Annotated in this window: 111 protein-coding genes, 1 tRNA gene and 2 pseudogenes (2 of these 114 only partly in view); 43 read left to right on the forward strand and 71 right to left on the reverse strand. The window is 45.5% G+C overall.

The annotated features are described in order from the left end of the window. A protein-coding gene (locus tag EYB58_RS14300) for a PAS domain S-box protein (RefSeq protein WP_163354275.1) crosses the window boundary here: on the forward strand, positions 1–1,045 show its 3' portion. 1,742 nt of this gene lie to the left of the window's left edge; the window shows 1,045 of its 2,787 coding nt (coding positions 1,743–2,787); its start codon lies beyond the left edge, outside the window; its stop codon occupies positions 1,043–1,045. Positions 1,046–1,235: 190 nt separating this feature from the next. Here EYB58_RS14300 and EYB58_RS14305 read toward each other — a convergent pair whose 3' ends face one another. From EYB58_RS14305 to EYB58_RS23245, 14 genes are all read right to left on the reverse strand, one after another. Beyond that, entirely contained in the window at positions 1,236–1,517 is a 282-nt protein-coding gene (locus EYB58_RS14305) for a hypothetical protein (RefSeq protein ID WP_242637368.1), read from the reverse strand. 503 nt (positions 1,518–2,020) lie between these two features. Continuing rightward, complete coding sequence (locus EYB58_RS14310) at positions 2,021–4,309, reverse strand: ATP-binding protein (RefSeq protein ID WP_111953295.1); 2,289 nt, start codon at positions 4,307–4,309, stop codon at positions 2,021–2,023. 132 nt (positions 4,310–4,441) lie between these two features. Then, complete coding sequence (locus EYB58_RS14315; RefSeq protein ID WP_111953293.1) at positions 4,442–5,239, reverse strand: CheR family methyltransferase; 798 nt, start codon at positions 5,237–5,239, stop codon at positions 4,442–4,444. A gap of 12 nt (positions 5,240–5,251) precedes the next feature. Next, the gene (locus EYB58_RS14320) at positions 5,252–5,641 is read right to left on the reverse strand and encodes a response regulator (protein WP_111953291.1); all 390 of its coding nucleotides are present in this window, start codon (positions 5,639–5,641) and stop codon (positions 5,252–5,254) included. Beyond that, the gene (locus tag EYB58_RS14325) at positions 5,628–6,395 is read right to left on the reverse strand and encodes a histidine kinase dimerization/phospho-acceptor domain-containing protein (RefSeq protein ID WP_111953289.1); all 768 of its coding nucleotides are present in this window, start codon (positions 6,393–6,395) and stop codon (positions 5,628–5,630) included. The genes EYB58_RS14320 and EYB58_RS14325 overlap by 14 nt, the downstream gene beginning before the upstream one ends. A gap of 51 nt (positions 6,396–6,446) precedes the next feature. After that, a complete protein-coding gene (locus tag EYB58_RS14330; protein ID WP_111953287.1) occupies positions 6,447–7,490 on the reverse strand; it encodes a protein-glutamate methylesterase/protein-glutamine glutaminase in 1,044 nt (347 codons plus the stop codon). An 18-nt stretch (positions 7,491–7,508) separates the two neighbouring features. Further along, the gene (locus EYB58_RS14335) at positions 7,509–7,964 is read right to left on the reverse strand and encodes a chemotaxis protein CheX (RefSeq protein ID WP_165477772.1); all 456 of its coding nucleotides are present in this window, start codon (positions 7,962–7,964) and stop codon (positions 7,509–7,511) included. Then, complete coding sequence (locus EYB58_RS14340) at positions 7,921–8,346, reverse strand: response regulator (RefSeq protein WP_111953283.1); 426 nt, start codon at positions 8,344–8,346, stop codon at positions 7,921–7,923. The genes EYB58_RS14335 and EYB58_RS14340 overlap by 44 nt, the downstream gene beginning before the upstream one ends. Before the next feature lie 19 nt (positions 8,347–8,365). Further along, positions 8,366–9,214, reverse strand: coding sequence for an HDOD domain-containing protein (locus EYB58_RS14345; RefSeq protein ID WP_111953281.1), 849 nt, complete (start codon positions 9,212–9,214; stop codon positions 8,366–8,368). Further along, positions 9,211–9,690 carry a chemotaxis protein CheD gene (locus EYB58_RS14350; RefSeq protein WP_111953279.1) on the reverse strand — a complete coding sequence of 160 codons (480 nt, stop codon included), beginning with the start codon at positions 9,688–9,690 and terminating at the stop codon, positions 9,211–9,213. Before EYB58_RS14350 ends, EYB58_RS14345 begins: the two co-directional genes overlap by 4 nt. Positions 9,691–9,729: 39 nt before the next feature. Next, positions 9,730–12,255, reverse strand: coding sequence for a chemotaxis protein CheA (locus EYB58_RS14355; protein ID WP_111953277.1), 2,526 nt, complete (start codon positions 12,253–12,255; stop codon positions 9,730–9,732). Positions 12,256–12,361: 106 nt separating this feature from the next. Then, entirely contained in the window at positions 12,362–14,698 is a 2,337-nt protein-coding gene (locus EYB58_RS14360; RefSeq protein ID WP_111953275.1) for a methyl-accepting chemotaxis protein, read from the reverse strand. A 32-nt stretch (positions 14,699–14,730) separates the two neighbouring features. Then, positions 14,731–15,243, reverse strand: coding sequence for a chemotaxis protein CheW (locus tag EYB58_RS14365; RefSeq protein WP_111953273.1), 513 nt, complete (start codon positions 15,241–15,243; stop codon positions 14,731–14,733). Continuing rightward, complete coding sequence (locus EYB58_RS23245) at positions 15,236–15,424, reverse strand: hypothetical protein (RefSeq protein ID WP_111953271.1); 189 nt, start codon at positions 15,422–15,424, stop codon at positions 15,236–15,238. Before EYB58_RS23245 ends, EYB58_RS14365 begins: the two co-directional genes overlap by 8 nt. Before the next feature lie 508 nt (positions 15,425–15,932). Here EYB58_RS23245 and EYB58_RS14370 point away from each other — a divergent pair. Beyond that, positions 15,933–16,307 (forward strand): desulfoferrodoxin, encoded by a 375-nt coding sequence (locus tag EYB58_RS14370; protein ID WP_111953269.1) that lies wholly within the window; start codon positions 15,933–15,935, stop codon positions 16,305–16,307. A gap of 119 nt (positions 16,308–16,426) precedes the next feature. Here the strand turns inward: EYB58_RS14370 and EYB58_RS14375 are convergent, their stop codons facing one another. From EYB58_RS14375 to EYB58_RS24020, 11 genes are all read right to left on the reverse strand, one after another. Further along, complete coding sequence (locus EYB58_RS14375) at positions 16,427–19,267, reverse strand: MASE3 domain-containing protein (protein ID WP_111953267.1); 2,841 nt, start codon at positions 19,265–19,267, stop codon at positions 16,427–16,429. A 126-nt stretch (positions 19,268–19,393) separates the two neighbouring features. Further along, complete coding sequence (locus EYB58_RS14380; RefSeq protein ID WP_111953265.1) at positions 19,394–20,194, reverse strand: ATP-binding protein; 801 nt, start codon at positions 20,192–20,194, stop codon at positions 19,394–19,396. Between the two features lie 298 nt (positions 20,195–20,492). Next, the gene (locus tag EYB58_RS14385; protein ID WP_111953263.1) at positions 20,493–21,143 is read right to left on the reverse strand and encodes a response regulator; all 651 of its coding nucleotides are present in this window, start codon (positions 21,141–21,143) and stop codon (positions 20,493–20,495) included. A 121-nt stretch (positions 21,144–21,264) separates the two neighbouring features. Next, a complete protein-coding gene (locus tag EYB58_RS14390) occupies positions 21,265–22,200 on the reverse strand; it encodes an Lcl C-terminal domain-containing protein (RefSeq protein ID WP_111953261.1) in 936 nt (311 codons plus the stop codon). Positions 22,201–22,342: 142 nt separating this feature from the next. Beyond that, on the reverse strand, positions 22,343–23,197 hold the full coding sequence (locus EYB58_RS14400) for a thiamine pyrophosphate-dependent enzyme (RefSeq protein WP_111953259.1): 855 nt from the start codon (positions 23,195–23,197) through the stop codon (positions 22,343–22,345). A 1-nt stretch (position 23,198) separates the two neighbouring features. Next, on the reverse strand, positions 23,199–24,899 hold the full coding sequence (locus tag EYB58_RS14405; protein ID WP_111953257.1) for a 2-oxoacid:acceptor oxidoreductase subunit alpha: 1,701 nt from the start codon (positions 24,897–24,899) through the stop codon (positions 23,199–23,201). 69 nt (positions 24,900–24,968) lie between these two features. Next, positions 24,969–25,340, reverse strand: a complete 372-nt coding sequence (locus EYB58_RS24010; protein WP_242637369.1) for a hypothetical protein — start codon at positions 25,338–25,340, stop codon at positions 24,969–24,971. Positions 25,341–25,440: 100 nt separating this feature from the next. Then, positions 25,441–25,638, reverse strand: a complete 198-nt coding sequence (locus EYB58_RS24015; RefSeq protein WP_242637663.1) for an aconitase family protein — start codon at positions 25,636–25,638, stop codon at positions 25,441–25,443. 47 nt (positions 25,639–25,685) lie between these two features. Further along, complete coding sequence (locus EYB58_RS14415) at positions 25,686–26,057, reverse strand: response regulator (protein ID WP_111953255.1); 372 nt, start codon at positions 26,055–26,057, stop codon at positions 25,686–25,688. Between the two features lie 277 nt (positions 26,058–26,334). Then, complete coding sequence (locus tag EYB58_RS14420; RefSeq protein ID WP_242637370.1) at positions 26,335–27,048, reverse strand: transglutaminase-like domain-containing protein; 714 nt, start codon at positions 27,046–27,048, stop codon at positions 26,335–26,337. A 221-nt stretch (positions 27,049–27,269) separates the two neighbouring features. Beyond that, positions 27,270–29,471 (reverse strand): methyl-accepting chemotaxis protein, encoded by a 2,202-nt coding sequence (locus EYB58_RS24020; protein WP_111953251.1) that lies wholly within the window; start codon positions 29,469–29,471, stop codon positions 27,270–27,272. 722 nt (positions 29,472–30,193) lie between these two features. Here EYB58_RS24020 and EYB58_RS14430 point away from each other — a divergent pair. The 13 genes from EYB58_RS14430 to EYB58_RS14490 all read left to right on the forward strand — a co-directional run bounded on the left by EYB58_RS14430 (position 30,194) and on the right by EYB58_RS14490 (position 40,622). Beyond that, a complete protein-coding gene (locus EYB58_RS14430; RefSeq protein WP_111953249.1) occupies positions 30,194–31,540 on the forward strand; it encodes a class II 3-deoxy-7-phosphoheptulonate synthase in 1,347 nt (448 codons plus the stop codon). A 13-nt stretch (positions 31,541–31,553) separates the two neighbouring features. Further along, complete coding sequence (locus EYB58_RS14435) at positions 31,554–32,348, forward strand: carbon-nitrogen family hydrolase (protein WP_111953247.1); 795 nt, start codon at positions 31,554–31,556, stop codon at positions 32,346–32,348. 1 nt (position 32,349) lies between these two features. Then, a complete protein-coding gene (gene rfaE2 / locus EYB58_RS14440; RefSeq protein WP_428840399.1) occupies positions 32,350–32,838 on the forward strand; it encodes a D-glycero-beta-D-manno-heptose 1-phosphate adenylyltransferase in 489 nt (162 codons plus the stop codon). Then, positions 32,825–33,607 (forward strand): peptidoglycan editing factor PgeF, encoded by a 783-nt coding sequence (gene pgeF, locus EYB58_RS14445; RefSeq protein WP_111953429.1) that lies wholly within the window; start codon positions 32,825–32,827, stop codon positions 33,605–33,607. Before rfaE2 ends, pgeF begins: the two co-directional genes overlap by 14 nt. Before the next feature lie 12 nt (positions 33,608–33,619). Continuing rightward, positions 33,620–34,669: a selenide, water dikinase SelD gene (gene selD, locus EYB58_RS14450; RefSeq protein WP_111953243.1), complete on the forward strand. Its 1,050-nt coding sequence runs from the start codon at positions 33,620–33,622 to the stop codon at positions 34,667–34,669. 116 nt (positions 34,670–34,785) lie between these two features. Next, positions 34,786–35,001: an AtpZ/AtpI family protein gene (locus EYB58_RS14455; RefSeq protein WP_111953241.1), complete on the forward strand. Its 216-nt coding sequence runs from the start codon at positions 34,786–34,788 to the stop codon at positions 34,999–35,001. Then, positions 35,001–35,402 (forward strand): ATP synthase subunit I, encoded by a 402-nt coding sequence (locus tag EYB58_RS14460; protein WP_111953239.1) that lies wholly within the window; start codon positions 35,001–35,003, stop codon positions 35,400–35,402. The genes EYB58_RS14455 and EYB58_RS14460 overlap by 1 nt, the downstream gene beginning before the upstream one ends. A 1-nt stretch (position 35,403) precedes the next feature. After that, positions 35,404–36,093, forward strand: coding sequence for a F0F1 ATP synthase subunit A (atpB, locus tag EYB58_RS14465; protein WP_111953237.1), 690 nt, complete (start codon positions 35,404–35,406; stop codon positions 36,091–36,093). Between the two features lie 85 nt (positions 36,094–36,178). Beyond that, positions 36,179–36,448 carry an ATP synthase F0 subunit C gene (gene atpE, locus EYB58_RS14470; protein ID WP_111953235.1) on the forward strand — a complete coding sequence of 90 codons (270 nt, stop codon included), beginning with the start codon at positions 36,179–36,181 and terminating at the stop codon, positions 36,446–36,448. A gap of 351 nt (positions 36,449–36,799) precedes the next feature. Continuing rightward, on the forward strand, positions 36,800–37,216 hold the full coding sequence (locus EYB58_RS14475) for a PilZ domain-containing protein (RefSeq protein ID WP_111953233.1): 417 nt from the start codon (positions 36,800–36,802) through the stop codon (positions 37,214–37,216). 19 nt (positions 37,217–37,235) lie between these two features. Further along, complete coding sequence (locus tag EYB58_RS14480) at positions 37,236–37,550, forward strand: hypothetical protein (protein WP_111953231.1); 315 nt, start codon at positions 37,236–37,238, stop codon at positions 37,548–37,550. Further along, complete coding sequence (locus tag EYB58_RS14485; protein ID WP_111953229.1) at positions 37,547–38,500, forward strand: AAA family ATPase; 954 nt, start codon at positions 37,547–37,549, stop codon at positions 38,498–38,500. Before EYB58_RS14480 ends, EYB58_RS14485 begins: the two co-directional genes overlap by 4 nt. 94 nt (positions 38,501–38,594) lie before the next feature. Continuing rightward, positions 38,595–40,622, forward strand: a complete 2,028-nt coding sequence (locus EYB58_RS14490) for an ATP-binding protein (protein ID WP_111953227.1) — start codon at positions 38,595–38,597, stop codon at positions 40,620–40,622. Between the two features lie 253 nt (positions 40,623–40,875). Here the strand turns inward: EYB58_RS14490 and EYB58_RS14495 are convergent, their stop codons facing one another. From EYB58_RS14495 to EYB58_RS24030, 9 genes are all read right to left on the reverse strand, one after another. Beyond that, on the reverse strand, positions 40,876–41,304 hold the full coding sequence (locus tag EYB58_RS14495; RefSeq protein WP_111953225.1) for an ACT domain-containing protein: 429 nt from the start codon (positions 41,302–41,304) through the stop codon (positions 40,876–40,878). 14 nt (positions 41,305–41,318) lie between these two features. Then, positions 41,319–42,623 carry a phenylacetate--CoA ligase family protein gene (locus EYB58_RS14500; protein ID WP_111953223.1) on the reverse strand — a complete coding sequence of 435 codons (1,305 nt, stop codon included), beginning with the start codon at positions 42,621–42,623 and terminating at the stop codon, positions 41,319–41,321. 15 nt (positions 42,624–42,638) lie between these two features. Beyond that, the gene (locus EYB58_RS14505) at positions 42,639–43,424 is read right to left on the reverse strand and encodes an enoyl-CoA hydratase-related protein (protein ID WP_111953221.1); all 786 of its coding nucleotides are present in this window, start codon (positions 43,422–43,424) and stop codon (positions 42,639–42,641) included. Between the two features lie 155 nt (positions 43,425–43,579). After that, the gene (locus tag EYB58_RS14510) at positions 43,580–45,391 is read right to left on the reverse strand and encodes an N-acetylmuramoyl-L-alanine amidase (protein ID WP_111953219.1); all 1,812 of its coding nucleotides are present in this window, start codon (positions 45,389–45,391) and stop codon (positions 43,580–43,582) included. Further along, positions 45,388–48,045 (reverse strand): DNA mismatch repair protein MutS, encoded by a 2,658-nt coding sequence (gene mutS, locus EYB58_RS14515; RefSeq protein WP_111953217.1) that lies wholly within the window; start codon positions 48,043–48,045, stop codon positions 45,388–45,390. The genes EYB58_RS14510 and mutS overlap by 4 nt, the downstream gene beginning before the upstream one ends. Before the next feature lie 23 nt (positions 48,046–48,068). Next, on the reverse strand, positions 48,069–48,473 hold the full coding sequence (locus tag EYB58_RS14520; protein WP_111953215.1) for a hypothetical protein: 405 nt from the start codon (positions 48,471–48,473) through the stop codon (positions 48,069–48,071). Between the two features lie 179 nt (positions 48,474–48,652). Then, positions 48,653–49,312: a metallophosphoesterase family protein gene (locus tag EYB58_RS14525; protein ID WP_111953213.1), complete on the reverse strand. Its 660-nt coding sequence runs from the start codon at positions 49,310–49,312 to the stop codon at positions 48,653–48,655. A 44-nt stretch (positions 49,313–49,356) separates the two neighbouring features. Further along, the gene (locus EYB58_RS24025; protein ID WP_242637371.1) at positions 49,357–49,809 is read right to left on the reverse strand and encodes an amidohydrolase family protein; all 453 of its coding nucleotides are present in this window, start codon (positions 49,807–49,809) and stop codon (positions 49,357–49,359) included. Then, a complete protein-coding gene (locus EYB58_RS24030) occupies positions 49,810–50,085 on the reverse strand; it encodes an amidohydrolase family protein (protein ID WP_242637372.1) in 276 nt (91 codons plus the stop codon). 376 nt (positions 50,086–50,461) lie between these two features. Here EYB58_RS24030 and hutH point away from each other — a divergent pair, with 376 nt between their 5' ends. The 9 genes and pseudogenes from hutH to tsaA all read left to right on the forward strand — a co-directional run bounded on the left by hutH (position 50,462) and on the right by tsaA (position 57,984). Continuing rightward, positions 50,462–51,997 (forward strand): histidine ammonia-lyase, encoded by a 1,536-nt coding sequence (gene hutH / locus EYB58_RS14535; RefSeq protein WP_111953211.1) that lies wholly within the window; start codon positions 50,462–50,464, stop codon positions 51,995–51,997. Positions 51,998–52,425: 428 nt separating this feature from the next. Continuing rightward, positions 52,426–53,214 carry an MASE3 domain-containing protein gene (locus EYB58_RS14540; RefSeq protein ID WP_111953427.1) on the forward strand — a complete coding sequence of 263 codons (789 nt, stop codon included), beginning with the start codon at positions 52,426–52,428 and terminating at the stop codon, positions 53,212–53,214. Then, entirely contained in the window at positions 53,214–54,116 is a 903-nt protein-coding gene (locus EYB58_RS14545) for a sulfite exporter TauE/SafE family protein (protein ID WP_131072075.1), read from the forward strand. The genes EYB58_RS14540 and EYB58_RS14545 overlap by 1 nt, the downstream gene beginning before the upstream one ends. A gap of 245 nt (positions 54,117–54,361) precedes the next feature. Continuing rightward, positions 54,362–54,775, forward strand: a complete 414-nt coding sequence (locus EYB58_RS14550; protein ID WP_111957149.1) for a GFA family protein — start codon at positions 54,362–54,364, stop codon at positions 54,773–54,775. A 496-nt stretch (positions 54,776–55,271) separates the two neighbouring features. Then, positions 55,272–55,634 (forward strand): annotated as a pseudogene (locus EYB58_RS14555) (chemotaxis protein CheD). Then, positions 55,631–56,479: an HDOD domain-containing protein gene (locus EYB58_RS14560; protein ID WP_111957151.1), complete on the forward strand. Its 849-nt coding sequence runs from the start codon at positions 55,631–55,633 to the stop codon at positions 56,477–56,479. Before EYB58_RS14555 ends, EYB58_RS14560 begins: the two are co-directional and overlap by 4 nt. Positions 56,480–56,861: 382 nt before the next feature. Continuing rightward, on the forward strand, positions 56,862–57,122 hold the full coding sequence (locus tag EYB58_RS14565; RefSeq protein WP_111957155.1) for an AbrB/MazE/SpoVT family DNA-binding domain-containing protein: 261 nt from the start codon (positions 56,862–56,864) through the stop codon (positions 57,120–57,122). Continuing rightward, positions 57,122–57,475 carry a type II toxin-antitoxin system PemK/MazF family toxin gene (locus EYB58_RS14570; RefSeq protein ID WP_111957157.1) on the forward strand — a complete coding sequence of 118 codons (354 nt, stop codon included), beginning with the start codon at positions 57,122–57,124 and terminating at the stop codon, positions 57,473–57,475. The genes EYB58_RS14565 and EYB58_RS14570 overlap by 1 nt, the downstream gene beginning before the upstream one ends. A gap of 32 nt (positions 57,476–57,507) precedes the next feature. Next, on the forward strand, positions 57,508–57,984 hold the full coding sequence (gene tsaA / locus EYB58_RS14575; protein WP_111957159.1) for a tRNA (N6-threonylcarbamoyladenosine(37)-N6)-methyltransferase TrmO: 477 nt from the start codon (positions 57,508–57,510) through the stop codon (positions 57,982–57,984). A gap of 77 nt (positions 57,985–58,061) precedes the next feature. Here the strand turns inward: tsaA and EYB58_RS24780 are convergent, their stop codons facing one another. The 3 genes from EYB58_RS24780 to murJ form a co-directional block, all read right to left on the reverse strand. Further along, positions 58,062–58,454: a YkgJ family cysteine cluster protein gene (locus EYB58_RS24780; protein WP_111957161.1), complete on the reverse strand. Its 393-nt coding sequence runs from the start codon at positions 58,452–58,454 to the stop codon at positions 58,062–58,064. Positions 58,455–58,622: 168 nt separating this feature from the next. Further along, entirely contained in the window at positions 58,623–59,210 is a 588-nt protein-coding gene (locus EYB58_RS14585; RefSeq protein WP_131072076.1) for a hypothetical protein, read from the reverse strand. A gap of 351 nt (positions 59,211–59,561) precedes the next feature. Continuing rightward, positions 59,562–61,145 (reverse strand): murein biosynthesis integral membrane protein MurJ, encoded by a 1,584-nt coding sequence (gene murJ, locus EYB58_RS14590; RefSeq protein ID WP_111957306.1) that lies wholly within the window; start codon positions 61,143–61,145, stop codon positions 59,562–59,564. Positions 61,146–61,341: 196 nt separating this feature from the next. Between murJ and EYB58_RS14595 the strand changes: the two genes are divergently transcribed. The 9 genes from EYB58_RS14595 (at position 61,342) to EYB58_RS14635 (ending at position 70,344) form a co-directional block, all read left to right on the forward strand. Then, on the forward strand, positions 61,342–61,617 hold the full coding sequence (locus EYB58_RS14595; protein WP_111957165.1) for a hypothetical protein: 276 nt from the start codon (positions 61,342–61,344) through the stop codon (positions 61,615–61,617). 122 nt (positions 61,618–61,739) lie between these two features. Further along, a complete protein-coding gene (locus EYB58_RS14600) occupies positions 61,740–62,132 on the forward strand; it encodes a universal stress protein (protein WP_111957167.1) in 393 nt (130 codons plus the stop codon). Between the two features lie 174 nt (positions 62,133–62,306). Beyond that, positions 62,307–62,984: a metal-dependent hydrolase gene (locus EYB58_RS14605; protein ID WP_111957168.1), complete on the forward strand. Its 678-nt coding sequence runs from the start codon at positions 62,307–62,309 to the stop codon at positions 62,982–62,984. A gap of 26 nt (positions 62,985–63,010) precedes the next feature. Further along, complete coding sequence (locus EYB58_RS14610; RefSeq protein WP_111957170.1) at positions 63,011–63,922, forward strand: ArsR/SmtB family transcription factor; 912 nt, start codon at positions 63,011–63,013, stop codon at positions 63,920–63,922. Between the two features lie 10 nt (positions 63,923–63,932). Then, positions 63,933–65,381 carry a mannose-1-phosphate guanylyltransferase/mannose-6-phosphate isomerase gene (locus EYB58_RS14615; protein WP_111957172.1) on the forward strand — a complete coding sequence of 483 codons (1,449 nt, stop codon included), beginning with the start codon at positions 63,933–63,935 and terminating at the stop codon, positions 65,379–65,381. 218 nt (positions 65,382–65,599) lie between these two features. After that, on the forward strand, positions 65,600–66,127 hold the full coding sequence (locus tag EYB58_RS14620; protein WP_111957174.1) for a YqgE/AlgH family protein: 528 nt from the start codon (positions 65,600–65,602) through the stop codon (positions 66,125–66,127). Between the two features lie 12 nt (positions 66,128–66,139). Further along, positions 66,140–68,383: a dynamin family protein gene (locus tag EYB58_RS14625; RefSeq protein WP_111957176.1), complete on the forward strand. Its 2,244-nt coding sequence runs from the start codon at positions 66,140–66,142 to the stop codon at positions 68,381–68,383. A 156-nt stretch (positions 68,384–68,539) separates the two neighbouring features. Next, entirely contained in the window at positions 68,540–69,370 is an 831-nt protein-coding gene (locus tag EYB58_RS14630) for a putative molybdenum carrier protein (protein WP_111957178.1), read from the forward strand. Further along, a complete protein-coding gene (locus EYB58_RS14635) occupies positions 69,367–70,344 on the forward strand; it encodes a rhomboid family intramembrane serine protease (protein WP_111957180.1) in 978 nt (325 codons plus the stop codon). The genes EYB58_RS14630 and EYB58_RS14635 overlap by 4 nt, the downstream gene beginning before the upstream one ends. A gap of 127 nt (positions 70,345–70,471) precedes the next feature. On the opposite strand, the gene EYB58_RS14640 is transcribed toward EYB58_RS14635, so the two are convergent. Further along, entirely contained in the window at positions 70,472–70,684 is a 213-nt protein-coding gene (locus EYB58_RS14640; RefSeq protein ID WP_111957182.1) for a hypothetical protein, read from the reverse strand. Positions 70,685–70,847: 163 nt separating this feature from the next. Between EYB58_RS14640 and EYB58_RS24035 the strand changes: the two genes are divergently transcribed. Continuing rightward, on the forward strand, positions 70,848–71,093 hold the full coding sequence (locus EYB58_RS24035) for a YdbL family probable chaperone protein (RefSeq protein WP_242637373.1): 246 nt from the start codon (positions 70,848–70,850) through the stop codon (positions 71,091–71,093). A gap of 81 nt (positions 71,094–71,174) precedes the next feature. On the opposite strand, the gene EYB58_RS14650 is transcribed toward EYB58_RS24035, so the two are convergent. From EYB58_RS14650 to EYB58_RS14665, 4 genes are all read right to left on the reverse strand, one after another. After that, the gene (locus tag EYB58_RS14650; RefSeq protein WP_111957184.1) at positions 71,175–71,609 is read right to left on the reverse strand and encodes a hypothetical protein; all 435 of its coding nucleotides are present in this window, start codon (positions 71,607–71,609) and stop codon (positions 71,175–71,177) included. Positions 71,610–71,746: 137 nt separating this feature from the next. Continuing rightward, the gene (locus EYB58_RS14655) at positions 71,747–73,843 is read right to left on the reverse strand and encodes a methyl-accepting chemotaxis protein (RefSeq protein WP_111957186.1); all 2,097 of its coding nucleotides are present in this window, start codon (positions 73,841–73,843) and stop codon (positions 71,747–71,749) included. Positions 73,844–73,867: 24 nt separating this feature from the next. Beyond that, entirely contained in the window at positions 73,868–76,888 is a 3,021-nt protein-coding gene (locus tag EYB58_RS14660; RefSeq protein ID WP_111957188.1) for a hypothetical protein, read from the reverse strand. An 86-nt stretch (positions 76,889–76,974) separates the two neighbouring features. Next, positions 76,975–77,595, reverse strand: a complete 621-nt coding sequence (locus EYB58_RS14665) for an FmdE family protein (protein WP_111957190.1) — start codon at positions 77,593–77,595, stop codon at positions 76,975–76,977. A 144-nt stretch (positions 77,596–77,739) separates the two neighbouring features. Here EYB58_RS14665 and EYB58_RS14670 point away from each other — a divergent pair. Both EYB58_RS14670 and purU read left to right on the forward strand, forming a co-directional pair. Then, positions 77,740–77,826: transfer RNA gene (locus EYB58_RS14670), tRNA-Leu, on the forward strand. 443 nt (positions 77,827–78,269) lie between these two features. Further along, on the forward strand, positions 78,270–79,109 hold the full coding sequence (gene purU, locus EYB58_RS14680; RefSeq protein WP_111957191.1) for a formyltetrahydrofolate deformylase: 840 nt from the start codon (positions 78,270–78,272) through the stop codon (positions 79,107–79,109). Between the two features lie 146 nt (positions 79,110–79,255). Here purU and EYB58_RS14685 read toward each other — a convergent pair whose 3' ends face one another. The 10 genes from EYB58_RS14685 to EYB58_RS14730 form a co-directional block, all read right to left on the reverse strand. Continuing rightward, entirely contained in the window at positions 79,256–80,086 is an 831-nt protein-coding gene (locus EYB58_RS14685; protein WP_111957193.1) for a universal stress protein, read from the reverse strand. 31 nt (positions 80,087–80,117) lie between these two features. Next, positions 80,118–81,845: a chloride channel protein gene (locus tag EYB58_RS14690; RefSeq protein WP_111957195.1), complete on the reverse strand. Its 1,728-nt coding sequence runs from the start codon at positions 81,843–81,845 to the stop codon at positions 80,118–80,120. 20 nt (positions 81,846–81,865) lie between these two features. Beyond that, a complete protein-coding gene (locus EYB58_RS14695) occupies positions 81,866–82,543 on the reverse strand; it encodes a PTS sugar transporter subunit IIA (RefSeq protein WP_111957197.1) in 678 nt (225 codons plus the stop codon). A gap of 188 nt (positions 82,544–82,731) precedes the next feature. After that, positions 82,732–83,160, reverse strand: a complete 429-nt coding sequence (locus EYB58_RS14700) for a response regulator (RefSeq protein ID WP_111957199.1) — start codon at positions 83,158–83,160, stop codon at positions 82,732–82,734. 64 nt (positions 83,161–83,224) lie between these two features. Beyond that, positions 83,225–83,872, reverse strand: a complete 648-nt coding sequence (locus tag EYB58_RS14705; RefSeq protein ID WP_111957202.1) for a sensor histidine kinase — start codon at positions 83,870–83,872, stop codon at positions 83,225–83,227. Continuing rightward, on the reverse strand, positions 83,869–84,240 hold the full coding sequence (locus EYB58_RS14710) for a response regulator (RefSeq protein WP_111957205.1): 372 nt from the start codon (positions 84,238–84,240) through the stop codon (positions 83,869–83,871). The genes EYB58_RS14705 and EYB58_RS14710 overlap by 4 nt, the downstream gene beginning before the upstream one ends. 3 nt (positions 84,241–84,243) lie before the next feature. After that, positions 84,244–85,971 carry a sensor histidine kinase gene (locus EYB58_RS14715; protein ID WP_111957207.1) on the reverse strand — a complete coding sequence of 576 codons (1,728 nt, stop codon included), beginning with the start codon at positions 85,969–85,971 and terminating at the stop codon, positions 84,244–84,246. A 30-nt stretch (positions 85,972–86,001) separates the two neighbouring features. Continuing rightward, positions 86,002–87,219: a response regulator gene (locus EYB58_RS14720; protein ID WP_111957209.1), complete on the reverse strand. Its 1,218-nt coding sequence runs from the start codon at positions 87,217–87,219 to the stop codon at positions 86,002–86,004. A gap of 12 nt (positions 87,220–87,231) precedes the next feature. After that, positions 87,232–89,367, reverse strand: a complete 2,136-nt coding sequence (locus EYB58_RS14725; RefSeq protein ID WP_111957212.1) for a SulP family inorganic anion transporter — start codon at positions 89,365–89,367, stop codon at positions 87,232–87,234. A 26-nt stretch (positions 89,368–89,393) separates the two neighbouring features. Then, positions 89,394–89,972: a TetR/AcrR family transcriptional regulator gene (locus EYB58_RS14730; RefSeq protein WP_111957214.1), complete on the reverse strand. Its 579-nt coding sequence runs from the start codon at positions 89,970–89,972 to the stop codon at positions 89,394–89,396. A gap of 415 nt (positions 89,973–90,387) precedes the next feature. On the opposite strand from EYB58_RS14730, the gene argJ reads away from it, so the two are divergent. After that, on the forward strand, positions 90,388–91,584 hold the full coding sequence (gene argJ / locus EYB58_RS14735; protein ID WP_111957216.1) for a bifunctional glutamate N-acetyltransferase/amino-acid acetyltransferase ArgJ: 1,197 nt from the start codon (positions 90,388–90,390) through the stop codon (positions 91,582–91,584). After that, positions 91,565–92,296, forward strand: a complete 732-nt coding sequence (locus EYB58_RS14740) for a pseudouridine synthase (RefSeq protein ID WP_111957308.1) — start codon at positions 91,565–91,567, stop codon at positions 92,294–92,296. The genes argJ and EYB58_RS14740 overlap by 20 nt, the downstream gene beginning before the upstream one ends. On the opposite strand, the gene EYB58_RS14745 is transcribed toward EYB58_RS14740, so the two are convergent. The 3 genes from EYB58_RS14745 to EYB58_RS14755 all read right to left on the reverse strand — a co-directional run bounded on the left by EYB58_RS14745 (position 92,285) and on the right by EYB58_RS14755 (position 96,688). Continuing rightward, a complete protein-coding gene (locus tag EYB58_RS14745; protein ID WP_111957218.1) occupies positions 92,285–93,295 on the reverse strand; it encodes a tryptophan--tRNA ligase in 1,011 nt (336 codons plus the stop codon). The two genes, EYB58_RS14740 and EYB58_RS14745, sit on opposite strands and share 12 nt — an antisense overlap. 420 nt (positions 93,296–93,715) lie before the next feature. Next, positions 93,716–93,955, reverse strand: coding sequence for a Uma2 family endonuclease (locus tag EYB58_RS24040; RefSeq protein WP_242637374.1), 240 nt, complete (start codon positions 93,953–93,955; stop codon positions 93,716–93,718). A gap of 60 nt (positions 93,956–94,015) precedes the next feature. After that, positions 94,016–96,688, reverse strand: a complete 2,673-nt coding sequence (locus tag EYB58_RS14755) for a CBS domain-containing protein (protein ID WP_111957221.1) — start codon at positions 96,686–96,688, stop codon at positions 94,016–94,018. A gap of 146 nt (positions 96,689–96,834) precedes the next feature. Between EYB58_RS14755 and EYB58_RS14760 the strand changes: the two genes are divergently transcribed. The 4 genes and pseudogenes from EYB58_RS14760 (at position 96,835) to EYB58_RS14775 (ending at position 100,496) form a co-directional block, all read left to right on the forward strand. After that, complete coding sequence (locus EYB58_RS14760; RefSeq protein WP_111957223.1) at positions 96,835–98,046, forward strand: type II secretion system F family protein; 1,212 nt, start codon at positions 96,835–96,837, stop codon at positions 98,044–98,046. Beyond that, positions 98,033–99,334, forward strand: a complete 1,302-nt coding sequence (locus EYB58_RS14765) for a sensor histidine kinase (protein WP_242637375.1) — start codon at positions 98,033–98,035, stop codon at positions 99,332–99,334. The genes EYB58_RS14760 and EYB58_RS14765 overlap by 14 nt, the downstream gene beginning before the upstream one ends. A 579-nt stretch (positions 99,335–99,913) precedes the next feature. Then, positions 99,914–100,360 (forward strand): annotated as a pseudogene (locus EYB58_RS24785) (transposase); the annotation flags it as partial. Continuing rightward, positions 100,269–100,496: a hypothetical protein gene (locus EYB58_RS14775; protein ID WP_131072077.1), complete on the forward strand. Its 228-nt coding sequence runs from the start codon at positions 100,269–100,271 to the stop codon at positions 100,494–100,496. The pseudogene EYB58_RS24785 and the gene EYB58_RS14775, both read left to right, overlap by 92 nt. Positions 100,497–100,700: 204 nt before the next feature. Here the strand turns inward: EYB58_RS14775 and EYB58_RS14780 are convergent, their stop codons facing one another. From EYB58_RS14780 to EYB58_RS14815, 8 genes are all read right to left on the reverse strand, one after another. After that, a complete protein-coding gene (locus tag EYB58_RS14780; RefSeq protein WP_242637376.1) occupies positions 100,701–101,885 on the reverse strand; it encodes an O-antigen ligase family protein in 1,185 nt (394 codons plus the stop codon). A 116-nt stretch (positions 101,886–102,001) separates the two neighbouring features. Next, positions 102,002–103,081 carry a DegT/DnrJ/EryC1/StrS family aminotransferase gene (locus EYB58_RS14785; RefSeq protein ID WP_111957232.1) on the reverse strand — a complete coding sequence of 360 codons (1,080 nt, stop codon included), beginning with the start codon at positions 103,079–103,081 and terminating at the stop codon, positions 102,002–102,004. Between the two features lie 150 nt (positions 103,082–103,231). Further along, on the reverse strand, positions 103,232–103,813 hold the full coding sequence (locus tag EYB58_RS14790) for an acyltransferase (RefSeq protein WP_111957235.1): 582 nt from the start codon (positions 103,811–103,813) through the stop codon (positions 103,232–103,234). An 11-nt stretch (positions 103,814–103,824) separates the two neighbouring features. Further along, complete coding sequence (locus EYB58_RS14795) at positions 103,825–104,784, reverse strand: Gfo/Idh/MocA family protein (RefSeq protein WP_111957238.1); 960 nt, start codon at positions 104,782–104,784, stop codon at positions 103,825–103,827. A gap of 47 nt (positions 104,785–104,831) precedes the next feature. Next, a complete protein-coding gene (locus tag EYB58_RS14800; protein WP_111957241.1) occupies positions 104,832–105,206 on the reverse strand; it encodes a GxxExxY protein in 375 nt (124 codons plus the stop codon). Positions 105,207–105,333: 127 nt separating this feature from the next. Further along, positions 105,334–107,328, reverse strand: coding sequence for a sugar transferase (locus EYB58_RS14805; RefSeq protein ID WP_111957243.1), 1,995 nt, complete (start codon positions 107,326–107,328; stop codon positions 105,334–105,336). A gap of 103 nt (positions 107,329–107,431) precedes the next feature. Further along, a complete protein-coding gene (locus EYB58_RS14810) occupies positions 107,432–107,761 on the reverse strand; it encodes a type II toxin-antitoxin system HicB family antitoxin (protein ID WP_111957245.1) in 330 nt (109 codons plus the stop codon). Continuing rightward, on the reverse strand, positions 107,745–108,005 hold the full coding sequence (locus EYB58_RS14815) for a toxin HicA (RefSeq protein WP_111957247.1): 261 nt from the start codon (positions 108,003–108,005) through the stop codon (positions 107,745–107,747). The genes EYB58_RS14810 and EYB58_RS14815 overlap by 17 nt, the downstream gene beginning before the upstream one ends. A 521-nt stretch (positions 108,006–108,526) precedes the next feature. On the opposite strand from EYB58_RS14815, the gene EYB58_RS14820 reads away from it, so the two are divergent. Then, positions 108,527–108,790: an AbrB/MazE/SpoVT family DNA-binding domain-containing protein gene (locus EYB58_RS14820; protein ID WP_111957249.1), complete on the forward strand. Its 264-nt coding sequence runs from the start codon at positions 108,527–108,529 to the stop codon at positions 108,788–108,790. Between the two features lie 26 nt (positions 108,791–108,816). On the opposite strand, the gene EYB58_RS14825 is transcribed toward EYB58_RS14820, so the two are convergent. From EYB58_RS14825 to wecB, 8 genes are all read right to left on the reverse strand, one after another. Beyond that, positions 108,817–110,226: an RRXRR domain-containing protein gene (locus tag EYB58_RS14825; protein ID WP_111957251.1), complete on the reverse strand. Its 1,410-nt coding sequence runs from the start codon at positions 110,224–110,226 to the stop codon at positions 108,817–108,819. Between the two features lie 215 nt (positions 110,227–110,441). Continuing rightward, the gene (locus tag EYB58_RS14830) at positions 110,442–110,762 is read right to left on the reverse strand and encodes a type II toxin-antitoxin system PemK/MazF family toxin (RefSeq protein ID WP_207309054.1); all 321 of its coding nucleotides are present in this window, start codon (positions 110,760–110,762) and stop codon (positions 110,442–110,444) included. Continuing rightward, positions 110,749–110,985 carry a hypothetical protein gene (locus tag EYB58_RS14835; RefSeq protein WP_170299849.1) on the reverse strand — a complete coding sequence of 79 codons (237 nt, stop codon included), beginning with the start codon at positions 110,983–110,985 and terminating at the stop codon, positions 110,749–110,751. Before EYB58_RS14835 ends, EYB58_RS14830 begins: the two co-directional genes overlap by 14 nt. Before the next feature lie 186 nt (positions 110,986–111,171). Continuing rightward, complete coding sequence (locus tag EYB58_RS14840; RefSeq protein ID WP_242637664.1) at positions 111,172–111,534, reverse strand: VanZ family protein; 363 nt, start codon at positions 111,532–111,534, stop codon at positions 111,172–111,174. A 5-nt stretch (positions 111,535–111,539) separates the two neighbouring features. After that, positions 111,540–112,343, reverse strand: a complete 804-nt coding sequence (locus tag EYB58_RS14845; RefSeq protein ID WP_111957266.1) for a methionyl-tRNA formyltransferase — start codon at positions 112,341–112,343, stop codon at positions 111,540–111,542. Further along, positions 112,340–113,257: a polysaccharide deacetylase family protein gene (locus tag EYB58_RS14850; protein WP_207309055.1), complete on the reverse strand. Its 918-nt coding sequence runs from the start codon at positions 113,255–113,257 to the stop codon at positions 112,340–112,342. The genes EYB58_RS14845 and EYB58_RS14850 overlap by 4 nt, the downstream gene beginning before the upstream one ends. A gap of 72 nt (positions 113,258–113,329) precedes the next feature. Further along, entirely contained in the window at positions 113,330–114,397 is a 1,068-nt protein-coding gene (locus tag EYB58_RS14855) for a DUF354 domain-containing protein (RefSeq protein WP_111957268.1), read from the reverse strand. 15 nt (positions 114,398–114,412) lie between these two features. Beyond that, on the reverse strand, positions 114,413–115,343 hold the 3' portion of the coding sequence (gene wecB / locus EYB58_RS14860) for a non-hydrolyzing UDP-N-acetylglucosamine 2-epimerase (RefSeq protein WP_111957270.1). It continues 215 nt past the right edge of the window; the window shows 931 of its 1,146 coding nt (coding positions 216–1,146); its start codon lies beyond the right edge, outside the window — the gene reads right to left on this strand; it ends in the stop codon at positions 114,413–114,415.

The following is a 115,343-nucleotide window of genomic DNA, read 5'->3' on the forward strand; positions in this document are numbered from 1 at the left end:
GTTTTATGATGTTGAGGACGGCAGCAATATCCAAAATGACCTCAAAGAAATTTATGCGGCAGGGCATCGGGCAAAAGACCTGGTTAAGCAAATTCTTGCTTTTTCCAGGCAGTCAGGGGGAGAAATTGTCCCTGTCCAAGTGAAATCTATCATGAAGGAAATTGTATCTCTTTTAAAAGCATCAATCCCTTCTTCAATTGAAATTAAACCATTCATCGAGAGTAAATCCTTCATCAAGGGAAATCCGACTCAAATCCACCAGGTGATATTGAACCTGTGCACCAATGCCGCCTACGCCATGGAGAAAAACGGCGGGGTCTTGATGCTGTCACTTAAAGATGTTGAGATCAAAGCGCCCTTGAATGTGAACCCTCTGTATGAAATACCGCCTGGGAAATATTTGGAAATTGTAGTTTCCGATACCGGGGAGGGTATTATGCCCGATGCTATGGATTCAATTTTTGAACCGTATTTTACCACCAAACCCCATGACGAAGGAACCGGACTGGGCCTGGCATTGGTTCACGGCATTGTATACAGCTGCGGTGGGGCGGTAACCGTCTCAAGCGAGGTTGGCAAAGGCAGTATTTTCAGGGTGTTGTTTCCCATAATTGAGATCAAAAAACCCCAATTAACCGACGGTATCGAAGAACTGCCCACTGGTACCGAGCGTATTTTATTTGTCGATGATGAAATATCGATTACCCGAATGGTAGAACGTGCGCTCAAGCAATTGGGGTACTCGATTATGGTTCAAACAAGCAGCCTGACGGCATTGGAAATATTCCAGGCCGGTCCGGATGCGTTTGACATGGTCATTACAGACACGACCATGCCCAAAATGTCCGGGGAAAAGCTGGCGATGATGCTGTTGAAAATTCGGCCGGAACTGCCTATTATTATCTGTACCGGTTTCAGTAAAAATATTTCTAAACAAAAGGCGCTTAACGAGGGGATCCGTGCCTTTTTAGATAAACCGGTGAACACCACCGATCTTGCCAAAACCATTCGAAAAGTGTTTGATGAGGCCAAAACCAACAGTTGATTCCGGCCTCCTCCCAACGCTCAGTGTTGTTTCAAAATAGTATCAAGATCTTCATCGGGTAATGGCAATGGCTGTCGGAAAAAACAATTGTCGGGATGAAACGGCAGAAAAACCTTTTTAATCCACTCTGAAGGTGGATACAAAATGACATCATTTTCTCCAACGATAGCCAGGCGTTCTACTCAATCGTTCATTGGTTTTTTGCATCGATGTTGTCTTTAAGCTGTCTGATTTCAAGTCCTAAGCTGACGCACTGTTTTCCTTCTATACAGAGTTCTGCGTCACCGGGTTCCAGAAATGTATCCAGGTGTTTATTTCCTTTTTGGAGTTTTACCTTCCAACGGTTGTTTGCATCATCAAATTCGACATCCACATCAATGCCACAGGTGCCGATGTCCGGATAAATTGTTTCTATTTGTTTGCACAGTTCCTGTTTATTCATCATGTACCATCCTTTCTTTGTCTTTGCCATTTAAGACTGCTGTGATTGTCCTGCACGTTCAAGCATAAAGCCATCACATGCAATGATTTTACAATTTCTTTACTGTTTTCAGAACCTTTGATCCCGGCAGTATTCTGACGGATTGTTTTTCTGTCCTAGTCCACAATGGGCTGTCTTTGGAAAACAACCCGTCTAACCTCTAATATAATTGCGTGTAATGGGTTTTGAAATAGGGAACATCATGTATATTTGAACTGTAAGTCATGTATATAACGTATCGTAGAAAAGATTTCTGGTTTCATCAATCTGGTAAAAGAAGTCAATGCTGCCAAACATTCTAAATTCATACCGACCGATTCCAATTCTTTAAGCTGAGAGCAGTCTATTTCACGATGATGAAAACGCTTCTATATCATGCGGTTTGAGCCACAGCACTCTTCTGGATCATCTCCAACACTGTATTTTCCATATGGTCGCCTGTGGAAATAAAGACCATGGAAATTATAAAATTAACAATATTGTGTCCACGGCCCTCATTTCCTAATTTTATCCAACTGTTTTCTGATTGTGCCGATCAGTTTATGTATGGCAACGGGTTTCATGAGAAATGCGTCTGCGCCCTTGTCCGCGTAATTCACATTAGAAATATTTTCATTGAACCCCGTGCATATAATGACGGGAATATTATCTCTAATGCGCTTGATATGTTGAACTAATATATCTCCTGTCATGTCCGGCATGGTCATATCAGTGAGCAAAAGATCAAAGGACGCAGGTTTTTTTTCAAATGCGTTCAACGCCTCAAAACTGCTGGTAAAAACCGAAACGCGATAGCCGTATTTTTCCAGCGCGGTCTTTCCCATTTGTGCGATACTGCCCTCGTCATCTACGAGCAGTATATGCTCCGTTCCTTTTGCAATGTTGATATTTTCTCCTGGTTCCCGAACTTCTTTTATGCTGGTTACCGGTATGTAGACATGAAAAGTCGTGCCTTTATTGGGCTCTGAATAGACTTTAATCTCCCCATTGAGCGTCTTTATAATGCCATATGAAATAGAAAGTCCTAATCCGGTTCCTTTCCCTTCTTTTTTTGTCGTAAAATAAGGATTGAATATCTGTTCCAGAGTTGTTTTGTCCATACCGCATCCTGTATCAGATACAGTTAGGCGGATGTAGTTGCCAGGGGGGAGGTCGACAATACCATACTGACCCTCTGTGGTAACCCGAATTTCTTCTAAAGCAACATCAATTGCCCCCCCTTTTTCCTGGACAGCATGAAACGCATTCGTGCAAAGATTCATAATCACTTGGTGAAGGTTCGTAGGATCGGCAAAGACCGGCTTGCACTTGGAAATGACATTCTGGCGAATCTCAATATTTTTTGGTATAGTCGATCTTAACAATTTCAGGGCTTCTTTAACGATGCTTTGGAGCGATACAATTTGATTCTTCGTTTCCCCTTGACGGCTGAAGGTCAGAATCTGCTCAATAAGCTCCTTGGCTCTGGAGGCTGCCTGTAAAATTTCTTGAGCCATTTCATGTTTAGGATCATCCTTGGGAAAATCATCCAAAAACATTTCAGCGTAGCCCTGAATCGGAAACAAAATATTGTTAAAATCGTGGGCAATGCCGCCGGCAAGTGTACCGATGGCTTCCATTTTTTGATAATGCCGGATTCGTTCTTCAAGCAAATCCTTTTCTTTCTGAGTTTTTTTCTGTTTTTCCGCCTGGTTTTCCAATGCCCGGGCCATTTCGTTAAACCCGTCAGCAATAATTTTACTGTGTTTAACGTCCGACAATTCATTGAGGCGATATGAGAAGTCTCCGGATTTAACCCGCTCAAAAGCAGTTTTAATTTTCCGGTCAATGACATGCTCCATTGATTGACGTGGAAAAACACAAAATAAAAGCCAGTGGACCCCCGGGATTGCATGGTAATATCCCACTGACTCAGATGCCGTTTCTGGATTAAGCACAAAGTGCCCTTCTTTTTTTTTCAGCAATTCCCGGGGTGACAATGATTTGAACCCAGCACCGAGTTCATGAAAATGGGTCTGAAAAAGGCTTCCTTTCTCAGAGTCAATCCGGGTTTCAATATGTGGATGCGCCACCAGGTTCCCATCCTGGTCCACAATAAAATTGACCTGCCCTTCAAGAAGCGTGTCAAATATAAATTCGGGATAAAGGCTTACCATGGGTAGATCAATACTCCATAAACCAATAAAACGGTTTTGGATTCTTACTGGAATGGAAACCGACAGAATTAAGCCCTCTCCGGCATAATCAATGGTCGGCTGCGTCCACTTTATTTCTCCTTCCGGATTATTCTGGGGGCAGACAGACTGGAAGGTATGATAGGTACGCCAGTCAAAATCCGGCGAGATGGCCGTTATCTGATCGATATATGGAAATTGTAAAGATGTGTTGGTTATATCCTGATAGTAAATCCAGGCGGTCTCAGGTAAACTGTTCCATATCTCTTCAAGTAACGGGCCGATATTTCTCAACGCATACATGCGAAAACAGGCATCCTTATTGCTAATTAGATCGGGGTGCCAGGAATAGGATATGATATCCTGAGCTGCACGATTTTCCCGAAAGGCGGTTAATTTGGGCAGACTCAACCAGAAGCCGTCTTCATTAATACCAAAGCCTTCTTCCCGAAACCATGCGTCTAAATCATCATCTGCCCGGGTCTCCATGAAAAGTATCTGCGATAGCCTTTTTAGTTCATGCAGTCGATCATCATATCGTTGGATATTCTCGCCTATAGTTGCTGCAATTTTATTGAGTTGCATTTGAATGGAATCGTCGTTTGTCATATTACCCCCAAACAAGCTTCCGCTATTTATAAGGACGCCTTGGTGTTCGCTTCCCAGAAATTTAAAATATTGATTTGTCAAGAAGAAAAACAGTATAAATAGATATTATCAAATCAACCGGCGTGCATAAAGCTATTTTATATAAAGGCTGGGAATTCCTGCCACAGATTTAAAAGGATGCTTCATATTCATCAAACTTTCAGCATTCCCAATGGCAAAAAAACCGTCGGTGCCAAGGGATTGGTACAATTTATTCACAACCGCTTCACTGGTTTGATTATTAAAATAGATCATTACGTTTCTACATAAAACGGCATCAAAGTCCGAGCCAGGGATACGGTCTGAAATCAAATTATATTTCTTGAAGGTGATATGCTGTTGTATTTCTTTCTTAATTTTTAAATATCCCTTATATTTTCCGGTTCCTTTCTGAAAATAACGATGCAGGATGGACAGGGGGACCTGTTTGACCTTGTCATTTTTATATATCCCTTTTTGGGCGATTTCCAACACGGAGTGAGATATATCTGTGGCCAGGATAGAAAAAGTTACGCCCAAAGCCTTTAACTGAACGGCCGCAGTGTAAGGCTCATCTCCGGTGGAACAGGCTGCACACCAGACCTTGAAGCGTTTTACCTCTCGTTTAGGATGACAACCCAATTGTTTGACGATATATTCAATGCTTTTATTTTCTCTGTAAAAAAAAGAATGATTGGTTGTTATCGTATCGATAAATTCGATTACTTCTCGTTCATTTGATCTTAAATATGATAAGTATTCCTGGACATTCATCTGGGTCAGGCGCATGCGTTTGGCAACCTTGGATTTTAATAATTCAAGCTTCCCCTCGTGAAGATTAATGCCGCACGTCTTATATACAAGTGCTTTTAATTCCGTCAATTCACTTGGTTTAAAAAGTATTGAATTCATTTTTTTAAATTTTTACATTTTTTTCCAGCGGTTTACTTTTTCGAATGCGGATTCAGCTGTTTTCAACAGAGTCGATATATTCACCGGTTTTTTAAAATAATCTTCAAAGCCGACATCAAGGCATTCTGACAGTTCGAATAAAGACGCATAGCCGGTAATGGCATAGATAATAGACATGGGCTTAATATTTTTTACTCGCTTACATAATTCCATACCGTTCATTACCGGCATATTTAAATCAAAAAACATGACCATAATGTTACTCTCTTCTATAATTTTCAATGCATCCAGTGCATTGCCTGCGGTGGAAACATCATAACCGGCTTTGGTAAACAACTGGGACAACAACCTTAAAATGGGGGGATCGTCATCAACGATTAATATTTTTTTATTTTTCATCATTTTTTCCCTTCTCGGGGTTGGGGGGTACGGCAACAAATGAAGATGCTGCGTCAAGGTCTAAAATTTCGGAATGCAAATATTTTTTTGTTTTGTATTGGGTAATAGCCATCAGCTTGTTTGTAATCTCAGCTAACCGTTCTGCTTGGTCTTTAATTTCCTTTATATTTTCTTTCTGGACTTGCCCATGGCAGATGTCATCAATCAATAATTCCGAAAAACCTAAAATCGCCATTAAAGGCTGATTAATTTCGTGGCAGATGGCGCCTGCGGTTCGAACTACCACTGTCAGTTTTTCCTTTTCTATTTTTGCATGTTCATATTTTTTTGCCTGTGTAACATCCTCAATTGACAGTAAAACGGCTTTTCCTTTTTGCAATTTTAAGGGTTGAGTCGTTATTCTCAAATGCCTGCGACCGATAGAATTAAAGGTCATGGGTGTTTCAACCATAAAATGCCCCCTCTCATTTTCAAGGGTATCATTCACTGTTATCCGCAATTTGCATTTAAGGCACTCTTTTCCAAATCCGCAGCCTTCAGGGGCATCTTTGTGATGAATGCAGCCAAAGGCCGCCCCGACTACAGGCCCGACCAGGAGATTCTCTTCCTTCTTTACAAACATGCCGGCCATCTTGTTTGCCAAAACCAGTTTTCGATCCGCGTCAATAACTGCGACTGCAAGCGGTAAATTGTTAATAACACGTAGGATATCATCCTTGGAAAACACTGTTGGAGAATCCAATATGGTTTCTTTCATTTTAATTCCTTTTTTCGTTTTCGACTGTTTTAATTCATCCAATAGCATGCATTAGAGAGGTTTAAAAAATGAACAGGTCTTTGCCGCTATATTGTGAATATTTTCCACATAATCCACAGCGCCTATCAGTTGAGCTTCTTTGGGCATCCCGTAAACGACGCTTGATTTTTCATCCTGAGCAATCGTTACTGCCCCCGCTTTTTTCATTTCAAGCAATCCTTGTGCACCATCTTTGCCCATACCGGTTAAAATGATACCCACAGCGTTGGCACCAACCAGTCTTGCAACAGACCGAAACAAAATATCCACGGCCGGTCGCTGATAGTGAACAAGAGGCCCTGTTTTAACCGCTACGCAATAGCCGGCGCCCCTGCGTTTTAAAAGCATGTGGTAATTACCCGGGGCAATAAGGACGTTACCATTTGTTACAGGGTCCCCATTTATAGCTTCTTTAACACGCATTTGGCACAATTCATTTAACCGTCCGGCAAAGGCCTTAGTGAAATGAGCCGGCATATGCTGCACAACAACAATACCCGGCATGTTTTTCGGCATTGGGGTCAGGACATTTTTAATGGCTTCCGCCCCTCCGGTTGACGCGCCGATGGCAATAATTTTATTGGCGGTTTTATAAGGTACCATGGATGCGGTTCTTTTCTGGTACGTTGAATTTTGTTGTTGCCCGCGTCGGGGAAATCCAGCTGCATGCACCGCTTTGATTTTTTCGGCGAGCTGCATGCTGACATCTCCTACCGAATAGGCGTCATTGGGTCTTGTCATCACGTCTAATGCTCCAATGGCCAACGCTTCCATGGCAAGATGGCTTCCTTTTGTACTCAGAGAGCTGACAATGATGACGGGAAGAGGATAATACCTCATTAATTTTTTTAAAAAGGTGATCCCATCCATACGTGGCATTTCTATATCCAGGGTAACAACATCCGGTTTTAATTTTACTATTTTTTCTCTGGCTATGTATGGATCCGGTGCCGTAGCAATTACCGTAATTCCTGGGTGCCGGGATAGCTGTTCTTTAAATACCTTTCTGACAACGGCGGAATTATCTACCACAAGCACTTTAATTTCATTAGACATTTAAACGATCTTTTGTCCTTATTGACCCACATGGATAGATAGTAAAATAGCCATTTTCGAATCCATTGTTTCAATCAGTGTGCATTCTGCAGTACCGTTCAGATCTGTACTGGTAATCTTTTCGGGGATGCCGAGCTTATAGGGCCGCCGGCATTTCACCTTTTTCAAGGCATTTCCGCACACCATATTAAGCATTTCAGACAATGTCCCAAACTGCTGTTCCCACGTCAGTTCGGCTTTGGTTTCGCCCAAAAAATTGGATGTGAGTTCCGCAACCAGTGGTTCCGGTGAAATAACATCTATATTCCCGCCGATATCTCCGGTGAAATTCAAACGACATGCCAACGCGTTATTCAGGTCGATGCCGGAATCATTTAAAATCATCTCGGGACCGATCTCAACCGGCATAAAAAACATGGTCTCCATGACTTCAGAAATCGAATTCGTCATCGCTGTCATCAATACTTTCTTCATAATCGGCTTCTCCAATTATACTGACAATTAAATCCCTGAGCGCCTCAGGGGTAAACGGCTTGGTAATATAACCGGCAGCACCGGTATCCATAAATTCTTTAATCTTTGAATCGTTGCCCTCGGTTGAAATGACAACCACTGGAATTTCCTTGAACAGTGCTTCGGTTTTTACTTTTTTTAAAAAGCTGAGCCCATTCATTTCCGGCATGTTATAGTCGGTCATAATCAAATCCACCCAGTCTCCTCCCATTACCGTTAACGCTTCTTTACCATTTGAGGCTTCAAGTATCCTGGCACCGCCGTATCCCGCCGCTGCAAGCGATCGTTTTAAAACGGTCCGCATTGGCATTGAATCATCTACAATCAATATTGAATAAGACATTTTTTTCCCTTTACTTTCATTAAGCCATATTTAATAAAACGTTCACTTCATGCATATTGACGGCAAATTCTGCCATAATACCGGTTATATCCGATTGAGAGACGCTATGAATTTTCATTAATTCATCCTTGAATCGATACGCCAGACCATCTGCTCCGACGCCATCCCCCATCATCATACAAATGCAGTCTGACAGGTATACCGCTGCGACCTCTTTATCGTTAATCATGGATTCATCTCTGAGATGATGATGTTGAATAAGCTTGATCATCCGTGGGCTGAATTTCCATATTTTGCCAATTAAGGCACCCATCTCCGCATGATCTATACCCAGTACTTTTTTTTCGGATTCTCTGAAACTGTAGCCAAATTTTTTTACAAGCGTATTAATTTTTTTAAAGTCCTTGAACACATATTTTTCCAATATGATTTTACCGATGTCTTTGATCAGGGCAGCGGTAAAAATTGTACTTTTGTTGTTAAGTCCCAAGCGTATGGCAACCTGTTTGGCGATTACGGCAGAAGAAACTGAGTACCGCCACATATCCCCCTGTTCAAGACCATAGCCTTTTCGTCGTCCAGAAAGGATTTTTGCACTTGATTTTACCATTGCCAATTCAATTATCTGATCTGTACCAAGCATATTCACGGCATCTTTAATTGACTCAGCTGGCATCTTTAACCCCGAATATGCTGAGTTGCAGACTTTAAGAATATCTACTGTCATGACAGGGTCATACTGAATTATCTGGGCAATATCGTTCATTGAACTATCCGGCTCTTCAACCATTTCGAGCAGACGGTTAGCGACGGCCGGCATCGGCGTTAACTCCTTTATCTCACGAATCATTTTATCCAGTGATGTCATATTCTCACTTCCTTGGATCCTGAGGTTTTTAAGAAAATGTCGCCCGATACAATTTCAATTCGGATCGTCCGGTTAATATTCCCGCCCACCTCCTGCTTATCGATCATTACTTTGTTCTTAAAAAACATTTTTTTTAACGCCATATAATTACGTTTTCCGATATTAAAAAAACCATTTTGATCAAGAATTTCGGCACCACCTGCGACAAAAATTTTAATCCTGGGTTTCTTTGCGCCCATTGTGTAAGCTGTTTTAAACAGGCGCGGGATACCGGTATCTGCGAACATAAATGGTCTTTTGGCTGCTTTTTCTTTGTCTATGGCGGATTCTGGAAGCATATAGTGAAGAATTCCCCCGACTCTTGCGACCGGATCATAAATAACCAATCCTATGCATGATCCAAGAGAGTAAGTGATCACAGCATCTGCGGGATTATTGCTTACTTTCATATCTGCAACGCCGACAATTTGTTTCATCTATTCATATCCTCATCTCTTTTTCTGCCGTCACATTCCCTAGTTTCCCGATACAATGGAAAAGATGCCGTGAACATCTAAGATCAGTCCGACTTTTCCGTCAGCCAGAATCGCACCGCCGGCAATACCTCGAATATCATCCATATTTCCGCCAAGATTTTTAATCACATACTCATCTTTGCCTAAAAGTTCATCAATCAAAAAAGCACGTTTTTCTTCCTTTGACTCAATAACGACAACCAGGCTTTGTTCTACGGATTTAACATGATTGCTTGTTTCATAGATTTCGTTTAATCGGATTAGAGGAACCAGATGGCCACGATCTTTAACCATTTCACCTTTTCCTTCTACGGTGAAATATTCACCTGGCCCCGGTCTGAATGCTTTTTGAATAGCAGTGGTGGGAATAACATATTTTTCGTCATCAACCCTGACCAGCATACCGTCGATAATGGCCAGCGTCAGAGGAAGACTGATAATAAATCGGGAGCCGACCCCCTTTTCGGATTCAATATTCAAATGGCCGCGAAATTTTTCAATCCCCTCTTTGACCACATCCATGCCGACGCCCCGGCCGGATACATCCGTAATTTGGTTTGCTGTTGAGAATCCGGGCGCAAGAACCAGATTAAAAATCTGCGCATCCGTCATCTGTTCTTCTCCGGTAATCAGCCCGGTAGCCGTGGCCTTTTCAAATATTTTTTCCCTATCCAGCCCCTTACCGTCGTCCTCGATCTCAATGACAATGTTCCCGCCTTTATGATAGGCACGAAGATCAATATTTCCCTGTTGGGGTTTGTTTTTTTCCTTGCGCTCCTGTACGGATTCAATCCCGTGATCACAGGCATTTCTGATCATATGAACCATGGGCTCATAAAGGGCATCCACCACATTTCGATCAATTTCAGTTTCTTCTCCGGTCATTGATAAGTTGATCTGTTTGCCCGATTTTCGTGACAAATCCCTTACGAGACGAATCATTTTCATAAATGTGGCTTTAATGGGTATCATACGCATGGACATGGCAATATTCTGCATATTGTTTACAATCTGTCCCAATTGTGAAACGGTCTGGCTTAAGGCTGAATTTTCCATGGTTTGCTGTCGCAGCATCGATTGGGCAATCACCAGTTCACCGGCATAATCTACAAGGTCGTCCAATTTCTGAGTGCTGACTTTAACTTGAGAATCCACCCTTCTTTTAACCGTTGATTGTTCCATTAACGCCGAGGCGACTTGAACAGGAGCGATCTTTTTATCTTCGATCAGAATTTCACCAACTTTTTTTCCCGGATGCTTTTTCTGGATTTCCAGTGCATGATCAATGTCTTGTTTTGTAAGCTCCTTTTTTCTGACAAGAATTTCACCTAAAGGCTCTTTTTCCCCTTTGGTCAAAGAAATTTGAAGTCTTTTGAGTTTATCCCTTAAGATTTCTACATCTATGTGGCCATCTTCTTGTCGGTTACCGCTAACAAGTCCTTGTTTTACACTATCGAGAAGGTGTTTTAGTAAATCAACGGATTCGAGAATTGCATCCGTTGCAGAATGATTAATTATGAAATCTCCGCTTCTGGCACTGTCCAAAAGATTTTCAGTGGCATGGGACAGTCGGTTGATTTTATCTAAAGATAAAAATCCGGAGACGCCTTTTATTGTGTGAAACGGTCTGAAAATATCGTTTATGATATCAGCATTTTCCGGATCCTGTTCCAACTCAATTAAAGACACTTCGATGTTGTTTAGATTTTCTTCTGCCTCTGATATAAAGTCGGTCAGGATTTCAATATCATCGTCAGACAGTTTTTCAGGCGTGCTGTTCTGTGTAGATTCTGTTTCAGGCTCGTTTTCCGAACATTCATCAACACACTCATCGCATTGTTCATTTGTGGCAAGGTTTTCTTCTAAAAGTTCAAGAACGTCGGAATAATCAAAAGTAAAAGGTTCTTTTCTCTTTAAATGACTTAATATGGACTTTAACAACACAAGTCCTTCTTCAATCGGCCTTGTGTTAAAGGTCGGGCCAATAGCCATATTTTCCATATATTGTTTACATAACTTTGAAATATCATAAAAAGTATAAGGCTCAATATTTTCAGAAATGTTGATAAGACTGTCTACATTACGAATCATTCCTTCCATATCTGGGTCTTTTCCTGGGCAGAAGCCGGCGATAAGCATTGAAAATTCATTCAGCTTTTTCTCTATTTTTTTGAAATCGTCGTTCGAGGCTTTGTCATCGGGTTGGGACAGCTTTGGGAAAAATAACCTGTTGCTCTCTTTTTCATCCATCTTTTTTAGTCCCGTGCTGAAATTTGAAACAATCATGTCAAGATTTGACAATAAATTACGTTCGACCTGGGGACCGTCTTTTATTATGGTATCAATAATGTTTCTGGCCTTCAGAATTTGCGCAGCCTCTGACGATAGTTCCAACGATTTGCATTGCGCATGTATGCTCTTGAGAATGGGCAACAGCGTCTTGATCGAGTCCGGCTGATCCGGATCGAATAAAATTAATTCTGATGCCAGCCTTTCTGTCATTGCGATTATGTTTTCATAAGACATTGGCTTTTCCAAAGTTTAAAAGTTCTCGTGAAATTTTAAGGATACCGCCTGCACAGGGCCCAGGGATATAATCTCCCTGGGCCGCCTGCGCCCCAACTTTATGATATTAAAAGTCTTCAAAGGTTTCGTCGTCATCAAACGGGATGATTTGATCCGGACGACTTGAATCCAAGTGACGATCCCTGGCTTTTGCTTTATTGTTTGCTTTGCCTGGGGTGCTTTTAGGCAACGCTTTAACAGATTGGTAATCACCCAAGTTCCGATTGGAATTGCTTTTACCGGTAACCAGCATCACAAGATTATCAACATATTCTTTAAGTTGTTCGGCCTGGGCACTCATCTCTTCTGCCGCTGAGGCGGACTCTTCTGCATTGGCTGCATTTTGCTGGACAACCCGGTCCATTTCAGTGATGGCATTGTTGACTTCGGCAATCCCAGTGGATTGTTCGGTTGATGCCACGGAAATCTCTGAGACCAGGGCCCCGACTTTGGCCGAGCTTTCCGCCACTTTGGAGAATGCCTCACTGGTTGAGGATACGATGCCGGAACCATCGGTTACCTTTTTGACCGTATCTTCTATAAGCGCTGCCGTATCTTTGGCCGCATCTGCAGCTCGCATAGCCAAATTTCTGACCTCATCGGCAACGACGGCAAACCCTGCACCTGCTTCACCGGCACGGGCGGCTTCCACCGCGGCATTTAAGGCGAGCAGATTTGTCTGAAATGCGATTTCATCAATGGTTTTTATTATTTTCGACGTTTCCTCTGACGCTTTGGAGATATCCTCCATGGATCGTGTTAATTCATTCATGGACTGGCCGGCAGTACTCACAATCGCATTCGCATCTTTCATCAACCCGTCGGCATTATTTGAATTCTGGGCATTTTTTTTGGTCATGGCTGACATCTCTTCCATGGATGAAGAGGTTTCTTCGATGGATGCGGCTTGTTGGGAGGCGCCTTCTGCCATGGACTGGCTGGACGATGAAACTTCCCCAGATGCCGCCGCCACCTGCACTGCACCTTCGTTAAGACCGGCAATGATTTTGTTAATCGGTTTGGTAATGCTGCGTGTAATAAAAAATGCGCAAAGAATACCGATGATAAGCGCGCCGATTAATCCGATAATCATGAGAATAGATGCACTTGAAAGCGCGTTCACAGCATCCTTGGCAATGGTGTCGGTTGCGCCGATTCCAGCATTTGCCATAGTTTTACATGCATTGAGAACTTTGTTATTGGCGTCCAGGCGTTTAACCCCCAGGTCCTGCATAGTAATCCAATTTTTAAGAAAATTCTTCATAGCGGCCTGGTAGTCACGACCAGCCGTCTTAACCTCCTCAATCCGCTTTAAGTCTTCAGGTATCCGTGTGATTTTTTCCAGTTCTTCAAACTTGAGATCTATGTGTGAAAAATTCTCCAACGCGGCATTCATAACTTCAGGGCTTCTCAATGCCTGGGATTTAAATGCCCCTATTCGCGTCTCATTTCCAAGGGTAATAATATCGTTCACCAGGGTAATCTTCGCATTTCTTTCCATCATGTCCGTATTTAATTTTTCGTGCTGCCCTTCAAGAAACCCATCGCAGTTGGACACATAAATTCCGGCATTTTCATCCATCTGGTCCCGGTATCTGCTCAGCCGTCTTTGGTCTGCCAGGCTGCCGCGATTAAACTCAATCATAAATTGTTCTATCGCTTTCTGATACGCTTGAGCCGCAGATTGAATGGCTTTAAGTCTTTGAATGTCTTCCCTATCACGGGTGATAGCCCTTAAGTCGTTTAACGGTGCGTCAACGCCATCCAATTGTGAAATTGCGGTTTTCATAAGTTCCATGTCGTTTGTGGCCTGGGCTTTAAAATTGGTAACCCTGACGCTGGAACCGATATGAACAAGATTCGTGGCAAGTTTGACCTTCTGCTGACGGTCATTCAGATCAGATTTGAATTCTGTGTTTTGACCCATTAAAAAATCAGCAGAAGTTGACATATATTTTTGAGCAGATTCCTCCAGGGTTCGTCTATTGGCCGCAAATCTGGCGATGGTCTCAACGGTTTTTTTTATTAAGGATTTATACGTTTCAATCGCTTTGGAAGCGATATCTATCTGACCTTTTAGCTTTTTTAAATTGGGAGAATTTTCCTCGAGTTCACGTGCCTTTTGCAAGGCCATATCAACGGATTCCATTGCCGCCTGGCTCAGTTGATAGAGCTTTTTATCTTCCGTATATCCATACCCTCTCATTTCAAACGCCATCTGGCTGGCTGCATCACTTAAATCCATGGCAACGGCTACTTCCGGTATATACTCATGGGCCAACATCTTACTTTTTGTTTCCACCGTTCGCATATTTACAACGGCCATTAAACCAAGGGCAACGGCAATGATGATTAATACTGCAAATCCATATGTGATTTTTAATCCCAGACTTAGGTTTTTCATCTTAAATTCCTTTATTGTTTTTTTCCCGGTATTTATGAAGCATTTTGAATAGCGGCCATTTCATTGGACGAAAGAACCCTATCTATATTCAAAAGAATTTTGACGCCCCCATCTTGCTTGGCCATGCCAAGGATATATCGTGTATCCAGTTTCGTACCAAAAGCCGGGGTTTCCTCAATTTCGTCTTCTTTTATATTTAAAACCTCGGAGACGGTATCAACCACAATTCCGATTAGAACAGTGGTTTCCGCCGCATCAATTTCGACGACAATAATGCAGGTCCTGTCATTGTAAGAAATTGATTTCATATCAAATTTTGACCGAAGATCAATTACGGGGATTACTTTTCCCCGCAAATTTATGACGCCTTTGACAAATTCCGGGGTTCTGGGGACCGAAGTGATGGGTAACATACCGATTATTTCTTTCACTTTAAGAATACCAATCCCATACTCCTCCGACGCTAATGCGAAAGTCAGGTATTTACCTGTTTTAATGGTCATGTCGGCGACGGCCTTATTCATGCTGTCAACTTGATCATTCATCCATTCCTCCTTTGATTCCATATTTTTTTATTGGGTTCTTTTTTTTCTTGTTATTGAGTACATCCCGGACCTTTTTAGCCGGATTCTGTTTTGAAAACGGTACGTTTATAGAATAAAAGCCACTGTCCAGAACACCATGGTCTGCGATAACATTGGTGGTATAATCTGACCCAGTTGACAATACAGCTATCTATTTATAAATACGGATTTTTCTTTTTTGTATCGGCTATAAAAAAGACTATATCAACAGGAAAGACTCACGCTTCTATGTCTGAAGTGAAAAAAGTGAGTAATCTGAGGCGAAAAAGCCATTTTTTATATTATGATTATCACAGAATATATTAAGAAAATCCTAAAAGAAAGAACTTTTATCAATATGTTTGCTGCAGACTGTCGTCCAGGATCATTTGAACGCAGCAATCTGCTTTGTTTTTACTTGGATTGGTCCCGTTTTTTTCAATGGGGAAACTTATGTATATATTGCAAATACATAGTTATCTATCCATCAATGAGTATAAACCCGAATTTACGGTTAAACGTTTTTTCTGTAATCTTGCCGTATCAAATCAGGCGGGAACCATGAACACAAGGGGTTAACCTGCACAAACAAGACTTAAATTAACGCCCTGTGGGCGGGCTGTCAGCGAATAGCTGTCAGCGAATTTGGAATTTAAAATTAAGGAGGAAACATGGCTGAAAGAAAACAGGTTTATAAATGCGAACTTTGTGGAAATGTTGTTGAGGTTCTTCACGGGGCAGATGGGGACCTGGTCTGTTGTGGTGCGGAAATGGTTCTTTTTGAAGAAAAAGCTGCGGATGAGGGAAAAGAGAAACATGTTCCCGTGGTTGAAGCCACAACCCAAGGCGTTAAAGTGAAAGTTGGGTCAAATCCCCACCCCATGGAGGAAAAACACTATATTGAATGGATTGAAGTTATTGACGGGGAGACATCCTGCCGTCATTACCTGAAACCAGGGCAGACCCCGGAAGCCGTTTTTAAAGGCTGTTCCAAAAATGTTACCGCCCGGGAATACTGTAACGTTCATGGGCTTTGGAAGTCTTAAGAGCCGATTTATGGAATGCAATAAGTGTCAGGTCAGGCACCATGGATTTAGGATCTAAAGATATTGATTAAATAACAACCTTTTAAATCGGATGCAGACGTTATGTCTGCACCCGGTTTTTAAATAGTGACTATGGCGTTTTGAATGGCCGCTACCATTTCAGAAGCGGTGCACCCCTTACTGATAAAATTTACGGCACCGGCAGCAATGATGTCCCGGGCATACTCTTTTTTCTCATACATGGACAGGGCCAGAATTTTTATTTCAGGATGTCTTTTATAAATACGGCGGGTCGCTTCAATGCCGTTTATGCCAGGCATATTGATATCCATCAGGATCACATCCGGCTTTAATTTTTCGGCCAGCTCCACAATCTCCATGCCGTCGTGGGCCTGGCCGACTACCTGGATGCCGGCAGTTTCTTTAAGCGCCTGGAATATGCCTTTGCGAAAAATCGCATGATCGTCTGCCAGCAATACCCGGATATTATTTTTTTTGGACGACCGCTTCCCGACAGCATCATTATCTGAAGCGGCAGATTCGCCGGCTGGCTCATCGTCATATGGAATGGGTTGTGTTGCATCCTGTTCGTACGGCAACACAATATCAAACCGGCTGCCGTCACCCGGGCTGCTGGTAATCTTAAAGGTTCCCCCGATTAATTCAATTCGCTCTTGGATGCTGAACAGGCCAAGTCCCTGCTTCATATTATCGGAAACTGTGATCGCTGATGGATCAAATCCCTTGCCCTCGTCTCGGACACTGAGACAAAGACGATCCTCACCCTTTATTTTCAGGGTTACTTTGGCTGCTGGCGTTCCAGCATACTTGACTGCATTGAACAGCAGTTCGCGTACGGATTCAAACACCAGCAACACAATATCTTCGGAAAGCGATAAACCGGATATTTGTGATGCGAAATCCATGTGAAATTGATAACGTTCCTGCATTCGTCCGGCAAGCCACCTTAAACCGGAGACCAGCCCACCTCTATAAAGTGCAGGCGGGCTTAAGTCAGCGCTTAATGAGCGAGCCATCTGGATGCAGGTGCCGATGGTTTCTTCAATTTTTTTAGCCGATTCACTCAACAGCGGGTCCTGGATCTGCCGTTCCAGTCCGCTTAAATGTAGCTTGGCTGCTGCCATATACTGCTGGATACCGTCATGCAGCACCTTTGCCACCCGCCTGCGTTCCGCCTGCTCTGCCATGGTAAGCTTTCCGGCAAGCGCTCTGAGCTGGTCCGCCCGGGCCAGCACCTCCTGGTGGGCATTGTGGTAACGGGTTTCTGCCGCCACACGCCGTTCGATCTCCTTTTTAAGGCGTTTGATGGTCTGGTACAAGGACTGGGTCCGCGTTTCAATTTTTTCTTCGAGATGTTCATTGGCCCCTTCAAGCTTTTTCTGATATTCCTGCTGGGCGCTGATATCGCGAAAAACGAGCACAATCCCGGCCGCCTCTTTTTTTTCATTTTCAAGTTGGCTGACGGTCTCCTCAACCGGAATTCGGGTCTTGTCCCGACGAATCAGCATCCCTTTACAAGCAAAGGGAGTCGACAGATCTTCGGGAAGATAGAGGGGCTGTCTTTGTATACAGGAACAATCCCGGGGTTCCAGATCTATGGAAAATACTTTTTCAATTGTTTTCCCTAATGCATCTGCCTGGGGCCAGCCGGTGAGTTCTTCTGCAATAGGATTCATAAATGAAACCCGCCTGTTTTTATCGGTTGAGATGACACCATCTCCAATACTGTTTAATGTGGTTTTAAGCCACTCTCTTTGAACAAAGAGGGCATCAATAGCCTGTTTTTTTTCCGTGATGTCTTCAAAAATGCTGACAAACTCGCCGTGTTTGATACAATAGGCGTTAACGGAAAACCATTTTCCAAGCTGGGCAGAGCATCCATTAATACGAACAGGGGAACCTTCCATGGCCACTTTACCAAAACGCGCAATCCAGTCGACAGGGTCTTTTTTTATATTCGGTATTAACTGTGTGACCCTTTTGCCGGCCACATTTCTAAAACCTGTCAGTTTTTCAAACGCAGGGTTGGTTTCCAGAAATTCATAATCCACGGGTGTTCCGTTTTTATCTAAAATTACCCGATGCCTGGCAAACCCGTCGATCATATTTGAAAATAAGGCCTGATAATTTTCCCGGCTGTTGGCAAGATCTTTAAACAATGTACTGTAAGGCCTTGAAAGACCGGTTTCAATAAGGGCCTTGTAAAGGCAGTAATAGGAGACGATCTTGAAAAAGTGGCCCAGCATATTGGTCGGCCCATACACCCCGATATAGGTTGTAAACAGCAGTTCCGAAACAATGGTCACAATGATGGATGCCTGCAGCCAGTTGAAAAGTGTGCTGTCGAACCGGTTCCGGCTGCGATAAAGCGCGAACAGCGCCAGGCATAGAATCAGGCAGATGATGTATTCGCTGGTTTTTTTGAATGTGGTTAGACCGCCGGCATGTTCAAGATAGCAGTCGGGAAATATCGGCCAGACAAAAATGGAAAGCAGAATCAACACCGTGACTGCAGAAAAACCAAAGAGATAGATTGGGGCCTTGATCCGGCTTTTAAATAAAAAAAATGCCCCTAACAATGAAATGCTTTCAAGGTAGCGGGCTGATATCCACAACTGGGTCGGCACATTGGATTCAAGGCCCGGCAGAATATTGACCCCTTTATAGGTCATGGTATGTGTCAGATCCAGGATACCCACAAAAAGATAAGCGATCCCCACAAAAGAGAAAAACGATTTTTCTTTGAAAAACCACCGGGCATTCCAGGTAACCATGAAAATGCTGCAGGCGGTCACCACCGCAAACATCTCGGCAAGGGTATGAAAGAGCAGAAAATTGTAAAATGTGCTGATGTAAAAGGCTATCAGCATCACAATAAAGGGTGCGAACTGAACAGCAAGCCGTTTCCCGCTGTTTTTAGTGATGTCGGTTATTGCCATTTTTTCCCTTTTGCCATTCTTGGGGGGTGAAAAATTATGAATCCCGGTTTAGCCGGGCCGTTGATGTCATCGTTTTCCGGTATATTAGCTATATCGCCATTGATTATCCACCACAAGCAGGTTTTTTTAGGGTTGAAAGAAGGAAGATGTCCCCACAGTATCTGTGTCGTTTATTTCCTCAGCCTGATGTTCCAGAGGCAAAAAAATTGAGAAAGCCGAACCGCGTCCAGGGGTGCTCCATATGTCAATTATGCCGTCGTGGCGTTCCACAATATTCCTGGCTAATGTTAATCCCAGGCCATTTCTTTCTAGGTGCCGATCATTTCCATATGAATAGAACGGCGTAAAAACATTGGTCAACACATCTTGTTCCATCCCTACACCGTTATCCGTTACTGTCAAACGTGCATATTTCCCCCTGGGAAGACCATAAGCGTCACAGGAACCGTTCATCATTTGTATAATATCGGTCGCTATAATGATCGTGCCCTTTCCTCTATGCAGTGCCTGGTACGCATTATCTAAAATCGCGACCGCTGCCTGTCCGATTTTATCCTCGTCCATCGCCACCGGAATCGGCCGGTCAAACAGATTGATGTCCACAATAACATCTCTCATTTGATTGACAGTCTGCTCAATTACGGTTTTTGCCAGACAGTTGAGGTCCACAGGCTGTTTACGGCAGTGTCTGATTTTTGCAAACTGCGTTAGATAATCTACGACCTGGGTGCTTTGATCAACTAACTGAACAATCTGAATCATATGGGTCTGAGTCGCATCCGGTTCTTCGGCCTGGCACAGGGCCATGATTGCCTTACCATGGATCGCATCCAATAGATTTCGAACGTTATGGGCCACACCCCCGGCCACCATTTGGACCGGGTCTTGGGCTATACCGACTTGTTTTTTTTCCAGATACTCTTCCATCTGCTCCCCCCCTCTATCAATAGTTTAATAGTATAGGAAATTTTATTTCCTAAATGAGCTAACAGCCCGCCCGAAGGGCGTCAATTTAAGAAATTTATCGATGCACTTTAGTATAACCAACCATGGTTGCACATGAGGGGATTTACCCATTTTCACCCTGCAGGTCCGGTATCCGGGCAGGATGATATGGAAAAACGGCAAAAGATAATTTTCAACAGCTGCAGGATGCCGCTGCTAAGAGTTCGCTTGGTAATTAGGGGAGATCTCAGATTGGTCCGGCCTTTGAGGCGACACAGTTTTATACTACCAGCCCCTTTTCAATGGCAAATGCAGTTAATTCAGAGACATTGTGCAGATTCAGTTTATTCATAATGTTAGAGCGATGGCGCTCCACAGTTTTGGGACTAATACATAATAACCCGGCTACCTCTTTGCTGGTATATCCTTCAGCTACCAACTTGAGGACTTCCCGTTCCCGCTGGGTCAGGCTGTCCCAGGCAGTTGTTTTCTTCAGTTTTCGACGGCCGTCTATGAATCCTTCCATGACGGTGCCGGTAATCCCCGGGCTGATATAGGTCTTTCCGGAGAGGACCACATGGATTGCTTTTAACAATTCATCCTGGGACGAGTCTTTTAAACAGTATCCCGAGGCACCGGCATCAAAGCAGTCCAGGATGAATTCATCCGAATCGTGAATGGTCAACGCCATAATTTTGGAATCCGGCCTATGGCGCTTGATTTCTTTGATGGCAGAGACCCCGTCCATCCTGGGCATAGACAGATCCATCATTATCAGATCCGGCGGCTCTTGAAGCGAAAGGGTTCTTTCAATGGCAGAAAACCCGTCTGCGGCCTGGGCCACTACTTCAAGATTTTTATCCGAATTGATCATCAGGCACAACCCTTCACGCAGCAGGGTATTATCTTCAGCGACTACAATCTTTTTCATTTTATATACCTGTAATATACTGAATTTTATGGGTTATGGTGCGTTTTAGGGAAATCTACCTACCAGCCACTGATATACCATGCCTTTTTGAATATACCAAATAAAATATGATTTTTATCCGCTATCCGCGCACCGGCCAGACAAAAAAAATGGCATCCGCTTTATGGCCCACCCCAATATAACCGTCCCGGGTATACAACGCCCAGGCATAGGCGGGTTCATACACACTGGTGGTGGAGGACCAGTAAAAATCTTGAACCCGGTCAAAACAGTCTGTACCACAAATGGCCGGGGAATGCCGGGACAGCGCCACCAGACTTTCAAGTTCCCGGATATTGGGCAGGCGCCAATCACGGAATCCGTCCGCCTGTTCCCGGTTCAGCTGATGGATTTTCTCCAGGGCCTGGGACCATGTCACGGCACGGCCTGTTACGTCGGCATTGCGCATCCACTGGAGTTCTGTTTCCCTGTCAAAAACAATGCTGTTTTTTGTCTGAAACCTTTGGTCAGGATCAATGCTTGTCTCTATAGTTTTTTCTTGATTTGTCTTCTCATCAGGATCATGAACCGGCCAGACCATTGCCGACTGGTGTTTCATTCCTCTGACAACCCGCCCGCCGCCGGCATGGATATACCAGGCCTGATCCGGCAGACGGGCACAGGTATTACCGGTCCAGTAATACCCGTTAAAAATATTTTCAAACAGATCCGCGTGGACAATGGCCGGATTAATGCGGGTATGGCTGACCAGCAGGAACAGCTCCCTGCGCCGGGGCAGCCGCCAGCCGTCACGACCTACAAATTTTTTTCGGTTCAGGTCTGCGACAAAATCCAGGGCTTCCTGCCATGATAACGGGAAATCACTCAATCCTGCGTTTTTCAGCCAAACAAGACCGACAGCACAGTCAGTTACGGTGTCCTGACCAATATTAAACCGGGGTTCAGGCCAGGGCGCTCCGCTTCTACTCTCGCCGTCCTGTCCTGAATCGTTACAGTCGGTGTCATCACCAGTGCTGTTCCAGCATCTGTTTTGACCGGTCTGGAATGGTCCTTTCATATTTATCTTTGTCCCAGTTGTTATTCATGTTTTCCAGAGACTGCAAGCCCACTGGTGCCAAGGCCCGTAGCCGATGCGGTGCGGGTAATTCCGGCCAGGTAAGCATCCCCCAGCTTGGCTCTTCGTCAAGCTCCTTGGTTCGTTAAATATATTCTTGAACCACTTTTTCCAGCCTGTCCGGATCGTAATGCCTGTCAATGAGCGGGCCTTTTTCAAGCCCCTTAATCTGGGAGATAAACTCTTTTTTTTCTTTGGTATACAAAATGCCCACAGGTATCCGGTCCCCTGTTTCACGGGCCAGTGTCATGGCCGTGCCGAAATCATCCCGGTCCTTTGTCTCGTCCAGCTCATAGATCCGATCCTTGTACCATTGGGCGGTGTTAACCCGGTTAAACGTGACACAGGGTTGAAAAATGTCGATCACACTGAAGCCCTTGTATTGAACAGCTGCCTGAATAAGGCCGCTTAAATGTTCTTTATTTCCTGAAAATCCCCGGGCCACAAATCCGGCACCCATGGTCAGGGCCAGGGCCGGACCGTTTAAGGGTTCTGAAATTACGCCGCCAGGCTGCATGGCTGTGGTCATGCCCCATGCCGATGTCGGAGAGGCCTGGCCCTTGGTCAGCCCGTAAATCTGGTTATTGTGCACCAGAAGCGTCATATCCGTGTTCCGGCGCGCTGCATGGATAAAATGATTGCCCCCTTCACCATAACAATCCCCGTCCCCGGAATTGACCAGAATGTTTAAATCATGGTTGGCTAGTTTGGCTCCCAGCGCAATGGAGAGTGCCCGGCCATGGATGCCGTGCAGAAAATTGCATTTTAAAAAATGAGGTGTTTTGGCAGCCTGCCCAATGCCGGAGACAATCAACAGTTTTTCCGGCGGAATATTGAGTTGCGCCAAGGCATCCTTCATCGCCCCAAGGATGCCGAAATTGCCACACCCCGGACACCACTGGTTTTCGTAAGCGGATTCATAACGGTCTTTATCTGACATATCAAGCAAGCTCCTTTTCTTTGAGTGCGTCTACTATAAATTGAGCTGTAAACGGTCTGCCGTCGTACTTGAGTACATATCCTGAAAAATTGATATTTGTATTTTCTTTTAAGATTCCCGCAAACTGGGCTTCGGCATTCATCTCGACTGCGATGAATTGTGTGTCGGGATTATTTTTCAGCATCTTTTCGGCAGCGGTTGCCGGAAACGGCCATATTTGTGAAAACAGCAGACAGCCGATATCCGCACCCTGGTCCCGCAGAAGGTCTGTGGCCTCTTTGATGGCCCCGGCACTGGAGCCCCATCCAATTAAAAGGGTATGGGCATCCGGGGAAACGGTCTCAGGGCCGTCCAGTTCTTCGATCATTGCCGGCAGTTTGGCACGGCGTTTTTCCATCATGGTGTTGCGTATGGCAATATCTTCTGTGATGTGTCCATCCGGCCTGTGCTCATCGCTGGATACCTTGACAAGCGCCTTACCTTTGCACGGCAGCGCCCGGGGAGATATACCGGAATCGGTTACGGCAAACCGCTCATAACCACCGGGATCGGGCATGTCATCATCCGTCACGATAAACCGCTCCACATGCTTATCAATGAAAAAGGGTTTTTCCAGCAGGAACAGAGAATCCAGCAGATACTGATCCGCCAGAATAATGGCAGGCACTTGGTATTTTTCAGACAGATAAAAAGCCTTGCGGGTCTGTTCAAATGCCTGGGTTGGCGTGCCCGGAGCAAATACAAACCTTGGAAAATCGTCATGGGATGCGTGGATGGCAAACCGAAGATCTCCTTGTGCGGTTCGTGTGGGAAGGCCGGTGGATGGTCCGGGGCGCATGGCATTGACAATTACCATGGGGGTCTCGGTCATGCCGGCAAGCCCTAATGCCTCGGTCATTAGGCAGAACCCACCCCCGGACGTTGCTGTCATGGCACGGGCCCCGGCAAAAGAAGCACCGATTACAATGTTGGCGGCAGCAATTTCATCCTCAGCCTGTTCCACCACGATATCCAAGCGTTTACTCAAATCGGTCAGATGCTGCATAATGCTTGTGGCCGGGCTCATGGGATAAAATGCTCCAATCCGGCAGTCGGCCGCCGCAGCACCCAGCGCAATGGCTTTGGCACCGGAGATCAGATTGCCCTTGGGCACGGATGGATGCGCCAGAGGTTGTTCTTCAAACAAGACATCCGCCACTTTTTCAAATCCTTTTTGGGCGGCATCCAGATTTTTTTCCAGCAGATCCTCTTTAAGGCCGCTGAAGTGATCTTTGATTGTTGACTGGACCGTTGCCGGCCCGGCACCCAGTACCCGGAGCCCTGCGGCAGCTGCCACGGTGTTGATAAAAAGATTTGAGCCGGTCTCTTTGGCAAGTTGTTCAAAGGCCAACGGTACAATCCTGCCCGAGCTTGAGAAATCCTCATCTGCCAGTACAACACTATTATCCCGAAGCGATGGGCTGTGGATTTCCCAAGTGTTTTTGTCCAGGGCAATCAGCAGGTCTACGGATTCCCGGGAAGCATACACCGGGGCATTGCTGATCCGGATTTTAAAAAAACTGTGTCCCCCGCGTACCCGGGACTCAAAATCATTGACAGCCATGGCAAAATACCCGGCCTTACAGCAGGCCGCAGACAAAAGGGTGCCGATGGTCTGGATGCCCTGTCCGGCTGCCCCACCGATCAATATGGTAATGTCCATTGATGATTTCTCCTTGTTAGGTGTTTTTTATTAGTTTTCTAAGTACATAGGGTAAGATGCTGCTATGTATCATGTGTTTGACATCGTTCTCCATATATACGCGGCAAATAACCTGGAAGGTGACATCGCTGCCGTTCGATTTTTAATGCGGATGCTTCCAAAGGTCCCGCGCATCATCACTTCATGATTTCTCCGTCTGGCACCGTAGGAGTTAAAGGCATACACGTCAATGCCTTTTTCCTTAAGGTCAATACCGGCAGGATAGTCTTCCGGAATGGCGCCGGCTGGTGAGATGTGATCAGTGGTCACCGAATCGCCCAGGGTCAGAAGCACCCGGGCATTTCCAAACCCTTCGGGTGCTTTGGGGATCAGTGAAAAATTCCTGAAATAAGGGGGATTGCGGATATAGGTTGAGTCCGGATCCCAGTCAAAGGTGATCAATTGGATGATGTCAAGATTTTTCAGGAATCATTCCCTTGAGAAATACGTTCGTACTGGTTTTTAACGTCCTTTTCTTTGATATATCGGCCGACTCTATCATCTATCTCTTGATCCTGGGGGCAGATATCTTTGAGATAGACCGGCTCCCATTGGGGTCCAGTGCTAAAAGTTCGTTGTCCAGATTCACATCCACCCGCCCGCAGAGGGCAAAGGCCACTACCAGCATGGGATATGCCAGAAAATTGACCTTGACCGACTGGTGAATTCTGACTTCAAAGTTGCGGTTCCCGGACAGCACTGCGGCCAAAACATCTGTGATCTTGGCTCAGTCGCCGTCACATTTTCTTAACATCTTCGTATGGCAGAAATCAGCTGGTCAGGCGCAACGCTTTTGGTCAAATATGTCCTTGCACCAACCTTTTGCATGGCTTCTGCAAGTTCCGGGTCCGTGTGCATGGAAAAGCCGATCACGCAGATATCCGGCTGATCTGCCAGAATCAGTTTCGTCACCTGGGTGCCGTTCATCTCACCTAAATCCATATCCATGATGATGACATCCGGGGTAAGGACTTGTGCCAGTTTTATGGCCTGTTTCCCATCCTCGGCTTCTCCTATGATCGAAAAACCAGGTTCCAGCTGCAAAATAACCTTGAGTCCCTCTCGCAGGGCCTTATGATCATCAACGATTAAAATTTTGATATCTTTTTTTTTTGTCACGGACGCCTCTTTTTTCGCTTTAGAACATACGGCTCGAACCTCATGGGCGCAGTTTCATAATCCTGGCCCCGTCAATAGAAAATGGCTTGTGTGCAACATAACGTTCCCTTTTTTGTTTTTTTCCATTGCATTCATAGTGTAATTGGAATTTAACACTGGAACGTGTTATCGAACAATGAGGGGAACCCCGCATTTCGGCGGAGGGATGTATGCAGTTTTTAAAAAATTGAGGAATTTTAAATTTGATTTGTCAGGTGGACACTTTCATTAAATTTTTTCATTGGGCTTTACTGTGATATCCCGGGCCGGTCATTTTCTTAACCTGGACGTTCATATTTAACAAGTCCACTGGATTGCCAAATTGCGTATAGATGGCCACATCGGCTGCATCTCGACCAAAAGCAATGGCGATACGACCGCCTTTCAGATCGGGTTGCGTCGGATCGAATGTGTACCACCGATTTCCAACATAGGCCTCAAACCAGGCGTGCAGATCCATGGGCTCAAGTCCTTCAAGGTAACCCACGACCATGCGGGCCGGTATGGACAGCGCCCGGCAGCATGCGATACCCAAATGGGCCATATCCCGGCAGACGCCTTGGCCAAGCTGATTCACCTCAGAGGCGCTTATAATCTGTTGTCCAATTCCGGGTGTATACCGTATCGACTTTCGGACATAATTAACAATGGCATTGCATTGATCGTATCCTGGGGACTGGTTCGCCGTGACCGATGCCGCCATTTCAGTGAAACGGTCCGATTCACAATAACGGCTTGGATACAAGAACGGCAGAACATCGGGAGGGAGCAGTTGCACTTCGATAAACGGCGATCCTGGGGCCGTGTCGGATTCATCCGTGGTTTCGATATCAACAGATGTACTAACCGTAAAATTCCCGGCTGGTGCGACTATCCTTTGACATAAATTGCCGAACATATCTGTAAACTCCAGGGCCGGTACACTGGGTGACAAAAGATACTCTTCTCGCATGATCCACTGCTGCGATCCGCTGCGGGGGCGCAGCATTAGCAAAAATGGGGTTGGAACTGAAATTTGAAATTCAATTAGACAGGATGCGTTTAACCACATAATACTCCTTATAATAGCCATGGGCTGACCTGGTTTTTCACCGAGGTTCAGCCCACAACGAAAGTTGAAAGATCTTTGTAGGTTACACAGATTTTTTTATATACGAAATCATTTTTTTATGTTTATATTTTAAACTTTCTAACCATTTCATTTAGCTGTCCAGCAAGTTTCGATAGCTCCTCAGCACTGGTTTCTATCTGATGGCTTCCGGCATTCATTTCATTGGCCGCCTGACTTACCTCGGTAATATCTTTTGTTACTTCTCCTGCTGCAGCAGAAGTTTGGCTTACGCTGTCACTTACTTCCTGTATCCCTTGGGCAGCCTGGGCTACATTATTTGCTATCTCCTGGGTTGTTGTAGATTGTTCTTCAATCGCCGTGGCAACAGTTATTACAATTTCATTGATTTCATTGATGATGTTTACAATGGAATCAATTGCAGTAACAGATTCGTTTGTTGTTTTTTGAACAGCGGTTATTTTATTACCTATTTCACTTGTAGCCTCTGCTGTCTGCTGGGCAAGTGCTTTAATTTCTCCTGCAACAACGGCAAATCCCTTGCCTGCGTCACCTGCTCTTGCAGCCTCAATTGTAGCATTCAGGGCAAGGAGATTGGTCTGCTCTGAAATATCGGCAATGGTTTCGGTTACCTTACTGATCTCAGATGCGCTTTTCCCAAGCTCACCCACTTTTTGGGAAACCTTTTTTGCCGCTTCAACGGCTGCGTTTGTTGTTTCACTGCCCTTGGCTGTGTTATTTGCAATTTCATTTATGGTGGAAGACATTTCCTCGGCAGCAGAAACAATCATCTGGATATTGGCCGTGGTCTCCCCAGTCCTATCAGCCACGCTATTCATATTTGCAGTCATTTCTTCTGCTGATTCAGATACACTCTTTGCTTTTAATGCGGATTGTTCGGAATTTGTGGAAATTTGCTTTGAAATAGATGAAAGTCCTTCGGCTGAAGATGTTAAAGTTTGAGTCGTTTGAAAAATATTTCGGATCATTGCTTGCAAACTGGTTGACATAGTGTTCAAAGAGGTTGACAGACTTCCAATTTCATCACGCCGGCTGACATCAAAAGATTGCGTGAAATTTCCTTCTGCCATTGTCTGTGCAAACGATACACCTTTAATCAGTGGCGCCGTGATGCTTTTGGCAACAAAATACCAGATCAGTGTTACGAGAATCAGGGCAACAAAAATGATTGAAAATTGAAACTTTGCCTTTTGTGCGCTAATCTTCTTTATATTATTATTGGTGGCATCAAATTCATGAATCGGTAATCCCGCGGCAATAATCCAGTCCCAGGGTTTGAAATACATCATTCTTATCACTTTTTCCATTTCGCCGTTGCCGTCTTTGGCATCGAACTTGTATTTCATTGAGCCTACACTGTTTTCAGCCAAGTTGTGTGCGATTTTAATAAGATTCTTGATTGGAAATGAGCCGTCGTCGGATTGAAAGGCCAAGATATTTTCCCCATCCTTTTGACCTTGATGTGAAATCACATAATTCCCTTTGGAGTCCATAACGTAAACATATCCGGTTTTACCGACTTTAGTATCCATCACAGCTTTTCTAAGGCTGGTGAAGCTTTCCTGGGGAACACCCACATAGAGGACGCCCACGACATACTGATTATTATCATATATCGGTTGATAAGCCGTGATGTACCATCTGTCAACGACAAAAGCCCGGCCCCTGAATGTTTTTCCATTGAGCACCTCTTTAATGACCGGATTGGGTTTTCCGTCAGGATTGATTGCGGGGATATAGGTTCCTATAGCTCTTTTTCCATCTTTTTTTACGACGTTTGTGGCAACCCGCAACATGCTTCCCGCTTCGTCCAGACGTTGAAATATCGTGCATGTCCCCCCAACCAACGATTTGACTTTATCAACAATTGACGAGTTTTCCGACATATCGTCTGTTTTTCCGATCCATTCTTCGCCGATAATAATTTTGGAAAGCGAAATTATTTGTTCCTCTTTTGTATATTGATTCACAGCCTGCCATTCAATGGCCTCATTGGACAATTCTACAGCGCCTTGTTGCTCCATGATATCCCGAGCAACGTTTAAAGATCTGTTGACTGCTTGTTGAACCTGTTCCTGACTGGCCTTGCAGGTCAAATAGACTCCTTTAGCCAGATTCTCGAAGTTTTCAATAGTCAACTTTGAGGTTTCGTTCTCTACAATTTTTTCAGTTTGGATATCCTGGAAAAAAGAAATCAGAGAAATTAAAATAAGAGGAATAACGCTAAGTAAAATACCGAAAAACATCAATTTTGTTTTTAGTTTCAACGAGCTTAAAATTATCATAGATTCTTCTCCTTTATTTCATCGGCGGTCCTAAGTCAGCTTTTGTTCGGTTTTTTGGGCTTGTTTAAATTAACTGAAATGTTTCTTTGAAAGGCTTTTCAGTAATCCGACAGATGCCGAAAAATAGAGCAAGGCTAAATGGAATTTTTAGACGCACCTATTTTGAACCAAATTTGATTTGATCGTGATCCCAATTCGCTGGTGTTATTTTATTTTGTTCATTCAAGACCAAGCCTTTGGGTGACCATCGTTCTCACACCCTTGACAGATCCGATCCCCTGCTGTGGCGGTAATTAGCAACGGCGAGGGGTAACGTTCTTTCCGGCTCAATGAATTGATATCAATTTACTCGTTTGCTTTCAGGTTTTCAATACTTTTTGTACCGGTGGGGCATTTCAAATTTTTTCATTGTGGATTAATCAAAAATTTTTTGTCGTATACTTTGCAATTTCAGAATAAACATTCTAAATTGCAAGGTATGATTTTTAGATAGATTACAAATGAAATAAACGGCCATAGGCTGAACTGGTCTATCAACACGCAGGCTCACATCACAATAAAAAATGAAAGTAATTTAATTGAGTTTTTTTTGAATTTCATATAACGGCCATGGGCCGACCTGGTTTATCAATACCCAGGCACAGCCCACAACAAAGGTTGAAAGATCTGAGTAACTTACCCAGACTTTCATATAAAAAAATAAGGATAAGACGGTATAAAATATGACAAGTCAAAATGGATGGACAAAATCAAGCTGGAAAAATTATACGGCCCTTCAACAGCCCAACTGGCCGGATCAGAACGAGTTGGATAAAGTCACTAAAGATTTGGCCTTACTGCCGCCGCTGGTTTTTGCAGGGGAAATAAGAACATTAACGGATCTGCTGGCCAAGGCCTCAAAAGGGGAGGCGTTTTTGATTCAGGGTGGGGACTGTTCAGAAGATTTCTCCCAAGTTACAGCGCCCACCATCAGGGAAACCATGAAAGTTTTGTTGCAGATGGCCGTTGTTATGGCCTATGCCGGTGGGAAACCAGCCATTAAAGTGGGTCGGATTGCCGGGCAGTTTGCCAAGCCCCGTTCGTCGGATACGGAAATTGTAGACGGCGTTGAACTGCCGTCATATCGCGGAGATATGGTTAACAAAAACGAATTCTCCATGAAAGCGCGCACCCCCAATCCCAAATATATGCTTAAAGGGTATTACCTGGCCGCCTCCACCCTGAACCTTTTGCGGGCATTTACCCGGGGCGGGTACGCAGCCCTGCACAGGGTTCAGGCCTGGAATCAGGAATTTGTAGCCCAATCCCCCATGGGACGTTCTTATGATCGTCTGGCCAAACAGATTGACCAGGCCATGAGATTTATGAATACAATCGGGATTCCCACGGATATTCCTCAGATCAATCAAACTCAGATTTTTACCTCCCACGAAGCCCTTTTGTTGCCTTATGAGGAGGCGTTGACCCGGATTGATTCTACCACTGGGGACTGGTATAATTGTTCTGCTCATATGCTTTGGATTGGCGAAAGAACCCGTCAGGTAGACGGCGCTCATGTTCAATTTTTAAAAGGAGTGCTCAATCCGATTGGAGTCAAAATCGGTCCGGATCATGATATTGATAATATAAAGCAGCTCATTGAAATTCTTAACCCTGAAAATAAACCCGGAAGATTGACCCTGATTACCCGAATGGGATGTGCCAATATTGAAAAAAAGCTGCCTGCTCTGCTTCGAGAGATTAAAAGAGAGGGGTCTCATATCGTGTGGAACTGCGACCCTATGCATGCCAATACGTTTACCTCGGAATCCGGACACAAAACCCGGGATTTTAATGATATTTTAAAAGAGATTACCCGGTTTTTTGAAATTCATTGGGCAGAAGGAACAATTCCGGGAGGCGTTCATCTTGAAATGACCGGTAAAAACGTAACCGAATGTGTCGGCGGTGCCAGAAATATTGTCAGTGAAGAACTTCATAATCGATATGATACCACCTGTGACCCGCGACTCAATGCCGAGCAAAGCCTTGAGGTGGCGTTCCAGATCGCTGATATGATAAAGCATTAACGAAAAAGGCAATATGATCACGAACACAAAGTTTAAAGCCGGTGCCGTGCAGTTTGATGTGAAAGACGGGGATGTCCGGGGCAATCTTTCTGTTGCCCTTGGGCACCTGGGGGACTTGGCGGAACAGGGCGCATGCCTTGGGGTCTGCCCTGAATTTTTTTTAACCGGGTTTGACAATGAAAATATGGATCGGCTTATGCCGGATGTAAAAGAGGGGATTCAACGTCTGGCCGAATTTGCCCGGACGCGGTTTATGGCCGTTGCCGGAAGTTTGCCTGAGCAAAAAAACGGTCAGATATTCAACACCCTTTATTTAATTGACAGGGATGGTGAGATCCGGGCCCGGTACCGTAAATTGCATCTGTTTCCTTTGACCGGTGAGGATCTGTACTATGCCCGGGGAGATGAGATGGTGACGGCAGACACCAGCCTGGGCCGCGTCGGAACAATGATCTGCTATGATCTGAGATTCCCGGAACTTGCCCGCCGCCTTTTTCTTGACGGGGCGCGGCTTTTTGTGATCAGCGCCCAGTGGCCCCATACCCGGGTGGCACACTGGCAGGCATTGATCCGAGCAAGGGCCATTGAAAATCAGGCCTGGTTTATCTGCTGCAACCGTACGGGTACGGATACAAACGGACTTGTTTTTCCGGGCAGTTCCATGATCGTTGATCCCAATGGTTCTGTTCTTGCTTTGGGAGATGATACGTCCGGTATCATCATGGCTGACATTGACATGGGCCTGGTTGACCGGGTGCGGGAAACCATCCCCGTTGGACAGGATCGCAGGGGGGATGTCTACGGTTAATATGGCTAATAAAATTGTTAGGCTGGATGAGATGTGCCGCTTGGCCCATGAATACACAACCCTTGGCCGGACCATAGTGTTTACCAACGGCTGCTTTGACATTCTTCATGCAGGCCATGTGGCCTATCTTGAAAAAGCAAAATCATTCGGAGATGTTCTGGTTCTGGGTTTGAACTCCGATGCGTCCGTTCGTCAGATCAAAGGTGATCTTCGGCCGGTAATCTGCCAGGAACAACGGGCACGTGTTGTGGCGGCCCTAAGTTGTGTCGATCATGTGGTGCTGTTCGATGCGCCTGATCCGGAAGATTTGATTCGGGGCATTGTTCCCCAGGTGCTGGTCAAGGGGGCGGATTGGCCCGAGGATAAAATCATTGGGGCAAAGTTTGTCAAAGGCTGCGGCGGGCGCGTGGCACGCGTGGCCTTTGAGGAAGATATCTCCACATCGAAAATTATTGAGCGCATTGGGCAAAGATTTTATGGCGGTGCTTAGCCCTTTAACATTTAATTCTCTGAATCTTTTTCCTGGGCTGGTTCACGGCGTTTTTTCCAGGACCGAAGGATACAGTAAGGGTCCCTTTCTGGGATTGAATGTCGGATTGAGCACCGGGGATGATCCTGATATTGTAAACCGGAACAGGGCTTTGATGCTGTCATCCATAGGCCTGACCCGGGTTTTGTTTTTAAATCAGGTGCACGGCACTGACATTGCCGTGATCAAATCAGAAAAGGATGCGGCAGACGCCGTATGGAAAGGGCAGGGGACGGCACCTTCTAAAATATTTAAGGCAGATGCCGCTGTTACAAACCTTAAAGGTTTAGGGCTTGCAATCCAGGTGGCAGACTGCCAGGCCGTGGTCCTGTACGACCCTGACAAAGAGGTAATTGCCAATGTCCATTCCGGCTGGCGGGGCAGTGCGGCAAATATTATAAGCCGCTGCATCGATACCATGGTCACGCAGTTCGGATGCTCCCCTGCAAGCATCCGGGCGGGCATTTCTCCCTCCCTTGGCCCCTGCTGTGCACAATTTATTAATTATAAGCAGGAATTTCCCAAAGCATTGTGGCAATATAAAGAGAAGGACCGCCCCTATTTTGATTTCTGGCAGATTTCCCGGGATCAGCTTGGGGCCCACGGGGTTTTGGATGAACATATTGAAACCATGGGGCTTTGCACCCGGTGCCGTACGGATCTGTTTTATTCTTTCAGGGCAAACAAGGCCACCGGACGTTTTGCCGCAGTGATTGCACTTAAAATTTAAGGATACCAAATAATGGATAAACCGGAACAGTTTTTTTTAACCCGCACGGTAAAAGCAGCTGGTTGAGCTGCCAAACTGGATCCAGGGGCCCTGGATAAAATCGTGTCAAAACTTGAATTGCCGTCCCACCCGGATTTGATTATCGGGCTTGAACACCCGGATGACGCTGGTGTATTCCGCCTGTCCAAAGAAACTGCCATTGTCCAGACCCTTGATTTTCTGACGCCTGTGGCTGATGACCCCTATGAATTCGGTCAGATTGCTGCGGCCAATTCTTTGTCAGATGTCTATGCCATGGGTGGCACGCCCATCACAGTGATGAATATTGTCTGTTTTCCGTCATGCGACCTTGACGCAGGCATTCTTCCCCGGATTCTTGAAGGCGGACTTGATAAAATCAAAGAGTCGGGCGCAACGCTTGTGGGGGGCCATTCCGTGGATGATCCTGAAATCAAGTACGGTCTGTCGGTGACCGGCATAGTGCATCCGGACCAGGTCTGGGCCAACAGCCGCGCAAAGGTGGGTGATGCAGTTATTTTGACCAAGCCCATTGGCACCGGCATTATCTCCACGGCGATCAAAGGCGGAATTGCATCCGATGACCAGGTAAAGCAGGCTGTAAAAACCATGTCTACCCTGAACAAAGAGGCGGCCCTGATCGCTAAAAATTTTGATGTTCATGCCTGTACTGATGTTACAGGTTTTGGGCTTGGGGGACATTTGATTGAAGCGGCCAAAGGTGCAGGGCTGCGTATTGAAATTTATACGGAAAAAGTCGAGGTGCTGGACGGAGTAATGGAGTATGCCGCCATGGGCCTGCTTCCGGCCGGAGCCCATAAAAACAAAAGTTTTTTTGCCCCGCATATCCGTGTGGCCAAAGGAATAGATCGGGTGCGAAGCGATTTAATGTTCGATCCCCAGACATCCGGCGGGCTTTTGTTTTTTCTGGCCCCGGACCAGGCTGTGCAATGTGCGGATATTATGGAAAAAAACGGGGTTTCGGCAAGGTTGATCGGAAGGGTTAAAGGGCCGTATACCAACGGCTTCCTTGATCTTCTGTAAAACTTTTTTTCACGTTGACTTCATCCGGATCATATGATATTTGCTCTCAAGATAATTTGACGATCACAGCTGCCGGGAAAATCGGCAAATAAGGTGCCGGGGAAAGGTTGATAAAAATGGCAGATAAAGGTAGTACCTTTCGTGAGTTGGGATATTTTGCAAGTCTTGGCATATCCGTGGCTCTGGCCATTGTCATCGGGATGGCACTGGGATACTGGCTGGATACTGTTTTTGATACAAAACCCGTTCTTTTGCTGGTGGGGCTTGGATTCGGCATAGCAGCCGGGTTCAGCAACATTATCAGGGCCGGGAAAAAAGCGGGAAAATATTAATGGAAGAACTTGAGAAAATAGTAGACTTTATTACACGAACCAACTGGATTCTGTTTCTGGGGTTAAGTCTTGTGGCATTGATTCTGGCCCCCCCGAAAGTGTATCTCGGGGTTTTTCTGGGTGGTTTGATTGTGACAATCAATTTTCATGTTCTTAAAAGTACAGTGACTAAAAATATCAACCAAAAGCGGGTGCTTGAAAAGGGAAAATCCCTGATCGGTGCGCTTTTGGTTAAATATTATCTGCGATTTGCATTGACGGCCGTGATTATTTTTCTGCTGATCGTGAACCGCAGCGTACATCCGGCAGGGCTTCTGGTGGGTCTTTCCGTAGTAGTGATAAGCACGTTTATAGCAGCGGCAATTGAATTAACCAAGATTATATTCAGGGAGGCGGTTTAAGGTGGAACACCCATATCTATTTCTTACTTCGTTATTTAGTTTGTTTGGTCTGGAAGATTGGGCAGGTGCCCATCCTCATGTTACTTACATGTGGTTTGCAATGATTATTCTCGTTATTCTTGGCTGGATTGGCGGCAAAAGCGTCGCCCTTGTACCCAAGACCGTTCAGAATGTTTTTGAGGTAATCATTTCCGGACTTGAAGAGTTTATGGTTGGTATTACCGGTGAAGAGGGAAGAGATTCCTATCCATTGTTATTGACTGTTTTCCTGTTTGTTCTTTTAGGTAACCTGTTCGGTCTGGTTCCCGGATTTTATCCGCCCACAGCGTCCATCAATACGACTGTTGCCCTGGCCATCCTTGTCGTGTCATGGAGCCATGTGATCGGTGTCAAGAAACACGGTGCAAAATATATTAAACATTTTCTAGGGCCCGTACCGGCACTTATGCCGCTCTTCTTTGTTATTGAAGTCATCGGTCACTTGGCACGAGTACTCTCCCTGACTTTGCGTCTCTTTGGCAATATGATGGGGCATGAGTTGGTTGTAGGCATCCTTCTGATGCTGGCCGGTCCTTTTCTGGTACCCCTTCCCATCATGGCAATGGGTATCCTTGTATCTTTGATTCAGGCCATCGTGTTCTTCTTGCTGCCGACCATGTACATTGCAGGCGCTATTGAAGAAGCACATTAATTTTACGAAACAAGAATTAAGCTTTTTTACGGGATTTTGGAAGAAGCCCGTTTGTTTATAATACTTTATTAAAGGAGTAAATCTCATGGAATTTCTCGTTGGTAGTGTCTGGGCAGCAGGTTTTGCCATTGGTATCGCTGCATTTGGTTGCGGCATTGGTCAGGGTCTTGGTTTGAATGGTGCCATGTCAGGTATCTCAAGAAACCCTGAAGCAGCTGGTAAAATCCAGGTGAACATGCTGATCGGTCTTGCTCTGATCGAATCTCTTTGTATCTACGCTCTGGTTGTTGCGATGATCCTTCTGTTTGTTCATCCTGCAATCGCTCCTGCTGTTGCTGCACTTGCCGGACATTAATACCTAGCTGTTTAACGATACATTCGTTTAAAAAAGGGGGCGTCTTCTTAATGAAGAGGCCCCCTTTTGTTTTCTCTTGCATGGATACAAAGGACCTGATATTATTTGTTTCAACGCGTTAAATTTCTTCAATAACATTTTTTATATGAAAGAGCTGAACTAACGGATTAGCTTCTTTTATGATCTGTTGTGGCCTAACCTCGGTGAAAGACCAGGTCGGCCATGGCCGTTATATGAAAGTCAAAATAACGAATTAAATTAATTTCTTATTCTGTTATAACTTGAGCTTGGGTGTTGATACATTAGGTCGGCCACTGCGATTCAACAACACCAATTCGCGGGAGGGAACGAATGAGCGAGGATTCCATAGATTTCCAGCCAATAACCGGAAAGACCGAAGACGGCCAGATTCGCCATTTGTTCCGGGTGTCGGTTTCCTTAACAGATGATATCCGGCTGATTTTTGGCGGAAATGAATATCTAATAACCAATTTATCCGCAACCGGTGTTGCTGTAAATGTCAGTTCCTGTCTCGAATTTGATTCCGGACAGATTATTGATGATGTCCGGTTAAGGATTTGGGATGTCAATATTACAGGGCTATGCGCCAAAGCAATCCACTGCTCAGTGCATGATTCAGGCAGTTTTCAGTTTGGATTTCAATGGGTGGATATGAACGCTGAAAATAAAAACACGTTGGAGAAAGCCCTTGGGCAGCTCAAAGTAAAGGCCTTGAAAGTTAAAGACCTGTTTGAAGAACATCCATAAGCATAATGGTGGCATTGGAATGGTTAAAAAAAAAAATGTCATGGACAGCCTTTTAGGCACTGATGACAAAACGTTTGACGGTTCAGCAAAGGAATTGGATTGCCTGATCTACAGAGGTGGTCCCAATGAAGCTAAACCTGATTTGCCGGAAATGACTTCAAATCCCTCATGGACTGCGTCCAGGGGAAATGTTTCAGTGGAAATATGGGAAGGAAAGGCCAAAATTAGAATAAGGGTCAGCGGTGATGACACATCCCATGTCCCCATGCGTAAACTTGCAAGTATTGCTGTTGATGCTATTATAGCCGAGTTACAAAAGGAGAAGGACCAGTGATTATTACCTGTCCCAAATGTGCCAGAAAACATAAAGTAAATCCTGCCGCCTTGAAACCTTTTGCAGATGCCGGCAAGACAACTATTATGGCTAGTTGCAAATCATGTAAATTTAAATTCCCCGTAGCCCTTTCCTCCCTTCTGTCATCTGAAGAAGAACCCATCGATATGCAACGCCGACTCGGATCTGTGGCCAGAAAGATCTGCATTACCCTAAGCAAGGGCGGCGTAGGCAAAACCACCACCAGTGTGAATCTTGGTGCAGGTCTTGCCTTGGCCGGATATAAAGTCCTTTTAGTGGATACCGATACCCAGGGGCAGTCTTCATATATACTTGGGAAAAAGCCGGGCGCCGGCTTAACAGAACTTTTAACCCGGGAACTGACGATTTCAGACTGCCTGACCGAAGCCCGGAAGAATTTATGGCTGCTTTCGGGTGGAAAATCCCTGGCAGGCGTTAAGCGTATTATTGACAAAAAAAGCTTTGGGGCGGAGTTTACTTTGACCGAAGCCCTAAGTCCTTTGGACAATCAATTTGATTTTATTTTGATTGATACATCCCCAGGATGGGATCAGTTGATTGTTAATGTCCTTTTTTATTCAACCGAGGTTTTAGTGCCTGTTGCCTTAGAAGCCATGCCCTTGCATGGGATGTCCGAGTTCATAAAAAGTCTTGGTGCCATTCAGAAGTACAAAAGTGAAATTCAACTAAAATACATTGTGCCTACATTCCTTGACTTGCGGATCAAAGGGCCAAAATTGCTGTATGATCAGCTTAAAAAACTGTATCCCCGTCAATTATGTAAACCCATTCGCTATAACGAAAACTTGGCCGATGCGCCTTCCTTTGGGAAAACCATCTTTGAATTTGCTCCAGGGTCAACAGCCTCGGAAGACTATCGGAGTCTGGTTCGTACAGTGTCCGGAAACGAATACGCTCTGCTTAAATAATATTCGTAAAGTATTCATCAATCAGGTTTAGTCCTATCCGCTTTGACTGAGTCTATTTTCGTTGCAATCTTTTAGTGGTAACCAGGAAAATTATATGGGTTTAAGGACCCGCATCATCATCTTTGTTGTTGTGGCTTTTTGTGCCGTTAATCTGTTTTTGTGTTTCTACATCACCCACCAGGTAAAAGTCCTTGAGTTAAAAAAGTTGCGGGTACAAATTAACAAATCCACTTATCTTATGCGGATTATTAACACCCTTCCCCTTTATAATGTGGATAGGGAAAGCTTAAAAATGAACATGGAGACCTTTTTTGATGACGAAAATATGAAACGCCTTACCATCCATGATTCAGAAGTAAATATTAATATCAATCTTGAACGACAGCTTCCTTTGGGTGGAACGGATATAAAGAAAAGTTTTGTCATTGACTATAAAGGATTGAAACTCGGAAGGCTGACGGTTGTTTATTCTACTGGCCTGATTGAAAAAAAACTGGCTAAATTTCAGACAAGGATGCTTGAGGTTACTCTTTTTGTGATCCTGGTCATCGCTGTGGTGCTTGCTTTTTCGATTAATATTATAACGAAACCGCTTGGAAGGCTTGCCCGTATTACTTCTGAGATAGCCGCAGGCAATTTTGATAATGAAATTGAACAAACAGATGTTGGGGAAGTAGGGACCCTTTCACGCAATTTTGTGCGCATGCGTGATACCGTTAAAGAAAAAAAAGAGGAAATTTCGCGTATCAATACAATGTTGGAAGGGGATATACAGCAGAAAAATATGCAGGGCAGAAAAATTCTGTATCAGCGTATGCTGATCTCTTCTGTGAATACATTTTTTCAACAATCCATGACGGCACAATCCATACAAGAAATTGCAGAAATTTTTATTCCCATTGCCCAGGGCGTAGTACCGGGCCCATATTGTTTTGTGGGGCAGGTCTGCGACACAGAAAATAATTTGAAAATTCTGGCGCTTTCCGACCAGGTCGAAAAACAGTGTCCTATGTTTGATGAAGCGGTGATAAATCATGGATTTAGACAGCCTATATCCGGCAGGTTGGTCGAAGCCATTGCGAATAAAGCTCCCGTGATATCTAACAATGTAAGTTTGAATTCTGAATTTTATTTTTTATCGAAGGAACATCTGCCCGTCGAAACCATTATGGCGCTTCCTATGCTATACGGAAAGGATGTGTTTGGCCTGGCCGTTTTTGCAGGTAAGGAAGGCGGATATACGCCTGAAGACCAGGAGGTTGCCACGATGATGATCATGGTCTTGGTTGAAGCGTTAACCCTTCGAGGCCGGCAGGAAGAAAAACAACAGCTTGAAAAAACAATGGTTCAGTCTGAAAAAATGGTGTCAGTTGGAAAACTTGCTGCAGGTATGGTTAATGAAATGAACGGTCCTTTGGACGAAATACGTCGGGCGGCACAAATGATACGCAATAGTGTTGAGAAGCCGGGCCCTGAAAGTTTGGCCGCCGCAGATAAAAACAGTTTGAGTTTTGATCGGTTGGGCCGGTATCTGCAAGATCAGAGTGTTTTTAACAATCTGAACCTGATCATGGAAGCCTGTAAAAAAGCGTCAGGGATTGTTTCAAACATGCTCTCTTTTTCCGGAAACACTAAGGTGGACTTTGTTGTTGAAGATCTTTCCCTTCTTTTAGATGAGTCGCTTGAACTGGCATCAAGTGAATATAGCCTTGAACAGGATTTCCATTTCGATGCCATCCAGATTATGAAGGATTACGACCCTGATTTGCCAAAAGTAAAGTGTCGAGGCAGCGAATTAAAACAGGTGTTTTTCAATATTCTGTCAAACGGGGCCTATGCCATGGCCGGGCACACGGATAGCCCGTGTCCGACTTTTTTTATGCGAACATATGGTAAAGAAGGTCAGGTTTGCGTTGAGATTATAGATAATGGTCCGGGGATGCCCGAAAATATCCGCAGGCGCGTATTTGAACCGTTTTTTTCCACCAGGTCTGACAAAGAGGATGCCGGACTTGGACTGTCGGTCTCCTATTTTATTATAACGGAAAATTATAACGGCACAATTGAAGTGGAATCAGCCCCTGGTGAGGGAACCTGTTTCAGAATTTTTCTACCCATTTAACAGCGCCACTCCTCAGCAGGGAGACAAAGGGGTTTGGCTTGAACCAATCCGGAACCGGGTACGGTTATGACACTTTTTGATGGGTTTTTTTTGCGTGCAATTGCCTTGCGGCACCGGAATTCGTTTGTGATCCGGTGCCGAAAAGCAGTTTTCGTTATTGCGTTCGTCTGGAAATAAGAATTTTTATCCAATGAGTGTCCGAGGAAGTGCGCGACTCACCATTGTATAAAGACGCTATTTATAGACAGGCCCTTTAAAGATTTGAAATTTCATCTTTATCTACAACTTTAATACCCTGTTCAGCCAAAATAATTTTTGCCTTTTCAAGATCATCAAAGCGGAAAATCATGATGGCGTTTTTGCACTGGGGGTTGGCAAATGCATACATGTACTCCACGTTGACACCTTGTTCACTCAAGGGATCCAACACCTGGTTCAGGCCACCGGGTTCATCATTCACTTCCACAGCCAGAACACGGGTTTTGCCCACGGTAAATCCCTGCTCCCGTAAGGCTGTGGTGGCTTTTTCATTTTCATTGACAATCAGTCGCAGTACACCAAAATCCGTGGTGTCTGCCAGGGAAAGTGCTCGTATATTCACCCCGGCATCCCTTAAAATGGCAGTGACTTCAGCAAGACGCCCTTCTTTATTTTCTATGAATATGGATATCTGTTCAGCCATAATAGTCTCCTTGGTTAAAATTGGCGGTTATCTATAACCCTGACAGCCTTACCCTGGCTTCTTTCTATGGTTTTGGGCTCCACAAGGGCCACCTTGGCAGATACGCCCAAGTGCTCCTTGATATTATGCGAAATTTTACCTTCCATGGCCTGCAGTCCCTTGATGTCATCGCTGAAGGAGGCTTCGTCAATCTCTACCTTGACCGTCAGGATATCCAGGTTGTCCACCCGGTCAACCAGCAGTTGATAATGGGGGGCGACTTCCCGGCTTTCCATGAGAACGCTTTCTATCTGGGAGGGAAATACATTGACGCCTCGGATGATAAGCATATCGTCCGTACGGCCTGTGGGTTTGTTCATCCGCATATGGGTTCTGCCGCAGGTGCAGGGCACAGGATTCAAGGATGTGACGTCTTTGGTGCGGTAACGGATGACCGGGAAAGCTTCCTTGGTAATGGTTGTGAACACGAGTTCACCGGAATCTCCGGGGGGAACGGGTTCCAGAGTATCCGGATCAACGATCTCTACAATGAAATGATCTTCGGCAATATGAAGGCCTTTTTGTTCCTCAACACACTCCACAGATACGCCAGGTCCCATGACTTCGGACAGACCGTAAATATCCACGGCCTTGAGATTGAGTTTGGCTTCCAGTTCCGTGCGCATTCTTTCTGTCCAGGGCTCTGCACCAAAAATACCCGATTTAAAAGATAAATCTTTGAAATTTACGCCCATTTCATCTGCCACTTCAGCCAGATGGAGGATATAAGATGGCGTGCCACATAGAATTGTGGGCTTGAAATCCTGCATAATGGTGATCTGACGTTTGGTATTACCACCGGAAACCGGAATGACTGATGCGCCTAACCGTTCAGCACCATAGTGGGCCCCAAGGCCGCCGGTAAAAAGACCATACCCCCAGGCATTGTGAATGATATCTCCCGCGGTGGCACCGGCCGCCGCCATGCTTCTGGCCATCAAATCAGCCCAGGTGCTGATATCCCGCTTGGTGTAGCCGACCACCGTAGGTTTACCCGTGGTGCCCGAGGATGCATGGATGCGGATCACCTGCTCCATGGGAACCGCAAACATACGGTAGGGGTAGTTGTCACGAAGGTCCTGTTTCGTGGTAAAAGGCAAACGCCTTAAGTCATCCAGGCTTTTTATGTCAGAGGGTTTGACCCCGGCCTTGTCATAGGTTTCCTTATAAAAAGGAATCGTGGCATAGATTCGTTCAATGGTGGTTTGAAGACGGCGAAGCTGAATCGCTTCCAGGCCCTCCCTGGGCATGGTCTCATAGTCAATGTCGTATATGGGCATGTTTTATCTCCCTGGTTAAATATTACCTTTAAATTCAGGCTTTCTTTTTTCTAAAAATGCTGATGTGCCTTCTTTTGCATCCGGGCTTGCAAAGGTTATGGCAAAGGCATCGTTCTCAATCAGACATCCGGTTTCAAGGTCACAACATAGTCCGGCTTGGATGACCTCTTTGGCCGCTCTCAAGGAAACGGATCCTTTGGCGGCAATGCGCCGGGCTGTTTTGTTGACCTCATCCATAAGGGATTCAAGGGGGCACACCTTGTTGACCATACCATATTCCAGGGCTTTGTCAGCAGTAATATTGCTTCCGGTGAAAATCATCTCCTTGGCCCTGTTTTTTCCCACAACCCTGGAGAGGCGCTGGGTGCCGCCAAAACCGGGAATCAGGCCCAGGTTGATTTCGGGTTGTCCAAATACCGCATTTTCCGATGCATAGATAAAATCACAGGCCAGGGCAACTTCACTGCCGCCACCCAGGGCAAAACCGTTTACGGCAGCAATGGCCGGGAAGGGAAGGGCCTCAATCTTGGAGAATACTTTCTGGCCTTTGCGGGAGAAGTATTTTGCTGCCAACGCGTCCATTTGGGTCAGTTCTGAGATATCTGCACCTGCCACAAAGGACTTGTCTCCGGTGCCTGTTAAAATGAGTACCCGGATTTCATCATTGGCCAGAACCTGATCCAATGCAACATCCAACTCATCAAGCAGTGCTTTGTTCAGGGCATTCAGAGCTTTGGGCCGATTAAAAGAGATCATGGCAACGGCGCTGTCCATCTCAAGAATAATGTTTTCAAATGACATAAATTCAACCTTTTATTTTATTTTCATATTTTGTCATGGGTTGCGCCTGGGTGTCGATGGACCAGGTCAGCCTATGGCAGTTATTGGGTTTGCAGCCTTTTGTATTTGCCGGGGGGCTTGTCCACCGGCGCCTGGGGGCGTTTTGTCCGCCCAGGTTATATGTGCTGGGGATTTGTGGCATTGATATATTTTTCTATCCCGTCGGCAATGGCGTTGCAGATGTCATTGCGGTAGGAACTGGTTGTCAGGCGTTTACATTCGGTTTTGTTGGAAAGAAAGGAGGACTCAATAAGAATTGCAGGCATCCGTGCCCCAAGCAGTACATAGAACGGGGCCTGTTTGACTCCCAGATCACGGATTTTAGTGTACTTTTTTTTCATGCCTATGATCATGGCTTTATGAACGTCATTGGCAAGACGTGTGGATTCTTCTATCTTGGCATGTTTCATCAGATCATTAAGAATATAGGCCAGATCCGAGATGTTTTTTCTAGATGTGGCATTTTCCCTGGCAGCCACGGCAATGGCCTGTTCATCCGTGGCAAGGTTCAGAATATAGGTTTCAATGCCGGACAATTTTTTACTTTTTGCGGCATTGCAGTGCATGGAGATAAACAGGTCAGCCCGTTTGGTATTGGCAATGGCGGTGCGCTCCTCCAGGGTTAGTTTCCGGTCTGTGGTCCGGGTAAGCAAAACTTCACAGTTCAGACGGTTGCGCAGTTTCTCTGCAAGGGTTGTTGCCAGTTTGAGTACAATATCCTTTTCCCATACCCCTTTGATATATCCAGGTGCGCCGGGATCTTTGCCGCCGTGGCCGGGGTCTATGACGATTTTTCTGACACCCAAAGCCAGCTGACGGGCAATGTCCGACGATTTCAAATTGTCCGTGGTGATGCGGTCCGGCTTTTCATCAGAACGCTTTGTTCCGGGTGTGTTTTCACCGGCAACTTGGTCCATGGGCACAGTGCCGTTCTTGCCCCACAGGTCAATGACAATACGGAAAGGGTCTTTCAAGGAAAATATTTTATAATTATCAAAATCTTTTATATCCACCACCACCCTGACGGTGTGTGGGGTAAATTGGCCGGCCCGGGCCTGCTTTAATAGATCATCGTTGATGGGGGTGTGGTCCGGTACATTGCGGCCAAGTCTTGCCTGGTCAATGTCCACATACAGTCTTTGGAAAGGGACATTTAGAGCCGGGTCTTTTTTCAAAAGCTTGTGGGCGTATTCTCGCTCTCTGTCTGCATTTATCACGACCCTGGTGTATTCCGGGTTGGACCAGAACCGTAAGTCCGTAATAGTTGTATCCCCTTTAGGCGGCGGCAGGGCAGTATCATTGGGTTTTGTGGTCGCAGGAGCGCAATACGCCGGATCCTGTGTGTTTTTTTCTATAATATCCGATACAATATCCGAGGGCTGATGATATTCCCCTGTATCGGCCGCTTCGGCCTGGACCAGTTTCTGCCTGTGGTATGCTGCAATGGCGTCATCATTGCGGGTCAACTCTTTTTGAGACCGTTTTATTTTTACGCTACTGTTATTCCGGCGGGGCCTTGAGGCATTTACTGCGGCCAGGGTTTTGGCCCGGGCAGTGTATGCGCTTTGGGGGTAAGATCGGTTAATGCGGGCGATAAGGTCATCGGCCTGCCGGTTCCAGTTGGGATCGCCTGATCTTTTGGCAAGCTGGAAATAGAGTTCTGCGGCCTTGTACAACCCGGCCGGTGCCCAGGAATTCCCGGTAAAATCCCTGTGAATGGATTTGTATTTTTCAATGCAGGTCAGCCAGGCAGACACCTTGTTTATATCCACCGTAGAGCGTTTTAATTTTTTAAGGCAGGTATCTGCTGAAAGGTACCTCTTCTTGGCCGCATCGGCAAGGGCTGTTTCCGTGGACCAGGTAAAAAGGAAAAAGCAGATTAGAATCGGAATAAAAACGGTGAATATGCGTTTAACCCCAGGGTTCATACCTCAACCTTGCGTTTGAGTTCATTTAAAAAGTTCAGGGCGTCAAGGGGGGTCATTTGGGCGATATCCACTTTTTGCAACATTTGGCGCAGATCATCGTCCGAGGGACCGAACAGGCTCATCTGGCCACTGGTGTTTCGTTTTTTTGATCCTTTTTTCTTTTTAGCGGGCTGTACCGAAGGCGCCGGTGTCATGGGGTGGTGTTCCGCAGATGCCAGAACCGATTTGGCAAGGTCAATGATATCATCTGGAACCCCTGCCAGGCGTGCCACCTGGATGCCGTAGCTGCGGTTGGTGCCTCCTTTGACAAGGCTGCGGAGAAACACAATATTGTCGTTGAACTCCTTGACCTCAATATTATAATTTTTGATTCTGGGTTTGATTTCTTCAAGCTGGAGCAGTTCATGGTAATGGGTGGCAAAAAGGGTTTTTACCCCTTTACCATTCAGGTCATGCAGGTACTCGGCTACGGCCCAGGCAATGCTCATGCCGTCATAGGTGGATGTGCCCCTACCGATTTCATCCAGGATCACCAGGCTTTTTTCCGTGGCATTATTGACAATATTGGCGGTCTCCTCCATCTCAACCATGAAGGTGCTCTGCCCGGAGGAGAGATTGTCCAATGCCCCCACCCGGGTGAATATCCGGTCGGTGACGCAGATGGAGGCGCTGACCGCCGGCACAAAAGAACCCATCTGGGCCATGAGAACGGTTAAAGCCACCTGGCGCAACACCGTGGATTTGCCGGCCATGTTGGGACCGGTAATCAGGATTTGCTGGCACTGGGTATCGTCCAGAACAATGGAGTTAGGCACATACCGCTCACCCTGGATCAGTTTCTCCACCACCGGGTGCCTGCCGTCCTGGATATCAATACGCCGGTCATCATTGATGTCAGGCTTTGCATAGGCATTTTCAACGGCCGCTTTGGCAAGTCCCTGGACCACGTCAAGTGCGGCAATAAACTGTGCCATGATCAGGATATCCTTTGTCCGTTTGGCCACCTTTTCCCTGACCGTACAGAAAATTTCATATTCCAGCGCAGTTCGACGTTCCTGGGCATTGAATATGGTGTCTTCCACCGCTTTCATGTCCTGGGTGATGAACCGCTCGGCATTGACAAGGGTCTGTTTACGGATATAATGATCCGGTACCTGGGCAGACTGGGCTTTTGATACCTCGATGAAATAACCGAACACCTTATTATATTTTATTTTAAGCGAGGAAAGCCCTGTGTTTTCCTTTTCCTTTTTTTCCGTTTTTGCAATCCAGGATTTCCCGTCCCTGGTGATGGACAACAGTTCGTCTAGTTCCGGGCTGTATCCGTCGTTGATCAGGTTGCCTTCGTTGAGCACGTGCACGGCATCTTCCCGGATGGCTTTGCCGATTAATTGGGCCAGTTTTTCCAAGTCCCGGACCAGGTCCGGCGTCCCATCCATGCCGGTACCGTTGAGAATTGGGCTTTTAAATGTTTTGATCTGCCTGAACAAATCCGGCAGAACAGAAAGGGAATTTTTAAGGGAAAGCATGTCCCGGGCATTGCCCTGGCCCATGGATATACGAGAGCCTAACCGCTCAAGATCATATACGGATTTAAGAAGATCGCCAAGTGTCTGGTGGATGCCAGGTGCGCCAATCAATTCTTCTATGGCATGAAGGCGCTGCCGTATCAGGTCTTTGTCTACCAGAGGGTATCTGATCCACTGCTTGATCAGCCTGCCGCCCATGGCCGTCACGGTTTTGTCCAGAATGTGTATTAAGGAGCCTTTGGGGCTCTGGGTCTGGATATTTGTCAGCAGTTCAAGGTTTTTGCAGGACCTGTCGTCAATGACCATAAAGTCATTGAGGTTATATGGGGTGATTTTGTAAATATGGCTGGTGTCCGACAACTGGGTGTCCCGGACGTAGGAGATGGCCGCACCTGCTGCAGAAATACAGGCCGGCATACGTTCAATCCCGAATCCTTCAAGGCTGCGGGTGGCAAATTGCTCTGTCAGAAGCTGCCGGGCATTGTCGGGCCGGAACGTATAATTGTCCAGATAGGTGATTCCAACGTGGGACAATGCTTTTCTAATGGTAGCCATGGCCGGATCAGACTTGAAGCTGTCCGGCAGCAACACCTCTTTGGGGGAAAGTTTTAAGGCCTCGTCTAAAAGAGTGTATGGGATAACACCCGAGGTGCGTTTTACCTGGCAGGTAGTAAAGCTGCCCGTGGAGATGTCTATGCAGGCAAGACCGGAATAATCAGACGTTTTGGAGATTGCCACCAGAAAGTTGTTTGTTCCCCGGTCTAGTAGGGAATCGTTGAGGATCATGCCCGGGGTGATGACCCGGACAATCTCCCGTTTGACAAGACCCTTGGCCTGGGAAGGGGCCTCCACCTGCTCACACACCGCAACCTTGCAGCCTTTTTCAATGAGCTTGGCAATATAAAGATCGGCTGCCTTGTAAGGCAAACCGCACATGGGGATGGGGTCCGGGTCGTTTTTATTCCGGGAGGTCAGCGCGATTTCAAGGATGCTGGCCGCCTTGACGGCATCCTCAAGAAACATCTCATAAAAGTCCCCCATCCGGTAAAAAAGTATGGCGTCCTGACAGGTTTCTTTGATGGCTAAATATTGGGCCATCATGGGTGTTTGTTTCTTTTCGACCATGGATGTTCAAAAGGGGGTTAACTTCAGGCCTTTTTCTTTTCCTCGGTTGCAGCCTGCTCTTTATCTTTGCGGGCTTCTTCTTCCAGGTGTTTTTTGATGTAAGGATCGTGAATAAATATATCAAGGCGTGTCTGAAGAGAATTAATTTCTCCTTTCATGCTTTCAATCCGTTCGTCCCTTGTTCTAACCTGGCGGCGCAGTCGAAAGGCCGTGATAAGTCCGCGAATTCCTGTGATCAAAAGGCCAAGGACCAGACATAGCATCCAATAAGCCCAGTTTGGAAGTTCCATGACCGTGTAGTGCAGGGATGATATTTTAAAGTCAATGTGGAGCGCCGTACTTGCCAGAAAGTATTCTTGATTCTGAATGCCGAAAAGAGCCAAAAGCACCAGGAAAATTATAAATAATATAATTTTAAAAATTTTCATCCGTTCCCTCCGTTATAGATTTTGAGTGTATCCCTATAATGAGTGTATCCCTATAAATCGATGGTGACTATAGATCAAAATTAATTATTTATCAATTTTTCTTTTGGTTTGCAACGGCTTGAACAGTGAATGTTCGGCATTTTACAGATAAAATTTTCAACCAGGCTTTTTTCCATAGTCTAACTTTGTGGCGTATCCGGATACAAGAGATTAACCTTGGGGGCTTCATTTTTTTCAAGGTCAATGATGGCCCCTGATCCTGGTCCTGCTATGGCGCAGTTAACGACGATACTTTTATGCAGGGTTTTAAGCCCAAAATCTTCGTGGATATGGCCGCAAAGCACAAGACTCGGGGATGCGGCCTTGATAAACCGGGCCAGATTCCGGCTACCGGCATGAACTTTTTTGCCCACACGGTCACATCCCCCTTTTGGCGGTGTATGGACCACCAGCACCGTGTCCGGTTCCATGGGGCAGGGAAGGGCGGCAAGCCGGTCTTTTTCATTCAGGCAGATTCTGTTGGTAAAGGGCAAAGGCAGGGTGCCTGACGTTCCCACAAAAGAAAAGCCTTTGACCTGAAGGGGCGTTTGCGTTAGCAGTGTGATGTTGACGGCTTTTTTTATCCGGGACTCAATGCGTTTTAAATCCGTATTTCCCCGGACCGCCAGAATGGGGACCGGCAGGCTGTCAAGCTGAGAAAGGACGGTGGACCAGTTGAAGAAATGGGTCATGTCCCCGGGGACGATCATCAACTCCGGCTGGTACTGGTCTAAAATCCTGTAAATGGATTCCATATGTTCGGGTTTGCCGTGAATGTCTGCAACTGCGTATATGCGCATCGTCTCTCCAAATTAAAGGGGGCTGTAAGTAACCATAATCCTTTTTAGATATTATATGCGATTTTGCCTGCAATCACAACCTTGTTTATAAGACAGAGGCCTACCTGGTAGTTCAGGTCGGCCGGTGCATCAATATTCCACAGCACAAAGTCGGCGTTTATAAGACAGAGGCCTACCTGGTAGTTCAGGTCGGCCGGTGCATCAATATTCCACAGCACAAAGTCGGCATCTTTTCCTGTTTCCAGGCGTCCTTTGCGTTTGCCAAGTCCCAGGGCTTTTGCCCCGTTGATGGTGGCGCCGGCAAGGGCCTGTTCGCAGGTCAGTCCGAACAGCACACAGCTCATGTTCATAACCGTGGCCATGTCATACACCGGGCTTGTGCCCGGAGTCAGGTCCGTGGTCAGGGCCATGGGTACCCCAAGGCGGATAAGATCTTTCACAGGGGGGGGGACGGGTTTGTTTGAGCATGTAAAAGGCACCCGGCAGAAGCACGGCAATTACACCTGCATGGGCCATGGCCTTTGCGTCGTTAAGGAAAGGTATTCCAGATGGTCACAGGACAGGGCATTGAACTGTGCGGCAAGGGTTGAGCCGCCTGAATCCGAGAGTTGTTCGGCATGGCGCTTGACCGGCAGGTCTAAGTCTGTAGCTGCGGTAAACAGCCGTTTTGTCTGTTCTATGGAAAAGCCGATTGATTCGCAGAATACATCCACTGTACAGGCAATGCCCTGGCTTTTGATTCTGGGCAGCATGGTGTTGATGACCAGATCCACATAATCATCAGTCCGGCCTTTGTATTCCGGGGGCAGGGCATGGGCCCCGAGAAAATTCCGTTGGTCACCCGATGGCCCCGTCTTTGATGATGTTGTAGCGGCCCTGGGCCATGGTGGCAATATCTGCGTGAATAGACAGGATGTCCCAGGGTGACTGTGCATGGGTCATGGGTGTGTCTCCCCTATGAATGTTGACATTTTGGATGTAATTTTATACTGCTTGTTTATACAAGTAGATGCATTCAGTCAACAAGCCTGTCAAGCAATCATCGAGATTGCTCAGGATCACTTTACGAACGGGTCTTAAATATTTTGTCCACTTTGCTATATCCGGGAGCGTGGGCGTCCCGCCCGCATGTCCGCTAAGGAATAAAACATGATGAATGATCCTGTTCAGCTCAATGGGCAGAATTTCACCCTTGGTCAACTGATAGACATCGCCCGTGAAGGCAGAACCGCTGCCGTTTCCGTAAATTCTGAAACCCGGATTAAAAAGGCCCGGGCCCTGGTGGAAGATTGGGTTAAAAAGGGCACGTGCATCTATGGTGTGACCACGGGATTCGGGGCATTGTCCGATGTTCCCATCTCCTTTGAGGATACAAAAACATTGCAGCGCAATATTCTTGTATCCCATGCCGCAGGTGTGGGTAACTGCATGGATGATGATGTGGTCAGGGCCATGATGGCATTGCGGATCAATGACTTTTGCCGGGGCAATTCCGGACTGCGCCTTGAAACGATCAAAATCCTTGCCCATGTCCTCAATGCCGGTATCATTCCTGTGGTTCCTGAAAAAGGGTCGGTGGGGGCCAGCGGAGACCTTGTGCCCATGGCCCACCTGTCCCTGGTGCTCATCGGCGAAGGCGAAGCCTTTGTGGATGGGGTGCGCATGCCCGGCGCCCGGGCCCTGGCTGCAAAAAATATTGAACCTCTGGAACTTGGTGCAGGGGAAGGACTTGCCCTGATCAACGGGACCCAGTTCATGCTTGCTTTGGGCTGCCTTGCCCTTTATGATGCGTTAAATCTTTGCAAACATGCTGATATTGCCGCTTCCATGAGTCTTGAAACCCTGATGGGCACGCGCACCGCCTTTGATCCCCGAATTCATAATGCCCGGCCCCATTTAGGGCAGATGAAGGTGGCCTCTGATATGATGAAAATCACCCAGAATTCTGAAATCATATCCTCCCACCGGGACTGCTCAAGGGTCCAGGATGCCTATACCTTGCGTTGTTCCCCCCAGGTCCATGGCGCATCCTGGGATGCGTTTGGTTATGTGGACCGGGTGATCCGGGTGGAGATGAACGCCTCCACGGAAAATCCTTTGATTTTTCCAGAATCCGGAGAATTTCTTTCCGGTGGCAACTTCCACGGTCAGCCCCTGGCCCTGGCCTGTGATTTTTTAGGCATTGCCATTGCAGAGCTTGCCAATATCTCCGAGCGCCGGATTGAGCGCCTGGTCAATCCCCAGCTCTCAGGTCTTCCCGCCTTTCTGGTCAAGGACACAGGGCTAAATTCTGGGTTCATGATTGCCCAGTATGTCGCGGCTTCCCTGGTCTCTGAAAACAAGGTCCTTGCACATCCGGCTAGCGTGGACTCCATCCCCACCTCGGCCAACAAGGAGGATCATGTCTCCATGGGTGCCATTGCCGCCCGCAAATGTCGGGACATCGTGGAAAACACCGAACAGGTGATTGCCATTGAGCTTTTATGCGGTGCCCAGGCCATTGATATGTTCACGAACCTTAAGGCCGGTAAGGGTACCATGGCCGCCTATGAGACCATCCGCAGCAAGGTGCCCTGCATGACAAAGGACCGGTTCCTGGCAGCAGATATTGCCGTAGTTCGAAAACTTTTGCACAGCGGCCGGATTGTTCGGGCTGTGGAGGATGCCGTAGGTAAACTCTACTAGGTGTTTGAGTCTTCACTTCTCAGATATTATGATGACCTAACAACTCGAATTTAAATAATATTAATATTTATAGCCATGTAGTGTATAGGGCAGGATCTTGCTTTTTAGAGGGTTGATGGCCCAGACCATTAATAACAGTCAGGGGTTTTAAATTCGGCATTGATGATATTTTGTTTACGACATAGTCCTCAGTGAAAAATTTTAAATGCCCTTCACAATGCTTATGTTATTGAATGCTGATTCTAAATCGGCTCGAGCGACTGATGATAGACAAAAAGCTCGCCTTACATAACCTTAAATTCGATCTATAAATTGCTGGACCTAAATTTCAATCATTAGGAAAGAATACGCTTCTTGTAAAAAGAAGAATGGGGACGTATATAAAACTCATATTAACCGAAATCTTATTAACAAGAGGCCTTAACCGGATGTTTTCAATTACACCTGCAAAAATACTTCTGATTACAGCCCTGGCTTTAGGTGGTGCGCTGTTAGGATTATTTGATAGGCTATATGCTTGCCAGTGGCACCATCTTCAGTTACATTCGACAATAGAAACTCTTGGCGGTATGACTTCCTGCCTAATTTCCATAATACTGTTCATCCAATCCAAAGAAAAGTTAGATGCTATTTTAGTTATGCTGGCGACAGGATTTGCGAGCATGGGGATACTTGATACAGCCCACGCCATAAGCCGGCTTGGAGATTCTTTTATTTTTCTTCACAGCGTAGCCAGTCTATCAGGCAGTTTTTTCTTTGCTTCGGTCTGGTTCTGCAAAAGACGACGATTTGGAAGCCTTAACGAACTACGTTTTATATACTTTGGATTTATTACCTTATCGGTTTCAATCGGATTGAGGGCTCTGCTGTTTCCGGGCGATGTGCCTCGAATTATGCCCTTGTTTGACGGCAAATTTACCATGGCAGCAGTGCTGATCAACCTAACAGCAAGCCTTCTGTTTATCGCCTCAGTATTTAAGTTTTATCAGGAGTACCGGCAAAGAGGCAACAAGCTGGATTTGCTTTTTGCTTGTTTGGCTTATCTATTTGGAATTTCCGCTATGATTTTCCCATTTTCAAGCCCATGGAATGGTATGTGGTGGATCTGGCACCTGGTACGACTATCCGCTTTTTTAACCACTCTTGTCTTTATTGCCCGGCAGTATGGAAAATATCTGGGAGTAAATGAGAGTGAAAACAAAAAGAATTATGAATAATGGAAATTTTGTTCTGGCTTCGTAAAATCCCAAGATATTTTGTCTTTTGGGTGCTGATTGATATAATTTATATTTTTTTTATATCTTCATTCCTGGGAACAGGTATTCCATTAAGCCTTTCCCAATTTATAGGTGTCCATTTGTTGGCCATCGCCGTGGGAACCATGGTCATGTTTGCGGGGCTGGGAGGGGGGGTGCTCTGGATACCAGTCTTAACTTTTTTAGATATCAGACCCTCCGAAGCGGTTGCCATTTCTATATTCACCCAAATTGCCGGAAAAGGTACTGGCTCATTGACTTACCTTTTCTACGGAATGGTGGATATGGAAAAGGCTGCAAGCTTTATTCCTATGGCCTTACTGGGCGTGACCCTGGGGTTTTTAGCGGGTTTTTGTATACCTACGGCCTATGAACGATTCTTGCTCTACATCTTTTTACTTATTGCTGGCTACCTGTTGATGAGAACCATTCAATCCCTTAACACTCAGAATTCGGATGCCGCCGAAAAAATCCCCCGTGACACTATGCCCCCTTTAAGAAGAAGCTACCCTGTTGTTGTCTTCTCCTCATTTTTTACAGGCTTTTTAAGTATTGGTAATACGGATTGGCTCATCCCCCATATGACGCTCAAACTTAATATGGAGACATCTCGGGCTGTGGCCACCAGTTTATTTATCATGTTTGTAACTATTTTATTTTACCTAATCTTGGTCTGCATTAGTGTCTGGGTTGGAAACGCATCCTGGCCCCATGGGACATCTTTGTTGTTTGCAACTTGCAGTGGTGTTATTATGGGAGGTCAAATCGGTACCCGTTTAATCCGTATCCCATGGTTAAAAAAGCATCAAAAACATACCTTTATTATTTTGCTGGCTATGTCTATCATTCACTTGATTTGGTAGAAAAACAGCCTGGAAAATCCGGATAAACATAATGGTATTAAACTGGGCTATTTGAAATTCTGATGCCATCACCAATAATAGATCAAAGTAACGTCCTATAAAATATGCTTCGTGGATTCAAATTCCCAGTTGCGACCCAGGCGATAATCAGGATATTCTCCAATTGACTGAAGGTTAAAAAGAAAGCCTCTTAAAAATTGATTCTATATCGAAACACTAAAATTAAACAGAATTTAGGGGATGTTATGAAGTATAAAGGATCTTGCCTTTGTGGTGAAATTGCTTTTGAAATAATCGGAGAATTTGAAAGCTTTTTTCTTTGCCATTGCGAACGTTGTAGAAAAGATACTGGCTCAGCACATGCTGCTAATTTATTTTCTTCTTCAGCTAAGTTAATATGGCTATCGGGCAAAGATAAAGCTAAAACGTTTGATTTCAAATCAGAGGGGCATATAAAAAGCTTTTGCTCGAATTGTGGATCAGCTCTTCCCAATATACAGATGGATGGAGATCTGTTGGTTGTTCCAGCCGGAAGTCTTGACAGTGATGTGCAAATGGAACCTCAAGGCCATATTTATTGGAGGGACAAAGCAAATTGGGACAATAATTTGGAAAAGGTTGCCAAATTCGACCAACTGCCAAATCAAAATAACATGTAATATCCATGACAAAAGCAAGTAATACCAAGGTCCACAATAATGGTATTTAAGGACTCCCAAACCAATTTTGAAAGGGCGTTGGCTACTTTTGTTATTGATGACCTGGATCGAAAATCTGGAAGACCAAATCAAGGGTGAAGACTACCCTTCGGCCAGGCCGTTGACCCCAGTCTGCAGAACCGCCACCGGAACTTCGTTGCCATACCACTATCCCCTTCGCCTCCATCCGGCTGGGCCTAAGTACTTGTCAAATGCTTTAAAATTCATTACAAAGTGACTCACTTTTAAGATCACGTGCCGTTCCCGACACACACAAAAAAAAACGCTCCAGATCACCCCCCGAGGGGGGGGCTATCGACTTTTTAAGAAATTGAGGTGACATGGAACATATTGTAGGTATAGGAGACATGAAAGTCTGTAATCAGGTGGCGATACCATTGTGGCACCCTCAATTGGTTCCGGTATCGGGCTTGTGGTATATGACCCGGAAACGAGGGTGGGAGGGATACTCCATTATATTTTGACGGACTCTTCCATTGATGAAATCAAAGCAAAAAATCAGCCGATCATGTTTGCTGATACCGGCATTCCCACATTATTTAAACAGGCATATCTCCTGGGTGCTGAAAAAACCAGGATCAGGGTCTTTGTCGCCGGCGGTGCCCAAATTATTAACTAGGAGAGGCGATTTAATGTTGGACAAAGCAATGATACAGCTCTGACGCAAATATTGACCCGTGAGAATGTTGCCATCTGGAAGCAGGCAGTGGGCGGTAATTTTAACCGGACAGCCAGAATAGACATTACTACCGGTCATATCTCTTTGAAAACTTCGGGACAAGACGAGGTGGAATTATGACAAATTTTCAGGAAATGGCCAAGGAAATAAAAAACTTAACGCCCATCCCTGCCGTGACCATGTCTCTTTTGAAGGTTGTGGACGACCCTAACAAGACCATGGACGATGTAACCAATATTATCCAGTATGATCCAGCCATCACCGCCGATGTCCTTCGAATCGCCAATTCGGCATACTTTGGGTTGAAATACCCTGCTGAGACCATTTCGGACGCGGCCAATATGCTGGGCACAGACCGGCTTGTGGAGTTTGTCTTGCTGAAAGTGGCGTCCAAAATAATACAAGGGCCTCTGGGCGGATACGATATGCATGAAGGGGCGCTGTGGCAACATTCAGTATCCTCAGCCATCATTGCTAAACAGCTGGCGCTCCAACTCGGACTACCCCATTCGTGCAGTATATTTACCGCAGCCCTTCTCAAGGATATTGGTAAAACGGTGATGGATAAATATGTCAAAAACGCATATAAAAAAATTTACAATCTGGTTATCAATGAAAATTTCAGCTTCATGGAGGCAGAGAAGAAAGTAATTGGCGTGGACCACGCAGAACTTGGCGGAATGATGGCCCATTTATGGAAATTTTCTCCCAAAATGGTAATGATCATCACTAATCATCATCTCTCCCGGGAAGACACGGTAAAGGACAAAGATACGATAGTAGTCTACATAGCCGACTGTATATGCATGATGATGGGCATGGGCGTTGGTGCAGACGGCATGGCTTACAGGTTCCACCAGCAGGCCATTGAACAGATCGGAATTTCAGCGGATGATATCGTAACCATCATTGCGAACGTCATCCCCCAGATGAAGGAAGTGGCAAAGCTGTTGAAGATGTTCTGACCGGCCGTATCCGTATCCATCAGCCAAAGCAGGAATGGAATCCCACCTTGATTATCCACACCGCCACGGATGAAATGCAGTTACCCCATACTCTTTTTTCTAAGGGAAAGAAAAGACGGCATATATGCCTATAGAAAGGATGTCTCAAAGGAAAGACGTGCCACCTGGCCGATGAGCATATTCGGAAAAAATCGGGTAACAAAATCGGACTTTTTACAGGACCATCAAGGATGGGTGCAGCAGAAATTTTTCTTTAAGCCCGGAAAAGTAAGTAAACAATAGAATTTTAATATTTGTGCTTAAGATGTTTATACATTGTTGACACAGCCTCTTTTGTGTTGTAGTGTTTTTATACAATGTTTAAATTTTTGAGGGAGACGAAATGACAAAACTGGTTATTAAAAAGTGGGGCAACAGTTTGGCAGCAAGGATACCAAAAGTGATTGCTGATATGATTCAGCTTGAAAAAGATCAGACCGTTTCCATTGAAGCGAAAGACGGCAGGATTATTATTACCCCGATCAAGGAGAAAAAAGAGTATACGCTTGACGAGCTCTTAAACGGATGCGGCCCCAAGGCTGTTGTTTTGGATGCCGAGGATAAGGCATGGTTGAACGACATGCCTGTAGGCAAGGAGTGGTAATGGCTGCAAAATCTGAAAAAAAAATGTATATTCCTGAGCGTGGGGATCTTGTCTGGATAGATTTTGATCCTGCTGCCGGTCACGAGCAAATAGGGCATCGACCGGCTCTGGTCCTTTCTCCTGCAATTTTTAATAAAAAAGTCTTACTGGCATTGGTCGCTCCGGTCACAAGTCGGGTCCGGGGGCATGGTTTTGAAGTCTCTCTAATCGGAAAAAAGATTTCCGGTGTTATCCTCTGTCACCAGGTCAAGACAATTGATTTTGTAGAAAGAGGGTTGACGTTTGCTGAAAAGGCACCGACCTCGGTGGTGAGTGAAACCTTGGCTAAAGTAAGGGCCATCGTAACAGAATAAGGAAAACAAACAGAATCAACAAGGAACGCTATATGCAAATAATTTACATCGGCACAATACAGACACCGTTTAAAGACCGCGAAGGCATGCCAATCCAGCCCACTGGAGCCAAAGATGTTCAGGGCCGGATTATCATCCACCCGGAGTATGAACAAGGCCTGTCAGATATTGACGGATTTTCCCATCTGATTCTGCTCTACCATTTTCACCAGTCCAAGGGATTTAATCTCGTGATCACCCCTTTTATGGATACCCAACCACGAGGGCTGTTCTCCACCCGTGCGCCCCGGCGCCCCAACCCCATAGGGCTGTCCATTGTCCGTCTGGTCGAAAGAAAAGAAAATACCCTTGATATTCTGGATATTGATGTTTTGAACAACACCCCGCTTATTGACATTAAGCCTTATGTGCCGGGATTTGATGCCAAAACTGATAATGTCCGGTCGGGGTGGCTGGAGGAAAATCAGGTCAAAGCCCAAACCATAACCTCAGACAGCAGGTTTATTTGACAGGGACGGTTGGACCTGCTTTGGTTTCAATAGTGATGGGGAGTCCTATCCCGATTAGCTTATGATCTTGGTTGCCTTCAACGGTCACTATTAATACGACAGGTTTCTCTTTGAATATCGGTTGATGGATAGTTTCTACACGTCATCGGCCGCGCTTCATAGACGCTGCATGAATAGGAACCGTCAATAATATTCAAAAAGATGCAATCCCCGTTCTTTTGAAATTTCATAAAACGGTTTTTGGCGGCTTTATCAATATTTTCTGTAAATTCTTCCGAGGCTAACCCCGTGAAGTTTTCAAGCGAGTTGATATCGTCTTGAGACAGCCGAATGTATGCAAAATTCCTACAACATGATCCACAACCTGTGCACACATGCGTTGTTGAACCTTTGGTTCTCTTCTCAATTTTCAATAAAATACACTTTTTTTGAGCTAACAAGTTAATCTGCGGTTTCCGTTTATCGTTCATGCCAACTGATCTAACGGGATAAGATGAAAATTTTTAAGGTTTATGCGGATTTGAATAATTTTTTTTAAAGTCAACTTTATTGGAGAATATCCTGACTACCGCTTGGATGGCAAGGATGAATTTAATTGCCTGGATTTTGATTTTCCGGACCCATGAGGAAATAGTCGGTTATTTAAATGTTGCACTCCGGTTATGGATTTTCTGTTTTTTGACCAGCCGTTCCAGTATGTCAGGCCTGAAGCCGTATTTCAGTAAATAATGGCCGATTGGGCGCTGAAGTTTTTTTTGTTTGTATAAAAGAGCCAAAAGGTTACGCTGTGTAAAATATTCATTTCGAACTGCATATTCACCAAATTTTTCACTGAATTTACGATTGGCGAGAATATACTGTAGCTGGTCTGAATCAATTAAGCCCCAATTAGTCGCAATCTGACCGATCGGAGGACGATCTCTACGTTGCCGGACAATAATTTTAATAAGTGTATTCCAGGATATATATCCGGAATAATACAGGTATTGACCGATCAACAGCTTTCTTTTGGGTACGGTTCCCTTATTGGAATAGAAATGATCCTTTTCAGAATATGGGTTAGGCTTTTTCGCCGGTTTCCGATACCCTGGTCGGCGCTCGGGTGGCCGGGGTTTTGATTGTTGCACCAAAACGCGTCCATTCCCTTTTATAGCAGCAATTAAACGTTCATAGGCTTGTGTGAGGGTTTTAAAACGGTCATTTAAGAATTCTTCATCCTGATCCAATGCAGCGGCACGATCCGGATGCGTTTTAAATGCCTGGCAGCGGTATGCATCCTTAATTCCAGACGGTTGCAGATATTTTAAAAATTCTATGGAAACCTCGACATCAGGACCAAATAACACACCACAGGCATCAAATAACTCTGAGGCGGTAGAATATTGATTCATTGAGTTTTCCAGTTCATATTTTAATTCAAAAAGAAACGATGATGTTGGGATCATTCAAATATTAACGCATATGAATAATATATCCCCCAAATTGTCAAGAGCGATTTTCGGATTTTGCAGGGCAATCCTTGCGGACATGCGGGCGGGACGCCCGCGCTCCCGGAAAGAACGAAATGGGCCGGTTATTTAAGACCCGTTCCTAAGCAAACCGGTTTTTGCCAGCACCTTGGCATAGAGCGTGTTGATCTCTCTGATTTTAAAAACTTTTCCAATGCCTGCCAGAATGATCAGAAATAACGTGCCGACAATAATACATATGAATATATGGGCGAAAAAACCGGAGATCGGGATTATATGAATAATTTCAGCATATACCGCTTTTAAAATCAGCCATACCACGATACTGACCAGTAGCATTACACCAAAGAAAGTGTATACATCTGATCGTCCGGTGTTTTGGGTTTTTCTGCTCCACACTTCAAATAAAGCGCCGGTGGTAATGATCACGGACAAAGACAGGCCAAACGCCACGCCTTTGATCCCCATGATTGTCATTGCAAAATAAAGCAACGGCAGACTTAACGCCACGCAAACAGTGGAAAAAATGGCAGGGAATAATGTATTTTGAACGGCAAAGAACCCCCGGGAAACAATGGTCTGGGCGGAAAATGCAAATGCCCCTGCCATGAAATACGGCAGCACCCCGGAGGTCAGGGCTGCGTCATGGGCGTCAAAAGCCCCGCGCTGGAATAAAATGGCCACAACCTCTTTATTCAGAATCATAAAGACAACTGAAAAGGGCATAACAATGAAAATATATTTCAGTGTCTGGTTGATGAGAGTGTTTAAACCGGCAAAATCTTTTTTTGCAGCAATTTTTGCCATGAACGGATAGGAGGCCACGCCAACGGCATTGCCGAAAAGCCCCACCAGTATAAACATGATGCGAAGGGCGTAATTCATGGCCGAAATGCTTCCCTCGGTTAAAAACGAGCCAAAGAACTTCATCAAAATTTCCGTGGAAAAGGTCATGGTCAATCCAAGCATCAGGGGTAATGTTAACAATACATATTTGATCACATCAGGATGCCTGAAATTAAAACTGGGTATATAGATAAGTCCCTCTCGTCTAGCCCCAAACCACTGAAGCAGGAAACTGCCGAAGAAGGCGCCGGCCAGAACACCCCAGGCAAATCCTTCCATACCCAGAACCGGGTACAGCAATATCCCCCCTATAATAATGCCGGTATTATAAATCAATGGTGCAAGCGCCGGGAAAACAAACCGCTCTTTTGAATATTGTACGGCATTGAACAATCCCCCGGCAAAAAAGAAAAACTGGGCCGGGATAATGATCCGGGTCATGCGCACGGCAAGGTCAAAGGACGGGCCGTTTTTAAGCCCGGGGGCAAGGACACAAATCAGTTCCGGGGCAAAAACCATGGAAACACAGATAAAAACAAAAAGACCTGCACCAAAGCAGTTCAGGATAACGGAAAAAACCCGGTATCCTTCCTGTTCGTTATTTTCAACAAGATAACGGGTGAAGATGGGGATAAACGTAATGGATAAAAAACCGGACGCCACCACATGGTTTAAAATTTCAGGAATCACAAACGCTACCTGATAAGCGTCAACGCCTGCGCTTGCACCGCCCATCCAGGCAATGGCGGTTTCTCGTACAAGACCGATGATCCTGCTGGCAAACACCGATGCCATCATGATGAACGAGGCAAATCCGATTTTTTTAAAGGTTGAGGTTTGTGTCATAGTTTGGCATCCGATGCAGGCTTTATCATAAAACATATCTACGTATAAAGATGGTCTGAAATAGTTTGACCTGAAATATAGCCTGCATATACAATGAATCGCGTAAAGATGACAGCAATAAACCTTAAAAACACGTCTGACCTTAAACTTGATGATCGAGTTAAGATATTAAAACGAAATTAATGAAGGAAAAATCATGACCTCAAAGCTGGGAATTATTTCAATTATTGCCGGTCTTGTACTTGGATTGTTTGCCCTGCTGGCTAAATTTATGGGTACAGCCGGTTTTATTTCAACCATGACCATTTCTAATTTTTTTGAAGGAATTACCGATAAAATTCTGGACTGGATCTCCAATGATACGGTTTATAATGCATTATATTCATTTTTTTATGAGATTCATTTCGCATGGATTTTGATCGGTTTGGGTGTTCTTTTGCTGATTATCGGTACTTTTATCCGAAAGGATTGAGATTTTAGTCTTGTTAAACATGGTTTGATCCATTATTTTAGATTATTGCTTTTTTCAACTACTGTTGTTTGTTTATGATATCGGGTTGATAAAAATAAGTGACGAGAAAAGAGAGGAACTATATGAAAATTCTCATTGGATATAAAGGCATAAATATCGGTCAGGATCTGCTCAAGCTTGCCGTTAAACATGCAAAGGCGTTTAATGCCACGGTGCTGGTTGTCACCTCAATGTTGGAGGGGACTGAAAAGGACCAGAGAAAAATCCTGGAAGCGGAAAAGAACCTGGACCAGGCACAAGTCTTTTTCAAGGCCCAGGGAATAGCCTGTGAAAAACATCTTCTGATCCGTGGCATGGAGGCCGGAGAGGATATTGTTGCGTTTGCAAATGAAAAAAATGTAGATGAAATTATCATTGGCGTGAAAAGCCGTTCAAATGTAGGCAAACTGTTATTTGGCTCCACGGCTCAAACGGTGATATTAGAGGCGGACTGCCCGGTCGTCAGCGTAAGTTAAACGTCATTTCATCCTTATGTTGGGGCAGCATGTACGGAATGCTGCCCATTATTTTTGCCCACCGTTCTATTTTTAATCCCAATTTTATTGTCTTGATTTTTTATCACGGTTTGAGATTTGGGCGTAATATGGTAAAACAATACATATTTTAATAATTACACAAGAGCTTCTGTCATGAAACTTAGATATTTTTCCCACTCCGCTTTTCAGATTACCTGTGATGACGGGTTAAAAATTCTTATTGATCCTTTTTTTGATAATAATCCCACATCACCGGTTAAGGCCCAAGATGTTGAAGCAGACTATATTCTGATCAGCCATGGCCATTGGGATCATCTCGGCGATACCCTGAGCATTGCCCACAGATGCAATGCATTATGCATCTGTGAAAACGAACTTGCCTCTTATTTAGATGCCAAAGGGCTTAATGTCCATAAAATGCATGTCGGCGGGGCCTTTGAGTTTGATTTCGGACGGATTAAGCTGACCCAGGCCCTTCACAGCTCAGTAACCCCGGACAATGTCTGTCATGGTACACCCACAGGATTTTTGATCACCATCAACGGCATCACCCTTTATCATACGGGGGACACCGGGCTGTTTTCCGATATGAAGCTTATTGGACAGCTTGATAATATTCATACCATGATGGTGCCCATCGGCGATAATTTCACCATGGGAATTGAGGATGCCGCCATGGCCTGTGATTTTGTCAAACCGGTTCAGGCCGTTCCCATGCACTACAACACATTTGACGTGATCAGAGCAAATCCTGAAGAGTTCTGTGAAAAAGTCAGATCTAACGGTATTGAATGTAAAATTATGAATTTTGGTGACCAGATCACTATTTAATTCTAAATGGGTCACCCAGCATTTTTATGGAAATAATTAAACAGTTTAAAGCCTTATCTGATCCCACCCGACTGCGGCTTTTGTTTATCCTTGAGCATTTTGAACTCAATGTGAATGAAATTGTCTCCGTGGTGAATATGGTGCAGTCCGGGGTGTCCCGGCATTTAAAAATTCTGCTTGAAGCAGGCTTGCTGGTCTCACGAAAAGACGGCAGTTTTATTTATTATGCCGCGAACAAAAACGGATACAACCGGGAACTTGTTGTTCTTGCCTGCAGACAGCTTGAAAATGACCCGGGATTGCTGGAAGATCTTGCCCGTACACAACAATGCATTATATTAAGAAAAAATAGATCCAGGCGTTTTTTCAGAACCGCTGCCCCCCGGTGGGACCGTTTAAAAAGAAAGGTTCTTGGCGATTTTAATCCCAACACTGTGTTTGAACCTCACCTTCAGGATGCGTCGGTTATTGCCGATCTTGGCTGCGGAACCGGTGAGATGCTTGCCAGTCTCCTTGACAGAGGTAAAAAGACCCTGATCGGAGTAGATGTATCTCCTGAGATGCTTGAACAGGCAAGGCTTCGGCTGCCGGAAAGCCCGAATTTAGAGCTTCGCATAGGAGAGCTGGAACATCTTCCCATGCGTGAACAGGAGGCCGATGCGGCCTTGATGAGCATGGTATTGTACCATGTGTCCGAACCTGAAAAAGCGATTCAGGAGGTGTACCGGGTCCTTAATCCCGGGGGCGTGTTTCTTCTGGTGGATTTTTTAAAACACAACCAGGAACAGATCAAAGATATCATTGGCGGGGTCTGGCTGGGATTTACCCGGCAGCAGATCTCAGGGTGGATGGACAGAACCGGATTCAATCTTAAGCATATTGAATCTTATCCTGTTGGAAAGACATTGACATTAACCTTTTATCTTGCACAAAAATAATGGAGAGACAATGATTTATCCTGTTATCCTGGCCGGCGGTTCCGGAACCAGGTTATGGCCCATGTCCCGGTCTTTGTATCCTAAACAGCTCATTAGTTTGTACAACGCGCATACCATGCTGCAAAATACCCTCTTGCGGTTATCAGGCCTTGACGATCTTGGCGATCCGGTAGTTATATGCAATGAAAACCACAGATTCATGACCGCAGAGCAGATTCGCCGGATTGATATTAATGATTTTAAGATCATTCTTGAACCGGCTGCCAGGAATACTGCCCCGGCCATTGCCCTGGCAGCCTTGATTCTTGATGATAATCTTAAGTCTGAGCATCAGGATGATCCGGTGATGCTGGTACTGCCTGCAGATCATGAAATTAAAAATATTGAAGCGTTTCATGAAATCATTCAATCAGGTGCGCAACTGGCCCGGCAGGGCAAACTGGTCACCTTCGGCATCGTACCCTCATCGCCGGAAACAGGCTACGGGTATATCAAGAAAGGAGATAGGCTTGATAATTCTAATCAGGCCTTCATGATTGACCGGTTTGTTGAAAAACCCGATTATGAGACAGCGGTTTCCTATCTTGAATCGGGTGATTTCTGCTGGAATTCAGGCATGTTTATGTTCAAGGTCTCTGCCGTTATTTCCGAACTTGGGGCATTTGCCCCGGACATGCTTAAAAAATGCCGCACGGCGATTAAAAATGGAAATATGGACTTAGATTTTTTCAGGGTGGACAAAGCGGCATTTGAAGCCATTACAGAGGATTCCATTGACTACGCAGTGATGGAAAAAACAGACAAGGGTGTTGTCATTCCCCTTGATGCCGGATGGAATGACCTTGGCTCCTTTGACGCGTTGTGGCAGACCGGGGACAAAGATGAACGCAATAATGTGACCAGCGGAGATGTGCTGGTACACAATGTCACGGATACGTACATCCATTCTGACAATCGTCTTGTGGCAGCCGTAGGCCTTGAAAAATTTGTGATTGTGGACACCAAGGACGCTTTGCTGGTCGCCCCCCGGGATCAGGTTCAGGATGTAAAAAAAATAGTTACCCAGTTAAAAGCGCACAACAGAGTGGAAGCGGTTTCTCATGCCAAAGTCTACCGGCCCTGGGGCGATTATGAAACTATAGATATGGCGGACAGATACCAGGTAAAGCGTATAACCGTAAAACCCGGCGCAAAACTATCTTTGCAGAAACACTTTCACCGGGCTGAGCACTGGACCGTTGTATCCGGGACGGCCATTGTCACTAAAGGCACTGAAGAGATTCTTTTAAAGGAAGACGAGTCTATCTACATTCCCCTTGGTACCATGCACCGGCTGGAAAATCCGGGCAAGATTCCCTTGGAACTGATAGAGGTGCAGTCAGGCCCATACTTGGGGGAAGATGATATTGTCCGATTTGATGATGTTTACGGACGCGAAAAAATATCAAATACTAAATAAATTATTGCAAATTAAATAAAAATATTTGAAATTAACGTTCTGTTTGTAATATTTAGTTTGTTTGCAATATCAATTGTTGATAACAGTCATGGGCTGATCTGGTGTATCAATACCCAGATTCAACCCACAACAAAAAATGAAAGTAGCTTAATACCTTATTTTGACTTTCATATAAAAAAAGGACATAACATGCCGGCCGGCATCATGGAGAAAAATTGATGAACGACCAGATAACGGAAAATATGAAAGGTAAATTCATCATGGCCATTCCCGGCCTTCCGGACCCCAATTTCGCACAGACAGTCACCTGTCTTTGTGAGCACAATGAATCCGGTGCTCTTGGCTTTATTGTCAATAAAGTCCACCCGTTACTTACCGGCCGGGAGCTTTTTGAAGATTTAGGCATTACCTGCAATGAGAGTATTGATAAAATAGAGATCTTCCTTGGCGGGCCGGTTCAGCCTTCAGGCGTATTTGTACTTCACTGCGGCCCGTTTCTGTGGAGTGAAACCCTTAAAATTTCAGACTGGCTGGCGTTGAGCAATTCCCGGGACATTCTGGAAGCTATTGCCCTGGGACAGGGACCTGGCACCTTTATGATTCTTCTGGGCTGCGCCGGGTGGGGCCCCATGCAGTTAGATAATGAACTTGCCGATTCGGCCTGGCTTACCTGTGATATGTCCAGGGAGATCATGTTTGATACAAAACCGGACCTCAAATATGAAAAAGCCATGATGCTGATTTGATTTGCCGGGCCAATGACTTTATACCCCCAAGAATCTATAGAAAATTTAGTTACTGATATCCTCTCGGTGATCGACAATCTGACTACCGTTTCAAATCACTCGGACAAAAGCCTTGTTGAGAGCAGACAGCTTTGTAGTAAAATTCCTTCCTATATCCGTGAAGGGGTTTTGCGTGTGGCCGTGGTCGGGGTGATCAAATCAGGCAAAAGTACGTTTATCAACGCATTTTCAGGCAGAGAATTGGTTCAGCGGGGGGCAGGGGTGGTCACATCCATCACCACCCGTATCAGGAAGGGGAAAAAAAACAGGGCAATTATTTATCTTAAATCATGGGATGACATTAATAGTGAAATTGAAAGCTGCCTGGAGATGTTTCCCGGCCAGGACGAATCCCCGCCTTTTGATATCAGACGCACCCAGGACCGGCAACAACTGCGCCGCATTTTTGATACCATTGTTTCTTCATTTCCAATTACATCCCAAGGACTTCGCCCTGAGGCGCTGGTCATTCGCAATGCCCTTGACGGATATAAACAGTGTCTGGACGTTATAGGCTCAGATGAACAGACCATCAGTTTTGATGCCAAATCCTTTAACAGTCACAAACAGTTTACGGCGGACTCGGCTAAGGCTTTTTATGTCAAAGACGTGTGCCTGGAGGTGTACGGAAAATCCATTCATCCAAACGTTGAAATTGCCGATTGCCAGGGAGCCGATTCCACTGATCCTGCGGTCCTTGAAAAAATATTTTCCTATCTTGAGGCTGCCAACCTGATTGTTTACTGTATCTCGTCACGTACGGGGCTTCGTCAATCCGACATGGTATTTTTAAAACGGATCAAACGCCTTGGGCTGATGGAAAACATTCTTTTTGTTTTCAACTGTGATTTAAGTGAGCATGAGAACTTAAACAACCTGAACGTGATACGGGATAGAACAATTGCCGAACTAAAACTTTTGGTGCCGGATGTCAGTATCTTTTCTTTTTCAGCGTTGTATACGCTTTTTGACGCCCTTGAAAAAAGACTTTCATCCAAAAACAAGAAGCGCCTTGGGCTCTGGCAGGAGGACAAGGAGATGATCGCTTTTTGCACCAAAGAATATAGTCGCTTTTTTGCCGGATTTAATCAGTTGTTTGGAGCGTCCCGGTTCAATCTGTTCTACGCCAATCACATTGAGCGACTGAAAATTGTCACTCATATTCTTGATGAAAAAATACAAATCCTTTTTGATGTCTTGTCTGCAGGGCTTTTAGATCAGGAAAAGGCAAGAAAGCGTCTTGCCGATCTTGAAGGCAATGCAAGGCGCTTACGGGTTATCGTTGACAACTCCGTTACGGGAGCCGTATCCGCGCTTCGCAGGGAGATTGAGTCTAACTTAAAAAATGCATTCCTCAAAGACAGCGAAAATATAACTAAACTTGTGACGGAATTTATTCGAAAGGCCAAAATTGACTCACAGTTCTACAGGGAAGGGGTGAATGCAACGGGTTTTAAGCAGATTTTGTATATGATGTTCCAGGACTTCAAGCGTGAGCTTGACCTTTTTATCCTTGAACAGGTAACCCCGGAACTTAAACAACTGGTGGGTATTCAGGAAGAACGCATAGAGTCATATTTTAAATCTCTTCTGGATTCCTACCGCATCGATTATGTCACCATGGGCGCCCCAGGGGACCGGGGGGACGGCCGGGTTTCCCTTGAAATGATCAAAGAAGAGGAAGAATATTCCAAGGCGGCTGACCTTGAAAATATTAAAAAAATTTTGGGGCTGCATTTGCCGGTCCAGATTTTTTCGCCTGAATATACCAGGGCCATGCAGGCCAATGCCGTGACAGATTTTAGTTTTCATTCATTGGCCTTGTTTGTATCTGCCCTGGTGGACAAGCACGTGAAATTTTCCTTTACGCCCGGGCTTGACAGGGCTGCCAGCAGAATTAAGAAAAGAACGCTGAGCATCATGCAGCGGCAGATAAAAGCCTATCACAGCAGTTTGAAACAGGATTATTTTTTTCCTTTAATCGACGCGGTAACACGGGATTTTAAAGATAAAATTCTTCAACGTTTTACTATGTATGAAACCTTGAACAAGGATATGGATGCACTTTTCTGCCTTAAACAGGAGGAAAAAAATCGGCACCTTGTTATGATAAAAAAAGCGAAAAACGATATTATCCGGATACGTGCGCTTCTTGATGAATTCAACATGGATTTTGAAACCGACCCATTTGAGTGTGCCGTAGAACCCTCCTTGTAGCAGACATACCCTGCATCTATGCAACTTTGTGAGCATGCGTTTCTTTCTTGAACCGCCCAAACACGGGTTTCCATTCAGGCACTATTTATTCTGATAGCTTTTATTGGTATAGTGGAGGATTAATGATTCTCGAAACGCGTACAACATAAGGATGCCATGGGCCTTTTAAATAAAATTGTGTCAGGAGGACAAACCGGTGCGGACCGGGCGGCTTTGGATACCGCCATAAAATTCAATGTTCCCCATGGCGGATGGATTACCAAAGGACGGAGAACCGAATCCGGACCATTGCCTGATTTTTATGATTTAAAGGAGATGGATACCAGGGATTATCCGGCCCGGACCCGGCAAAATATATTTGATTCCGACGGCACGGTTATCATTGCCCGGGGACCTTTAACCGGCGGTTCAGCCCTGACCTATGCGTTTGCACGGAAAACAGACAACAGGGTTTGCAGAATAAATTTGTTGGAACAGGACATTTTTGAGGCGGCATTGATCCTTCACGCTTTTATTCTGGACCAAGGCATCCGTGTACTGAATGTCGCAGGCCCAAGAGCCAGCCATGACTCTGATATCTATTATGATGTTAAAGCCATTCTTTCGGCTGTATTGTATTTGGATTTCCTTGAGACCGAAGAAGACTTATGGCAGGTGGAGCAAATGATTGATGCAGGTTTTGACTTTCCCAAACCAATCACCAGTGTAGATCAGGCCACCCAGGCCCTTGAACAAAGTCTGACACTTAGGGGAAAGACCATTATCGCCAGGAGCCAAGCGCATCAGATGGCCGGCATTTACTTTATCCTGCTTGAATATGTGCAGTTATCCCTTAACCTGGATGAAAAAAATTCAGTTCTGTTCAGGTCTCTTTCGAAAGGAAGGGATCTTAGAGACTACACACCTGAAGACGCAGTGATGGAACTTTTAAAAAAACTTAAAACCCGATTGTCTGAAAGATTTCAACTCAGGGTGGTGCCTTCATGATCCCATTAAGAGACGAACAGGAAACAACCTCCTGTGCCGTGGCAACCCGTAGCATTATCTTCATTACCAGCCTGGTTTTTGTCTGGCAGATGATTATAGGTATTAATGATCAGGCCGTTTCCTATACATTCGGATTTGTCCCTGCAAAATATACCGTGGCGCAGATGGCGGCCTATTTTTCCTGGCTGAATAAACTGTTATCACCGTTTACCTATATGTTTCTGCATGGCGGTTTTTGGCATTTTATCGGAAATATGTGGTTTTTATATATTTTCGGTGACAACATTGAACAGGAGTTAGGTCCTTTTCGATTTAGCGCTTTTTATCTGGTTTGTGGACTGCTCGCTGCATTTTTTCATTTTTTGCTTAACCATTCATCTGCCGTGCCGACCATTGGTGCAAGCGGCGCCATTGCAGGGGTTATGGGTGCTTATTTTCTTCTCCATCCGAAAAATAAAATTCTCACCCTGGTGCCTGTGCTTATTTTCCCTTTGTTTGTCAGCATACCTGCGTTTGTTTTTCTAGGAATCTGGTTCTTTATTCAATTCATTAATGCCACAGGGCAGGGTGCCGGTGCCGGTGTTGCCTGGTGGGCTCACATTGGTGGTTTTCTTTCGGGTATGGCTCTTATTTACCTGAACTCTAAACTGCCCAAGGCCGGATTCAGCGAGAAGTTTGACAGATTCACCGTTAAAAAACGCAGCCCAAAGCTTCATGTTCTCACCCCTGAAACAGACCCGTCAGGCGGATCTGATCTTTACGGTACCATTGCACTGACCTCCCTTGAAGCACTCACAGGGACTAAAAAACTTGTCAGCGTTCCCTGGGGGTTTAAAAATTCCGTTTACCGGGTGGTGGTGCCTGCAGGTATCCGGCGCGGATCCTTGTTGCGGCTTAAGGGGATGGGAAAATCCATACCAGGTCTGCCCCGGGGAGATCTTTTGCTGCGCGTAGACATTAAAAATGCCATTTAAAATCATTTTAAAAGTTTTATTACCGGTATGTTTGTTATTTGTGCTGTGTATTCAGTGCATTACTATTTTTTCTGCCTCACATTTCAACGCATATCGTCCATTCAGCCCTTGGTCCCTTACCGGGGAATCAGCGCCTTGATTTTACGGTATCCCGTTTGGGGTCAATTACACGCAGATCAGTGATATTTCCTTTGGTGAGGATCTGTGTCTGGACACCATCCGCTTCGATTACCAGATGAATACAAAAAATATCGTCGACGTTGAAAAATGTGTTGTATCCGGGCTTAATCTTACCTTTCATCTGGATGAAAAAAAAGAATCCGGGTCTGCGGATTTTCATTTTCCCAAGACAAGGCGGTGTATCATTCAGACCCTGTCTTTGATTTTGATATCAGTGCCTTTGAATCCTATTTTGCATATCTTCCGGCACACATTGTTTTAAAAAACAGCACCATCTTTATTGAGACTGGAAAAGATCGACTTTATATCCCAGTGGAGGGCGATTGATTGTCCAACTATACCGTAAAAAGCTTCTTACGGACATGAAGCTGTCCGTTTTTCCCATGAATCAAAAGATCACACTTGGTGCCACGGGTAATTTCCCACAAGGTCCCGTGCAAGTAAAGATTTTAGCAGAGCAGAACGTCTCCATACAGCTTGTTCAAAAAAGAAGGGCCGCCGATGTGTTTTCAAACGGCACAAACGGCCATTATTACCAGAACAAGTCCGGTGCATGGGTTAAGAAATAAGGTAAAAAAAGAAGCCGCTTTTTGGGAATAAAAATTTCCAAAAAAGCGGCTTGTTTGAATTTCAATAAATCGGCGGGGTAATCAAGCCCCCTTACCACCCTCCATCAAGGCAGTTAATTCTTTTTGAATACAGAAATAGATATCATCGTCGCTGCCGTAGATATCAATGATATCTTTGTGGTTGATCAATGTTTCAACCACAAATGCGGTCAGGTAAAGGCTGGCAATATTGGGGTTTGAAATCAGGGATCTGAATGGGGCCACTGCATAGTCAATATCAAAATCCTCGGCCCGGCACAGGTTATCTAAGCAGCGCACAATCTGGTTTTCCACACTGGATTTACTCACGGTTTCAATGAGCCCGGTCTCAATAAGTTTCATGGAAACTTTGTTACTGAATGAATCAATGTTATCCCGGATCGCGCTGATGGTTTTAATTCTTTCCCGCTCCTTTGAAGACTCAATCTTAGAAAGAAGCTTGGATTCCCTGTTCCCGGTGTAAAACATTTTTGCCATTGATTTATCCTTAAAATAAATAAGCCATTATTATAAAAAAGATATTATATGACAATTTAGTTGTTGTTTTCAAGCATAATTCAGGTTCCGGCTAAAAAACATATTGGTTTGTAGATCCCATAAATCATAAACCGGGATCAAATTTTAAACCGGTTCATCATCTCCTTTAATTCCCCTGCCAGGTTTGATAATTCTCCTGCACTTGTCATAACCTGCTGACTGCCTGTTTTCATTTCATTTGTTGCCTTGCTGACGTCACTGATGTCTTTGGCTACTTCACCGGCCACACCGGATGCTTGATTTACGCTTTCATTGACACTGTCAAGTCCCTGGGCTGCATGACTGACATTATTTGCAATTTCCTGGGTTGTGGCGGATTGTTCTTCAATAGCCACGGCCACTGAGCTGACAATTGAATCAATTTCATTAATAATTTCAACAATAGATTTTATAACTTCCACCGAGTCATCCGTGGTGGCCTGAACCCCTGAAATTTTAGAACTGATTTCTTCTGTTGCCTGGGCTGTCTGCTGGGCCAATGCTTTGATCTCTCCTGCGACTACGGCAAACCCCTTACCGGCTTCACCAGCCCTTGCCGCTTCGATGGTGGCATTTAATGCCAGAAGATTAGTTTGTTCTGAAATGTCTGAAATGGTATCTGATACTTTGTTGATATCCTGCGCAGCAGCGCTAAGCGCATCAACTTTATCCAGAACTGTTTTTGTCTTTTCCACGGCCCGGGCAGTGGTTTCATTTCCTGTGGAGGTGTTTTTGGATAACTCCTGAATCGTTGCAGTCATCTCTTCGGTTGCCGATACGATTATTTGAATGTTTGACGTGATTTCTTCTGTGGACGTTGCCACACGGGTTATTTTTTTATTCATTTCCCGGGCAGCCGATGTGACATTGGTTGATTTTTCGGCAGTGGTTTCAGCATTTGACGACATCTGTTCGGAAATGGCTGACAGTTCGGTCGAGGCCGTGGTGAGTGTTTGTGTGCCTGTCATAATGTCATTGAACATCTGCTGCAGATTTGAAGACATCATATTTAATGCCTGGGCAAGTATACCGATTTCATCTTTTTGGTCAATATCAAGGGTCTGTGTCAAATCGCCGTCAGACATTTTCCTGGCCATGTTCACACCTTTTTTGATGGGGGTGGTAATAGATCGGGCCATGAAGATGGCAATCAAAACGATTAGAACAATAGAAATCAGCGCTATAATTGCAATATTTATTTTTATAGATCGAATGGAACTGAATGCTTCTGCTTCGTCAATTTCAACTAAAAGTCCCCAACTTGTGTCACCTAACTCAATTGGAGTATAGGCAGACAACACCGGATTTCCGTTATAGTCAATTATAATTTTTTTCCCGGTTTTTCCTGAAAGGACATCACTGGAAGCCTGGGTATCCACTTTTCCCCTTACAGGATCGGCAAAAGAGGCAACAACCGTATGGTTGTCCGGATCAAGGTACGAATCCGAGCGCATGAGTTTATCCTGGCCCACCAGATAAGATTCACCGGTGGTACCCATACCACTGCGTTCTGTCATTATTTTGTTGATGGCATCAATGGAGAGCTGAAAAGCAAGAATGCTTATGGTTTTACCGTTTTCTTTGATGGGGGCTGCCAGGAACTGGGCCGGCGCATTGGCTGAAGGCCCATATGTACGCATGTCGGAGATGCTTATTTTGTCATTTTTAGCTGCCTGCCATACATCACGCAAGGATGAATCAATCCCTTGTACACGTTGGCCAAAATCAGCCTCTTTGGTGACGGTGAAATAGGTGTCTCCATGTAGAGGATCAAGCAGGAAAATATCATAATAACCATATTGTTCCATGTAGTGTTTGAAAATTTTAAAATAGATATCATGAACCTGCTTATATGAATCTGGCGCATTATACAGCTCACCGGTTTTGCCGGCAAAACGGTTTGACTGCACCCCGCCTGCTGAATTAAAGGCCTGCTCCAGGGCTTTGGCCGCACTTTTTGTAAATGGATTGTTTGCAAGTACTTTAATATCGCCGATTTTTTCCAGGAAGAAGCTATCAAGCTGAGATTTTTTTATTTCCCTGACCGCCTCCAATTGATTGACCGCCTTTTGTTCCAATGCTTTGGTTGACATATTAACGGAAATTATACCCAGAACGCCCAACGGAATGATGCCCACAGCCAGAAAAGAACAAATAAGCTTAATACTTAGGTTAATATCCTTTAACCTCTTCATTTATACAATCTCCATATAAAGTGTTTATAAATATGGCCTCTCGTCGGATTTTTCTTGCAGGATGGATGCCTTTACCTTTTCAATGCTTTTAAGATAAGAGCGGTATAAAATCAGATAAAAGGAGAGGGGCCGTGAAAAATTTCTACCCAGAATTCCGTCCACAAACAATCTGCTGATATGATGCTCATGACGCAGCATGTTCTGGGCCTGGAAAAATATTATCTTTTCTTCCGGCGTCATTTCTGAAACCATACGGATTAATGAAGACTGGGCTCGGGGCAGGTACATCCAGAAATAAAATAAGTCCAGGGCATTGATGATGATCAGTGTTGCCAGATCCCGGACTTTCGAGTTCTTGTTATCTAAAAGCATCTTTGAATTTTCTAAGATATTCAGTTCTTCTGTCTCAGGAAACAGCATAATCAGTTCGGAGTAAATATCAAAAAGTTCAGAAATTTTTTTACGGATATTTTGTTTTCGAAGGCGTGTGTAGACAGACCGATCAGCCGCAGCTTCAATGAATCCGGCCACAATATCAGAAGCCCCTTTTGAAATAATGGCTGCCCATTTCTGAAGAACTCCGTTAACATTGGGAATATTGAAAAAACCTAAGACAGTGCCTATACCAGCATTGAGCACAACAGCAACAGGGATGGAAATAATGCTTCTGAAAAAATTACCGGTCACAGCCCCTTTGGGCAACCCCCTGAAAAAATTATGGGTGGAAAGATAAATACCGTTGGCAAGACCCATGACGGAATAAAGCATCACAGGACCGTTATTTATGGTGATACCCAGGGTGTTGTCCAAAAGAAGGGTTTTAACCAGATAATCCAGGAGGGGAACTGAAAAGCCCGTGAATAAAAGGGAATCCGCAAGCCTGTCCCAACTGACATAGTCATTCCATTTTAAACGTGATGCCCTTCGAATACCGCCTCCGCCGAGCACCGACTGAATCACATTTCGTATACCGGTTATTCCGAACCAGATTAACGCACCAAAATAGGATAGAAGCCACCAGTCTTTGGTCAGCATGAAGCAAAGCTGGGCCGGAATAAATCCTACAAAAACCTTGAAAAAATTTTTAAGCGGGGTGTTAAGGTATTTAAAAGATTTCTTCGACTTGGATTTTTCACCGGATTCTGCAACAAAATTATCTTGCTGCCCCATCAAAGCCGATCGTCCAAGGGTAACCAGATTCCCTTCGGAAGCCGGGTGAAGCAGAAAGAATTCAGGTATCCACTTCCTTTTCTTGATGGATAAAAACGCGCGTATACCAGGTATCCAGGAAATAGCCCCGGAAATAAATTCAGGAGGTGATGTGATGGTGCACAGGCTGGTTTTAACATTGACAGGAAGGTGTAGCCTACCGCTGTTTTCTTTTCTGATTTTTTGCCGAACCCTGAAGGGCAGAGTATCGATAACCGCAAACCCCATACCGTAATGCCCGGGTTTGCCTGTGGAGTCAGACCCGATTCTTAACTTGATGGGACGGACATCAAACATATGCTTGAATTCGTCAATGTCGTTGAGGATCAGGGATAGTTTGTTCGGCCGGTTTTCCTTCTGATCTGCATCTTTTTTTTGCACATCTGCGATAATTTTTGAAATAACGCGCTTTAATTTTAATATACTTCCCTGATTGACAGCTGCTTGCAGTTCATTAACGCGAAGCATGATTTCATTGTCCAAGGGGTTGTATTTTTTTAGATTGATAATTTCAATTCTAGAAATTCTGCCGCAACTTTCATATAAAAGTTCGAGCACATCTTCAGGCCCAAGCCTGTCAAGATTAAGGGTAATTCTAAAATCATCAAGAAGATCGTCGATCTGGTCCAGAAGCGTGCAAAACTGTACACAGAGCCTTGGCGGGGCACAATCCCCTTTTTCTTTAACATAATCGTAAAGTCCACTGAAAAAATGTGCGGCATCAAGGTACTGCTCAAGAATATCGCCGACCATGAAATCATTCATCGTTTTGGATAGACGGTCAATATGCGTTTCGGCCTCCGGGGCGACCTCCCCCTCTTTTAAGCGGGAAATTTGAACTTGAATGGCTTTGAGGACTTTTGAGTGAATAAATTCGGCAAGGTATTGAAAGCTTGGCTGACCAGGTTCGACAAAACCGAGAAATTCTTCAGCCGCCACAGGTGTCATTGTAATATCAAGATCCCGGCATAATTCCATCCGTCCTGACTCATTGAATCTGTCCAGTAAAAGATAGAGATAATTTTCCTGGAACTTTACAAGGGCTTTTCCCTGTTCCATGAACTGAATCACTGATGGTCTGGCAAGAAAACTCAAAAAGGTTTCAAGGTTAGGCAGTCCCCTGGATACCCAGATAAGAGAAATGTATCTGCCCCGGTGAAGGGGCCAAAATTCGATACCGATTCGCAGATCAATTTCCATGATTCTGGCCGCTTCAATCAGCTCCATTGCGCATTTGGGTTCGATATAGTGATAGTAGATCACACGCAGTCTTCGAATGCCCTTAATCCAGGCATCCATGATCAGATGAGTCGCACTTTTCCGGCCCGAGGTGTTCGCATCATGAACATGGTCGTCAAAGGTGATCTGATTCCACTCTTCGGGCATTTCAAGCAAATGGTAGTGGTCAAGCAGATTTCGGACAACTCTTGGTTTGCCGAATGCAGCGATTCTGAAATTGTGGGCAAGCTTAAGCTGATGTTCAGGCTGTCCCTTCGCCCGAACCAGGTCTTTCATAATTTGTAGAAGCACCCTGGAGGTATTTTTGGGTATGGGGCCGCCAACGGTGTCTACAATATCGTCCTTAAGGCCTGCCAGGGCTTCAAGACGACTTGTGATATCACCGCTTTTAATGGATTCCATGAGATTGATAATGGAATATGCAGCGCGAAGGCCCCTGGATTCTGCAAGTTCTTTAATTCCTAAGGGATGAAAAAAAGGATATAGCAGCTTGCCAGTGTATCCCAGCGTTTTGGGTTCGCTGTACACCGAGTTTACAATCTCAATGAGTTTGTAATCCCGCTGGTCAAAGAAAATAGAATTAATGGCCCGCCGCATCAGAAAATTCGCCTTTATGTAAATTTAGTAGCTGTCAAAAAATCCGGCCCTTTATTATAGCTTGTTTGGTAATTAGGGTTTCGGGCTTATTTCAAATTCATATCCGTCATACAATCCTGGCAAAAAAAACAGCCGTCAGCCTGGATTAGTTTGGAGGCCATGGTGGGTTCTTTGCACCTGTCACACTGATGCGACGGCTCTATCTTTGCTTTTGGGGGTATGGGGACCTTTATCTCGGTGATGGTGAAAAGGTGTTCAGGCGCCTGTTCAAGAATTTCCATGGCCTTTGCCCGGTGAAGATCCCAGAACTCGTCATGATCCGCCTTACCGGCTTTATTTTTCCTTATCAGTTGTATCAATGCCTGATGCCTCGCCCCCAGAAGAGGTTCAGGAGCGTATTTTTTAGCAATGCGAACGCCTTTGCCAGAATTTCTGCTCACAAAGGTAAATGCGGTTTTTCCATAATCTTTGAAAATGAAATTGCCCTTGCCAAAGGTGCATCCCGTAATAACCTGAATTGCATCTGTTCCGCAGGCATCTGTTTCAACAATGGCCACAATGTCCTCGTCCAGTGCCCGTGTTTCTGAAATTAAATCCATACCGGCCATAGCCGCCTGGAACCCGAATGCAAGCCCCGGACACAAATGGCCATGAAATTCAACACATTTTTGAAACAATTTTTTTTTATCCCTGGGTAATTCTGGCATAAAAACTCCTTTATTAGCTACTTTCGCCTGCTTAACGCCACATCAATTGCTTAAAACATATAGAATGATGAAGTGTCAAGGACGAACTGTGGATTTAGGCTTGCAAATCCGTGCACAATAATATATTTTTTACATAATTAAAATGCCTGGGTGGCGGAACTGGTAGACGCAAGGGACTTAAAATCCCTCGCCCGCAAGGGTGTACGAGTTCAATTCTCGTCCCAGGTACCAAACAAAATCAAGGGGTTCGCTAATATAGCTAATCCCTTTTTCTTTCATCAAGAGTCGTCTGTGTGAGACTTTTGAGTAGCTGTTGCAAAAAACGACATCGCATCCACTACAGAACCGCCAATGCTGTGTGAGTATATTTCAGTTGTTGTACGGTTCTCATGACCAAGGATTCTTTGAATTGTTCCAAGGGGTACATTCAGACTTTTTCAATCATTTCCGTTGATAGCTCCGAGTACAATACTTCCCTTCCCCATTATCTGGCCATCGTTCTGTTCGTTTCAGAAAGATGATTAGAGGTATGCCGGATGAAGGCAATCGATAATCAATACAACGGCATTAAATAAAATTAAAGCAGGCAAAAATATTAGTCCTTGTCGTCAGTAGACGTGTTTACTATAAACACTTTCGGTTAAATCTTTTTGAGAAGAAAAGAGGAGGGGACCTTGTACATACTTTGCCTGAATTGCGATGATCGTCCGGGAATTGTTGCTGCGGTTGCGAATGCTTTGTGTGATTCAAATTGTAATATTGAAGAATCTTCACAGTTTGACGATCCATATTCCAACCAGTTTTTTATGCGCGTTATGTTTTCTGCCGTAACTGAAGGGGCGGAGGAAAAGTTTAGAAATATGTTTGAGGCTGTGTCCGAGGAATTCGGCATGAATTGGTATATGAGAGAAATGGATGAGCCGGTCAAAACCCTTGTTCTGGTATCAAAAGATGATCATTGTTTGAACGATATTATCTATCGCTGGAGGACAAAGCATCTTAACATTGAAATAGTGGGTGTAGTCTCCAATCATACAGTAAACCAGGAGCTTTGCGAGCAATTTGGGCTTAAGTTTTATTATGTGCCCACGCAGGGGGTTGATAAAAATGAGATCGATGAACGACATTTTAGGGTTATCGAGAAAACGGGTACGGAGCTCATTGTGCTTGCGCGCTATATGCAGATCCTTTCTGAGAATATGTGCGAGAGATATGCCGGGCGGGTGATCAATATTCATCACTCATTCCTGCCGGGCTTCAAAGGTGCAAAGCCCTATCATCAGGCATATGAGCGCGGTGTGAAGCTTATCGGGGCAACCGCACATTTTGTTACGGAGAATCTTGATGAAGGGCCGATTATAGAGCAAGACGTCATGCGTATTGATCATCGAGATTACCCGGAAAAGTTACAAATTAGAGGGCAGGATACAGAGGCCAGAGTGCTCGCCCGCGCGATCGAAATGTACGCCGAAAGACGGATCTTTCTGCACGGGACTAGAACGGTTATTTTGTAGGGGGTAGTTATATAGCCCCCCCATCAGGTACAATGGACCCAGAAATTTAAATCAGGTGCTTAGACTACACATACTGTTGTAAAGAATACTAATTAATTAAGATGTTGATTCCATATTACCTTTTTAAACGCCTGATGTTTCAGATACTATTTAAGAGATATACGGCAATTAGGACCCGTCACCAGCAGGTTGTTGGTAACCGTGGACTGGATATACTCCATCTTACTTCCCAGAAGAATCTCTTTAATTACTCCGTGTCCATAGGCGCCAAGAACGATCAGTGAGTCGTGGGGCACCTCATACAGCATCCGGTCAAATCCCGAAGATTCATAAAAACACCATTCGTTCACATACTGGTCCACAAGTTCCTCAAGTTCCGAACCCCGGACCATATCCCGATAAACTTCCTCGCTGTCCTTTTCAAGTACGGTATATATTTTCAAAGGAAATCCCGAAGCAATGGCAATTTTCAGCCCCAGAACAAGGGCGTTCATGGCATTGGATGATCCGCCGAAAAATACGGATATGCTTTTCCATGCTTTGAACACAGGACTTGCAATCAGAATGGGAAAGGTGGCCTGCTTTATCATCCGTCTTACCTTGGGACCCAGGAGCCCCAGTCCTATTTTGGATGACCGATCGCTGATTGAACGCGGAGAGCACATATAATCGAACTGACTGGATATATCCGGCAGGGTGGAAGCGGTAAAGTCTTTTGGCTCATAAAATCTGGGCGGAATCCCGGCCTCATCAAAAAGCGCAATAACATGTTCATGGGCTGTATCCGGAAAGGCTAAAAATGAGTTGTCCAGATTCACCTGAACCACATCATTGGAAAAATACATTAAAAATTTATCTGTTTTAGGTATATAGACAACAGGATGGGCATTAATTTTTTTACAAAAATACAGGGACTGCAAAAAGGTTTCCCTACCAAAGGGGGTATTCCTGAAAATATGGAGCAGTTTATAATTCATTGGAAGTCTCCTTGGGACAATGAACAGGGGGTCATTGTATATTGGTCTGCATGATCAGTTCCCTGCGGTACAGATCAAGTATTCGTGCCTTGGAAATCATCCCGGAAAATCTGTGGTGATCCACCACCGGGATGTGATCAATGTTAAAGGTTTCCATAAATTCCAGTACATCATGGAGATTGTCGTCAACGGATGCTGTCACCATATCCGTATCCATGATCTGGTTAAGAAAGATCATGTCATAAAAGGCTGGATCCAGGGCATATTTCCTGATATTTGAAACCCGAACCAGCCCTAAATAGTCGCCGGTCTCATCTGATATAACCGGGTAATGGTTACGGTCCGAATTGCGGATTATATTGATAAATTCTCTGAAAACCATATTTTCCGATACAGCGGTGTAGTTGGTGTCAATGATTTCGTTTAAGCTTAAATCCGATAAAATTCTTGCATCTGTCCCGGGCCGCATGAATTCACCGCGTTCAATGAGGTCCTTGAAATAAAAAGAAGCCGGTTCAATAATATGGCTTAACGTAGACGAAATGGAAGAAACCAGCAGCAAAAGTAAAATGGCCTCGTAGCCGCCGGTAATTTCTGCAATCAGAAAAATACTGCTTAATGGGGCCTGCATAACTCCGGACATGATACCGGCCATACCTAAAAGAGCATAAGCGCCTTCTGAAGTCACTGCGGCATTTGGGAAAATAAACATCATGGCCTTGTAAAACACTACTCCGCTAAGGCTGCCGATGAGCAGGCAAGGCGCAAAGATGCCGCCGGAGCCTCCCCAGCCAAGGGTGATGGCCGTGACAAATATTTTTAAAAAAATACCGATAAATATGAGCCAGAATGCCATGGGAAAAGTGCCCCCCACCATTTCCATGATCGGATGATACCCTTCACCCAGCACCATGGGCATAAAAATTCCAATGGAACCCACAGCGCAGCCGCCGATCATTGCCCGAAGCCAGGGGGATACAGGTGTTCGTTTGGCTAATCCACCAACCTTTCTGAGTGTCCGTGTAAAGATAACGGATATCACGGCGGTGAACAGGGCAAGCCCGATGCTGCCTAAAATATCACCTGTAAAAATACTGAAAGGGGGAGGCTGGAAAAGCTCTTTTGTGGGGATAATGGCTTCACAAACCTGCGCGCCGGCCACAGCAGCAATGGCAATGGGAATGATATTGACAAATTTCCATTCCCCAAGAATGATCTCAATGGAAAAAATAAGCCCGGCCACAGGGGCGTGAAAAATTGAAGCAATGGCGCCTGCCGTACCACAGCCCACCAAGGTCATGCGCTGCCGGTCATTCAGGCCTAAAAATTTAGCGATATTGGATCCTATGGCAGACCCGCTCATGACAACCGGAGCCTCAGGACCTGCAGAGCCGCCACTGGCAATGGTTAAGAAACTGGATATAAGCCTGGAAAAGGTGGAACGAAACCTCAAAAGCCCGCCGCGTCTGGATACGGCATATATGACTTCGGGTACACCATGGCCTGCGCCTTCCCGCATCACTTTATCAAGAAATAAAAATGAGAAAAGGGCTCCGATGCCAGGCAGGATAAACGCCCAGGCGTATTGTCGGTACGGTGCAAGAAATTCAAGAACTGTAGCCAGGGACAGTCTTAATGCCACGGCTGCAAGACCTGCAAAGATACCGACAACTGCGCCGGCAGTCATCAGCACAAACCGGTCATCAAAAAGAAAAAATTTTGCATAAAAAGAATTATAGGTTTGTTTAAGCTTGCTCATGATGGGGTCCGGATAACCGCTTACATCTTTTGGGTCAGGTGCAGGGTATCAATTCTTTCGATCAATTCGGATTGTTCCGGGCAGGTTTTTAAAAATTCACTGAACTGCCTGTTCCGTAAACATAAAGAAAGAGAGGATAACAGATGAAGGTGGAATTTTAATTCCGGGAACAGGATGAAAAAGAGAGTAGATACAGGCTGTTTATCCAATGCATGATAATCCACAGGGTGTTTAAGAAAGCAGGTAGCAACCATAGGCTGTTCAAGATATTTAAGGGGTGTCCTTGGGTGGGGAATGGCAATGCCTCCGCCAACCCCTGTAGATAAAGCCTCTTCCCTTTTAACAAGCTGTCGGGCAAGATCCGTTTTGCAATTATCCGGAACGGCCTTAATTCTTTCAACGCATGCGTTAATTACGGACGGCACATCCGGTCCTGTGTCAATATCGTGATACACGCCGCCGGTTTCAAGGGCAGTGGACAAAGAGACCTGCACTTCGGCTTCAGGGTCTTGGACAGGGCGAGGTTTCAGGTTAAGAGAAATATGGCTTTTTGCAGCCCAGTTTTTTAAATCCCTGGCATGAAAGCTGTAGGTTCTTCCCTTTTGGGACACAGGCAGCTTTCCCTGGCGGATCCAGCGCTCTATGGTTGTACGGGATACACCTAAAGACTTGCATAACTCAGATATTAGAATTTCCATTTTTTCCTGACGCCGCTTGCTGTATGATAAACCTCATTTTAAACTTTGATGCTTTATATAGACCAAACCAGTCAGAATGACAACCCCGGTACACCTGTGAACCTAAAAGGGATAAAAGCCATAGATCAGGCTTTTATCCCCTTTTTTTTGTCCTTTGAAAAGACCGGTCAACGTTTAGATTTTAGGACCTACCATCCCCGGGTTTCCATGATTTCCTTGATTCTTTTTTCCGCTTTTTTCTCCACCAGGATTATCCTTTTGGCCTGGGCTTTTTTGATCTTTTCAGTCAGGGTCGTCAGGTCAGCCGGTTTTTCAAGCAAATCCATGGCACCTAACTTCATGGCCTCTATACCTTTTTCAACCGTGGCATGCCCGGTCAAAAGAATCACTTGAAGCTCAGGATTTTTCTTTTTTAGAATTTTTAAAGTTTCGATGCCATCCATTTCCGGCATCTGCAGGTCAAGGACCACCACGTCAAAAACTTTTTCTTCAACGCTTTGCAGGCCTTCAATGGCGGAACTCGACGTGCTCACGTCCATTCCCCGGTTCGTCATTCTCTCTGCCAGGGCTTCTGTGAACTCCTGTTCGTCATCTATGATTAAAACTTTTTCACTCATTGCCGGGGTCTCCTTTTAATTTAGTTGATATTAAAGAAGTTGTTATCTGTTGAAATTATTTTTACTACTTGCCAAATACCAGCTCAGCCTTGGTATACTGATCATCCAATACAATTTTCGCTTGGAATAAATCCAAGGCCTGACTGTTTGCCTGCTGATCAAAATTAGAGGCAAAAGGCTGTTCACACTGAAAACTTAAGCAAATTTGATTATTCTCATCTTCCTTAGAGGATATATTGAGAACGGCACCTGATGCAAGGTTTTCCGTTACATTTTCTAAAATTGCCCAAATTAGAAATAATAAAAAGAAAAGTGATCCATTGACATAAAGTTTGCCGGAAGCCTGGGTATGATCCACCTTGATGCCTTTATTGGCAATGATTTTAGCGCCAAGACCAAGGGCAAGCTCCAGCGCCTCATCCAGATCTATCTGTTGTTCCGGCTTGTCCATACTGTGGGAAAAGGTATTAAGGGATTTTACGATACCATCAGCCCGGCCGATCTGTTTTTCAATACGCTGGACAATTCCCGAAAAACGCTCGGTATCAAGAGGAACACCCTTTTGGGCCATCATAAGATGATCAGACATCAGTCCTGCATTTTCATTCATGATGGCCAGGCAGTTTTTAATATCATGGGATATGGCTGCCCCCATCCGGCCAAAATAAGCCGGGCCACATTGATCCGTAATTTCCTGGGCTGTGTATTTCAATTTTTTCCTCCATCAAGCATGATCTGGTTGAGCTTTTCAATCAGACTGTCAATTTCCACAGGCTTTACAAGATAAAAAGCCTCTCCGGTCTGGGAACATCCTTCATAGTAACACTCTTCAGACCCATGGCCGGTCATAAAAATAAACTTGAGTTCGGGACATATCGCCTCCATCTGCTCCTTAAGCTCAAAACCGTTCATCTCCGGCATCTGCACATCCAGAACAGCAATGTCATAATTTTGATTGGACAGCATGGAGATGGCATCATTGGGCGTGACAGCCCAGTGTGCATCAATTCCTCTGTACCCAAGACGTTCTGCCAGGGTAGAGACCAGTTCCTTCTCATCATCGACCAGAAGTATCTGCATAGTTCACTCTTCTTTCTGTGTTGTTGTGGGCAGAGATACAATAAATGTTGTGCCCTCATTAACCTTGCTTTCTACTTTAATTCGCCCACCTATCTCCTGGACAAGGCCATAGGTGATGGAAAGCCCTAACCCGGTACCGCCCTGATTGGTCTTTGTTGAAAAAAACGGTTCAAAAATATGTTTAAGATTTTCAGGGGAAATACCACATCCACTATCGCTTATATCAAGTCGAACAAATGCGTCGTCCGTTTCTTCTGCCTTGATGGAAAGCCTGCCGTCTCGGGGCATGGCAGCAAATGCGTTATTTACTATATTTAAAAGAACCTGCTGCAGCTTACCCCGGTTGCCGACGACCTGGGGCAAGGTATCAGGCACATCTATCTCAATAAAGATATTTTTTAACTGTGCCTCTTTTACCAGAAACACCAGCACTTCATCAAGAACGGATTTAAGGGTTAAAGGCACGGCAGTGGTCTGGGTCTGGCGGCCAAAACTGAGCAGTTGGCGTGTGATCCTGCTGCACCGTTTCACCGAGGCTAAAATAATATCCACGGTTTCAAGCAGTCTTGGCTCATTTTTCAGTTCCTGCTTAAAATGGGCAAGATCCTTTATAAGCCCTGCCTTTTCATTGATAATGGCCAAAGGATTGTTGATCTCATGGGCCACACCTGCGGCAAGCCGGCCAATGGACGCCATCTTGTTTTCATATTCAGCCATATGAAAATATTTGGAACGTTTAATGTCTAAATATTTCAAACGCCGCACAAAATAAGCAGTTACAGCCCCAATCCATAAAAGAACCACAGATATGCTTATGCCCAAGTACTTGATCACTGTCGCCTGGCTGTCCTGCCAAGGGGACATGATCACCTGTTTGGATTTAAGCACCACCAGAATAAACGGTGTATTGGGTATGTGCCTGAATGCCGAGATCAAATTCTGTCCATCTTCTAATGTAATGGGCATGGTACGGGTTTGGTCCGTGGCCAGGGGTAACGCAATGTTTGCTTTTTCAAGCACAGCCCCGAAATGGTGGGACGGTGTTTGAAGCACGCCCTGGGCATTGATCAAAAATGCATCCCCGTTCCCCGATGTTTTAACTTCGGATATAATTTTGGGCAGCTGGTGCTCGATGGTGGCCCGGATAATGACATAGCTGTTGTCCGGGGTCGTATGACGCAGGGCAATGGAAATATGGGGAACGTTTCTGAACCCTAAGAATACATCACTGACAGAAATCCCATGGTCCATGGTGTCCTTGAACCATTGCTGATCCTTGTAGTTTTTGCCTGCAAGCCCATGGGGGCCGGCATAGGCATTTTGAACGCCGGTGGCGTCAATAATGCCGATGTCCGTAAAGCCCCCAAAGCTTTGGTGTAAAAAATTTAAAGTCTTTGTTAGTTGCTGTGTGTCCTCAAGCTGTGCCAACGAATTGGATCGCACCACGTAGCTCAATGCATTTTTACGTTCATCTAAAAAAAAGGAAATTGAACGCCAGGTGTTTGATGCCAGGCGGGCAGCCCGGGCCTCGGCATCATTTTCCAGAGCTCGCCGGGTCAGGTTGTAATCCAGGACGGCAAAAAAGATAACAGGAATAATGGCAAATGCGGCTGTCAGTACAAAGGAGATCAGCCATATCCGTTTGTAATTAAGAAATTCTCCTACAAGCAGTTTTGTGCCTGGGCCTGTGCCCTTTGTTTTTTTTTCCGTATTCTTAGTTTCCTGGGCCATAATGATAATCCTGTTCCTACAATATTCAGTTTAGTTTTGTTTTTGCTGTATTTTTTCATTGGCAGCCTTTAAATTCCGGCTTAACTCTTCTATATCCACAGGCTTTTGCAGATAGGCAAAGGCACCAAGCTTCATGCAGATATCTCTGTCAGCATCTGATCCATGGCCTGTCAGAATGATGACTTCGATTTCAGGCCTGGAGGCCTTGACCTTTTTAAGCACTTCAATACCGTCAATACCCGGCATTTTTAAATCTAGAATCATTACATCAGGTTCATCCGCTTCGACAAGATTTAAAGCGGATTCACCGTCATAGGCGATTGCGGAACCCACGTCACGCATCTGCAGTCTTTCGGAAAGGGTCTGTACAAATTCACGTTCGTCATCCACTAAAAGAACTTTTGACGGTACTTCGAAATCGAACTTGCGATAGATATCTGCCTGGTAAAAACCCTTACCGATTCGAGTTTCAACCGAAGAGACCCCTTCAACCTGTTGTGCAATATTTTTGAGCTCTTCTTCAAGTTTTCCTAAAAGAAGAACATTGGTATTGATTGTCAAAGTGACCAGTCCGTCCCGGGCGCTGACGCCTATGGAATGGCCTTCTTTGGACAATGCCACTTCTACCCGTGCTGCCAGGGCAAAATCATCGGCAGCCTTCCTGGACGCCTTGGTGGACTGAATCACTTCATTTTTCAAATTTTCAAGAATCAGGGATACTGCCTCATCTTTGGTCATTTTGTCCGTGGGCAGAATAATGTCGTAAAGGGAAGCATCCCAGGGATCGGTAATCTTATAAAGCGTATTAGACCATGCACTGTAAGATTCGTCATTCTTTAATATCAGATTGGCGGCATCTTTTTCACTTAAGTTTTGCGCTTTCATGGCCTGTTCAATTCGATATGCCTTGTCTGCAATCAGGCAGATTCTTAATACATGACTTATCGAAGCTGGGATCAAAAGACTTGTAAATCCATCAATCACGAAATCATCCTGGGACATTCGCTCTGCCATGGCCAGGCGCAGGTAAGCAATGGAGCGCTCTTTTTCATGGGTGAATTTATTGAACACCGATTTTTTTTCAAGAAATGACCGAGCAATTTTCTTTTCGGACATTCCGGACAACCGGCTGGCCGAGTCTACCAGATCATTGTCTGACAACAGTTTAAATCCGCTTTGATCAATAACATCTGAAATGATTGACGCTTTGCCGCAATATGAACCACTGAAAAATGTCAGTATAGACATGGGATGTCTCCTTTATTTGGTTGTTTGGTTCCCTAGGCAGTTTACGAGTAATGGACACTGATCTTCCTTGGTATTGGCATGGGTTTGTCCATGAACGATTGACAGTGCTTTTTCCATGGTGGGATAAATGTTGTGAGTCCCGATTTCTTCAAGCAAATGCGTACGCGCAAGTACCTTGTAAACCGCATCATTGACCCCGCTTAAAGATACGCCGTATCCGGCGCTTCTCAAGCGCTGAATAATGAGGGCCAGCGTTTCCTGGCCGGAGGCGTCTATGTCATTGATACCATTGCAGGCAATAATAAAGTGCTTTAAATTAGATTCTTTCTGGATTCTGTCGTTTATTTCATCCTCAAGGTAGCTGGCATTAGCAAAAAACAGCGGGCCTTCAAAACGGATCATTTGAATGTGTTCACAGGTTGCCAGTGCATGTACGCAAGAATCTTTGAGTGCCTGATCTTGGCCCCTTGAAAGGGTGCTGATTTTTGGGCGCATGCTTTTATACAGGAAGACGGCCAATGACAGCCCAACACCAACGTAGATACCACTTTCAAGATGCGGTGCCACAGCCAAGGTAACAACAAAGGTAATCACGGAAATCAGGCCGTCATACCACTGTGCTTTCCAGGCATGGACAAAACCGGAAATGTTCACAAGTCCGATAACGGCCATCATGATAACCGAAGCAAGGACCGCCTGGGGCAGGTGGTAAAGCAACGGTGTAAAAAACAGCAGGGTGATGATAACCATAAGACTTGTAATGACACTGGAAAAGCCGGAGACCGCGCCGGCCTGGAGATTGACGGCACTTCTGGAAAAAGAACCGGATACCGGATAACTTTTGCCGAAAGACCCTATAATATTGGAAAGACCCTGGCCGATAAGCTCCTGGTTGGGATCAAGCCTTTGACCGGTTTTAGCCGCCATGGCCTTGGCAATGGCAATGGCTTCCATGAAGCCGAGCAGGGAGATGATAATGGCGTAGGGTAAAAGTTGCAGGAACACGGAAATGTTGATTGCCGGCATGCCAAGTTTGGGTAGCCCCTTGGGTACTTCACCGACTACAGCACCGCCACCGGACAGTCGTAGGGCTTGTGTGTCAAGGGCCTTATTACCCATCAGGATACGGTATATCCTGTCATCCACCCTGGGCTCGGGCACCTGCCCGTCTTTGGGGTAAAACACAACACCTTGATTTTTATCCTCGACAGCGCTGAAATGTATCTCCCGAAGCCGGGTACGAATTTGGGAGGCCTGGCTTTTGGCAGCATCAATTTTGGCTGTAAATACCCTGGACTGATAGCCGAGATCCAGCTGTTCAAGGGGGGGGGCGTCATGACTGTTTTCTATTTTGGAAGTAAGCTTTGTACGTTCATCGCTTAAATCGGCTATGGATTTAATGGCATTGTTAAACGATAGAATATCTTGCTGAACCTGTTCATCCATGATCTGGGAACTTGTCACAGTGGCATTATGTTGAAACCCTGTGGTCCAGGAAATGATGGTGGTGACGGCAACCGCAACAAGCACGTATGGAATTTTTGGATTCAGCCGTTTTAACCCCACCATGATGGCAATGGATAAAATCCCCATGGCAAGGGTGGGCAGATGGGTATAGTGAAAGGCGCTTTCAATCACCCGTATAATGGTTTCATAGTGGTGGTGCGCCTTGTCTACATAAACGCCGAACAGTTTGGACAGCTGGGAGGTGGCAATGATAATGGCTGCAGCGTTGGTAAAACCGTTAACAACCGGATGAGAAAGAAAATTAACAATAAGGCCCAGGCGCAGAACCCCGAGCAGCAGCTGGAACACCCCAACTGTAAGAGCCAGGATAATTGCATAGGCAATAAACGCCTCGCTTCCAGCTGAGGCCAACGGTTCAAGACTTGCTGCAGTCATCAAGGAGACCACGGCCACAGGGCCGGTTGCCAGCTGGCGGCTGGACCCGAACAAAGAAGCGATCATGGGGGGCAGAAACGCCGCGTAAAGGCCGTAGTAGGCCGGTAGACCCGCCAACTGGGCATAGGCCATGGACTGCGGAATAAGTACCAGGGCCACAGTGAGCCCGGCCAGAAAATCAATTCTGAATTTGCCCAGGGAGTAATCCTTGAACCACTCTATGAACGGCAGTATTTTGGTTAACATGTCGAACACCTTTCTAAGTTAATTGTCTAAGTCTTTAGCATGCGCTTGCAGGAGTTTACCAGTTCATTGAACAGTGCATTGGCATTATACAGATTGTACGTTTTAAACCGGACCACCCCGTCCACCATGGAAAAGATAATCAAAGCGGTCTTGCGGGCAGGCAAAGGATCAATGGAACCGTCCTTTACCCCCATTTCGATACCGTCTTCATAGATGGAAACAAGACAGTCGTAAATGGCCTCCAGATAGCTCCGGCATTCAGGTACTACCTCTGCCATCTGGTAAGGATAGTACCTGTGCAAAAGGAGAAACTGATTCTCCATTTTGCCGGCCAAGTATAAATGGAAGGATACCGCACGTTCAATCATGCCCATGCCGCTGTCAAAATGCTGATTTCCCATATAGGCGTCAAATTCCTCCAGAATCATTTTTTTGGTCTTTTCAAGAACCGCTAAAAACAATCTATCTTTGGTTTTGAAATGATAAAAAATGGTTCCTTCCGCGACATTGATCATTTTTGCCAGATCAGCGGTGGAGGTCTCTTTAAATCCGTTTTTGGAAAACAGCACAGTGGCAGCCTGCAGTATGGCATCTTTTTTGGACATAACACCTCTAAAATATTGAGTGACTACTCATTTTATTTGAGTGTATACTCAGTTTGTTTTCTCCTGTCAAATGATTTTTTAAATTTTTTAAAGAATTAAATGACATGCAACGCATTGAAACATTAGTATATTGTGGACTACGGCAATAAAATTTTCTTAAAATTCAGATGTTTCAATGTGCAATAATTGTGTTTCAAAAAGCAATGAATCAAAAATGTATTTTTTTTGTGTGTGAGCGCAGATTTTTTCTTGAAATAGATATTTTGAGAGGAACAAAACCCATATCGACGCAAAGATGAACACAAATTAAAAAGGCCTTTAAAAAATCCATATTTACAAAGGGGCTGAAACCCAACTATAATTCATGGTCAATTTTTTTGGATGGAATTAAAAGGAAAAGGAAAAGGAAAACAAAATGAAAGGCTTTAAATTTGCCGGAATTTGTGCCGGAATTAAAAAAAATAGATCCATGGATCTTGGCCTGATCTATTCGGAAAAACCTGCTTGTGCAGCAGCATTGTTTACACAAAACCAGGTGGTTGCAGCTCCAGTTATTCTTGGCAGAAAAACCATGGAAAAGGGCATGCTCCAGGCAATACTGGTCAATTCAGGGAATGCCAACTGTTTTACCGGTGCACAGGGGATAGCCCATGCAGAGCAATGCGTTGAACTTGTGGCCAAAGCCCTTAACATTGACCCTGAACATGTATTGGTCTCTTCCACCGGGGTGATCGGTGCGCCCTTGCCCATGGATAAAATTGAAGCAAAAATTCCAGAAGCTGTAAGAAGTCTTGACGCTTGTACAATTGTCGATTTTGCCGGCGCTATCCTCACCACAGATACCTGCACTAAAATGGTGTCCCGCAATGGGACAATTAATCCATCCGCAGGCAATCCATCCGGGGATGAAAAAAGCTTTACCATTATGGGCGTTGCCAAAGGTTCAGGTATGATTCGGCCGGATATGGCCACCATGCTTTCCTATATACTTACTGATGCGGATATTTCAAGCAGTCTGCTCAAACAGGCACTGACCCATGCCGCGTTTCGTTCTTTTAACCGGATTACCGTGGACGGGGATACCAGCACCAACGATACCCTTGTCTGTATGGCCAGCGGGGCAGGGACGGCAGTGATCGACAATGATGAATCCCTTGGGGTATTCCAAGCGGCTTTAGATGAGGTCTGCTATGAGCTTGCTAAAAAGATTGTCAAAGACGGGGAAGGTGCCACAAAGGTTGCCACCATCACGGTCAAAGGCGCTTTGACCTCTAAGGATGCATTTAAAGCGGCCGAGGCCATTGCTCATTCTCCCCTTGTCAAAACCGCCCTTTATGGCCAGGACCCCAATTGGGGCAGGATCACTGCGGCGGCAGGAAGATCCGGGGCTACAGTGGACCAGGATAAGATGGATTTGTATTTTGATGATGTCCTGCTGGTTCAAAACGGGCAGTGGCAGGGTAAAGACGCGGAAAAAAAGGCGGCGGAAGTTATGAAACGGGATGAAATCAACATTGTTCTGGATCTCAATCTCGGAGACGGTCAGGATATGTTTTTGTTCTGCGATTTCAGTGAAAACTATGTCAAAATCAATGCCGACTACAGATCCTGAAACAGTGCAAGGTCTCCGGCTGCAGAAACTTTTAGCCCATAGCGGGCTTTGTTCGCGCAGAAAGGCAGAGACCCTTATCCTTGACGGCAGGGTGTCAGTGAATGGAATGGTTGTAACAGCACTTGGCACCAAGGCAGATCCGGCAAAGGATACGGTCTGCCTTGACGGCAAGCCGGTTCACTATACATCGGACAAAACCCGGGAATATACCTATCTTGCCGTAAACAAACCCAAAGGGGTGGTCACAACCTGCGCCCAGAAAAATGCAAAAATTATTCTGGACCTTGTGCCGGTAAAACAAAGAGTCTATCCCGTGGGACGCTTGGATAAGGATTCCGTGGGGCTTGTTCTGCTCACCGATGACGGTGACCTGCATAACCGGTTATCCCATCCCTCCCATGACCATGAAAAAGAGTATCTGGTGTTTGCTGTGCGGCCTGTCAGCGACCAGGATCTGACTGCCATGGCCCAGGGCATGATGATAGACGGAAAAAAAACCCGGCGGGCCAAGGTCCGCAGGGTTTCTGAAAACGGATTTAAAATTGTTTTAAAGCAGGGGTTAAACCGCCAGATTCGGAAAATGGTGGGCAAAATCGGCAATCAGGTGACCATGCTCAAACGGATTCGCATGGCCAATATCCGCCTTGGCAGTCTGCCCCCCGGCAAATGGCGACATCTCACCGGAAAAGAGGTAAAAGGGCTAAGACAATGATTGAATACCAACGCTTTTTCTGACTTTGTCCAGGAAGGGTACGGAATATTCCCTGGCTCGAAGCGCCCCTTTTTTCAAAATATCTTCAATATCTTTGGGATTGGCCATCAGCTCTTCGTACTGCTGTCTGGGTTCTTTTAAAATATCATTGATGTATTCAAACAGCTCCTGTTTCATGGTACCCCAGGCAATGCCCTCCCGGTACCGCTGTGCCAGATCTTTTGTCTGTTGCTCTGTGGCAAAAGCCCGGTAAATTGAAAACAACGTGCAAGTATTGGGATCTTTGGGTTCATACGGCCCCAGGGAATTGGTCTGGATCTTCATGATCATTTTGCGCAGACGTTTTTCCGTATCAAACAGCGGAATAAAGTTGTTGTAGCTTTTACTCATTTTGCGCCCATCAAGGCCTGAAAGCACTGCTGCCGTTTCATCCACAACCACCTCGGGCAGCACAAATAACTCCTTGTAGGTATGATTGAACCTTGCGGCAATATCCCTTGTCATTTCAAGATGCTGAATCTGATCCTTGCCGACAGGTACCTTGGCCGCATTGAACATGAGTATGTCGGCAGCCATGAGAATGGGATAGGAAAAAAGGCCCATGGTGACGCCTTGGTCCGGATCTTTTCTTTCCTGTTCCTCGTTTTCCTGGACAGCGGCTTTGTATGCATGGGCCCGGTTCATAAGACCCTTGGCAGTCAAACAGGTTAAAATCCAAGTAAGCTCCGGAATTTCAGGAATATCAGACTGCCGGTAAAATATACAATTATTGTAATCCAACCCTAAAGCAATCCAGGCGGCAGCAATTTCGAGGGTGGAAACCTTTCGTTTTTTCGGATCATGATTTTTTATCAGGGAGTGATAATCTGCCAGAAAGTAATAGGAGGTCAGATCCGAATTTTTGCTGGATTCAACAGCCGGACGAATCGCCCCCACATAATTGCCAAGATGAGGCGTGCCCGAGGTGGTAATACCGGTTAAGAAGTCTGCGTTTTTCATTTATATTCCTAAATTAATTTAATGTTATGCAAAAAAAGGGAATTACCAGAATCTTATCTTTTTTTCAAGCCGCGCCTTTTCAATGCAGCCATTCTAAATTGCATGCTGGTAAGAAACTACTGGTGATACAGCCGGCTGATTCAATGATCAGCAATATAACCAGCGAGTTCATGTCGCAACATATGCCGGTTGTTGTGGGAGAACTCCTCAGTGACGGGGAGCCCAATCCTAATTGGTATCGCTGTCAGTATCAAACTCAACCAAACTCATAGATATCGAAAAGCAATAATTGACAATCAATAGATTCAATTGTGATTGATCGCTTCATATCCATGCATGGGTCTAAAATTTGCCAAATTCCGCTATCTCCACGAGAAAATGTGTTCCACATTGCAATGATTTTGAAATACAAGAATGTACTCACGAAGTGAAGGAATAAGCCGATAATGGGTGAATTTTTTTTTCTCGGTCATATGCCTCGGTGCTACCTGAAAGAATCTCTATGATGACCACTGGATTGAGCAATGTTTCCACTCCTTTTACCTTTTCCAGTTCAATGCTTCCACAGACAACTACAATGTCAGGGTAAGTGTACTTGTCAATATCATTGACTTTTACTCTCATCCCGGTAACGAGGGTGGAAATACCCTTGTTTGGCAATAGAATATTATTCTTACTGTTTTTTATATAGTCCTGAATATATGTTAATTATACTTTCGATCAAATCAGCTTGTTTTCAAAGGCGTAATGTTTCGCAAATTTAATCTCTTCTTCCATGGTATTCAATTTGCCGTCCAGCTTTTCGTCAATAATTTTATTAAGAATCGTGGTGTAAACCGGTCCCGGTTTTATACCCACGGATTTAAGATCTTTTCCCCCTATCAATGGTTTAATTTTTCGCTGGTGTGTATAAAAATGAGAGATGGCTTTGCGCACCGATTCATTTTTCGTCAACGCCAGCATAAACAAAAGGCATTCTGTTTTAAAGTGGATCAGCCACCAGTAAATTTGCTGCGTTGAGACCGGATAGCTTTTTTCAATCAACCGAATTCTGTGTTCGGACTTAATGCGTTGCTCAATCAGCCGTTCCTTCTCCTTTACAGGAAACATAAGCCGGTCCGCGATCTGAATGCTCACCGCAAAAGGGTACCCGTGAAGCCAGGCCATGAAGTAAACCGCCCACCTTGGATAAACATCGTCTGCATACAAAAGATCATGCCATGCCAGGGTTTTGCCCACAGATTCAAATAAGGCACAGGTGGTATCGGTTAATTTCAGATCATGATGAATGACCTTGTCCAGGCCGTAATCAGCCATGGTCTGCACGGCAGGTAAAGGATTTTCTTCTCCGAAAATTTGTTTGAGTTCCGAAAGCACCCTCAGTCCGCTTAAATTTTTAACAGCACCGACATTTAAGGCGTTTTTAATAAGATTAGCGGTCACTTTTCCGATTCTGAACCCAAATCGGTTGGAGAATTTGATGGCCCTGAAAATCCGGGTGGGATCTTCAATAAAGCTTAGATTATGGATAATCCGGACAATTTTATCCTTAACATCCCTGACACCGCCAAAATAATCAATGAGCGTGCCAAAGGTTTCCGTGTTCAGGGAAATGGCCAGGGTATTGATGGTAAAATCCCTTCTGGCAAGGTCCATCTTGATGGATGAGTTTTCCACCACAGGCAGTGCGGCGGGTGTTGCATAATATTCGAGCCGGGCAGATGCCACGTCAACCTTAAGTCCGTCCTCAAAAATGATTACTGCGGTGTTAAATTTGCGGTGCTGGTGCAATCTGCAATGATGCAATGAGGCAAAATAACTGGCAAAGGCAATACCGTCCCCTTCCACCACCACATCCACATCTTCAATGGGCTGCTCCAGCATCAGGTCCCGGACAAAACCTCCCACCACAAAGACCTCAACACCAAGCGTGTCTCCGGCATTACCAATGTCGGAAAGCAGGGTGCGTACTCGCTGGTCCAAACGGTGTTTTAAACGATTTCCCACGTATTTTGTCCGGGGTTTCAGGCCGGAAATATCTGTTTGCTCACTGAGGACAACTTCCCTGTTATGTTCCACCAGAAAATTTAAAAGGTCTGTGCGTGTGATAACGCCGGAAATTATCCGATTTTCCATTACCGGAACGACCCGCTGTTTTAAATCGATAATTTTTTTTTCAATTTCAGCCAGGTCAGAGGACAGACGGACTCTTTGGCTGCCAGGTTCGAAATAATCGACGACAGGCTGATCCCCAAGCTTATGATGTACTATCTTTTCGGCTACATGGCGGGTAATATACCCTAAGTATTCATGTGTTTGTAAATCAAGGACGAGAAGTGTGTTGATATTGTACCGGATCATTCTTTGCCTGGCATCCAGACACGATTTATCAGCAGTGATGGTGATGGCCGGGCTGGACATTAATTTTTTTGCCACACGTACGTGCTTAATCTGTTGTTGGATAAGCTCAATCAAGCGCATTTCAACCTGGGGAAGTGTCTGGTTTTCCACCTTGGCGGATGCCGCATAAAAATGACCTCCGCCACCAAGAGACCCCAGTATTTTACCTACATCTATCTCATGCAGACGGTTTCGGGCGATGACATGTACTTTGGCCCCCATGAGCACCAGAGCAAAAAAACAGTCCAGATTTTCCATTCTCACAATTTTTTGTACAATGGAAGCAAGATCCGGAATGTAATTGGATGCTGCAATGGCGGACAGGTGGATCTGGATGCCGTTGACGGCAACGGTTGTCATTTCATTGATCAATTCATTGAGCCATGTGACCTGCTCGGTCTTCATCTCCTTGACCACAAGGCTTGAAATGGTGGACAAGCATGCGCCACAGGAAATCAGAAAGCCTGCCTGTTCGAAATCCGCCGGGGTTGTGGAGGCATAGGTAAAATTGCCGGTATCCTCGTAAATTCCAAGCGCCATCACCGTGGCCTCATCACTGCTGATGTCGATTTTTTTTTCACGCAGAAGTTCACACATGATGGTGGTGGTGGCTCCATAAGGCTTTGACAGGTCGTAGGTCCCTTGGATTTCGTCAGGAAACGACGGATGGTGATCGTAAATATCAATGATTAGATTCGGTTTCTCCAGGAGCAGTTCGACTCCTGATAGGCGGTTTTTCTGCCGGGTATCTACAATAACCAGTCGCTGGGTACCGGAGAAGTCAATCCTGGCAGGATCTGCCATATTAAAAAGATATCCCATGGAGTGAACGAAAAAATCCCTGAGATTTTTTTCCTGGGACCCGGGGAAAATAATTACACTTTCCGGATACAGTTTTTGTGCGGCAAGCATGGCCCCAATGGCATCAAAATCAGAATTTATATGGCTGGTTATGACCGTTTTTGGGGAAATCTGTTGTTTTTTTTGGGGCACCGAATAACTCCTGTTGAAATGCACTTTGCAAATTTATATAGTATATCTGTATTGAATTTACAATGTTCTGACAAACCCCGGGTTTACATCGCAAAATAATGGCCGGCATTGGACGGCCACTATCTTAAAAATATGAAGGAATAATCATGGCAGTCATTTACGAGTGGAAAGGAAAGAACCCCAAAGGCAGAACTATCAAAGGGGAGATGGAAGCTGAAACACCGGAACAGGTAAGAACCAGCCTGGAACGTCGCAAAATAACCCCGACAAGGGTCAGGAAAAAGCCAAAAGATCTGTTTGAAAATGTCTCATTTCTTGCGCCGAAAGTAACAGACAGTGACGTCATTATTTTCGCACGACAGTTTTCCACCATGATTGATGCGGGTCTGCCACTTCTGCAATGCTTGGATATTTTGTATTCCCAGCAGGAAAATCCTACATTTAAAAAGCAGCTTAAGCATATTAAAGAGTCTGTTGAATCCGGAGAGACCTTTGCCGATGCACTGAAAAAATATCCTAAAACCTTTAACGAACTTTTTGTCAATATGATCTCCGCCGGGGAGGCTGGCGGTATTCTTGATGTCATTTTACAGCGTTTGGCAGCCTATGCCGAAAAAATGGCAAAACTCAAAAAGCAGGTCAAAGGAGCCATGACCTATCCGGGCATTACCTTGGCTGTGGCAATTATTGTGGTGGGCGTTATTCTTGTCTTTGTTATACCGGTGTTTGAAAAAATGTTTGCTGACATGGGCTCGGCGCTGCCCATTCCCACCCAGATGGTTGTGACGCTAAGTAATTTTGTGGTGGGGCATATAATCTGGATGATCCTGGGATTGATTGGTGCAGTTTTTCTTTTCAGGCAAACGTATAAATCTAAAAAGGGACGAATTTTTCTTGATAGCATGTTTTTACGTCTGCCCGTCATTGGCATTTTGATCCGAAAGGTAGCCGTGGCAAAATTTACCCGTACCACATCTACCATGATGTCATCCGGGGTATCTATTCTTGACGCCCTGGATATTGTGGGCAAAACCTCCGGCAATAAAATCATTGAATTCGCCATATCAGATGTCAAAATCGGCATTTCAGAGGGCCGGTCCATGGCAGACCCTCTGCTGGAGAGCGGGGTGTTTCCATCCATGGTCTGCTCAATGATCGCAGTGGGTGAATCCACAGGTGCTTTGGATGTAATGATGACCAAAATAGCAGATTTTTATGATGATGAGGTGGACCAGGCCGTAAAAAATCTGACGGACATGATCGAGCCTTTTATGCTTGTATTTTTAGGTGTTGTGGTTGGTGGTCTTGTTATTGCCATGTATTTGCCGATTTTCTCAATGGCCAGTGCCGTTGGATAGCCCGGATTTTTCATTTCGACGGACCCGGGACCTGTTTGTTCAGATCAAGTGGGTTGTCCTTGCCAGGGCTGTCTTCGCCCTGATACTGATATTTTCCACCCTTTTTTTTTCCGATACCGACTTGTCTGGCCAAAGGGATCCATCCTTTTTGTCCCTGTACAAAATTTCCGGCACCATCCTTGGGCTGTCTTTGGTTTATTTTACCTGGCTTTGCCAAAAAAAATACCTGTCCGTCCTTGCCTATACCCAGATAATTTTCGATACCTTTATTGTCACAGCCATTGTTTTTGTCACCGGCGGCTACCATAGTATTTTCACATTTTTATATCTTCTGGTCATCATCTATGCCGCTATGCTGCTGCTTGCCCGGGGCAGCTTTTCAGTGGCTTTGGCATCAAGTATTCAATATGGTTTTCTCATTGAGCTTGAGTATCTTAAAATCATTGCCCCTTTGTCGGAGAACCAACCCCTTGCCCTGGTGGTGGACCAGCACCATATTCTGTACCGGATTGTGATCATTATTTCAGCCTGTTTTGCCACGGCAGCGTTAAGCGGCATCCTCTCCCTGCAGCTTAAATCAGCCAGAAAAGATCTTAAAATCGCCCAGGAACATTTAAAACGTGTGGAAAAAATGGCGGCTGTGGATGAAATGGTGTCAGGCATTGCCCATGAGATTAAAAATCCTTTGGCTTCTTTGTCCGGCTCCATACAGATGTTAAGAGAAGAAATGGCACCAACAGGTGAAAATGATAAATTGATGCAGATTGTTTTAAGGGAAACGGATCGCCTAAAACAGATCGTGACCGATATTAGACTGATTTCAAAACCCGGCCGGACCAACGCAGAATTGATTGATCTGGCCAAGGCAATTGATGATGTAAAAATTTTGTTTGACAATACACCGGACTGGCATGGCCGAATAAATATTGTTACCCAGCTTGAAAGGGATCTGCATGTGTACATGGATGCGGTTCATTTGCAGCAGATTTTATGGAATTTGATTAAAAACGCAGCTGAATCCATTGACGGGAAAGGAAAAATTACAATATCCCTGTATTCGCCTCGACACAAACGTATTTACTTGACCATTCGAGACACAGGCCTGGGTATTGACAAAAAAAATGCGCCTCATGTTTTTGACCCGTTTTACACTACTAAAAGGGATGGGACAGGGCTTGGACTTTCAATTATCCACCGGATTGTTGATACTTATGACGGCATGATTGATTTTGAATCCATTCCCGGGAAAGGCACGGTTTTTACACTGATCTTTGAAAATCCCGATTGATGCAAGGCATTTGAATTGGGATTATTCAGCGTAAGGATCGCAGATGAAATAAAGTAAACAATATTGCGGCGCTAAGTCTGTATAAAATTAAAAAATTAATCATAATTCACATTTCAGGGCTTTTTCGATAACGTGCTATTATTAAGGAACTTTATTCCTCCCCATTCGCTTATTTTGAAATCAGAAAAGCCAATTTATAATCATGGGGAGTCATTATTTGCCTAAAAAAAGACAATCCTGAATAATTTTAGTTTTTAATTCTTATATGGTTTGTTTTTTGCATATAAAAATTATGATTTTGCATTCCAAATATGACATAATTTTTCTGAGCAAGAGTATTATAACACAATATATTGTGTGTAAAAATTAACAAAACACTAAAAAAAATAAGCGAATGGGGAGGTGTTATGGAAGAAATATCCCAAAGGGCTTGTTGCAAATGTCAGTAAAGGGAGTGTACCTGAGGCCTGTCGCGGATTGGCAGGGTATTTAGCCAAGTATGTGGCGTCTCCTCCGATAGCAGTTAGACGGATAGTCAATTACGATGGGCAGTCCGTCGGGTATTGATATAAAGACCACCGAACTAAGTCTAAAAAATTCGAAAAAGTAGATGTGTATACGTTTATTGGTCGGATGGTTCAGCACATTATGCCGAAAGGTTTCCAAAGAGTAAGATATTATGGTTTGGAGGCGACTCGAACATATAAGAAGTGGTCAGCGGTGATTCAGAAAGGGATAAAGCGAATAGGCAGAATAGTCAAAGGAGCTTATCAAATAGTCAAGCGTAAAAATTATCGGGAAAGATATCAGGAGATCAGTGGGATAGACCCCATGAGGTGTCAATATTGCGAGAACGTCATGGAATTGATGTCGATATGGCATCCCAAGTACGGTGAGCTGTATGATATCTTTTCGACTTTAGAGGAAGTGAAAATTGAGCAAGAAAAAATTGATAGAGGGGGAGGACATTCCGTTTGGCCCCCCTCCGGAGGAGTACAGCTATCGTTGTTCCCATTGCCATTGTGAAATGAAGGTAAATGAAGCAATTATTGATGTTGAGATAGGGATAGCTGAGTTTGAAGGCAGATACCATGAAGACTTTATGCCAGTTTTAGGATGTCCTAATTGCAATCAAGAAACTATGGAATTCGTAAAAGAGTAAAAGCCCGCGCGTTAGCGCGCTAAGTTCCCCATTTTGCTTTATCCGGGAGCGCGGGCGTCCAGCCCGCAGTAAAGATGCAGGCGAGACGCCCGCGCTCCCAGGTTAAGTTATTTCGGACTCATTCCTAAAGAATTTTTCAAGACCGGTCGGGCCATGAGCTTTGCTGTAGCCTTTTCCACAAGCCTGCCCCCCCCCCTGAATTTTCTAACGAAAGGAGCGGAGGCCGACCCCGACAAGAGCCGTAAAAAGAAGGGCGTTGGCGGGGATTTGGAGGTTGCCGTCGGAACAGCTGTGGACGAGGATGGCAACCACGGCAGCCATGGTGCCCAGGGCGATGCCCTGGGTTTGGCGGCGGCGGCTTTTGAGGCGGATGAAACCGGTGCGGAAAAACCAATAGATCAGCCACACCATCACTGCAATTGCCGAAATACCGGTTTCGGCGGGAAACTGGAGAATGTCGCTGTGGGCGTACCGGGGGAGTACGGCCAGTCCCGGCACCTGGTAGGGCGGAAACGCCACCTCAAAGGTTCCGGGCCCGGTACCGGCAGCCAGGTTGTCCTTTATCATGGCCCGGGTGCCGGCCCAGTAGGTGAGGCGGCCGGTAAGGCTTTCTTCGATTTTCCCCTGGGTCAGCGTGGTGATACGGTCCACCACAGGGGTACTGGCCATGACGATCAGGGCAGTCACAACCACCGTTACCAGGAGCGTTGCCACCAGCCGTTTGTGTGCAAATCCTTTTTTCAGCAAAAGCACCGTGACCATGAATACCAGCGCCACGGCCGTGGCGGCCCACCCCCCCCGGGACAGGGTCAAGGCCTGGCACACAATCAGAAACAGCGCCAGGCAAACCATGCCGATGCGAACCTCCAGGGATCTCGACCGGATTAAAAACATCCCCAGGACCAAGGGAATGGCCATTTCCAGGAACCCGGCCATGTGATTGGCATTGACATACACGCCGCTGAGCCGTGTGGCCCCATGATTTTTTCCCAGCTCCGGGGCATAATCCCACCAGGCAAACACCAGGATGTCAAACCGCTTTAATAGCCCCACCACGCACAAAAAAGCAGCCGTTCCCGCCACCACCCACACCATAACCCGCTGCTCCTCCCGGGTTTTTACCGCCACCACCACCAGATAAAAAAATCCCAGATAGGCGGCCAGCATGATCAGCCCCTGGAAGGCCAGGGCCGGATGGGGGGACATCACGGTGGACCACACGCCCAGGGCCGCCACCGGCCCGATGATCAACCACAAGGACCGGCCCGGTATCAGGCCGTTCGGACTGTTGGATTTTGTTGACGACCGGCTTTTACCGGACCTGACTTTTTTTCTGCGTCTCTCCACCATCAGCAGCAACCCGCCCAGAATTACCATGATCTGAATCATGGTTTGGGCCCAGGGGTGTACTGACCCTCGGGGTAGGGGAGAGGCGGCAATTAATAGACACACAATTATAAATACGGGATTTTTCATAAATAGTTAGGTCTTTTGGTACCCCGGGGTCAGAGCCTGGCTACGGTTTCCTGATCGGTTTGGGTGAGGTAGGGAGACATGGGCAGGCTCAGACAGTGGGCCGCCACATATTCCGATATCGGGAAATCGCCGGGCTGGTGCCCCAGATCGGCAAATGCGCCCTGGAGGTGCAGCGGGGCCGTATAGTAGGCCACAGACGGGATGTCCCGGGACTTCAGGGCTGCAGACAAGGCATCCCGGTCTTTGGACAGGATGGTGTACTGCGCATAAACCGAGGTGTTGCCCGGAGCGATGACCGGGATGGTGATGCCGGGAATGTCCGTCAGCAACGTATCGTAGCGCCGGCCGATCTTTTCCCGGGCCTTGCATTCCCCGGGAAACAGGGTGAACTTTTCCAATAGAATAGCGGCCTGGAGGCTGTCCAGCCGGCCGTTGATGCCCACCAGGGGATGCTGGTGTTTAACCTTCTGGCCGTGAACGCGGATCTGGCGCATCCGGTCCGCAAGATCATCGTCCGACGTAAAGATGGCGCCGCCGTCCCCATAGCAACCCAAGGGTTTGGAGGGAAAAAACGAAGTACACCCGATCAGTGATTGATTACACGACCGCCTGCCGTGGTGTGTGGCCCCGAAGCTTTGCGCGCCATCCTCGATGACCGGGATGCCGTGCCGTTCCGCAATGGCGTTGATCCGGGTTATGTCCGCACACTGGCCGTAGATGCCCACGGGTATGATGGCCCGGGTCCCGGGGGTGATGGCAGCCTCAATATGGTTTGGGTCCATATTGAATGTGTCGGGCCGGATATCCACAAATACGGGCTTGGCCCCCAGCAGGGCAATCACTTCAGCCGTGGAGATCCAGGTATAGGGCACGGTGATTACCTCGTCTCCGGGCTGGATGTCCAGGGCCATGAGGGCCATGAGCAGTGCGTCCGTACCCGAGGCGCAGGAGATGCAGTGGGACACACCCACATAATCCGCCAGCATCGCTTCCAGCTCGAACACCTCTGGTCCCATGATATATTTTCCATGATCAAGCACCAGGCTGATCCGCCGGTCAATACCGGCCCTTATTTTTTTCTGCTGTGCTGCAAGATCTATAAATTGCATAAAATCTCCAAATTTCAGACTCAGAAGTCAACCTTTAGGAACGGGTCTTAAATAACTTGCCCATTTTGCTATATCCGGGAGCGCGGGCGTCCCGCCCGCAGTAAAAATGCAGGCGGGACGCCCGCGCTCCCAGGTTAAATTATTTCGGTCTCATTCCTTAGCAACAAAGGTAACTTCGGATCCCATGAGTTGATAACAATCACCGGTGTGGGGGCAAACAGTTTCACCCTCGCCGGTCAACGGCAGGTCCAGCTGTTCACCGAACCGGCTCATCCATCCGGCCTGACGGGCCGGCACCCCCACCATCAGAGCATAGGGCTTCACCGGCTGATTCACAACCGCTCCGGCTCCCACAAACGCATACTCGCCGATATCGTTGCCGCACACAATGGTGCAGTTGGCACCCAGGGTCACACCTTTCGCCACCCGGGTAAAGCGGTATTCATCTTTCCTGGATACGGCAGACCGGGGGTTGTACACATTGGTGAACACCATGGACGGCCCGCAGAATACGTCATCCTCCAGCACAACATTGTCATACACCGACACATTATTCTGGATCTTGACATTGTTGCCGATGGTCACCTTGTTCCCCACAAACACGTTCTGGCCCAAGGAGCAGCCCTCACCGATCACGGCACCGCCGCAGATGTGCACCCAGTGCCAGACCCGGGTCCCGGCACCGATTACTGCGCCGTCATCCACAATCGCCGTTTCATGTATAAATGTCATAGGTCTGCTTCCTATAGAAACGGATGGCGTTCGCCGGTCTGCGTCGATACTTCAGCATTGCGGATAGCGTACACTGTTTCCAGGCTGGGCCGGGCCTCTTCGAGTGGGAATCCCCTGCCGGCCAGAATCTCCTGGTAACTAAAGGTATGCAGATCCGTAAACCCGCCGGAAAATTCGATCTCTTCCCCGTCCACCTGAATGGAACGGTAGGTGCGCATGCCCTTGGATGTGGCTTCGACCGGCAGATACTCGGGATTTACGCTCAAAAACCACCGAACCCGGGCATTGGCCAGGTCAAAGTATCCGGCTGCTAGGTCCGGGTCGGACTTGTGCACGATGTTGGTCTTAACCGACCCGAAAATCCAGATGAGCATGTCGAAAAAATGAATCCCGATATTGGTGGCGATCCCCCCGGATTTTTCCAGATCCCCTTTCCAGGACACAAAATACCACTGCCCCCGGGAGGTGAGATAGGTCAGATCAATATCATACATCTTGTCCGGATTCTCTGCCAACTCGGCGGCGACCTTTTCCTTGAGTGCGATGATGCTCGGGTGTAACCGCAGCTGCAGGATGTTCCAGACCCGTGCACCATTGTCAGCCTGAAGCTCAGCCAAGGCGTCCAGGTTCCAGGGGTTGAGCACCAGGGGTTTTTCGCAGATGGCATCCGCCCCGATTCGCAGGGCAAACCGCATGTGGGCATCGTGGAGATAGTTGGGCGAGCAGATGCTCACATAGTCAATGGCCCCGTCGCCTTTGCGCCGCAGCTTTTCCACATGTCGGTCAAACCGCTCAAATTCCGTGAAAAACGCAGCTTCCGGAAAATAACTGTCAATGATCCCCACTGAATCATTGGGGTCCAGGGCTGCAACCAGACGGTTCCCCGTATCAGCAATGGCGCGCATATGCCGGGGCGCTACATATCCGGCCGCTCCGATGAGTGCAAAATTCTTCTCCATTTGTGTCGTCATTCTTTCTCCTGATTATTAACCACGGAAGACACGGAAGGCACTGAAAGTTAGAGCGCAAAGCGCTCAATTTGTACTTTTGGGTGCCTGCCGAAGTTGATTAGTAATCCTAATTTTAAGTTTGTTGCTTTCAGGTAATTGATAACCTGTGCTTTATGTGCAGAAGCGATATCCTTAACCGCTTTTAATTCCAATAATATTTTTTTGTAACAGATCAAATCCGGCTTGTAGGTCTGATGAAGCGCTTCGCCTTTGTACATCAACTGGATTTCCTGCTGGGAAACAAATGGGATGCCTCGTTTACTTAGCTCTTTTTCCAGGCACTCCTGATAAACTGCTTCCAGAAACCCGCAGCCCATCTCTTTGTAAACCTCAAACACAGCACCACGAATCACATACGTCTCTTCTTCAAAAATCAAACCCATTTCCGAACCTTCCGTTCACCGATATTTATTAACCACGGAAAGCACGGAAATACACGGAAAAAATTATAAATTAAGCGCTTTGCGTTTTAAATTTCCGTGCCCTTCCGTGTATTCCGTGGTTAAAAATCTATTTACTTCTAGCGCCTTTAATAGCGATATTGACGAAGGATTTCCAGAAATAAACAATCTGTGTTCTAATCGGCCGATCCAGGAAAGCCCGGATATACCGTCGCTCAGAATCGCAGATCTCCTCAAAAGTCTCCGGCAGGTCCGCATAAAACGGCGGGATCAGCCCCGGCCGCACCTTCTTTCTCAACTCCTGCAGATCCGCATCATACAGACTCAGATACTGAAAACTCAGCGGCCGCACCCCCACCAGCCCGAAATCCCCCTTGAACCAGTTGTAAAACATGGGCAACTCATCAATCCAGAGCTTGCGCATCACCTTGCCCCAGGTAGTCATCCGGAAATCATTCTCGATCTTGCCCCCTTTTTGCAGGCCATTCAAATCATACATGTACTGCTGAAGATATTCAGAATAAGGATGCATGGTCCGGAACTTATATGTGTTGACAACGCCGCCCCCAAACCCGGAGCGCTTCAGGGCCACCAGGGGCCCATAAGTGGGACTCCGGTCCAGGGAGGATGTCTTAACCTTTCTGGCAATAAAATGTAAACGATTACTGATATTCTCAGTTGCCACGATTTCAAACCCGCAGAAACACAACCGCCCCAGCACCTCTGCCTGGGAGATCACCCGGTTTTTTCCCTTGGTCACGGCAAAATACACCTTCTGCACCCAGGGCAGCTTGGGGATCACCCGGTGAACCATAAAATCCAGCAAATACACGACATGGGCCAGCTGCCGGGGATATTTTCCATAGATCCAATCTCTATGGGTTCTGATGGTATGGGCATACCCGGCAAAATACCCCCCGGGCATCATCATCTGGTGCAGCTGAAGAAAATGGGCATTCAACCGCCGGCAGTCATTGATTTTGTGAATGCTGACATACAGCCGCAGCATCAGGTGATCATCCCTCAGGGTAAAGGGATCGCAGCTCCGGTCCACCATGCTTTCCACACAGCGGATGTCCTGCAGAACCACATGGGCGGACAGAAAATTAAAAAACGACGGATTGTCCGACTCAAAAAACCGCCGCAGTTTATGGGTACAGGGCGCCATCATCCGCGAACGCACCGTTTCCAGATCCACATTCAGATCATAGGCTTCCTGGTGGATCATTTTTCTGACCTGGCCGACCGATTGAATGTCCGGCTCGGCGTTACCGTACTTGCGCGTGGAAAAATAGAGCAGCAAGGCTAGCCATTCCAGCCCGATGAACACTACTATGGTGCCGAAGCCCTGGAGCCTGGAATACTGGAACATCCGAAATCCAAACACCAGCACCCCAAAGACGGCCAGCATGAACAGCCCGGTTTTGATCCACTGCCACAGGGCAAAGTACAGATTTTTCTGCCCGATCAGGTTGAACTTTTTCCCGGCCAGGGAAAGCCCAAACCACACCCCTACCAGGATCAGGCCCAAGCGGTCATACCCGGGCGGCAGTGCCAACCGGCCCTGCTTCAGCCAGTAGACCGCAAAAAACGCCGTCACCAGCAGAATAAAATCCAGCCCCAGAAACCGATATGAAAAGGGAGAACGACGCTCGGCCGGCCGCTCTTCGTCTGCCGCCGCTTCCGGATCATCCGTCGGCCCGGCAAAGGGAACGACATACCGATACCCCGCAGACCAGATCACTATCTCCACCAGGAACAGCATGCCGCAGGTGGCAAGCACCTGCACCCGGGAATATTGACTCAGCCCCAGCATGACCACCAGGAACACGATCATATAAGTGAGATACAAGCCGGACTTGAGCAACACCCGCGCACTTTTTAGATATCCCCGATATTCCCCCGGCAGAAACTTTTTCCCCACCAGACCGGACAGCACCCAGCACAGGTAAAACAGGACCAGGAGCCGGCCATACCCTTCCGGCAGGTGAAACGAGTCTCTCTTGGTATGGTTGATCACAAAAAACGAAAGGCCGATCAGGATAAAATCCACCCAGATCAGCCTAAAGGTTGTCAGCTTTAGGTTTTGCGTATTGTTTGCCATGCTTTGATTGATTTCTATTTTTTGTTTATAACCACGGAAGGCACTGAAAGCACTGAAAACTTAGAGCGCAAAGCGCTCAATTTGTACTTTTGGGTGACTGCCATTAATGGCTAAGACGAGAACTGACGAGCCTATTTATGCTTACCCCTGACTCTGCTGCTTGAATTGCTAAATTTCTATGAACTTTTGGTGGAACACGAACCATAAACTTACCGCTGTAATTTTTAGAAGCAATTGGTAGGGGAATCTTTTCATCATTATTTTTCATATCTTTAATTACCAATTCCACTGTCCTACGAATACCTTTTAATGCAGATTCAGGAGATTCGGCGAGCCAACTTAAACTTGGGAATTCAGCGCATAAGCCGATATATTCTTCGTCCTCAGGAGACCAGGTAACTCTATATGTATAATGATCATTTTGTAGTGTCACTTTCTACCTCCAATTTTTCAATAGCTTTGATAACTTGCTTAACCTGATAGATTTTGGCTTTTCCTTTGCTGTTTTGAATATTCACCCGAGGGTCACCCTGCCATGGTGTTTTATATATTCGATGGCTACTACCAGATTGACGAGCCTTTCCAAAATAATGTTCACAAACCCGGCATAAATCTGTGAATTTCACGTTGGCTGAATTTTTGTAAATCTCATTTAATATTTTTTCAATTTGGCTCATATATCATAATGATATCAATATTGATACTATTGTCAAGGGTATTTAAATTTGATAACCTCCAAATTTTATTAAAAACTATCCCAATATATCATAGATTTGGCACCTCTGAGAATGTGAAGCACATCACAGTGTTAAGTTCACTAAAGCATGCGGCAGTTGATGTAACAGCACCACGAATCACATAAGTTTCATTTTCAAAAATCAAACCCATTTCCGTGCCCTTCCGTGTTTTCCGTGGTTAATCTAAAAAACAACCTCACCGATATTTATTAACCACGGAAGGCATGGAAGACACTGAAAATTTGGGCTTGGTTCTAATTTCGTCCACTGCGTAGGTTGGGTTGGCCCCAAATATGATCAAATTCGAATAGTTGAAAACCCAATAAACCGGCCTTCAAGCTCAATACGCATATTGACATTTTGACAATATGTTGTTTTAACCATGCAAAATAGATTTAAGGAGGCACCGTCAGTTACCCAAGCCTAAAGGCCTGGGTTTCCACAGCTAAAGGAAAAAATCGATGATCGTTACCATAGACAAAAGAGGCAGCATAAGCCTGCCGGTGGCCATTAGAAAAGAACTTGGCATTACACATGGAAGTCATCTCGAGCTCACGATAAAGCCAGGAGGCGCCCTGGTTCTTCAACCGGTCGAATTTTACAAGACAATTAGGCTTAATGCATCCGGTTTAGAAAAACTCAAGGATGCCCGGTCTTCGGAAGAATGCAGACTGCCGGATTGGTTTGAAGAGGAGCGAGACAATGCCGGAGTTGATTCCGAATAAAAAATTTGTTTCCGATTTGGAAAGTTTCAACTCCCCGCCAAGGAGTCCCCTTCCTGAGCGATAGCGAAGGTGGGGGAGGAATTGGCGTAGTAACTGACGATTGATCTATTTTCATGTATTTTTCTAACTTCCCGCAAATTTACCTGTGTATATTTTTTCTCTGGATTTTTGATATAATTCCCTTTGATATCGACGATTCGACAAGATGAAGTGCCGGTAAAACCGGATATAAAACCGACCCTCCCCTTGTACTGCACCGTATCCCACCGGTTAAAGCCTTTCAGGGTAAATACGTTCTTTTTATTCCGTTTCTGTGTTCGATTCGGTGCTTTTCTGCCTTTTCTTGCAGTTGCTTCATGCAGGCTTCTTTTCCGTAATTGCACATGTTTTGTCTGTATCTGCCGGTCCAAAGGACTGGCCTGTTTATCTGCAATGAGAACAGCATCGTTGACGTGGGATTTTTCGATTCCCGCCTTATTTCGATGATGGGCAGTGATATAACCGAATGTCGTCCGTAATGGTGCGATTCGGGACAACTCCGCTTGCAGATAGTTTTTACCTTGCTGAACATGCGCGGCTGAAATGTAAAAAGCGCTTTTCTGCTTCGGAAGTTTCAGGCCGTCTTTATGGTGCTTTTCATGGCAACCTTCACATAGCGTCATCAGGTTCGACAATTTGTTCGTACCGCCGTCGGCTCTCGGCTTTATATGATGGCATTGCAGTTTTGATTCCGCCCCACAAACACGGCATTTGAATTTGTCGCGAACCCAACACGCCTGCTTGAAATTTTTGTGATACAATAAGTCTCCATGCTGATACTGCTTGCCTGAAATGCCCGGGTTCTCCATTGCTTGAAAATCAAAATAAACGTCTTCCAGAATAATGTTTGAGATCGGCAATGGGATTTGTCTCACAACCCGGATAATCGCCTCTTTCTTTGCCTTGATTGACGGCGGGATTCTAAAGGCTTTCTTTTGGATGCCGGCATATTTCTGGTGAACACCCTCTGCTTTTCTTAGACAGGCCCGGCATATTACTTTGGATGCCGGAGCGTTCTTCCCACATACCTTGCATGTCGGAATGGACTGTTTTCTATTGAGAAATCTGGGTTTCCGGTATCTTGTTTTCCGATGTCGTCTGGATCTTCGATATTGTCTCCGGGTATCCAGTTTTGACTTGATATCCGAACGTAAAACCACCTCTTGCTGAAATAGTGATTGACCATGGGATACCGCGGCAATACCCACATGGATTCCTCCGTCATCAATGCCGACCGTCACAGGCTGTATGTGTTCCGTGGTCTCATAAAGCAGTTGAATGGCAAACGGCGTCCGTTGGATCACCCTGGCCTTACCTTTCTTGAGCAGAATCCTGGCATTTGCAGGATTCGTCGGCATCAGCCATTTGCCGGATTGTGATTTGACGTACACTTTCATGAAAAAACCTTTCGGTTATCGACACCCTCCGAAGAGGGGTAAGATTCGCCTCGCCAATGTTCAGCAGGCTTCGCAATGTGGTTGACCGCCCCTACCTCACAGGGCTTTTACAGAGCCACGATAGTGCTTTGGACTGGCGAATATATCCAAAGGTATCTACATCCTGCCGAACGTAGTCCCCAATAACGAGGACTTAGGCTAGTCAACTCGGGCTTTTACAAGCCCCTTCTGAATCTCTGATTCAGGAGGGGTAGTTGACATTCATGAGTCATGATCGTTGCGAGATTGTCCGTCATGATCACTGAGTCGAAAAGCAAACCCGAACATTTCCCCTCTTCGCTGTCAAGACGTACCAAAACCCGGCTCGGGTGGTTGGCCCGCTGTAAATTACTGCTGACCATGGCCACAATGCGTTGAGAAAGACCTGTAGCCAAATCGTCTGAATCCACAATGATAACCGGACGTTTCTTAGCAGTCCTTAAATCAGAATTTGGAAAGACCACCAAAGCAATATCACCTCGCCTAAAGCTTGTCATAAGCATCCATCTCCGGACGTTCCCAATCATCAGCAAAACATTTCAAGCGGTTTCTTAAATCCATTGCATTCTCGGGACCAATGCCTTGCTTCTGCAAATCCACTTCTTGCCCATGTTCATCGACCAGAAATGTGATCAGTACCGGGATTTGATCAACATCTGCTGGTGGAGAGTTGATGAATTCGACACGCCCGTCCTTATAAATTCCTCTTACTGTCTGCATGATAATTTCTCCTGATAGCAAACGGATATTAATCCATTATGGATACATTTTTTTTATGATAGCATTGATACACAACCTGTCAAGACAACAGTAACTGGGGGACTTCAAATAAGAGTACCACGAATCACACATATCTCACCTTTAAAAATCAAAATCCATTTCCGTGTCCTTCCGTGTTTTCCGTGGTTAAAAACCTTGATTCGCCCATTTCCGGATCATTTCGCATCCAGCCCCCAGGATCAACCCAGCACTATTACCGATGGCATCGTTCACATTCCAGGCCCGCCAGGGCAGCAGATATTGAACCCCTTCCAAGCCCACGGCAAGGGCCAGGCTTACCAATACCACCGCCCAGATCGGATGCCCGGGAAACCCTAGACACCACAACACCGGCACCGGCAGAAACACCAGCCCATGCACCAGATAATCCAGCCGCAGCTCAAATACAAACGTATCCGTCAACGTCGTATTCAACTCTCCCAGCGGCACAACTACCATCACCACCAGAAAAACCAGATACAACCCCAACAATGTCCTGAGTCTCATCATTCCTTTCACTCGGCAACTCCGTCGCCAGAAACCCGATCCCACAACCTGCGCATCCTATATTCCCACGCCTGGCCCAAAGTAGGCACAGTGTTATACGTTGCCAGGGAATCCGGATTCTCAATAAAATTTGTATCGCCTGCTTCAAGCTTATCCAAAGCCTCCAGCATCGCTTTCGGGGCCCAGTAATAATTTTTTTTCACCAGGGAATTGAAGGACTCTCTATGCGCCACGGGAAATTTTTTTTGAACCACAATTAAGCCGGAATCAATCCCCTGATCCACAAAATGAATTGAAACTCCGGTTTCCTTCTCTCCTTTGTAGAGTACCCAGAACGGTGTCAGCCGGCCTCTGTTTTTCGGCAACAATGCGTTATGCCGGTTGAGCATGCCCAAAGGCGCGATGGAAAGCAGTTCTTTTTTGATGATAAACTGACTTTGATTGATTATCACATCCGGGGCTTTTTGCTTTATCTGTGCCAGGTAATCCGGCGCATTGGGATTATCGGTATAATCTACCGGGATACCTTGACGGGCTGCGAAGTCCGCTAAAGATGAATTTTCTACGAACGGCATTTTTTTTCTGATTTTGTAATTAAAAGTCTGCAAGGCATAGCGTAAAAAGCCCGATACCCCCATTATCAGAAAAAGGCTGCACAGATAAACGATCTTTGATCTCTGGGACCCGATCTTGAGCCGATTTCCTTTGGCAATGGTTACCCCGACAATATCATTTTTCCGCGCCTTGATTATCTCTTTAATGAAATCCAAAGTATACACCGGATCTTCCATGGTAATAATATGTATTTTCACAGCAACTCCTGATTTTCACAATAGTCCCGTACAGGAATAAACGCATATCCCCTTGATTTATAAAACTTTATTTTTCGCTCATATAATGGCATTGCCCCGGGCCCCAGATTCTTTACTTTAAGCTTGGAGCGTATCACATCCTTGAGCAAATGCGTGACCGGATTTTTAGACCGTTTGCCGATTACTCTTTTCTGATCGGATTCATTTATAAATTCATTGGGATGAATATCAAAAACAACCGGCTTTCCCGTCAACAGGGTTTCCCCGTGAAAACCCCAGCGCTGCAATGAGGTAATCCCGGGAAAAATTCGCATGGTCGTGCCCACATAAGGCAGGAAAAAAGCAGAAAGCGGCACTTCCACCAAAGGGCTGTTTCCTTTTTTAAAAATAGATTCCAATGAAGTGCGATAGGCTGCCCGGGGAGCTAACAACCATTTGAGCTTTTTGAACCCGCCAAAGGAAAGAAAAAAATCAAACCGTTGTGATGCCACCGAACTGTCGATCCGATGGCCGGTTTCGACCAAGGCCCTTGCAGTATGTTCACCCACCCTAAGTGCAGGGGCGCGAAATGATATGACCTCCTGGCCGGAAATATCCTCAAGAAGCTTTTTGGTATATGCCAGATGCTGTTTTTGTTTCTCAAACGGCATCACATCAAAGCCGTTTTCCGGCAAATGTGACTTGCCATGGGACCCTACTTCATGTCCGTCTTTCAATACCATTTTCACCACTTCCGGAAATAGTCCTGCCATATAACCGGTAAAGAAAAAAGTGGTTTTGATATTGAACCGCCTGTAGATATCCAAAAGAAGGGGCATGCCTTCGTTGAGAACTTTCAAGCCGGTTTCATCCCGCAATGCGTTAAACCAGATGGATGTGGTTTCAACATCATTGGTTAAAAGGCAATAACGCATAAATCTTTTCGCTTTCCTGACCACTTCCATTTTTCCTTCATCTACGTCTTATTCAGTGCCTGTCTTTTAAAATCAGCCTAAACTATTGATACTCCTTGGATAGGTATCAATCAACTTTGTTATAAATGAGCTGACATCTATCTTATCCTTCAACATAATATCTCGGCGGGTTTGAAATATCGCGGAAAGATCGGACGATATACTCAGCAATTCATTGATTGTTTCAAGAAGTTTTTCTGATTCGCTTGTTTTAATTCCAAAAGTAAGGCAGTACTTATGTTCCAGTTCTTCCAATACGCTGATTCTTCCTGAAAAATCACTGAAACGGATCGAAGGTACCCCAAGCATTGCAGCTTCTACTGACATACTCTGACTATCGCTTATCAGTAAATTTGCTCTGGCAAGCACTTGGTGTATCTTGGTCGGATCAATTTTTAGTTTATATTTTTCAAAGTGTGTGGTTAACTGTCTTTCAGAAGAAATATATACTCTTCCTTTTATAGATAAAATTTCGATAATTTTTTTGGCCAATTCATCAGTAATTCCACCAATACCGATATCGTGATGAGCAGAAAGGTTGGAAAATCTAAGCAAAAAAAACTTCTCATCAAAATTCATTTCATTGATATTAAAATTATTTAGGTATTGAAATTTTGTTGGATGTAAATATGAAAGTTTTTGGTATCCTTGATATTTCACACCCTTTTTTTCCCATTTTCCCAAATTACATATCGCTGGTGATACAATATGATTGCAAAAAGGATATCCGATTTTTGCACTTAAGTGAGTAACATCAACATCATCTTCTGTAAAAATAATGCTTTTTGCACCTAAAAGTCTTCCTACGTGGGCTATCGCAACAGATGTACCAACAAACAATTCAATATTATGATCTTTTGCAATCTTATACAAATTGAATTCTTTTTTTAGCAGATTAAGTACCGTCCCAGAGATATTATTCGAGGCAATTGTTTTAATACAGTATGTCTTGACATTATATGGATCATTTTTAATAAGATCAGAAATCATATCTTTTTCAAAATAGATCAAAATAATATTATGTTTTTTGCAAAGTTGAGCAGCCGATTCTTTAAACAAATAATATTGAGAAGGATGGGCAATAAAAAACGCAATATTCATTCAATTTTTCCAGTTTTATGTATTCAATATGTCAACTATTTTTTCAGCACTATTTCCATTTCCATAGAGCATATCAGTGACAAAAAATTTATTTATCAATTGTTGAAACGCTTGGACAACGTGTTGTGTGTCAGAACCCGCCAGCACATTCACTCCGGCCTCCACCAGCTCGACCCATTCAGTCTCCTCCCGCACCGTCACACACGGCACACCATGAAAATACGCCTCTTTCTGAACCCCGCCGGAATCGGTGATGATCACCCGGGCGTTTTTTTCCAGCATGACCATGTCCAGGTAGCCCACTGGGTCGACAAACCGAACCGGCGAATTCTGCGGGTCATTGCATGCCCCCCCCATGTTTTCCAGGCACTTCCGGGTCCGGGGATGCAGGGGCAGCACCACCGGGATCTCTTTGGCGATCTGTTCCAAGGCCGCCATGATGGCGGCCAGCCGTTCCGGGTAGTCCGTGTTTTCGGCCCGGTGAATGGTGGCCAGGACAAATCCTTTGGGGGTCAGTCCCAGGGTTTGCATAATCCGGCTGTGTTTTTCGGCCTTGACTGCATAAAACAGGGCCGCGTCATACATAACATCCCCCACATTGCATATCTGCTGCACGGTGTCGGATGAAAGCCGGTGGGGAAACCCTTCTTTGGCAAGGTTGGCTTCCGCCGTCCGGGTGGGGCAGAACAGGATGGTACTCAACTGGTCCGTGAGGATGCGGTTGATCTCCTCGGGCATGGCCCGGTTATAGGATCGCAGTCCGGCCTCCACATGGGCCACCGGAATATGCAATTTGGCTGCGGCAAGGGCACCGGCCAGAGTGGAATCGGTGTCGCCGTAGACCAGAACCCAGTCCGGCGTTTCTTTCAACAACACATCTTCTATGGCCTCAATCATTCGTCCGGTGTTCCGGCCATGAGACCCTCCGCCGATTCCCAGGTTATAA

Source organism: Desulfobacter hydrogenophilus (genome assembly GCF_004319545.1).
GTDB lineage: Bacteria > Desulfobacterota > Desulfobacteria > Desulfobacterales > Desulfobacteraceae > Desulfobacter > Desulfobacter hydrogenophilus.

Bases quoted from the DNA above. Each gene is read 5' to 3' on its own strand.
- EYB58_RS14605 (WP_111957168.1), top strand. From the start codon at position 62,307: ATGAAACTTAGATATTTTTCCCACTCCGCTTTTCAGATTACCTGTGAT.
- EYB58_RS14430 (WP_111953249.1), top strand. From the start codon at position 30,194: ATGACAAGTCAAAATGGATGGACAAAATCAAGCTGGAAAAATTATACG.
- EYB58_RS14745 (WP_111957218.1), bottom strand. From the start codon at position 93,295: ATGAAAAACGCAGACTTCTTAACCGGTATTACCACCTCGGGCACGCCT.
- EYB58_RS14420 (WP_242637370.1), bottom strand. From the start codon at position 27,048: ATGCGAGAAGAGTATCTTTTGTCACCCAGTGTACCGGCCCTGGAGTTT.
- EYB58_RS14455 (WP_111953241.1), top strand. From the start codon at position 34,786: ATGGCAGATAAAGGTAGTACCTTTCGTGAGTTGGGATATTTTGCAAGT.
- EYB58_RS14625 (WP_111957176.1), top strand. From the start codon at position 66,140: ATGACTTTATACCCCCAAGAATCTATAGAAAATTTAGTTACTGATATC.
- EYB58_RS14510 (WP_111953219.1), bottom strand. From the start codon at position 45,391: ATGAACCCTGGGGTTAAACGCATATTCACCGTTTTTATTCCGATTCTA.
- EYB58_RS14565 (WP_111957155.1), top strand. From the start codon at position 56,862: ATGACAAAACTGGTTATTAAAAAGTGGGGCAACAGTTTGGCAGCAAGG.
- EYB58_RS14650 (WP_111957184.1), bottom strand. From the start codon at position 71,609: ATGGCAAAAATGTTTTACACCGGGAACAGGGAATCCAAGCTTCTTTCT.
- EYB58_RS14760 (WP_111957223.1), top strand. From the start codon at position 96,835: ATGGCAGTCATTTACGAGTGGAAAGGAAAGAACCCCAAAGGCAGAACT.
- EYB58_RS14525 (WP_111953213.1), bottom strand. From the start codon at position 49,312: ATGCGCATATACGCAGTTGCAGACATTCACGGCAAACCCGAACATATG.
- EYB58_RS14570 (WP_111957157.1), top strand. From the start codon at position 57,122: ATGGCTGCAAAATCTGAAAAAAAAATGTATATTCCTGAGCGTGGGGAT.
- EYB58_RS24020 (WP_111953251.1), bottom strand. From the start codon at position 29,471: ATGATAATTTTAAGCTCGTTGAAACTAAAAACAAAATTGATGTTTTTC.
- EYB58_RS14325 (WP_111953289.1), bottom strand. From the start codon at position 6,395: ATGAAAGAAACCATATTGGATTCTCCAACAGTGTTTTCCAAGGATGAT.
- EYB58_RS14350 (WP_111953279.1), bottom strand. From the start codon at position 9,690: ATGAAACAAATTGTCGGCGTTGCAGATATGAAAGTAAGCAATAATCCC.
- atpE (WP_111953235.1), top strand. From the start codon at position 36,179: ATGGAATTTCTCGTTGGTAGTGTCTGGGCAGCAGGTTTTGCCATTGGT.
- EYB58_RS14615 (WP_111957172.1), top strand. From the start codon at position 63,933: ATGATTTATCCTGTTATCCTGGCCGGCGGTTCCGGAACCAGGTTATGG.
- EYB58_RS14355 (WP_111953277.1), bottom strand. From the start codon at position 12,255: ATGTCTTATGAAAACATAATCGCAATGACAGAAAGGCTGGCATCAGAA.
- EYB58_RS14720 (WP_111957209.1), bottom strand. From the start codon at position 87,219: ATGTCTATACTGACATTTTTCAGTGGTTCATATTGCGGCAAAGCGTCA.
- EYB58_RS14460 (WP_111953239.1), top strand. From the start codon at position 35,001: ATGGAAGAACTTGAGAAAATAGTAGACTTTATTACACGAACCAACTGG.
- EYB58_RS14730 (WP_111957214.1), bottom strand. From the start codon at position 89,972: ATGTCCAAAAAAGATGCCATACTGCAGGCTGCCACTGTGCTGTTTTCC.
- EYB58_RS14380 (WP_111953265.1), bottom strand. From the start codon at position 20,194: ATGGAAGAGTATCTGGAAAAAAAACAAGTCGGTATAGCCCAAGACCCG.
- EYB58_RS14370 (WP_111953269.1), top strand. From the start codon at position 15,933: ATGGCTGAAAGAAAACAGGTTTATAAATGCGAACTTTGTGGAAATGTT.
- EYB58_RS14480 (WP_111953231.1), top strand. From the start codon at position 37,236: ATGGTTAAAAAAAAAAATGTCATGGACAGCCTTTTAGGCACTGATGAC.
- EYB58_RS14695 (WP_111957197.1), bottom strand. From the start codon at position 82,543: ATGGAAATTCTAATATCTGAGTTATGCAAGTCTTTAGGTGTATCCCGT.
- EYB58_RS14725 (WP_111957212.1), bottom strand. From the start codon at position 89,367: ATGTTAACCAAAATACTGCCGTTCATAGAGTGGTTCAAGGATTACTCC.
- EYB58_RS14780 (WP_242637376.1), bottom strand. From the start codon at position 101,885: ATGATTCAGATCATGGTAATTCTGGGCGGGTTGCTGCTGATGGTGGAG.
- EYB58_RS14390 (WP_111953261.1), bottom strand. From the start codon at position 22,200: ATGAAAGGACCATTCCAGACCGGTCAAAACAGATGCTGGAACAGCACT.
- EYB58_RS14685 (WP_111957193.1), bottom strand. From the start codon at position 80,086: ATGAATTATAAACTGCTCCATATTTTCAGGAATACCCCCTTTGGTAGG.
- EYB58_RS14600 (WP_111957167.1), top strand. From the start codon at position 61,740: ATGAAAATTCTCATTGGATATAAAGGCATAAATATCGGTCAGGATCTG.
- EYB58_RS14850 (WP_207309055.1), bottom strand. From the start codon at position 113,257: ATGCGTTATTGCCTTTTAACCAATGATGTTGAAACCACATCCATCTGG.
- EYB58_RS14490 (WP_111953227.1), top strand. From the start codon at position 38,595: ATGGGTTTAAGGACCCGCATCATCATCTTTGTTGTTGTGGCTTTTTGT.
- EYB58_RS14365 (WP_111953273.1), bottom strand. From the start codon at position 15,243: ATGAATGATCAAGTTGACAGCATGAATAAGGCCGTCGCCGACATGACC.
- EYB58_RS14375 (WP_111953267.1), bottom strand. From the start codon at position 19,267: ATGGCAATAACCGACATCACTAAAAACAGCGGGAAACGGCTTGCTGTT.
- EYB58_RS14500 (WP_111953223.1), bottom strand. From the start codon at position 42,623: ATGCCCATATACGACATTGACTATGAGACCATGCCCAGGGAGGGCCTG.
- EYB58_RS14820 (WP_111957249.1), top strand. From the start codon at position 108,527: ATGATCGTTACCATAGACAAAAGAGGCAGCATAAGCCTGCCGGTGGCC.
- EYB58_RS14655 (WP_111957186.1), bottom strand. From the start codon at position 73,843: ATGAAGAGGTTAAAGGATATTAACCTAAGTATTAAGCTTATTTGTTCT.
- EYB58_RS14310 (WP_111953295.1), bottom strand. From the start codon at position 4,309: ATGACAAACGACGATTCCATTCAAATGCAACTCAATAAAATTGCAGCA.
- tsaA (WP_111957159.1), top strand. From the start codon at position 57,508: ATGCAAATAATTTACATCGGCACAATACAGACACCGTTTAAAGACCGC.
- EYB58_RS14320 (WP_111953291.1), bottom strand. From the start codon at position 5,641: ATGATGAAAAATAAAAAAATATTAATCGTTGATGACGATCCCCCCATT.
- EYB58_RS14700 (WP_111957199.1), bottom strand. From the start codon at position 83,160: ATGAGTGAAAAAGTTTTAATCATAGATGACGAACAGGAGTTCACAGAA.
- EYB58_RS14715 (WP_111957207.1), bottom strand. From the start codon at position 85,971: ATGGCCCAGGAAACTAAGAATACGGAAAAAAAAACAAAGGGCACAGGC.
- EYB58_RS14800 (WP_111957241.1), bottom strand. From the start codon at position 105,206: ATGGGTTTGATTTTTGAAGAAGAGACGTATGTGATTCGTGGTGCTGTG.
- EYB58_RS14345 (WP_111953281.1), bottom strand. From the start codon at position 9,214: ATGACATCACTGGATAAAATGATTCGTGAGATAAAGGAGTTAACGCCG.
- EYB58_RS14855 (WP_111957268.1), bottom strand. From the start codon at position 114,397: ATGAATATTGCGTTTTTTATTGCCCATCCTTCTCAATATTATTTGTTT.
- EYB58_RS14630 (WP_111957178.1), top strand. From the start codon at position 68,540: ATGGGCCTTTTAAATAAAATTGTGTCAGGAGGACAAACCGGTGCGGAC.
- EYB58_RS14805 (WP_111957243.1), bottom strand. From the start codon at position 107,328: ATGGCAAACAATACGCAAAACCTAAAGCTGACAACCTTTAGGCTGATC.
- EYB58_RS14475 (WP_111953233.1), top strand. From the start codon at position 36,800: ATGAGCGAGGATTCCATAGATTTCCAGCCAATAACCGGAAAGACCGAA.
- EYB58_RS14520 (WP_111953215.1), bottom strand. From the start codon at position 48,473: ATGAAAATTTTTAAAATTATATTATTTATAATTTTCCTGGTGCTTTTG.
- EYB58_RS14385 (WP_111953263.1), bottom strand. From the start codon at position 21,143: ATGAAAAAGATTGTAGTCGCTGAAGATAATACCCTGCTGCGTGAAGGG.
- pgeF (WP_111953429.1), top strand. From the start codon at position 32,825: ATGGCGGTGCTTAGCCCTTTAACATTTAATTCTCTGAATCTTTTTCCT.
- EYB58_RS14665 (WP_111957190.1), bottom strand. From the start codon at position 77,595: ATGCCAGAATTACCCAGGGATAAAAAAAAATTGTTTCAAAAATGTGTT.
- EYB58_RS14825 (WP_111957251.1), bottom strand. From the start codon at position 110,226: ATGAAAGTGTACGTCAAATCACAATCCGGCAAATGGCTGATGCCGACG.
- EYB58_RS14340 (WP_111953283.1), bottom strand. From the start codon at position 8,346: ATGTCTTATTCAATATTGATTGTAGATGATTCAATGCCAATGCGGACC.
- EYB58_RS14595 (WP_111957165.1), top strand. From the start codon at position 61,342: ATGACCTCAAAGCTGGGAATTATTTCAATTATTGCCGGTCTTGTACTT.
- EYB58_RS14400 (WP_111953259.1), bottom strand. From the start codon at position 23,197: ATGTCAGATAAAGACCGTTATGAATCCGCTTACGAAAACCAGTGGTGT.
- EYB58_RS14795 (WP_111957238.1), bottom strand. From the start codon at position 104,784: ATGACGACACAAATGGAGAAGAATTTTGCACTCATCGGAGCGGCCGGA.
- EYB58_RS14550 (WP_111957149.1), top strand. From the start codon at position 54,362: ATGAAGTATAAAGGATCTTGCCTTTGTGGTGAAATTGCTTTTGAAATA.
- EYB58_RS14610 (WP_111957170.1), top strand. From the start codon at position 63,011: ATGGAAATAATTAAACAGTTTAAAGCCTTATCTGATCCCACCCGACTG.
- EYB58_RS14690 (WP_111957195.1), bottom strand. From the start codon at position 81,845: ATGAGCAAGCTTAAACAAACCTATAATTCTTTTTATGCAAAATTTTTT.
- rfaE2 (WP_428840399.1), top strand. From the start codon at position 32,350: ATGGCTAATAAAATTGTTAGGCTGGATGAGATGTGCCGCTTGGCCCAT.
- EYB58_RS14660 (WP_111957188.1), bottom strand. From the start codon at position 76,888: ATGCGGCGGGCCATTAATTCTATTTTCTTTGACCAGCGGGATTACAAA.
- EYB58_RS14335 (WP_165477772.1), bottom strand. From the start codon at position 7,964: ATGAAGAAAGTATTGATGACAGCGATGACGAATTCGATTTCTGAAGTC.
- EYB58_RS14830 (WP_207309054.1), bottom strand. From the start codon at position 110,762: ATGACAAGCTTTAGGCGAGGTGATATTGCTTTGGTGGTCTTTCCAAAT.
- EYB58_RS14620 (WP_111957174.1), top strand. From the start codon at position 65,600: ATGAACGACCAGATAACGGAAAATATGAAAGGTAAATTCATCATGGCC.
- EYB58_RS14405 (WP_111953257.1), bottom strand. From the start codon at position 24,899: ATGGACATTACCATATTGATCGGTGGGGCAGCCGGACAGGGCATCCAG.
- EYB58_RS14840 (WP_242637664.1), bottom strand. From the start codon at position 111,534: ATGATGAGACTCAGGACATTGTTGGGGTTGTATCTGGTTTTTCTGGTG.
- EYB58_RS14560 (WP_111957151.1), top strand. From the start codon at position 55,631: ATGACAAATTTTCAGGAAATGGCCAAGGAAATAAAAAACTTAACGCCC.
- EYB58_RS14545 (WP_131072075.1), top strand. From the start codon at position 53,214: ATGGAAATTTTGTTCTGGCTTCGTAAAATCCCAAGATATTTTGTCTTT.
- EYB58_RS24780 (WP_111957161.1), bottom strand. From the start codon at position 58,454: ATGAACGATAAACGGAAACCGCAGATTAACTTGTTAGCTCAAAAAAAG.
- EYB58_RS14785 (WP_111957232.1), bottom strand. From the start codon at position 103,081: ATGCAATTTATAGATCTTGCAGCACAGCAGAAAAAAATAAGGGCCGGT.
- EYB58_RS14540 (WP_111953427.1), top strand. From the start codon at position 52,426: ATGTTTTCAATTACACCTGCAAAAATACTTCTGATTACAGCCCTGGCT.
- EYB58_RS14815 (WP_111957247.1), bottom strand. From the start codon at position 108,005: ATGAGCCAAATTGAAAAAATATTAAATGAGATTTACAAAAATTCAGCC.
- murJ (WP_111957306.1), bottom strand. From the start codon at position 61,145: ATGACACAAACCTCAACCTTTAAAAAAATCGGATTTGCCTCGTTCATC.
- EYB58_RS14305 (WP_242637368.1), bottom strand. From the start codon at position 1,517: ATGGCAAAGACAAAGAAAGGATGGTACATGATGAATAAACAGGAACTG.
- EYB58_RS14315 (WP_111953293.1), bottom strand. From the start codon at position 5,239: ATGAATTCAATACTTTTTAAACCAAGTGAATTGACGGAATTAAAAGCA.
- EYB58_RS14740 (WP_111957308.1), top strand. From the start codon at position 91,565: ATGCCGACTACAGATCCTGAAACAGTGCAAGGTCTCCGGCTGCAGAAA.
- EYB58_RS14790 (WP_111957235.1), bottom strand. From the start codon at position 103,813: ATGACATTTATACATGAAACGGCGATTGTGGATGACGGCGCAGTAATC.
- EYB58_RS14495 (WP_111953225.1), bottom strand. From the start codon at position 41,304: ATGGCTGAACAGATATCCATATTCATAGAAAATAAAGAAGGGCGTCTT.
- EYB58_RS14360 (WP_111953275.1), bottom strand. From the start codon at position 14,698: ATGAAAAACCTAAGTCTGGGATTAAAAATCACATATGGATTTGCAGTA.
- argJ (WP_111957216.1), top strand. From the start codon at position 90,388: ATGAAAGGCTTTAAATTTGCCGGAATTTGTGCCGGAATTAAAAAAAAT.
- EYB58_RS14505 (WP_111953221.1), bottom strand. From the start codon at position 43,424: ATGTCATTTGAAAACATTATTCTTGAGATGGACAGCGCCGTTGCCATG.
- EYB58_RS14835 (WP_170299849.1), bottom strand. From the start codon at position 110,985: ATGCAGACAGTAAGAGGAATTTATAAGGACGGGCGTGTCGAATTCATC.
- EYB58_RS14640 (WP_111957182.1), bottom strand. From the start codon at position 70,684: ATGAAAATCCGCAGACCCGGATTCTTTTTTTTCATCCAGATGAAAGGT.
- EYB58_RS14435 (WP_111953247.1), top strand. From the start codon at position 31,554: ATGATCACGAACACAAAGTTTAAAGCCGGTGCCGTGCAGTTTGATGTG.
- EYB58_RS14330 (WP_111953287.1), bottom strand. From the start codon at position 7,490: ATGTCTAATGAAATTAAAGTGCTTGTGGTAGATAATTCCGCCGTTGTC.
- EYB58_RS14635 (WP_111957180.1), top strand. From the start codon at position 69,367: ATGATCCCATTAAGAGACGAACAGGAAACAACCTCCTGTGCCGTGGCA.
- hutH (WP_111953211.1), top strand. From the start codon at position 50,462: ATGATGAATGATCCTGTTCAGCTCAATGGGCAGAATTTCACCCTTGGT.
- mutS (WP_111953217.1), bottom strand. From the start codon at position 48,045: ATGGTCGAAAAGAAACAAACACCCATGATGGCCCAATATTTAGCCATC.
- EYB58_RS14710 (WP_111957205.1), bottom strand. From the start codon at position 84,240: ATGCAGATACTTCTGGTCGATGATGAGAAGGAACTGGTCTCTACCCTG.